We start from the raw sequence: 112,263 nt of genomic DNA, 5'->3' as shown, positions 1-112,263 counted from the left end.
GTTACTGCCGTCGCCCGTGCTCATGACCAGGACAGTAGGAACCACTTGTGGACGAATACTTGACAGCGCCGCGGCCTGCCACGCGGCGGGCGCCCGCGCTCACCGAGGCGCCGGGCGATTCACTATCGGTCAACAATCCGTCAACTGGAGTTACTTATGCTGTCAGGTTGCTGGACGTCGCAGGCTCGAGTCGAAGGCTCGAGGAGTGTGGCTCGATTAATTGCTTGCGGCACCAACTCGTCGATTATGTTAGCGGCTGGAAAGCCTTTATGACATAGCGGCGGCGTCGAATTGGGGGAAATAGATTTGTCCGCAGTGGTCAGTGCTCTGCCCACCCGTGACCGGGCCCTCCCCGCCGCAGCCGGCGCCTTGAGAATTCAGATATTGGGTCCGCTGCGGCTCTGGCGCGACGGGGTCGAGCTGGACCTCGGTCCCCGGCAGCAATGTTGCCTGCTCGCCCTCTTCCTGGCCCGTGAGGGCCGGCCGACCGGCATCGGCGACCTGGTCGAGCTCGTCTGGGGCGAGAACCCGCCGGCGAGCGCCCTCAACGTCATCCACAAGTACGTCGGGGCGCTGCGCCGGTTGATGGAGCCCGACCTGACGGCGCGGTCGACCGGGTCGCATCTGCTGCGTCACGGCAACGGCTACCTGTTCGCAGCCGGTCCCGGGATGCTCGACCTGGTCACGTTCCGGCAGTTCGTCACGGCGGCCCGCGCGGAGCTGGCCGCGGAACGCCCGGACGACGCGCTGGACAACTACGTCGAGGCATTGCGGCTGTGGCACGGACCCGCGGGCGGAGCCTCGGTCTACGGCACGGCTGCCACCTCCATCTTCGCCGCGCTGGACGGCGAGTTCCTGGACGTCTGCGCTGCCGCGGCGGACCTCGCGGTGGCGCAGCGGCAGCCTGCCCGGGTGCTGCCGGCCCTGCGGCTGGCGGCATCGATGGCGCCGCTGCACGAACCGGTGCAGGCGAGCCTGGTGGCCACCCTCGCGGCTGCCGGGCAGCAGGCCGAGGCGCTGGCGGTGTTCCAGGCCGTCCGTGAGCGCCTCGCCGACGAACTGGGCATCGACCCGGGCCACACCCTGCAGGCCGCGCATCGGCGGGTGTTGCGTCAGACCGTGATGCCGGAGCTCTCCCCGCCGGGCGGGCACCAGGCGGACCGGGAGCCCGCCGCGCCCCGGGCGCACGCTCCGGTGGTGCCCCCGGCGCAGCTGCCGCCCGACCTGCCGACGTTCGTCGGCCGCGATGACGAGCTCGCCGCACTCAACAAGATGTTCGACGCGCTGTGTGCGGGGAACCGTACATATCCGCTGATCGTCGCTCTGGACGGCATGGGCGGGGTGGGCAAGTCCACGCTGGCCGCGCATTTCGCGCACACGGTCGTCGATCGCCTCACCGACGGTCAGCTCTATCTGGATCTGCGCGGCCACGAGGACGACAGCGTGCCGGCCGGGGACGCACTGCGCTCCCTGCTGTCCTCCCTCGGGGCGCAGGCGTCCAGCATTCCCGACTCGGTCGACGCCCGCACCGCGACCTATCGCAGCCTCACCGCGGGCAAGCGCATCCTGATCCTGCTGGACAACGTGCGCGACGTGGCGCAGGTGCGCCCCCTGCTGCCCAACTCGGCGGAGAGCCTGGTCCTCGTGACGAGCCGCAGGCCGCTGGTGGGGCTCGCGGCGCTCGACGGCGCGCATCTGGTGCACGTCGACCTTCCGGACATGCCCTGCGCACGAGCCCTGCTCAGACGGCGTCTCGAGCGGTCGCCCCACCGATCCGCGGCCGAGATCGCCTCGTCGGCCGAGGTGCTGGAGGAGATCATCGAGCTCTGTGGCCGGCTGCCGCTCGCCCTCGCGATCCTGGCCGGCCGGCTCAGCGCCCGGCCGCGGCTGTCGCTGGGCGCCGTCGCCGCCGAACTGCGCGACGGTGCCCAGAAACTCGCGGCGTTCCCGGGTGGCAGCGGGGTCAGCGATCCCCGGGCGGCCTTCGCCTGGTCGTACCGCCAGCTCAGCGCGGATGCCGCCCGGCTCTTCCGGTTGTTCTCCGCCGCGCTGGTGCCGCCGGGTATCTCGGCGCACGCCTGTGCCAGCCTCTTCGGGGAACGGCCGCAGATCGTGGGCACCCTGCTCGAGGAGCTCACCGAAGCGGCGCTGCTGGACGAGGACGACCATGGACGCTTCTCCTCGCACGTTCTCGTCAAGGCGTACGCGGAGGAACTGTTCCGCACCGAGGAGTCGCCACAGGCGCAGCAGGCTGCCCGATCCCGGCTGCTGCAGCACTATCTGCACTCCAGTTATCACGCCGTCGTCATGCTCGCACCGCGAAGGTCGCCGATCGCGCCGCCGCCGCCGTTGACGGGTGTCGTCGCGGAACGGCCCGCTGACTTCGACGCGGCACTGCAGTGGTTCGAGGATCACCAGGAGGTCCTGCTCGACGTGGTGCGGCACGCGGCCGAGCCGGGCTCGGGTGTGGTGCCCTGGCAGCTTGCCCTGACCATGCAGCCGTCGCTGCAGTGGAGCGGGCGGTTCCACGACTGGCAGGACGTCATGCGGATCTCCCTGCGGGCGGCGCTCGACAGCGGCGACCCCGTCGGCGAGGCCCATGCCCTGCGCAGCCTGGCCGGTGCCCGGCACTCCCTCGGGGCCAACGAGGAGGCCCTGGAGCTGTTGTCCGACGCGCAGCGGATCTTCGCCGCGCACGACATGCTCCCGGAACAGGGGATCGTCCACACGAACTTTCATCGGATCTACAGCGAGCTCGGCCGGCACGAGCTCGCCCTGCAGGAGAACGAGAAGGCACTCGCGTTGTACCGTGCCGCCGGCAACGAGCAGGCCGAGGTCTGGGCCCTGGAGGCCCGCGGGCGCTCCCTGGTCCAGCTCGGCGCGTTCGACGAGGCCCGGGAGATGCTCGGGAAGGCGCTCGCGCTGAACCAGAAGTCCGGTCGCCGCACCGACGAGCCCGAGATCCGCATGTACACCGCCCAGAATCTCGTGCAGATGGGTCAGCTCCACGAGGCGGTGGAGCAACTCGAACTGGGGCTGCGCGCCGCTGTCGAGACCAAGAACAGGGTGGACAAGTTCCAGGTCTCGATCATGCTCGCCGAGGTGCTGCTGTCCGTCGATGATCTCGACGGGGCGCGCCGTGCCTGGCGCAGGGCCGGCGACCTCATGGCCGACATGCAGAACGGCGGAACCCAGAACATGCGGGACTCGGTCTTCGATCTGGGCGCGAAACTCGCGGCTCGTCAGGACCTGCCAGGAAATGGTACGGGCGCGGCTCTGCACCAATTCTGAATCGGCCGTTCACTGGGTCTCCAGTGGTCCCGGGTTGACTGGGAACATCTTCAGCACCGGAGGTTTGCCATGGGACGGGTTCGAGTGGCTTTGCGCGCGGAGGATTCGCTCAGCGCGGTGGGGCTCGCCGGCCTGTTGCGTAACACGCACGAGGTGGAACTGCTCAGCGCGGACCAATCCGGTGCGGCGGTCCTGATGTTCGCGTGTCACCGGCTCACGGCCGAGGCGACGGCCCTGCTGCGTCGTCATGTAGCCGAGTTCGGGGTGCCGGTGGTGCTCGTCGTCAGCCGGATAGCCGAGACCGAGCTGCTGACCGCGGTCCAGTGCGGGGTCGTTGCGGTCCTGCCCCGCACCGCGGTGACCGAGCAGCGTCTGGTGCACAGCATCCGCGCGGCGGCGAACGGTGGCGGGGTCATGCCCCCGAACCTCATGGGGGAGCTGCTCAAGCAACTCCAGCGGGTGCAGCGTGACGTGGTCGCCTCGAGGAGCCTCGACAGGTTCGGGCTCTCCCTGCGTCAGCTCGACGTGCTGCGGTTGCTCGCGGACGGGCTCGACAGCGGGGAGATGGCGGCCCAGCTCAAGGTTTCGACCCGGACGGTGGAGAACATCGTCTCCGATCTGCGTAACCGCTACCAGCTGCGTAACAGGTCGCACCTGGTCGCTCATGCGGTTCGCTCCGGCATGATCTGAGGGCGTACACATGCTCAATCTTTCCGTTCTTCTCGAGGACAGCGCACGCAGCGACCCCGATCGTGCGGCGCTGGTTCTGGGCGATTCCCGGCTGACCTACGCACAGGTCGAGCAGGCCGCCTGCAAGGTGGCGAACCTGCTGGTCGCCCGGGGCGTGCGCCCGGGTGACAGGGTTGCGGTGTCCTGCCCGACGCTGCCGGCGTTCCCGGTGGTGTATTTCGGCATCCTCAAGGCCGGCGCCGTGGTGGTGCCGCTGAACGTGCTGCTCAAATCGCGCGAGATCGCGTATCACCTGAACGACTCGGGCGCGGTGGCGTACCTCTGTTTCGAGGGCAGCTCCGCGTTGCCGACGGGTGCGGAAGGGCAGGCGGCCTTCGATCAGGCGGGGGAGTGCAAGGACTTCTTCCTGATCACGGCGGACGAGGCCGAGGTGGCCGAGGGCGCCGAGACGCTCGCCGCCGCGATGGCGGGCCAGGAGTCCACCTTCGACACCGTCCAGGTCGGCGCCGACGATCCCGCGGTGATCCTCTACACCAGCGGGACGACCGGGCAGGCCAAGGGTGCGGAGCTGTCCCACGCGAACCTGCTGTTCAACGCGTTCGCGGCCATCCGGGGACTGGGCAGCACCCCGCGCACCGACACCCACCTCGTCGTCCTGCCGCTCTTCCACTCGTTCGGTGCGACGGTGAACCTGAACGCCGGGTTCGCGACGGCGGCGACCCTGGTGCTGCTGCCACGCTTCGACGCGGCGACGGTGCTGCGGATGCTGGAGACGTACGACATCACGTTCTTCGCCGGGGTGCCGACGATGTACTGGGCCCTGCTCAACGCGCTGACCGAGGAAACCGACACGGACCGGATCGGCCGGAACCTGCGGCGGGCCATGGCGGCCGGCTCCAGCCTGCCACCGACGATCGCGCAGGCGTTCGAGGACCGGTTCGGGGTCGCGGTGATCGAGGCGTACGGGCTGTCCGAGACCTCGCCCGGGGTGTCGTTCACCCGGCTGGGCGCCACGTCCCGGCCCGGGTCGATCGGCCTGCCGCTCTGGGGTGTGGAGATGAAGCTGATCGACGACTCGTGGCAGACCGTGCACGGCGCCGGCGCGATCGGCGAGATCGCGGTCCGCGGGCACAACGTCATGCGGGGATATCACCGCCGGCCGGAGGCGACCGCCGAGGTCATGCGGGACGGCTGGTTCCGGACCGGGGACCTGGGACGCCGGGACGACGACGGCTGGTACTACGTCGTCGACCGCGTCAAGGACCTGATCGTCCGCGGCGGGTTCAACGTGTATCCGCGAGAGATCGAAGAGGTCCTGATGACCCATGACGCGGTCTCGCTGGCCGCGGTGATCGGTGTCCCGCATCCGGGCCTCGGCGAGGAGGTCAAGGCGTTCGTCATCCGCCGCCCCGGAGCCGTCATCACCGAGCCGGATCTGATCGCCTGGGCGAGATCTCAGATGGCGGCCTACAAATATCCGCGGCAGATCGCGTTTGTCGGCGAACTCCCGATGACCGCGACGGGTAAGCCGCTGAAACGCAGCCTGCGCTGAGTGCTGTTTCTCAAGAGAGAATCAACTGGGGTACGGCATGCTCGGCCACCGGGGCGCATAGGGATCGTGGGTGTCTGAGGAGCCTGCCATGTTGACGAGATCGCAAAGCACGCACGAGGTCAGGGTCGGCGACGTCTCCCTGATGTGCCATGTCCGGGGCCGGGGTCCGCTCTGTGTGGTGCATCCCGGCGGTCCCGGACTGCATTGGGAATATCTGCGCATGCCGCTGATCGAGCGGGATCTGACAATGGTCTATCTGGAGCCGGCGGGCACCGGGGGATCGAGCGGTCTTCCGGACGGCGCGCGTTATGACCTGAACACCTATGTGGACCATCTGGCCGCCGTCGTCCGGGAGTTCGCCGTCGATCCGGTGTTCGTCATGGGCCACGCCCACGGTGGCTTCGTGGCGCAGGGCCTGGCGCTGCGGATGCCGGACCACGTGGCGGGCCTGATCCTCTACGCGACCGCGCCGCTGGCGGACGAGCACACCCGGGCGCTGGCCCGGGAAGGGTTACGCGTGAGCGCCGTCAGGTGTGGCGACGAGCATGCCGCGGCTGTGATCGTGGACGCCTACGACCGGCCGCCGGGTGACGGTGTGGACGACGAGACGCGCCGGCTGCGGGACATCTTCCCGGCCTATTTCGCCGACTACCGGCATCGGCAGGCCGAGTTCACGGCGCTGCGGGACGCGCTGCGGTGCTGGCCGCGCCCGGTCACCGACTTCGACGTCCGGGCCGCGCTGTCCTCGATCGGCGCACCGACCCTGGTGCTGGCGGGGGTGCACGACTTCGCGTTCGGCCCGGGCTCCGCGGAATTGTTCCGGTCGGCCGTCGCGGGTGCGACCCTGCGCGCGTTCGAGGACAGCGGGCATTTCCCGCACGTCGAGGAGGCGGAACGGTTCGCCCATCTCATCCGGGAATTCGCCGGCCGTGTGTCCGGGCTGATCCGGACCGGGCATTACCGGCCCGCGGCAACCACGGTCGGCAGCATTCGTCAAGTTTCTGTTCAGCGCCATTGAATACGATTTGCAAGGCTTTGGCAGACAACTTCACGGGAGTGGCCGGAAATGTCGACGAAATGGCGGGAACGCGGTGACGTGCGGACCGCGGACCGGGCGGCGGAGGCGTTGGTCGACGCCGTCGCCCGGCTGGTCCGCGTGACGCCCGCGGGCTGGCACGCGGAATACGGCAACGTGGTGGGACTGGTCGGCGGCTCGGCGGTCGCGTCGTTGAACGCGGTCACGAGCAGCGCGGTGAAACCGGATCTGGCGGCGCTCGACGAGCTGGCCTCCGCGGTCGCCGCGTGCGGCCTGCCCTGGTCGATCCTGGTTCGGGAGGACGCGGGTGACGAGGTCGCCGTGCTGGCGGGCCGGCACGGGCTCGCCGCCTGCAGCGAGGTGCCGCTGATGGTGTGCGCGGCGAGCGACGCGGTGCTGCGGTTCGACGAGCGTCAGGGCGTACTGGTCCGGCGGGTCGATTCGTCCTGGAGCGGCGCCTACACCGACGCCCTGACCGCGGGTTTCGATGTTCCCGAGGGAACGTTCGGCGCGCTGATGGGCGGGAGCGTGCTCGACGCACCGGGATTCGCCGGATATCTGGCCGACGGCCCGCAGGGGCCCGTCGGCACCGGGCTGGGGGTGGGCGGCGACGAGATGATCGGCGTCTTCAACATCGCCGTGGATCCGCGCCGGCGCGGCCACGGTCTCGGCCGGGCGCTGACCGCCCGGGTGCTCGCGGACGGCTTCGCCGCGGGCCTCGGCGCCGCCTACCTGCAGCCCTCGGCGGACGGCATGAGCCTGTACGAATCGATGGGTTTCCGCGTCGTGGAGACCTGGACCATGTTCACCGCGAACGCATGAGCGCGCCTGCAGCAGGAGTGGCATTGATCAGCAATCTCAGCCCCGGCACCCACAGCTTCACGGTGGCGGGCATCCGGCAGGTCTACCACGTCGCCGGTGCCGGACCGGTGCTCGTCACCCATTCCGGCGGGCCCGGGGTCGACTATTCCTACCTGCGCTCGCCGGCTCTGGAGAGACACTTCACCATGGTGTACCCGGAACCCGTCGGCACCGGTGACTCCGGCCGGCTGCCGCAGGGCGCGACCTATGTGGGAACGTACGCCGACTTCCTGACCGCCCTGGTCGACCATCTCGGCACGCCGAAGGTGTACCTGCTGGGCCATTCGCACGGCGGCCTGGTGGCACAGCGGTACGCCCTGGACCATCCGGACCGGGTCGCGGGTATCGCGTTCTACAGCTCTCCGGCGATGACGCTCCCGGAATTCTGGGCGGCCACCGCGGGGACGACCGAGGAATTCCTGCGGCGTCACGCCGATGTGCCCGAGGCGGCCGAGGCGGTGGCGGCGCTCGGCCGGTTCGGCGCGCCGACTGACGAGGCGAAGACCGCGGCTCTACGGGCCTGCCTGCCCGTCTACTTCGCCGACTTCTGGGCGAGGAAGGCCGAGTTCAAGGACCTGCAGGCGGGCGTACGCGGCTACGCGGTGTCGTTCGAGTCGACCCACGTCGACTATCGGGCGGAGCTGGCGTCGATCAGCGTCCCCACGGTGGTGATCACCGGGCGCTACGACTTCATCTGCGGGCCGGTCTGGGCGAGGATGCTGCACGAGTGCATCCCGGGCTCGCGGCTCGTGATCCTGGGCGGCAGCGGGCACTTCGGTCAGATCGAGGAGCCGCAGGCCTTCGACGAGGCAGTGCTGTCCCTGCTGCGACCCGCCACGGTGAGCTTCGAGGACGAGGTCCGTGCCACCTTCCGGCGCGGCGACAGCGACGCCGTCGTGACGATGGCGCGGGCGGAGGTCGACCGGGCCAGGGCGGCGGGGGAGCCTGCCGGTGAGGTGGAGGGGCTCTACGCCCAGGCGCGGGTCGCTATCCGCGGCGGTGATCTCCCTCGGGCGGGGGAGTTGGCCACCGAGGCGCTGGAAGTCGCCGTGCGGGCGGGGGACCGGCGGCTGGAGGAGCGCCCGCGGCACGTGCTCGCCGCCGTGGCGCGGGTGTCCGGTGACCACCTGCGTGCCCGGGACCTCTACCTCGCCAGCATCGAGCTCAACAAGCAGCTCGGGCAGCCGGAGCTGGTCAACGCCGAGCTGCACAACCTGGCCTTCACCGAGCTCCACCTCGGCAATCTCGGGCACGCGCGCGACCTGTTCCTCGCCGGCCGGGAGCGGGTCTTCATGGAGGGCTACGACTCGTTCGTCCCGTACCTGTGCGTCGCCGCCGCGGCCCTCGCGTCGGCCGAGGGTGACCATGCGCTCGCCGCGCGGATGGTCGGGCTGACCGACAGTGCCTACGCGGCGATCGGCCAGGTGCCCGACCCGGACGACGCCCTCGAGGTGTCGGCCGCGCACAAGGCCGCCGTGGAGTTCCTCGGCCAGGACCGGTTCGACCAGGAGTACGCGCTCGGCGCGGCCCTGCGCCCCGTCGAGGCGTTCGGCTTCGACCCGGTGACCCACGACTGAGACCACCCGGCGCACCCGGGGCCGACTACTGAGACCGCCCCGGCGCACCCAGGGCAAGCCCGGCTCGACGAGCCGGGCTTGCTTTTCCCGCCCGCCAGGATTGCGCGCCGATAGCGATCATTGTGCTCCAGTTTTTGTCAAGTTCGCCTCCACAGTCGCGCACTAGGGTTGCCCAGAATTCGCAGGATCCTGCCTCAAGAGGTGGAAACAGCCGGGCAATTCACCGGCGAGCAATTATGGGGGCGGGATTGGCAGTCAGCGCGACAACGCCAGGCGCTCGGTCCGGGGGGTCGGACCGCCTGCGCCTACAGGTCATGGGGCCGTTGCGGATCTGGCGTGGCGACGCCGAGCTGGATGCGGGCCCTCGTCAGCAACGCTGCCTGCTGGCGCTGCTGCTGACCCGCGAGGGGCTCCCGATCACCATGGGCGATCTCATCGACCTGGTCTGGGGGCCGGAATCACCCACCAGCGCGGTGAACGTCATCCACAAGTACATCGGCATGTTGCGCCGGCTGCTCGAACCCGACCTGGCACTGCGGTCCGCCGGGTCGTACCTGCTGCGGCACGGCAACGGTTACCGGTTCACCGCCGGGCCCGAGACCCTGGACCTGGTCGCGTTCCGGCACGCGGTCGCCAGGGCGAAGTCGCATCTGGGCCAGGACCGGCCGGAGGAAGCACTGGGACAGTACGTCGAGGCGCTCCGGTGCTGTCATGGCTCCACGGCCGACGGCCTGGCCGACAGCTCGCCCGCGGTCGCCACGTTCGCGCGGATCGACAGCGAGTTCTTCGACGCGGCCGTCGCCGCCGCCGAGATCGCCCTGCGGGTGGGCCGCCCGGCGCAGATCCTCGCCCCGCTGAAGCTCGCCGCCGACCTCGGCCGGCTCAGCGAACCGGTGCACGCCAGCCTGGTGACGGCGCTGTCCGCCGCCGGGCACCAGGCCGAGGCGCTGGCGACGTACCGCAGGATCCGGGAACGGCTGGCGGAGGAGCTGGGCATCGACCCCGGCAGCGATCTCCAGGAGGCGCAGCGGCGGGCCCTGACCCCGGTAGCCCTGACCCCGGTAGCCCTGACCCCGGTAGCCCTGACCCCCGTGGCGCTGACGGCAGCGGGACCACGGCCGGCTCCGGAGCTGCCGCTGGATTCGGCTACCGAGGCAGTTCCGGCTCCGCTGGTGCGTCCGGCGCAGCTCCCGCCCGACCTGTCGTTGTTCGTCGGGCGGACCGCCGAGCTCGCCCTGCTCGGCGATCTGGTCGCGGCCCGGCGCGACGAACGGCGATCCGGCCCGCTGGTGGTGGCCATCGACGGGATGGGCGGGGTGGGCAAGTCGACGGTCGCCGTGCACTTCGCCCATCTGGTCGCCGATCAGTTCACCGACGGGCAGCTCTACCTCGACCTGCGGGGGCATCTGGGTGAGGAGGCGAGCGTCCCGGTCGCCGATGCCCTGCGATCGTTGCTGTACGCCCTCGGCGTCCGCGGCTCGGACGTCCCGGACACGTTCGACGCGCTGATCGGCGTGTACCGCAGCCTGACCGTGGCGAAGCGGATCCTCGTCCTGCTGGACAACGTGCGCGACCCCTCACACGTGCGGCCGCTGCTGCCCAACTCCCCGGACTGTCTCGTCCTGGTCACCAGCCGGCATCCGCAGCTCGGTCTCGCGGTGTTCGACGGCGCCCGGCTGGTCAGCGCCGGCCTGCCGGACCTGCCACAGGCCCGGGAGCTGATCGAGCGGCGGCTCGCGGTGCTGAAGGGCCGGGCGTTCGACAGCGGTGCCGACGCGGCGCTGCTCGACGAGATCATCGAGCTGTGCGGGCGGCTGCCGCTGGCCATGGCGATCCTGGCTGCCCGGCTCGCAGCCCGGCCGCGGCTGTCGCTGGACACGGTCGCCGCGGAGCTGCGTGACGGCGCGAATCTGCTCGAGGCGTTCTCGGGGGGTCACGGGCTCAACGATCCGCGTACGGCGTTCTCGTGGTCGTACCGTCATCTGAGCCCGGGAACGGCTCGGCTGTTCCGGCTGCTGTCGGTCGCGCCGAGCCCGGGGGTGACCGCTGACGCCTGTGTGAGCCTCGCCGGTCAGGACCGGGAGGCGACGCGGGCACAGTTGAAGGAGCTCACGGAGGCGGCCCTGGTGGCCGAGCAGGGCAATGGACGGTACGCGTCACACGTACTCATCAAGGCCTATGCGGAGGAGCTCTTCCAGGCCACCGAGTCACCGGAGCAGCGCCGCGAGGCCGTCAGTCGGCTCCTGGACTTCTACCTGCAGAGCAGCTCCAACGCGCAGACGGTGCTCGAGCCGGGCCGGGTGCGGGCCGTGCCACCGCCGCGTCCCGGTGTCGAACCGACGCGTCCCGCGACGTACGCCGAGGCCATCGACTGGTTCGCGAACGAGCGCGAGGCTCTCAAGGAGTCGGTCCGGCTGGCTGTGGACATCGGGTACGGCATCGTCCCGTGGCAGCTCGCCATCACGATGCAGCAGTACCTGAACTGGGCCGGGTACTACCAGGACTGGGAGGACGTCATGCGGACGGCCCTGCACGGCGCGCGGGAGCAGGGCGACACCGTCGGCGAGGCACATGTCCGGCGCAGCCTCTCCGGTGCCCGGTACTCCCTCGGTGCCCACGACGAGGCACTCGGGCTGCTCGCCGGTTCCCTGGAGACCTACCAGCAACTCGGCATGCGGCGCGAGCAGGCTCTGGTGCACACCAACTACCACCGGATCTACGGCGCCCTCGGCCGGCACGAACGCGCGCTGGCCCACAGCAACGAGGCGCTCTGCCTGCACCGGGCGCTCGGTGACCGCCGGGCCGAGGTGGCCAACCTGATGGGCAACAGCAGATCGCTCGCCGGGCTCGGGCGTCTCGAGGAGTCCGCGTTCGCGATGGAACAGGCCCTCGAGGTGGTGCAGAAGTCCCGCACCGGCCTGGAGGAGGGCGAGATCCGGATCGCGATCGCGTACAACCTCGCCGGGATCGGTCACACCCAGCAGGCGGTGCGGCAACTGGAGCTGTCCGCCGGGCGGTCGAGGGAGCTCGGCAGCCTGCCGAACGAGTTCGACGCGCTGCGGCAGCTCATGGATCTGCTGATCATGATGGGTGACGCCACCGGCGCCCGCCGGGTGTTCCACCGGGCCCGGGCGGTGCTCGAAGCGCTGCGCGACGACGCCGGCCCGAGCCTGTAGCAGGCCGGGCCGGCGTGACGGTGCGGGATTACTGGAAGTCGCATCCCGGGTTCGGCGCGTCCACCGACAGCGCGGAACCGGTCGGCAGGACGTACAGCACGTCGAGCACGATCGGGACCTTGCCGCGGTTGATGCCGATGTGCACGTTGTCCGCGCCGGGCGGCTCCTGGATGAAGCTGCCCCGGGGGTAGACGCCGTCCGACTCGCACTCGTCGTCGAAGTGGCTCAGCGTGCCCTGCTTCACCCAGCCGTAGAGCGTGCCGAGGTGACTGTGCCAGCCGGTGGCCTGGCCCGGCGGAATGGTGATCTCCCGCAGGATGTAGTCCGTCTTCCCGACGGTGGTCTGCGAGATGATCGTGCCGCTGACACCCGGTCCCGCGGGCGTGGCCTGCGCCGGTGCGCCCGCCACCGTCAGCATCACGCCGACGGCCGTGGCGGTGGCGATTCCCGACCCGAGCAGAGTCCGTTTCTTGGACAAGGTAGATCCCTTCGTCGTTACTGACGTCGTGAACGTACGGACGGGCACTGACGAGGAAGTGCATTCACCGTTCAGTCGGCGTCAACAGGATCACGGCGGAACCGGCGATGCCGTGGCGCAGCAGGCTCACCCGGATGAGGACGCGGCCGAGCAGGCCGTACTTGCGGCGCAGGCCCGGGAGCACGCCGGGAACGGCCGCGCGCTCGGCGATCCGGGCCTGTGCCGGCACCTCGGGACCCGTCACCGTGCCCCGCGCCGTGCACGGCGCGAGCGTGACGTGGCCGTTGTTCCGGACCCGTTTGACCTTGCCGCTGCCGGGGGCGGTCCACACCGCCAGCCCGCCGGGACGGGGCACGACCCAGACCGGGGTCGGCACGGGCCGCCCGTCACGCCGGAACGTGGTCAGCAGCACGAATTTCTCGCCGCTCAGACGGTCGAGGTCGGTCATGGCAGCTCCATAGTGGTAGGTGTCCGGCCGGATCAGTCGACCAGCGGGCACTTGACGCGTACTGAACGCTGGATCGTCCAGTCGCCCTTCACAACGCCTGCCTAACTTCGGCCTCGCGCATTCCACAATGGCGAACAGGCAAGGAAAATATCAATGCTGCAGTCATTTCGCACCGATACCTACAATCCCGACTGGGTCGGCCGGGCGGGCCTCGACCTCGGTCTCGGTTATTGCATCTCCTTTGCCCGGGGGCTGTCGCCGGACGAGGCGCTGACCCGGATCGGGCTACCGGGTGTGTACTGGCGGAACTGGACCGAACTGCGCGGGCGCGCACTGCACCAGCAGGGACGGCTGCCGGTGGGGGTGTTCCCGATCGGGGACTTCGCCGTCCTGGTGGAGGAGGACGGCTATCTGGGGACCCTGAGCGCCTGGAACGTGCCGTTGTCGGCCGGCACCGTCGCGATCGTCGTCCGCCAGGACCCGTGCGCGGGGACCCAGAGCCTGACGATCCTCGAGAACGGGGAGCGCAAGGCCCGGCTCGTCGGCGACGAGAACAGCGAGTCCGGCAGGGCCGACCTGCTCCGGCTGGCCTGTGAATTCCTGGACCTGCGCCCCGGCGTGGACGATGTGACAGGCCCGGTCATCGGCATGCCGGTCGCCGTCCCGTAACGGCTGCGGCCGGTAGCCGGCCGCACTGCCCGCGCAGAGCAGCCGGGTCGTCGGCGCTGGTACCGGGGGGCTGCGCGAGTAGCTCATGCCGACGAGAACGCGCCCCGGCCGGCGAAGTTCACCCGCCGGATTCGTCGCCGGCCGGACTGAACTCCGGCGGTTCCGAGGTCGCCGATCCCGGGACCTGGGATACGGTGTATTCATCAGGGGTGCCATATTTCCCTGTCAGCTGCCCCGGACCTCGGTAGCGCACCGGTTCTGACTAGGTGCCTTGGAGCAGCTGTGAGCAACACCGACCTTTCCGGTAATTCGCCGTGAGCGAGTCCCTTCGACCCCCATATCTGCTCACCACCGTTGCCGGCAACGACAAGAGTGTCGTGGGCGTCACCGGCGACGCGGGCATCGCGGTCGTCGAGCTGGCGGTGTACGGCCGGTGGTCGCCACTGCTGGCCGGCCAGGTGTCCGAAGGGCTGGACCTGTGTCTGGCGGGGCCGTCCCGGGCGATCATCGTCGACCTCCACGAGGTGGCGGATCCGCTCGGCGACAGCGTCCCGTTCTGGCGGGATGCCTGGCAACGGTTCCGGCAGGAGGAGCCGCCGGCTCAGCTCGCGTTGTGCCTGCCGGCGGCGATGCGGTTCGACCAGCGGCTCGCACTTGCCAGGAAGCCGGGACCGGAGGTGTACACCGGGATGCCGCAGGCGCGTGCGGCCATCGCCGCACAGACGTCGCGCGCCGACCACCTCGAGGCACGCCTGCGGCCCGTGCCGGCCTCGGTGCGGGCCGCCCGGGAGCTCGTCAGCCGGGCCTGCCTTGCCTGGAATCTGCCCGGGCTGCTGCAGGACGCGCTGCTGGTGGTGTCGGAGCTGGCGGCCAACGCTGTGGAACACGCCTGCACCGACTTCGTCGTCACGCTGTCGCGCACCGGTGCCATGCTGCACGTAGCGGTGCGGGACGGCATTTCCTGGTTCCCCCTCCCGCGCCACCGGGCATCGGTGGATCCGCCGTCCGGCCTCGAACATCGGGGTCGTGGGCTGCGTCTGGTGCACCACGTCGCCTCCGGGTGGGGTGCCATGCCGGCGCTCGGCGGCAAGGTGGTGTGGGCCTCGGTGGCGTGACGGGGCGGCTACCTTCGTACGGTGAGATCGGCGCTCTTGCGCCGTTTTGTCATCGCGGCCCGTGCCTCGCACATGGTGGTGAAACGCGGCAGGCGGGTCGGGTCGATGCGCCGCAGCCTGCGGTCCAGCATCGTCCTGGCCGGCAGGCACAGGGCCAGGGCGATCGGCGGCCGGATCGCCGTGCAGGCCCGTCGGGTGGCGAGCCAGAGCGCGAGGCTGGTGCCTTCGGCGTCCAGGAGCTCGCAGAGGTCGATGATCATGGCGCTGGGACGTTGGACCAGCTGTTGGCGGATGCCGGCGGAGACATCGGCGCCCAGCTCGTACGACCAGCGGCCGCGTACCCCGATTTCGATCAGTGCCGTCGTTCCGCTGCTGGTGACAGACGGAGGCGGAACGTTGATCGCTTCGTTCTCAGCGGCCGGGAGGGGCAGGTAAGGAACGGTCATGTCAGCTTCCCTGTGGCACCGGTGCGGATGGTCGCTACCGGGGTCCGGGGCAACGGGTGGCGGTGATCGGTCACGACGCCGCCTACGATGGTAGGCGGGTCGTCGTGCCGGAAGTAGCCAATTTGGACGGTTACCGGAGTATTGGTGCTTCGGTGGACCCCGACCGGGGGATCCGGCCGGGGCTCCGATCGGGATACCGTGCCCTACGGGGTGAACGACAGGCGGTGGCCGAGGACATCGGCGGCGGTGTCGGCGAGATGCGTTTCGGTGGCGTAGGCGTGTGCGCGCAGCCGGGCCAGCGCGTCGTGCCGGTTCCCGCCCACCTGCACCATGACCATCCCCACCGCCTGGTGGACGACGTCGCGGCGTTCGGGTGCGTAGTCCGCGTCGGCCCCGCCGGCTGACGGGGCGTGCAGGAGTGCGTGCCCGGCTGCGTCGGCGAAACGGGCCGCGGTGGCGGCCTCGTTGTCGTCGAACGGTCCGGCGATGCTGCGGTAGAGGTCGAGCACCGCGAAACGGCGGCCGCCCGCGGTGATCGGCAGTGCGGCGACCGCCACGGCGCCGGCCAGGAGCGCCGCGGGGACGTAGCCCGGCCAGGACGCCACGTGCACCGGGTCGCGCAGGTCGGCGACGAACACCGGGACGCCGGTGCGGAACGCCTCGAAACAGGGACCCTCGCCATGTTCGAACTGCGCGTCCTCTATGGCGGCACTGACGTCGTCGCTGGTGAACACGCTCCGGCGGGTGTTGACACCGGTCAGGATGGCCACGGCCGTTCCGCTGATCCGCGGCAGTGCCCGCAGACAGGCCCCGCCCACCTGGGCGACGGTGCTGCTGCTGGTCAAAGTGGCGAGAATGGCGTCGGCCGGATCGGGGTCAGCCACGGCAGGGCCTGCCGGTGGTTGCATTCGTGATGGCACGTGGGCATGGCCGCATCGCGGCTGCCTTCCCCGAGCTGTCGGGTGCGCTGAGTCGCAGCGGGTCGAGTTCACACGGACTGTGGCGTCGTCTGCGGGCGCCGACCACGCTACGCCTTCGTCCGGCCGCGCCTGGCGGGCGTATAGTTCCGATCACCGCCCAGGATGCTTTGCCTCGGCGGCCAGTCGCCCCGGGCCCCGGCGTCACGTGTTCGTCCGCACGTCACCTCGGGAGCGTCATGTCGTCAGCCAGCACCGTGCTCCGGCCCGCCCTCAGCCGGCGAATGTCATGACCACTTTGTCCACCGGGCAGCTGTCGAAGATATTCGTGGAGGCCGCCGACACCCTCACCGCGGAGTTCAACCTCCGGGATTTCCTGCACATGCTCACCGCGCGCACGGCCGACCTGGTCGGTGCAGCCGCCGTGGGGATGCTGCTCGCGGACGAGCACGACGAACTGCAGTTCATGGCCGCCTCGCAGGACAACGCCATGTGGCTCGAGCTGTTCCAGTTGCAGAGCCGGGAAGGCCCGTGCCTGGAGGCGTTCCGCACCGGCCATTCTGTGGTCAACGCCGACCTGCCCGCTGCGGGCGGACGCTGGCCGTTGTTCGCCCCGCGGGCGGTGGCGGCCGGGTTCCAGTCGGTGCACGCCTTCCCGCTGCGGGTACGCCGGGAGGTGATCGGGGCGCTGAACGTCTTCGGCACCGCGGTCGGCGCCGACTTCGACGACTCCGACGTGCCGATCGTGCAGGCCCTCGCCGACGTCGCCGCGATCGGGCTCCTGCAGCAGCGCGCGCTGCTCCGCGAGCAGACCCTCACCGATCAGCTGCAGCGCGCCCTCGAGAGCCGGGTCATCATCGAGCAGGCCAAGGGCGTGATCATCCGGGCGTACGGGGTGAGCCCGGACGAGGCGTTCACCTTGATCCGTACCTACTCCCGCCGCAACAGCCGCCGCATCGCCGACCTCGCCCTGGCCATCGTCACCGACCCGGCCGACATCCCCGACCTCACCCTTCCGTGAGCCCAGACCCTTCCGTGAGCCCAGACCTTTCGTGAGCCCAGACCCTTCCGTGAGCTTTGCAAAGCGACGTTCTTGAATGTTTGGGAGCGCTCCCGTAACCTTCTCGTAACTTCCTGCGACGAGGAGTCACGTGAAAATACTGTCGCTTACCGGTAGTCCGGCGAGAATTGTCCTAGCCGTCCTTCTGACGATGATCGGCCTCGGGGTCACCGCCGGGCCGGCTTCAGCGGCCGCTCCGGCGCCCGCCACGGTGGCCGCCGGATACGCCCATACCTGTGCGATCCGTGCCGACGCGAGTCTGTGGTGCTGGGGCAGCAATGCCAGCGGCCAGATCGGTGACGGTACGGCGGTGAACCGGACCGCTCCGGTGCGCGTCGGCACCGCCACCTGGACCGGCATCGACGCCGGCACCAGTTACACCTGCGCGATCCGCGCGGACGGGACGCTGTGGTGCTGGGGCAGCAACACCCGGGGCCAGCTGGGCGACGGCAGCACCGTGAAGCGCACCGTCCCGGTGCAGGTCGGCGTGGCGACCACGTGGGCCTCGGTGAGCGCCGGGGACAGCCACACGTGCGGCGTGCGTACCGACGGATCGTTGTGGTGCTGGGGTTTCAACCGGCTGGGCCAGCTGGGTGACGGCGCCGTCGTCTACATCCAGACCACGCCGCTGCGTGTGGGCACGGCGACCACCTGGGCGAGTGTCACGACCGGGTTCGCCCACACGTGTGCCACCCGGACCGACGGCACCCTCTGGTGCTGGGGTGACAGCTCGTCGGGGCAGCTCGGCACCGGCACCCCGAGCTACCAGACGACACCCACGCAGATCGGCACCGCGACCACGTGGGCCGGTGTGACGGCGGGATACACCTTCACCTGCGCCACCCGGACCGACGGGACGTTGTGGTGCTGGGGTGACAACGGGTACGGACAGCTCGGCGTCAGCGGTTCCTACCAGGCAGCGCCGATCCAGGTGGGTGCCGTCACCACGTGGACGGGCGTACGGGCCGGCTTCGACACGGCGTGCGGTACCCGTACGGACGGGTCGCTGTGGTGCTGGGGCAACAACGCGACCGGGCAGATCGGCGACGGCACAACCACCCACCGGTACGCCCCGACCCGCGTCGGCACCGCCACCACCTGGACCGGCAACGCCGCCACCGGTTACCACAACTGCGTCATCCGCACCGACGGCGGACTGTGGTGCTGGGGCAACAACGCGAACGCCCAGCTGGGTGATGGCACCACCACCCAGCGGACCGCCCCGCAGCTGGTGACGTTCCCGGCCTGAGCCCCCGCTCGCCCGGCGGGGTTCACGCCGGGCGGCCGGGGGTCACCAGATGCGGATGCGTGAGGTTCCGGAGGTGAGGGCGGCGACCGGGCCTGCCGCGGCGGGTTCGCCGGCCGGGCGGTGGGCGCCGGTCAGGTCCACGTCGATGACGGCCGGGCTGCCGTCGGGTTCTTCGAAGGCGGCGTCAGCGAAACGTACGGGTGGCAGGTCCCGGCCGTTGACCGTGTCGACGCGTGCCTGGTCGAACCCGGCCGGCAACTCGGTCTGCAGGAAGACGGCGTCGTCCTCCTCGACGACGGACACGGCGGCGGCGTCGAGCCGGTGCGACCCGGTCTCGCCGGTGAACGGGCGGGCCGCGCCGATGTGGACGTTGTCGCGGGCGTAGACCGGTTGCAGCACGTCGTGGAAGCGCTTGTGGTCACCGGGCGGCTGCGCGGCGATGCGGGCCTTGTACTCCTCGAAGGACGCCGGGTGGCTGTCGTAGCCGGCGAGGCCGTACCCCGGGGCGGCTTCACCGTCGCCGCCGGTGCCGTACGCGGCGGAAAGATCGTCACCGGCGAAGATGTTGCCGATGTAGCGGTCGTCGCCGCCGCGGATCACCGCGTAACCGGCGACCTGGGTGCTGTGCGGCCGGTGGTACGGGGTGGCGCGATCCATCACCGGCTCGAGGCGCAGGGTGCCCGCGAACAGGTTGCCGACGAACGCGCCGCCCTGGCTGAACGACTCGAACGACGCCCGGGAGCCGAACACGTTGTGGTCGACGAGGTACGGGCCATGGCTGACCTCGACGAACAGGTCCCGGTTGTTGTTGTAGTAGACGTTGCGCGAGATCCGGGAACCCTGGGTCTGCCAGTCCAGCCAGGTCCCGAGGGAACAGTCGTGGATGCGGTTGTGCCGGATCACCACGTCGATGGCGGCGTGGAGCTTGATGCCGCCGATCTCGTACCCGTAGAACTCGCGTTTGATCGCGATGTTGTAGATGTGGTTGTCCTCGATGGTCGAGAAGACACAGCCGAGGTGGCCCACGATGCCGTTCTGGCCGCAGTCGTAGATCGTGTTCCGCCGGATCACGTGCGACCCGATGTGCTCGCGGTCCCAGCCGATCTGCCGTGCGCTGAACACCGACTCGAGCTGGTACTGGTAGCCGGGTTTGTCGCCGCGCTCGGTGGCGTAGTTGTGCCCGGTCGACGCCTCCTTGCCGATCGAGATCGCCGAGCACTTCGCGTCGTGGATGACGTTGTCCTCGATGATCCAGCCCCTGGCCCAGTTCGGGCCGATGAGCCCCGGCTGGTCGGCGGTCGGCGGCGTCCACGGGCTGGCGGCCTGGGCAAGCTCGAAGCCGCGGACGGTGATGTAGTCCAGGTGCGGGACGAGCGGGTAGAACACCGATCGGCGCACGTTGATCTCGGCCAGCTGGGTGTTCGGATCGGCGCCCTGGAAGTTCGCCCAGATCGTGGTCACGTCCGCGCCGACCTGCGCGTGCCACACCAGCGTGGTCTGCTCCGGATCCCGCACCTGGTCGGGCAGCGCCGTCCAGTTGTCCAGCACCTCCTTGCGCACGGGCGGATCGTCCACCGCGGCCCGATCAGCGACCTCGTAGAAGCTGCGCCCGTTGAGATAGACGTCGCCGAGATGCTTGCGCGGCGCGCCCTCGGGATAGACGATCCAGTCGCCGGCGACCTCCTCGGCGAACGGATTGAACTCCCCGAACAGCGCATTCGGCACGGCGGCCCGCCAGACCGTCCCGCCGTCGGACTCCCACCCGGTGATCCGCTCCGATCCCTTGATCACCACATGCTCACCGTCAGCCGCGGTGTAGGTGATCCGCAGGGAGTCACTGAGCCCGCCCCGGCGCGGCGTCACCCACTCCCGGTATTCCCCGCCGTGCACCACAACGGTGTCACCGGGCCGGGCCGTCGCGGCCGCTCTGTTGATGGTCCGGAACGGCTGCTGAGCCGACCCGTCGGAATCGTCGGAACCGGTGGTCGCCACGTGCAGGACAGAGGTCATGATCGGCAGGGCCCTTCTCACGCCTGGAAGACCCCGCCAACGTAATCTTCCGAAACATTCAGTGTCAACGCCGAAACATTTCCGAGAGTTTCGGCGTGATCTCCGGTGTCAGGCCGGCACCTTCGTCAGTACGACGTGGTCGTCGCGGATCTCGCCGACCATCGCGAAATCGGAGCGGTCGACGTCGCAGCAGAACGGCAGATCCACGGAGAGGTCGACGCGATCGGCCGCCGGGCGATGAGCGAAGCTGCGGGAAAGTTCGGCGACGCCATCCATGACTCCCGCGACCAGCCGTTCCCGCTCCGGCTCCACCCCCTGCAAAAGATCACTCAGATGCCTGGCACAGGCCCAATCCTCCTCAGTGCGCCCGGTGCACAGAATCGTCCAAGGCTCCCCACCATGGTTCGCCCTGACCCACCGCGCAGTAGCGCTGACATTGCGAGCCGATGCCGCAAGCAACGCCGTCGGCTCCGAACACCGCCCGAGCCCCACCGTGCCATTCGACGTCGCCTGAATCAGCCGCTGCCCGTCCACCTGCGCCATCGACATCTCGAACGGTGAATTCCCGAAGTCGTAGTCCAGGGGCATCAGCCCCCGGCTCTCCCCGGCCCCGCATCCATACCCACGATCGACATGACCGCGACCCTGCACCGCGGCCAAGCCGGCCCGCAACAGGATTCCGCTGGGGCCGGCGGAACTTTATCGGTTCACCTGGGAGCGCTCTCGGCCGTACCGTGGAGGGTGATGAACAGATCGAGGCCGACCATTATGGACGTCGCGCGGGTGGCGGGGGTTTCCCGTGCCACGGTGTCGCGCGTGATCAACAGAGCTCCCGGGGCCTCCGACCAGTTGCGGGCCCGGGTGGAGGCCGCCGTTGCCGAGCTCGGCTTCCTGCCCGATCCGACCGCGCGGGCCTTGGCGTCCGGGCGGCATCGGGCCGTGGACGTCGTCGCGTTCGCCTGTGGGCCGCCCGATATCCGCTGGCTGGGAGCGGATCCCTACTACAGCCGGGTGCTGTCCGGGATGATGTCGCTGCTGCAGGCCCAGGACGTGCAGATGCGCATCCATGCCGTCAACGGTGACAACGGGCCCGGGGAGATCGACGCGATCGCGGAGCGGGTCACCGTCGGGGCGGTGCTCACCAGCCTCCCGCCGGACCTGGCGTCCCGCTTCTACAGCCGCTGCCGGCAGGTGGTCTCCCTGGTCGCGACGTCCCCGGTGGTCCCGGCGATCGAGGCGGACAACGCCGGTGGGACCCGGGCCGCAGTCGAGCATCTGTACGCCCTGGGCCGCCGCCGCATCGCCGCCGTCCACGGCCCGAAGGACAACACCTGCGCCACCGCCCGCCGCGAGGGTTACCTGAACGCGATGGCGGATCTCGGCCTCGCGCCCATCGAGACGCACAGCCACTTCATGCGCGAGAGCGGACGCGCCGCCGCCCGCGAGCTCCTCGAACGCCGCCCCGACCTCGACGCCATGGTGGTGGCGAGCGACCTGATGGCCGCCGGCGTCGTACAGGCCATCACGGCCTCCGGGCGCAGCGTCCCGCACGATGTCGCCCTCGTGGGCTTCGACGACAGCATCGCCGCGGAGTGCGCCAACCCGCCGCTGACCACGATGCGCGTACCGGTCGAGGAGATGGCCGCCGCCGCGACCCGCCTGCTGCTGACGGGTGACGTCCCGCCCGGTCACCGCCAGTACTTCCCGGTCGAACTCGTGCAACGGGAAAGCGCGGGCCACCGCGCGGGCTCTGCCTGATACTGGCCCGCATGGACGATGTGCATGTCGTGGTTGCTCATTGCGAGCGGGTGACGCTGCGCGTCGGCGACGTCTTTCTCGAGGTGGACGGCGATCCGGCGCGCCTGGACGCCGAAGCCGAGGCCGTCCGCACCCTGCACGATGCGCCAGATCTCGCCACGCTGACCCTGGGGCACGAGGACCGCCTCGCCGACGTCCTCGCCGGCTACGGCCACGCCGCCGACACGGCTGCTATTCGTGCCTGGTGGTCGCTGCGCGGTCTGCTCAACGTCCGCTGGCTCGCCGCCCACGGCTTCGACCCGTTCGCGCCGGGCTGCGAAGTCGACGTACTCAAAGCCCGTATGTAACGCCCGGCAGGGATTCTGGCTCGGCCTAATCGCTGAAGCGGTGGAGCAGGACGGCCAGGCGCCGGTCGTGGTCCTCGGGGCGCAGGCGGCCTGAGCGGGTGAGGGTCATGAGGCCGTGGAGGCTGGCCCAGAAGACCTCGGTGCGCACTTCGAGGTCGTCGTCGCCGACGAGCGGGCGGACCGCCTCGCGGATCTCGCCGAAGCCCTCGCGCAGTTCGGGCGGTGTGTCCGGGCTGGCGAACGTCAGGTCGACGGCGCTGGTGAACATGGCCTCGTACAGGACGGGCCTGGTCTCGGCGAAGTGGGCGTAGGCCGCGGCCACCCCGGCGAGCGACGTTTGCGGGTCCGTGGATCCGGTCCGGGCCGCGCGTAGCTCGGCGGCCATCTCGGCGAAGCCCTGGAGTGCCACGGCGGCCATGATGGCGTCCTTGCCCTTGAAGTGGCTGTAGAGCACCGGCTGGCTGTATTCGATGCGTTCCGCGAGCCGGCGGGTGGTGACGGCGTCCCAGCCCTCGGCCTCGGCCATCTGACGGGCGGTGTCGATGATCAACCGCTCCCGCTCCATGCGTTCGCGTACCCGGCGCTCCTGAATCGGCATGACAGGAATCCTAGCGGCACTAGCCGGGCTGTCGGCGCCATGTTAGTGTCGCAATATATTCTAGCGGTGCTAGCAAAGGAGTCATCATGCTCGAGACGGTCGCCTACGGCCTCGCCATCGCGCTCAACCTCTTCATCATCTTCATCGGCGTCAGGTTCCTCCTGGTGCCGCACGCGGCCGCGGCGGGTTACGGCGTCCCGGTCGAGCCGGGCAAGGGTGACGCGTTCCTGGCGGTCAAGGGCGTCCGTGACCTCACCTACGGGCTGGTCGGGCTGGCGCTGCTGGCGTTCGCCGGGGTGCAGGCGGAGGCGTGGTTCATGCTGCTCGTCGCCCTGGCGCCACTGGGAGACACGGTGATCGTCCTGCGGCACGGTGGCACCAAGGCGGTCGCCTTCGGCATCCACTTCGCGACTGCGGTGACCGTACTGATCAGCGCCGCCTTGCTGTTCGCCCTGTGACGCACCGGCGGACGCGCCGTTGGGTTGTGCACAATTAAATTGTGCACAACTTAATTGCACACAACCTACCGGTCGTGCTGGGTTTCGGCGCGTGGAGCGCGCGGTATCTGCAGGAGGTGAGGACATCGCTGTGAACGAGACGTACGAGTTCGTCGTGGTCGCCAACCGCCTGCCGGTCGACGAGGTGGTGGCCGCCGATGGGAGCCGCAGCTGGGCGCGCAGCCCGGGCGGGCTGGTCAGCGCGCTACAGCCGATCGTGCGCAGTCACGGCGGGGCGTGGGTGGGGTGGACCGGTCAGCCCGGCGACGCACCCGAGCCGTTCGACAGCGACGGGATGCACCTGCACCCGGTGGGGTTGAGCGCCGACGATGTCGATCGTTACTACGAGGGGCAGTCCAACGGGACCATCTGGCCGCTGTTCCACGACGCTGTCGAGCAGCCGACCCACCGCCGGCCGTGGCGCCAGGCCTACGAAGCCGTCAACCGCCGGTTCGCCGAGGCCGCCGCGGAGCTGGCCGCGCCCGGCGGCACGGTGTGGGTGCACGACTACCAGCTGATGCTGGTGCCGGCGATGCTGCGCGAGCGGCGGCCCGACCTGCGGATCGGGTTCTTCCTGCACATCCCGTTCCCGCCGGTGGAGCTGTTCATGCAGCTGCCCCGTCGTGCCGAACTGCTGCGTGGACTCCTCGGCGCGGACCTGGTCGGCTTCCAGCGCCCGCTCGCCGCGCAGAATTTCCTGCAGCTGACCGGGCGCCTGCTCGGACTGGATCCGCAGGAGGATCACGTCGTCCACGATGGCCGCACCGTCACCGCCAGGGCGTTCCCGATCTCGATCGACGTCGCCGAGGTGGAGAAGCTCGCCGCCGACCCCGGCGTCCAGGCCGAGGCCCGGCGCATGCGCAAGGAGCTCGGTGGTGACCGCCGGCTGCTGCTCGGCGTCGACCGCCTCGACTACACCAAGGGCATCGAGCAGAGGCTAGAGGCGTACGGCGAACTCCTCGCCGACGGCACCGTCTCCAACGACGATGTCGTCCTGGTCCAGGTCGCCACGCCCAGCCGGATGCGCGTCCAGGAATATCAGGAACTGCGCGCCCGGGTCGAGCGTGAGGTCGGCCGGATCAACGGCGAGTTCGGCGCGGTCGGCCAGGTCCCGGTGCACTACCTGTTCCAGTCGATGAACCGCGAGGAGCTCGTCGCGCTCTACCTCGCCGCCGACGTCATGGTCATCACCCCACTGCGCGACGGCATGAACCTGGTCGCCAAGGAGTACGTCGCCGCCCGCGAGGACGACCGGGGCGCCCTGGTCCTCAGCGAGTTCGCCGGTGCCGCCGCCGAGCTGGAGACCGCGTTCCAGGTCAACCCGCACGACGTCGAGGACATCAAGCGCGCCCTCGTCGACGCCCTGAACGCCGACCCCGCCGAGCAGACGCAACGGATGCGCCCGATGCGTGCCCAGGTCCGCGCGCACGACATCGACCGCTGGGCCCAGGATTTCCTGGGAGCGCTCGCCGACTGACAACAGCGGGCCTGTGCCGCAGACCGGGCGGACAGCGAGCACGGTCACGCGGGCTGCAGCGGCGGTGAGGTCGGCGATGGACGATCGCGGCCTGCAGTCGGAGATCCCCCGCCTCCGCGGTCGCCCCGGCTGCTGACCGCAGCCGGGGCTGTCACGGGATTCCAGTTCGACCGCGACAGCGTGACCCTGGCCGGCCGCTGCGGGGACTGCGCCGAGCCGTCCTGACCTGGGGTTTACTGCCTACTGTTGGCAGTTGCTATTTATTCTCACTTTCGACCTTGGGCGCGTCCCCCGCTCGTTATGGTTTGCCTGGTTGATCTGTTGCAAGCCGTCCGACCCGTACCGCCGGTGACCCCGGCGGACCCCGGGGGCGGCCCGGCGACCGTCGTCGAATGACAGCTCCGCCGACCTCTTTCACGACCCTCGACCCCGCGTCCCCGACGCCGGGCCGGTTTGTCGTGCCCGTCTTTCTGTCAGGGAGTTCACCGTGTTCGGTAAGACCCTCGTCAAGGAAATGATCAGCCGCAGTGCCGAGAACAAGGCGGACCGCCGCCGCTTCCTGCAGAGCGCCGGCGCTCTCGGGCTCGGAGTCGTCGGTGGCGGCGTGCTCACCTCACCGGCCGTCGCGGCGCCTGCCCAGGAGGCCACCACGGCCGCCGCGGCCGCGGCGCCGAGCGATGGGGCGGTGCTGAACTTCGCGCTGAACCTGGAATACCTCGAAGCGGAGTTCTACCTGCACGCCGTGAACGGTGAGGGGCTCGCCGACAACTTCACCACCGGCAAGGGCACCCGGGGCGGCGTGACCGGTGGCCGCGCGGTCAAGTTCGACACCCCCGCGATCCGGCAGTACGCCCAGGAGATCGCGAACGACGAGCGCGCGCACGTGAACTTCCTGCGCGGGGCCCTGGGCAAGGCCGCGGTGTCGCGTCCCGCGATCAACATCCGGGACAGCTTCACGGCGGCGGCCCGCGCCGCCGGTGTCATCGGTGCCACCGAGACGTTCGACCCGTACGCCAACGAGAACAACTTCCTGCTGGCGGCGTACCTGTTCGAGGATGTCGGCGTCACCGCGTACAAGGGTGCTGCCCCGCTGATCACCAACAAGACGTACCTGGAGGCCGCGGCCGGCATCCTGGCCGTCGAGGCGTACCACGCGGCGACCATCCGCACGTCACTGTTCGAGAAGGACATGGCCGCGACCGTGGCGAAGCTGTCCGCCGCGCGCGATTCGCTGGACGGCAGGACGGACCTCGACCAGGGCATCACCGCCAACGGACGGGCCAACATCAACCCGACGAACAAGAGCGGTATCGCCTACAGCCGTACGCCCGGACAGGTGCTCAACATCGTCTACCTGAACCCGGGCAAGGTCAGCAAGGGCGGCTTCTACCCCAAGGGCCTCAACGGCGCCGTACGCGTCAGCGGCTGACGCCGTACCTGTAGCGCAGTCTTCATCACCCGCCCGAGGAGGGACAGTTTCGTGACCCGGACATCACCATCGCCGCTGATCACCGAGCCCCTCCCCGGGCGGCTCACCCCGGCGGCGAAGAACCTGCGCATCGCGACGGCACTGGGGCCGGCGTTCGTCGCGGCGATCGCCTATCTCGACCCCGGCAACTTCGCCACGAACTTCGCCGCCGGGTCCAGCACCGGCTACCGGCTGGTCTGGGTGGTGGTGCTCGCGAACGTCGTCGCCATGCCCATCCAATACCTCGCCGCGAAGCTCGGCATCGTCACCGGGCAGAGCCTGCCGCAGCTGTGCCGCGCCACGATGGGCCGCCGCAGCCGATGGGTCATGTGGGGCCAGGCCGAGATCGTCGCCATGGCGACCGACCTGGCCGAGTTCGTCGGCGCCGCCATCGGCCTCAACCTGCTCTTCGGCATGCCCCTGCCCTTGGCCGCGGTCATCACGGCCGTCCTCGCCTTTGCGATCCTCGCGTTCCAGCGTCGCGGGCACCGGCCGTTCGAGCTGGCCGTCGGTGCGATGCTCGCCCTCATCTGCGCCGGCTTCCTCTACACGACCCTGCGCATTCCGCCGTCGGCCACCGGGGTGCTGGGCGGCCTGGTCCCGAACTTCGCCGGCGACGACACCCTGCTTCTTGCGGTCGGCATCATCGGTGCGACCGTCATGCCGCACGCCATCTACCTGCACTCCGGGCTGATGAGCAACCGGGTCGGGGTGGCCGGCGACACCTGCCGCACGAAGATGCTGCACTTCGCCCGGGTCGACATCGGCATCGCGATGGGCATCGCCGGTCTCGTCAATCTCAGCATGCTGGCCGTCGCCGCGAAGCTCTTCTACGCCGGTCCCGGCACACCGGCAATCGGCCTCGGCGAGGTCCACAACCGGTTCGCGGAGACGATCGGCGGCAGCGTCGCCCTCGCGTTCGCCGCCGCCCTGCTGGCCTCCGGGATCTCGTCGTCCAGCGTCGGCACGGCCGCCGGTCAGATCATCATGGACGGCTTCCTGAATCTGCGCATCGCGACCTGGCTGCGCCGCGCCATCACCATGACCCCGGCCGTCGTACTGCTGATGTCCGGGCTCGACCCCACCAAGGCGCTCGTGCTGAGCCAGGTGACCCTGTCGTTCGGCATCCCGTTCGCACTCGGCGCGCTGCTGTGGCTCACCAGCCGCCGCGACATCATGGGCGAGCACGTCAACACCCGGACCATGACCGCCGGTATGGCCGCCGTGGTGGCGGTGCTCAGCGGCCTCAACCTGATGCTGCTCGGCCAGCAACTGACCACCTGGCTCACCTGAGGCAGGGACCCGTCAGACCTCGACCCGGGAACCCATGATGACCGTACGGTCGCGGGGGAGCCCGAAGTAGTCGGCGGCGTCCGCGGTGGCATGGGCGGTGGCCATGAACAGCCGCTTGCGCCAGGTGGCCATCGTCGGGGAGTCGCCGGGTCGCAGTTCGATCTTCGACAGGAAGTAGGACGCCTCGTCGAGGTCGAGCTGGCCCTCGGTGGTCCCGGGGTCGAGCAGGGCGAGCGCGGCGGGGACGTCCGGGGCCTCGAGGTATCCGTAGCGGACGATGACGTGGAAGATGCCGTCGTGGGCGTAGCCGAGGTCGTCGACGACGATGCGGTCCTGCTGCGGGACCCGGGGCACGGGTTCGGTCTCGAGCGACATGATGACGACGTGTTCGTGGCGGACATGGTTGTGTTCGACGTTGGCCCGCATCGCGAGCGGTGCGGTGAGCTTGCCGCGGTTGAGGAAGACGGCGGTGCCGGGGACCCGCTGGGTGGCACACGTACCGTCGCGGACCTGGTCGATGAACTCGCGGAGCGGGCCTTCGAGGCGTTCCCGCTCGGCGGTGATGATCCGGCGGCCCCGCTGCCAGGTCGTCATCAGGGTGAACGCGGTCAGGGCGATGGCCAGCGGCAGCCACGCGCCGTGCACCAGCTTGGTGAGGTTGGCGGCGACGAACAGCAGGTCGACCAGAAGCAACAGGACCGCACCGGCGCCGAGCAGCCAGAGCGGGGCGCCCCAGCGTTTGCGGGCGACGTAGAGGCTCAGCAGCGTGGTGATGGTGATCGTTCCGGTCACGGCCATGCCGAACGCGTACGCCAGGGCGGCCGAGCTGCGGAACGCGAAGACGAGGGTGAGGACGGAGACCATCAGCAGCCAGTTGATCCACGGCACGTAGATCTGGCCGATGGACGAATCGGAGGTGTGTGCGATGCGCAGCCGGGGGAGGTAGCCCAGCTTGCCGGCCTGGGAGGCGACCGAGAACGCCCCGGTGATGACGGCCTGGGAGGCGATCACGGTGGCGGCGGTGGCGAGCAGGACCAGCGGCAGGCGGGCCCAGCCGGGTGCGAGCAGGAAGAACGGACTGTCCACGTTGGCCTGGTCCTTGAGGATCAGGGCGCCCTGGCCGAAGTAGCTGAGGGTGGAGGCCGGCAGCACGAGGAACAGCCAGCCGCGGGTGATCGAGCGGCGGCCGAAGTGGCCCATGTCGGCGTAGATCGCCTCCGCGCCGGTGACCGCGAGCACGATGGCGGCGAGGGCGAAGAACGCGATGCCGAAATGCCCGGCGAGGAACCCGGCGGCGTAGGTGGGCGACAGTGCCTTCAGGATCTCCGGTTCCGTCGTGACGCCGGTGATCCCGAGCCCGCCGATGGCCAGGAACCAAGCGATCATCACGGGTCCGAAGACGCGGCCGACGGCGGCCGTGCCCCGGCGCTGGACGGTGAACAGCACCACGATGATGACCGCGGTGATCGGTACGACCCACGAGTCGAACGACGGCCGGACGATCTTGAGTCCCTCGACGGCCGACAGCACGGAGATCGCCGGCGTGATCATGCTGTCGCCGAAGAACAGGGAGGCGCCGAAGATGCCCACCGCGGCGAGCAGTGCGGCGGTCCGGCGGCCCGGGGCGGCGGCCTGGCGGCGCAGCAGCGCGATGAGGGCCATGATGCCGCCCTCGCCGTCGTTGTCGATGCGCAGGGCGAGCAGCATGTAGGTCACGGTGATGATGATCATCACGGACCAGAAGATGAGCGACACCACGCCGTACACGTTGTCCGCGCTGACCGGGACGGGGTGCGGGTCGTCCGGGCTGAACACGGTCTGCAACGTGTAGATCGGGCTGGTCCCGATGTCACCGAAAACCACACCCAGTGCGCCGACGATCACTGCGAGTCGCACGCTGTCGTGCCGGTGCGGTGTCGCCTGCTGGACGTCAGCCACGGCAGGGTCCCTTCTTCGTGCGGCGAGCAGCGGAGTCGATCTCCGGCCGCGTCGGCGAGACCCTACCCGCCCGTCACCCGGCCGGTCCGGCTGACCTGCGCCGCAGCTGCACGGGGCGGCAGAAGTACCACGGTTATCCAGCTCTTCCGATGCGGTTGGCGGTGGCGAGCAGCCCGATGAGCAGGGGTGCGCCGAGCACGGTGGTCAGCACCCCGACGGGCAGCTCGACGGGTGCGAGGGCCCGGCGCGCGGCGAGATCCGCGAGCGCCAGCAGCGCGGCGCCGACCGCCGCCGACGGGACCAGGGCGAGCCCGCGTTCGCGGACCAGGCGGCGGGCGATCCGGGGTGCGGCGAGGGCGACGAACGCGATCGGCCCGGCCGCCGCCGTCGCCACCGCGGCTAGGGCTACGGCTGTCACGAGCAGTCCCGCCCGCGCGGGTTCGACGCGGGTGCCCAGAGCCCGGGCGAGGTCGTCGCCGAGTTCCAGGGCCCGCAGCGGAGCGGCCAGCCGTAACGCCACCGGGAGCAGAGCCGCGACGGCGATCAGGACCGGCGCGACGTCGGCCCAGGACCGCCCGGCGAGGCTGCCGGTGAGCCAGATCGAGGCCTGCTGCGCGGTGTAGACGTTCGCGGTGTTGAGCAGGTACGCGGTCACCGAGGACAGCATGGCCGTGACGCCGATGCCGACCAGGACGAGCCGGTAGCCCGTGACGCCCCGGCGCCGCGACAGCAGGTAGATCGCGGCGGCCGTCACCAGCGCCCCGGCCAGGGCTCCGGCGGCGACCGTGCGGGGGCCGGCCGCGAACACCACGATCAGGAACACGGCGACCGTGGCGGCTCCCGCGTTGATGCCGACGATGTCCGGGCTGGCGAGGGGGTTGCGCACGACCCGCTGCACGATCGCCCCGGACAGGCCGAACGCTGCCCCTACGGCGATCGCACCGAGGGCGCGGGGGAGACGGAGCTGCAGGATCACGTACGCGCTGCGCCGGGTCGCGCCCTCACCGCCGCCCAGCACCGAGAGGACGTCGGTGAGCGGGAGGGGGTAGTCGCCCAGGGACACGGAGGTGACCAGGGCGGCGGATGCCACGAGGACGGCGAGGACGGTGACGACGGCGGCTCGGGGCTCTCCGCGTACCCATCGCGTTCTCACAGCTCGGCCAGCTTGCGGCGGCGTACCAGGATGATGAAGAAGGGTGCCCCCGCGATCGCCGTGACGATCCCTGCCTGCAGTTCCTGGGGCCTGGCGACGATCCGGCCGAGGATGTCGGCGCCCAGCAGCACGATGGGGGCGAGGACCGCGGAGTACGCGAGCAGCCAGCGGTGTGCCGGGCCGACGAGTGCCCGTGCCATGTGCGGCACCGTGAGCCCGACGAACGCGATCGGGCCGGCCAGGGCCACCGCGGTCCCGGCGAGGACCACGACGGCCAGTGCCGCGGTCGCGCGACCGGCAGCCAGGCCGTGACCGAGGGATCGCGCCAGGTCGTCGCCCAGCGCGAAGGCGTCGAGCGCCCGCGCCGACGCCGCGGCGAGCACCGCACCGACGGCGAGGAACGGCAGCGCGGTCCGGATCACCGCGGAGTCGGCCGAGGTGAGTGCCCCCACCGACCAGTAGCGGTAGGCGTTGAACGTGGTGAGGTCCAGCAGCGTGATCGCCGTGGTGAGCCCGCCGAGCATCGCCGTTGCGGCCGCCCCGGCCAGCGCGAGCTTCACCGGCGAGGTCCCGCCGCGGCCCAGCGATCCCAGGACGAACACCGCTGTCCCGGTGACGGCGGCGCCGGCGAAGGAGAACCAGATCCAGCCGCCGAAGCTGTCCACGCCGAACACCGCGATGCCCAGCACCACGCTCAGCGCCGCGCCCGCGTTCACCCCGAGCACCTCGGGCCCGGCGAGGGCGTTGCGGGTCAGGCCCTGCAGCAGCCCGCCGGCGACGCCGAGCGCGGCACCGGCGAGGATCCCCGCGAGGGTGCGGGGCACCCGCAGGTATTCCACGATCCGCTGCACGTCGGAGCCGTCGGGGTGCAGCCACGTGCCGAGCGCCGCGCGTACGCCGATCGTCTCGTTGCCGATCAGGACCGAGCCGGCCGCGGCCACCGCCAGCACGGCGACGGCCGCGAGCAACCCGAAGGCGCGCCTGCTCAGAACCGCTCCGGGTGCAGCAGCTTCGCGAGGTTCGCCACCGCGCCGGCGTTGCGGACACCGGGGGTGATCTCGGCGAACGTCACGGCGTACACCCTGTTGTTCGTGATGGCGGGCACGTTGGCCAGCGCGGGGTCGGCCCTCAACGCGTCGATCACGCTCTGGGCGTCGTCGGGGCCGACGTCCGCGCCGCAGCACGCGGGAACCACGATCACGTCGGGTCTGCGTTTGATCAGCTCCTCGGTGCCGATCCGGGTCAGCCGGCCCGGGACGTCGTCGAACGCCTGGGTGCCACCGGCCTTCTCGATGATCGTGGTGGCGACGTCGTGGGTGCCGAACACGCGCAGCTCGCCGTTGCCGGGCCGGTTGAGCATCGCGACCCGCGGCCGCCGCACCCCGGCGAGCTTGCCCTCGACGTCCGCGACGGTCTGCTTCATGCGGGTCACGAGCGCGTCCGCCTGCGTGGGGGCGCCGAGGACGCGGCCGAGATCGGTGAGGTCGGCGTAGACGCTGTCGAGGGACACGTCGTTGTCGGCCAGGGACTTCTGGCCCTCACCGTCGGCCGTCGGGCAGTACTGCGTGAACAGGTACGAGCCGATGCCGATCTTCCGCAGCTCGGCGCGGGTGCCGAGGCCCTCGCCGGTGAACGCGCCGGTGAAGCCGGACACGACGAAGTCCGGATCGAGTCGGAGGACCTCTTCGCGGCTGGGGTACTCCTCCGGGTAGTACGCCGGTTTCTGCTGGTCGGGGTGGAACTGTGCGGTGTATTCGGGCAGTAGCGGATTGTCGAGGTAGGCCGCGCCGACGAGTTTGTCGCCGGCGCCGAGGGCGTACACGGCCTCGATGCCGTTGTGGAAAGCAGCAAAGATCCGGGCGGGCGGGGTGGCGGTGGGCACGGCGACCCCGCAGTTGCTGACCGAGGTCGCTGCGCCGGCGGGTGGTTCGGGGTCATCGGGTGCGGCGCCGCACGCGGACAGCGCGACGAGCAGGACGGACAGCGGCGCGGCAGCGCGCCAGGACAGTGGGGACCGCACAGCGCGCACGCGCATGGGGACCGCCTTCCAGCACCTCGTGGACGGGTCGTCTCGGTGCCGTGGCCGGTCTCCTGGCTGACGGGTGGTGCGCCGGCAACCGGCCTTCCCAGGCGCGTACGCCCAGTGACCTAGCAGGTGGTGCCGGCATCCCGTTCACAGTGGCGAGGGCCGCGCCGGCATCACACCGGCTTCCCGAACACCACGGCGGAAGTACCTTAGCTGCCGGTGTTTCGCAGGAAGAAGCCGGTCAGGAGCTCGGTGAACTCGGCGGGCTCGTCGAGGTGGACGACGTGGGTCGCGTCGACGCGCCGGTACGTGCCGTTGCGGAGCAGAGATGCCGCCCGGCTCGCTTCTTCCTGGCTCATGGCGCCGTCGAGGATGCCGTCCGGGCGTACCTCGAAATTGGCCTGGAGGAGCAGCACCGGGCAGGTGATCTTCTCGAGTGCGGCGGCGTGGTCGAAGTTCTGGTTGAACGTGCCGTCGTAGAAGGCGGCGCCGAAGCGGGGGTCGTACTCGTCGAGCCCGCGGACGAACTGGCGGACCGTGTCGTTCCTGAGCAGCCCGATCTCGACCGGTGCGCCGGGGTTGGCCCCGCGGTACGACGTGATGGCCCGGGTCAGCACCGCCCCGGAGCCCCGGCCGACGTTCTTGTCGAAGAACGGTTTGCTGGCCCTGATCCAGTAGAGCAGGAAGTCATCGGCGTGATCCTGGACGGCTTGGTTGCTCGTGACGAACGACTTGTACGCGATCGTCTGCTGGATCCGGGGCTGCTCCGCGGAGAACAGCGGCGGATCCTCCAGCAGGGCGGCCCGGACGAGCTCCGGGCGGTTGGCGGCGAGCCAGGTGGCCAGCAGACCGCCGGACGAGTTGCCGGTGACGTACGCGGGCTCCTTGATCACTGTCCGGATGAAATCGCCGAGGTCGGTGCCGATCCGCTCAGCGGTCATCGGGTAGCCGGCCGGGACGGTGGTCGCGCCGTGCCCCGGGTAGTCGATGTCGAAGACGTGGAACGACCTGGCCAGGCCCGGCAGGACGAGGTTGTAGCTGTACCAGTCCAGGTGCTGGGCGTGCAGCAGGACCAGCGGCGGCCCGTTGTCCGGCCCCTCGACGTAGCTCAGGGCGACCTCGTTCACCCGGATCGTCTTCTCGACGTAGCCCGCCGCGGTGACCTCTGCCTGGCCGGGGTCGGTGTAGCGGTCGTTGACGGTCTTCAGGGTGACCAGGGCTATCGCGGCCAGGAACACGACGACGCCGAGCGTGATGGCGGTGTTTCGCATACAACTGATGAAATCATCAGAGCTGTAGGGAATCAACATAAGTAAGCTGTGACCATGAGCGCGCAGCACGGCACCGCCGCGAACCGGACCGAGCGGCGCAAGGCGCAGACCCGTCAGAAACTGATCGACGCGGCCCGGGGGATGCTCGCCGACGGCACCGCGCAGAAGGCCAGCATCGAGGCCATCACGGAACGCGCCGACGTGGGCTTCGGGTCCTTCTACAACCACTTCACCAGCAAAGATGAGTTGTACGCCGCAGCTGTCACCGACGTCCTCGTCCTCGTCGGGGCCGCGCTGGACGACCTGCACCGCGACCTCGGCGACCCGGTGGCGGCGTACGCGCTGTCGGTCCGGCTGTCCGTTCGCGGGGCGTTGCTGCGGCCGCAATTCGCCCAGATTCTCGTCAGCAACGGGATGTCCTATCTGGACGACGCGCAGGGGCCGGCGGCGTACATCCAGCGGGACATCGAGGCGGCCGCCGCGACCGGCAGGCTCCGGGTCGACAACCTTCCCCTCGCCGTCGCGGTGACCCTCGGCTCGGTGCTGGCCACCCTGCGCCTCGCCCTCGCCGACCCGGACCTGGCCGCCGGCCCCGTCGCCGAACAGCTCGCCGAGCACCTGCTCCGGATGTTCGGGCTGCCCGCCGACGAGGCCCACGCGGTGGCGAACGAGCCGCTGCCCTCATAGGCCCTGCAGCCCCGGGATCACCACGGTCAGGGCCCGGCAGATGTCAGATGATCATGAACGTCCATGGATCGACGTTTTCGGTTCGCGTGTGAGGGCAATGAGCTGATCCATGAAGCCCCCGAGATCAGCGCCGCCCCCGGCACACGCCGTGGAGCTGCGGCGTTGGTCGCTGACCTCGGGGGACGACCTGCACGCCATGCGCTCGGAGCTGACCGGTGAGCTGAGCGATCGGCGGCTGGGCGACGGTGAGCTCGGCGAGCGGATGACTCTGGCGGCCACGGAACTCGCGAGCAACGCGTTGCGGCACGGGTTGCCACCCGTGCAGGTGCAGCTGCTGCGGACCCCGGAGGATCTGATCATCGCCGTGTCGGACGGGGACGTGACCGGGGTCCCGCAGTCGGACGGCGACGGCGGCCTCGTGGCAGGCGGCCGGGGACTGCTCATCGTGGGAGCGGTGGCCGACGACCTGTGCTGGCACGCCGACGGCACGGTCAAATACGTCTGGGCGTCGTTCCTCGGCTAGTGAGCGTCCTGGCACAGCACCTCGGCCAGGCCGGTGACGTCGAGGATCTGCTTGACCATGCCCCGGGCGTTGGTGACCGAGAAGCGGCGCCCGGCGCTGTGGGCCGCCTCGTATCCGGCCACCAGACCGGCGATCCCGTGCGAGTCGAAGAACGCGACCCGCTGCATGTCGACGAACACCTGCTCGACGCCGGTCTCCTGCGCCGCCGCCCGGAGCGCGTCGGCGAGCGCGGTGCCGACACCCATGTCGAACTGGCCGCCCAGGCACACCAGCAGGACGCCGTCGTGCGCCGGCTGAACGACGATTTGATAGTGGTGGATGCTCACAACGCGCATGTCTAACACGTGGGTACGACAGTCGGATAACGATGCGCTCGCTATCCGGCGTCGCTGATCGCCGCGGCGGCGGGGGTGTGCAGCCAGGTGTGGAGGTCTTCGCTGGTCAGGGGTTTGGCGAAGAGGTAGCCCTGGCCGTACGGGCAGCCCATCTCGATCAGGGCCGCCCGGTGCTCGGCGAGTTCGATGCCTTCGGCGACGACCTTCAGGTCGAGGATCGCGGCGAGGCTGATGATGGTCTCGACCAGGGCGAGTTGCTGGCGGGAGTGCAGGATGTCGTCGATGAAGGACTTGTCGATCTTGAGGACGTCGACGGGCATCTGGCTGAGGTAGCTCAGCGAGGAGTAGCCGGTGCCGAAGTCGTCGATCGCGATCCGGACCCCCCACGCGCGTAGCTCGCGCAGGTCACGCCAGACCTGTTCGGCGTCGTGCAGGACCAGGCTCTCGGTGATCTCCAGCAGCAGGGCGCCGGGCGGGGTGCCGGTCTCGGCGAGGACGGCGCGGACCTGGTCGACGAAGCCGGGGGTGCGGAACTGGCGGGCGGAGACGTTGACGCTGACGTACCGCAGCGGGCTGTCCGGGGACGCCGCGGACCAGGACGCGAAGGTCCGCAGGGCTTCGCGCAGCACCCAGCCGCCGACGGCGACGATCGCCCCGTTCTGTTCGCAGAGCTCGATGAACTCCTGCGGGCCCAGCAGGCCGAGCACGGGATGCTGCCAGCGGACGAGCGCCTCCACGCCGACGGTGTCGCCGCTGCTCAGGTCGACGATGGGCTGGTATCGCAGCCGCATCTGCCCGCCCGGGACCGCCTCGGTGAGCGCGGAGCGCAGTTCCAGCCGGCGGACGGCCGCGTCGTGGAGCTCGTCGCGATAGGGCTGCCAGTTGTTCTTGCCCTCGGCCTTCGCGGCGTACATGGCCACGTCGGCATGGCGCAGCAGGTCGGAGACGTCGCCGTGGGTGGCGGCGGTGGCGACACCGACGCTGGCGGCGCCACTGACGAGGTGTACGCCCCCGGCGCCATCGCTGACCTCGATCGGCGCGCCCAGCGCCGCGATGATGCGGCTGGCGATCCGCCCGGCCTCGGCGATACCGCCGTCGTGCTCGATCAGGACGGCGAACTCGTCACCGCCGGTGCGGGCCGCGAGGTTGAGCGCGCCGGCGACCCCGGCGATCCGGTGCCCGACGGTGATGAGGACCTGATCGCCGATCTCGTGGCCGAGGGTGTCGTTGATCTCCTTGAAGTCGTCGAGGTCGATGAACAGCACGCTGACCGAGCCGTGGGTGGCCGCGGTGAAGGGCGTCATCTGGGCCAGCCGGTTCTGCAGCAGCGCCCGGTTGGCGAGCCCGGTCAGCGTGTCGTGGAAGGCCTGGTGTGCGATGTCGTCCTGCAACTGGCGGCGCTCGGTGACGTCGCGGATGGTCATCACCAGGGCCGACACGGCGGGCTCGTCGCGCAGGTCCCGGCAGACGCATTCGACCTGCAGCAGCGTGCCGGCCGCGGAGATCGCCGAGAGGTCGACGGCGTCCCTCCCGCGGCCCGCGCGCACCTCGCCGAGGAAGTGGCGCAGGCCGGCGTGGTCGATGCTCGTGATCAGCTCGTAGACGGTGGTCCCGGCGAGATCGTCGCGCCCGAAGACCGCCAGCGCCGACGGGCTCGCGTACCGGATCGCGTCCTCGGCGTCGACGATCAGGATCACGTCGGACGCGTTCTGGATCAGGGCCCGGAAGTAGTCCTCGTTGCCGCGCCGATGGACCTGCTGGGTCAGCACGATCCGCTCGATCGCCATCGTGCCCTGGGCCATCAGCGCGGCGAACGGCGCTGACAGGGTCTGCAGCACCTGCTCGGACGCGGCGAAGACCGCCCTGTTGTGCCGCAGGGTCCCGTCCGGGGACCCGGCGATCGCCTCCGCGTACAGCGCCGTCGGGAAGCCGGTCATCATCACGGCGACGTCCGCGGGCAGCTCGGCCACGGCGACGCGGCCGGTGCCGATGAAGCCGATCGGCGTGTCCTGGGCGGCCGGCGTGCCGTAGAAGTGCAACCGGTACGGCTCCACCCGCGGAGCCATGTGCGCCATCGCGGTCCGCACCGCGGTCAGCACCTCGGCCTCGCTGCCGACCGCGACCAGCTCGGCGCCGGCGATCCGCAGCGTCCGCTCCCGTGCCGCGGTGTCCCGCTGATGCCGCAACAGGCCCGCGACCCGGGCCATGACCAGCAGGAACATCGTCGCCGACGCGACCGCGATCATCGGGGCGTCGGTGACGGCGCCACGGGCGAACTCGATCAGCAGTGCCACCGGCGCGATCAGCACCGCGACCGACATGGCCACGATCCGGCGCCCGCCCGGGGTCTCGTAGACGGCGGTCTCGTCCGGCTCGGTCAGCTGCGCCATCGACGGGTGCAGTGCGGCCAGCGCGATGGCGGCGTAGAACGCGACCCAGCCGAGGTCGACCGGGCCGCCGACCACCCACGAGCCGTCCAGCTGCCGCAGCCCGTAGACCACGTCGGTGAGCAGCAGGCAGGCCACCCCGGCGGCGAGGATCCGCACCGGGGCCGGACGCCGTCCCCCGGCCGTGAGCAGCCGCGCCACCATGGCAAGAGCCAGGACATCACCCAGCGGGTACGCGATGGACGTCAGCTTTTCGAGCAGGCCCAGCGCGTCGTCGCGTACGTAGGGGGAGATGAGCAGGATCCAGGAGAGCAGTCCCAGGCCCGCGGTCGGCACCAGCGCGTCGAGCAGCGCCCCTCGATCGTCGGAGCGGCCGCTGTAGCGGATGAACGCCGCCAGCGCGATCGCCAGCATCGGATAGACCAGCAGGTAGAACACGTCGCCCAGCGACGGGAACGGATCGGTCCGGCCGAGGAAGTCGGTGAGAATGTTGTACGTCGTGTCGCCCGCCGTGAAACTGACGAGCACCGCCGCCAGCAGGTACCACGGCGCCGGGTTCGCCGGCCGGTGCCGGCGCACCCCGACCAGGACCGCGCCGGCGGCCGACAGCCCGATCGCGGCCCACGAATACATGCTGATCGCGGGGAAGAGGTAGAAGACAGCCGTCAGCGCGACGATCCAAGCACCGAAGCGCAGCTGCAACCGGGCGGCCGTCATGCCCCTCCTATCGGTATGCCCGCCGCACGCATGAGTGTTCGGGGGAACGAGCCGTCCGGTGAACGCTCATGCGGTGCAGCGCCCCTGCCGATCAGGCAGGCATGAGGCTGCGGTCCGCTCAGCGGTTGTTCGTGGCGTACGCCGCGGCGAGCCTGGTGCCGATCGTCGTGCTGGCCGGGGTGCTGTCGGCCGCGCTGGCCCGCGAGGCTCGTGACCGGGGGCTGTCGGAGGGCCGCGCGCAGGCCGCCGTCGTCGCCCGGACCGCGATCGAGCCGCTGCTCGACGGGGAGGACCTCGCTTCCGGGCTGTCCGCCGGGGAGCGGGACGGGCTGACCAGGATCGCCGTCAGCGCGGTCGGTGGCGGGTCCGTGGTGCGGCTCCGGATCCTGGACTCCGCCGGGCGGATGGTGTTCTCGCCGGACGGGAGCGGGCTCGGCCAGGCGCCGGACGACGAGGCGCGCGAGGCCGCCGCGTCGGGGACCGATCGCGCTGAGCTGACCAGGCTGAACACCGACAGCAACGACCAGGAGGCGGTCGGGCAGCGGGTGGTGGAGGTGTACCTGCCGCTCATGGTGCGGGAGCGTCAGGTGGGGGTGCTGGAGATCTACCTGCCGTACGAGCCGATCGATGCGGCCGTGAGCGCTGGTCTGCGTACGGTGTACGGGCTGCTCGGGGTGGGTCTGGTCCTGCTGTGGGTGGCGCTGGCGGGCATCTCGGCCTCCACCATGCGCCGGTTGCGCCGGGAGGCCGCTCGCAACGCCTACCTGGCCGATCACGACGTGCTGACCGGGCTGCCGAACCGGGCCCAGTTCCACCGCCGCGTGCAGGCCGCGCTGGCCGAGGGGCGTGCGGGCGGGACCGGCACTGCGGTGGTGCTGCTGGATCTCGACCGGTTCAAGGAGGTCAACGACACCCTCGGGCACGATCACGGCGACCTGCTGCTGCGGAGCCTGAGTGCCCGGCTGACCGAGAACGCCCGCTCCGGTGACGTCGTCGCCCGGCTCGGCGGGGACGAGTTCGCGCTGGTGCTGCCGTCGGCGGGGGAGGACGACGTGGTCGCGCTGCTCGATCGGCTGCGCGGGAGCATCGGGGCCGACATCGTCGTGGGGGAGATCCCGTTGTCGGTCGAGGCGAGCTTCGGGTACGTGCTGGCACCCGCCGACGGCGACGACGCCGACACGGTGATGCGCCGCGCGGACATGGCGATGTACCGGGCGAAGGACAGCCGGGTCGGGCGGGCCCGCTACGACGGTGTGCGCGACCACTACGACGCCGGGCAGCTCGCGCTCGTGGTGCAGCTGCGGGATGCCATCGAGACCGGCCAGCTCGTCCTGCACTACCAGCCGAAGACGGTCATCAGCACCGGTGAGGTCTGCGCGGTCGAGGCACTCGTCCGCTGGCAGCACCCGGAGCGCGGCATGGTCCCGCCAGACCTGTTCATCCCGGTGGCCGAGCGGACCGGGCTGATCGAACTGCTCACCCGCTGGGTGCTGGACGCGGCACTGACCGAGGTCGGCGGGTGGGACGGCGCGCTCACCGTGGCGGTCAACATCTCGGCTCGCAACCTGGCCCACCTGGGCTTCGCCGCGATGGTGCTCGAGACGCTGGACCGCACCGGAATGCCCGCGGACCGGCTGGTACTGGAGATCACGGAGACGGCACTGCTGGCCGAGCCGGAAACGGTGGTCGCGGTGCTGGGCCGGTTGACCGCTGCGGGCGTACGCATCAGCATCGACGACTTCGGGGTCGGCCAGACGTCGCTCGGCTATCTGCCGTCGCTGCCGCTGGACGAGTTGAAGATCGACAAGAGCTTCGTGATGGATCTGGTCACGAACCCGAGCCATCGCGCGATCGTGCGAACGTGCGTGGACCTGGGCCACAACCTCGGGCTGCGGGTCGTGGCCGAGGGGGTCGAGACGACGGAGATCCTCGGCTTCCTGGGCGAGGCCGGTTGCGACATCGCCCAGGGCTACCTCCTGACCAGGCCGCTACCCCCTCCTGAGCTGCAGCGGTGGCTCGCCGGCCGGCGGGTGGGATCATCCTCACCCGCTCCTGGGGCGCGGTAGGCAGCGGTCACGCGGGCCCGGACAGCGGTCATGCGGGCCCAGTCAGCGGTCGTGCCGGCTCAGTGGGCGGTCTGGGTCGTGACCGCGTCGAGGAGGAAGTCGACCAGGCGGACGGCGTAGCCGGTCGTGTCGGCGGCCAGGGCGGCGTGCTGGGCCGGTGGGGCGGTCAGGGCGTGCATCATGGCGCCGCCGACGAGGGTCTCCAGCAGGAGCGTGACCGAGACGTTCGCGGCGACCTCGCCGCGGTCGATGCCGCGGCGGACTATCGCGCGGGCGGCATGGCGCTGGGATGCGCGCATGGCGTCGTAGTGTGCTGCCACGCCCGGGATGGCGGCGGCCTCGAGGGTCAGGCGGGAGGCGGCCCGGCCGGTGCTGCCGGTGTAGATGTCGAGGACCTGGCCGGCCAGTTTCACCAGGTCGCCGTGCAGGGTGCCGGTGTCGGCGTCGAAGACCCGGGCCAGGCGCAGGGTCACCGCGTCGGTCAGCAGGGTTTCCTTGCTGCTCCAGCGCAGGTAGAGCGAGGCCTTGCCGACCCCGGCGCGGCGGGCGACCGTTTCCATCGCGAAGCCGGCCCAGCCCGTGTCGGCGAAGACCTCCAGGGCTGCCTGGGCGATGCGGCGGTCCACCTCCGGGTCGCGGCGGCGCCCGGGTCCCTCGCTCGCTGGCATCGCTCTCCTGTCAGGTGGTGCTTCAACAGGCTTCCCCATTGCCGGGACGTTTCGGTCAGGATACGCTCACGATAACTGAACGCCGACCGTTCAGCTATGGGATGTGCTGTCGAGAGCACGCTGTCGAGAGCACGCTGTCGGAGATGCGGGAGGCGGGCCGATGGGCGAGCCGTATCCGGCGGAGGAATATCAACCCCGCGCCGCGATCCTGGCGGGGCGTCCCGCGGCGATCGTGGTCGGCGTCGACGGCTCGGACGCCTCCTTGCGGGCCGCCGCGTATGCCGTGGGCCTCGCCCGCCGCCAGCAGGCGCCCCTCGTCCTGGTCTATGTGCGCAGCCAGCCCAGCGGGCTGCTCTCCGCCGTCGACGGTGGTGGCGCCGGCATCGTCGCGGTGATCGACGTCGAGGACCGGATCGAGGCCGAACTGCTGGACGCCTTCCGTCAGGCGCTCGACGGCATCGACGCCCAGCTGATCATCCGATCCGGACAGCCGTCAGCCGTGCTGTCCGAGGTCGCCCACGAGGTCCAGGCGGGCGCCGTCATCGTCGGCCGGTCGGAGAGCCTGGCCCACCGTCTCACCGGATCCGTGCCCCGGCGCCTGGTCCGATGCGGACGCTGGCCGGTGACGGTAGTGCCCTGACCGGCCTTCGAATCCACCGGCCTCAGAAGCCCGGGAAGACGGTCCGCAGCTCGTCGAGCGTGATCGTGCCGGTGACCTCGACGCCGGCCGGGGTGTACCGCGGGGCCAGCCGGCCGTAGGCGAGTCGCACCACGGATTCCAGCGGCCCGTCGAACGTCGCGGTCCCGGGCAGGGCCTCGGTGGTCAGGCGCACCTGGTCGGCGATCACCACGCGGTACGGCGTCTTGTTGATCTCCAGCACGGTGTCCTCACGGGCCACGCCGGGCTTGCCGATGAAGCCGAGCATGAACGCGATGCCCCCGCTGAGGTGCTCGGCGAGCAGTTGCGCCGAAAGCTCCTCGAGCGCCGCTTCCGGGTCGGCACCGACGCGTACGTCCCAGCTGTGCTGAGCGACCTCACTCAGCCGCATCGCGGCGAACGACGCGAGCGGGATCGGCTCGGGCAGGAAGCCCATGTCGACCTTGAGCTCGTCGTGGCGCTCCTCGGGAATAGCCTCGAGGGCGGTGACCAGCGCGGCGTCGGACGTGGCCCAACCGGCGGCCTGGTCCTGCGGGCTCAGTGCGTTCCACCGGTCCCACACACCCTGGTTGAAGTCGGCACCGGGCTTCTCGGCCTCGCCCAGCGCGGCGCGCAGGCCGGCGAGCGTGATCTCGGCGCCGCTGCCCAGGTGCGACAGAACATCGGCGACGGTCCACTCGGACGCGCCGGACGGGCCGGTGAGCTGCTCGGCGGTGAGCGAGGACACGATGCCCGCGAGGTTGTCGTGCTCACTGCGCAGGGCCGCGATGGTGCGGCCGGCAAGGGTTGTCATACCTGAAGAGCTTAGGTTCTCACGCACGGACGTGCTGCTTCAGTGGCGCGTCCGCGGTGGCACTGGGCAGGGTGAAGGTGAAGCGGGAGCCGCCGGTGGGGTTGTCGGTGGCGCGGATGGTGCCGCCGTGGCGGTGCACGATGCGCTGGCAGATGCCCAGGCCCAGGCCGGTTCCCGCGTAGCCGGCGGCGCGGTGGGCGCGGTGGAAGTTGTCGAAGATGGCGTCGTGCTGACCCGCGGGGATGCCGATGCCGTTGTCGGTGATCGAGATGGTGAGCATGCCACCGGCATCGGAGGTGGTGGCGATGCTCAGGTGCGGGGTCACGCCGGGGGCGGTGTACTTGACGGCGTTGCTGATGAGGTTGTCGAACAGCTGCCGCACCAGGACGGCGTCGGCGTGAGCGGCGCCCAGGTGCCCGACCGTGAAGACCGGGCTGGGTGATCCGGCGGCCTGGGCGCTGTCGGTGCGGCTGGTGCAGATGTCCTGGACCAGGGCGTCGAGGTCGATCTCACCGGGGGCCAGGGTGGCATCACGAGCAGTGGTGTACGCGAGCAGGTCGTTGATCAGGCCCCGCATGCGCGCCGCCGAGCGGGTGACCCGCGTCAGACTGCCGAGCGCCTCGGTCGTCGCGGGGGTGGCCGCTGTCCCGGTCAGCACCTCGGTGGCGGCCTCGGTCCAGCCCTCGACCGCGGCCAGCGGGTTGAGCAGGTCATGGGCCACGACTCCGGCGAAACCGATCAGCTCGTCGCGGTGGCGGCGTTCGGCGGTGACGTCGTGGAACAGCAGCACGACGCTGTTCTCGCCGCGGTGGTGCAGACGCCCGGCGCTGACGCTGAGGATGCGCCCGTCGGGGACGTCCGGGTTGCGGATGAGGATGTCCTGGCCGGTGACGCGCTCGCCGGCCATGGCGCGGGCGTAGGCGGTCTCGTCGGCAGCTATGGGCGTACCGTCGAGATTGAACAGGCCGTAGTAACCGCCGGCCGCGACCTGGTCGCCGGGGCTGGTGCGGCCGCCGAGAAGTCTTGCCATCGCGGGATTGCGCAGGGTGACCTTGCCGTCGGCGGTGATCACCGCGAGGCCGTCGGCCATGGAGTCGATGACCAGCCCCATCAGTTTCGCCTGCTGCGCCGCCTGCTCCTCCTTCGCGGCCAGGGCGGCCTTGTCCGCGGCGAGCTCGGCGATCAGCGCCTGGCGCTCGTCACGGCCCAGCGCCAGCGAGAGCCCGACGACGGCGACCATCGCGACGAACAGCTGCACGATCATGGCGCGCAGCGGCAGCGAGGCGACCTCGGCGAAGGGGCCGTCACCGTGGAGCGTGAACAGGACGGCGACGGTGCCGACGGCCATGTCGTGCACGACGACGAACGGGGTCGACAGCCGGGTGCCGCCCCAGATGGTCAGGCCGATGAGGGTGAACACGATCGGCAGCTCGTGCTCGTAGCCGAACCCCACGAAATAGGCGGCACCGGAACACACCGCCATTGCCGCGTATTCGAGCAGCCGCAGGGGCGAGGTACGCCGCAGCACGATCCCCGCGTCGCGCCACCAGCCGGTGGGGCGGCCCCCACGGCGGGTCAGATACGCCGCCAGGGCGTGGCCGAAGCACAGGCCGACGGCGCCGATCAGCAGCATGCTGGCCGTGTTGCGGGCCATCCACACCGCCGTCGCCGGCCACGAGTAGTGGCCGCTGGACAGCCACACGCCGGTCGGGCCGATGGCGGCCCCGGCCGCGGTCGCGCAGAAGGCGGCGCTCAGCAGTGCCCACAGGTCCCGGGGACTGCGCATGCCCTCACTGCCGCCGGCGCCCCACAGGTTCGGGCGCCAGTGGCTCATCAACGAGAGGAAGACCCCGGCCTGGACGAGGTTCGCGACCACGAACGCGGCGGCGAGGGCCGGGCTCGCCCCGGTGATCATGTTGATGACCAGCGTGATCATCGAGAGCGCGACGGCGTCGGCCCAGCGGACCGGGGAGTGCCGCTGAGCACAGAACCACACGACGCCCACTCCGGCCGCGGGCCACACCATGCTGAGGCTGGTGCTGTCCATGATCGTCTGCCGGCCGGCGTACGTGGCGACCGTGTAGGCGACGGCGAACACAGCCGTGCGCATCAGGGCCGACCGGATGCTCACTGCTCGACCTCCATCGGGCTCCTCCACTCAGACGCCATCTCCCTGATCGGCCGTCCGGCGACATTCGTGAGCACTGGGGGGTGCGCCTTCAGCCGGGCGGGTCGTGGGCGGCGACGGCTACCCGGCAGAGCAGGTCCTGCAAGGTGGCCGCCTCGGTGGGGGACAGCGGAGCAAGGAGTCGCCCATTGGTGCTGGTGAGGCGACCGTTCCGGCCGTGCTGGAACCCTGGCTACGCCCTGAGAATTTCGTTTTCCGAGCCGGTGGGCACGGGGATCTCGAGGCTGCCGTTGACCACGAGGACGGTGATCTCGCGGAATCGCTCGTGCGGGCGTACCTGGAGGTCGGTGAGTCTGGTTCTGGGCAGGATGGTGCGGGCGACGGAGAGGACCTTGTCGTTGCCGCGGGTGATGCGGTCGCGGCGGTGGATCTGCTGGAGCTCGCGGTCGTCCCCGATGGTGATCGTGGCGTGCAGCGTGGCCGGGCGGAGCAGGGTGGTGCCGATCCGCCGGCGGGGGAGGGCGCTGATCAGGTGCATTCCCGGTTCGGCCCGGGTCAGCCGGCGGTATTCGTTGACCAGGCCCGTGTCGGCGTCGCCGAGGACCGGTTCGGGGTCGGGGAGGGTGAAGTCGGGCGCGACCTGGGCGGCGGGGAGGTAGGACTCGCGGAGCACCTGGATCAGGTTCTGGACGGGCGGCAGGTCGGCGGCGTTGTACGCGATGACGTGGCTTGTCCCGTCGCTGGTGTGGAGCGTCAGGCGGCCGTCGAGCATGCTGACGCTGTCCTCGATCGCGGTGATCCGGTCCATCGGGATGCGCACGCCGTCGTAGCCGGTGCCGTGGCGCCGCAGGATGGTCACCGTCTCGTAGTCGACGGCGATCAGGGAGTCGTACAGGTCCATGTCGGGGGTGGCGTTGCGGCGTTCGATGTTGCGCGGCACCTTGAGCACGAGCCGGTGGGCCGCCGGGTCGACGCCGGAGTCCTGGAAGAGCCGGGGCAGGTCGGAGATCGAGTGGACCTGATGGATCCAGGGCCCGAAGGCATCGAACTCCGCGGTGCGTCGCATGATCGAACTCTACGTCCGGCCCCTGCGGCGGGAGCGGGCATCACACCGAGCGGGCGTCGAAGTGGGAGAACCGGACCGAGCCGGAGTCCTCGGCGGTTTGGATCATGCCGAGCCCGATGCGTCCGCCGGTCAGCCGCGGGTCGTCGAGCGTGGTGGCGGCGACTGCTGCTACGCGTACGCGGGAAAAGCGAGGTTTGACAGCCGCAACGACGGCCGTGGCCTGGGGCGGGTCGCCGGCCAGGAGCATGTCGAGCAGTTCCTGGGCGGTCGGGCGCAGCGCCGGATCCTTGTCCAGGGCGCGTCCCCCGCCGCTCAGTTCGTCAGGGTCCCCCGGAGCAGGCTGCGGCCGGAGTGGGCGGCGTCGCCGTCGTCCGGTTCGTCGCTGATGTCGACCAGCCGGTAACGGTTCATGTCGATGCCGGGTGGCACGGGCAGGACCGCGTCGGGCCGGTCGGGCAGGGTGCCGATCGCGACCATCCGGGTGAGGTCGTCGGGGTCCAGCAGCCACACCTCGTGGAACCCGGCGGTCAGGGGCAGGTGCCGGACCTCGACCCGCATCTTCCCGTCGGACAGGACGCGAACGCTGCCGCTCGCCTGCGCCGTGACCGTGGCCAGGGGCGAAAGGGCGGCCTGCGCGATCACCGTCTGGGCCGGTGCGCGCCGGACGATTCGGTCCGCCACCACCGTACCCGCCAACGCGAGAACAACCGCAGCCACCGCGATCAGCCGGCGTCGTCTCTGGCGCCTAGCCCGCCGGACCGGCGCCGGAGACCGTCCACTGTCGGCAATGGCAGCCTCGATGGTCCGCCAGATCCGCTCGGGCGGTGCGGGCAGGTCACTCGCAGCCGGACCCCGGGCGCCGATCTCCGCGACCTGGCGCAACGATGCCAGGTCGTGCCGGCAGCCGGCCCAGTTCGTCGGCGACGACGAGCCGGTCGACGATTCCCTCCGGGCGCTCCGGCTCCTGCTGCGGGACCGGCTGGGCGCGGACGATGCCGGTCAGCCGCTCATCCCGCGAGGCCGATCGCATCCGGTCGATTGCTTTGCGCCGGGCGATGCCGAGCAGCCACGCCAGCAGCGTCCCGCGCCGGGGGTCATAGCCGTCACGTCCCGTCCACGCCGCCACGAAGGTCAACTGGACGACGTCCTCGGCGTCGGCCCTGCTGCTGAGCATGCGCTGGGCAAGGTAGAGCACGGCCGCGCCGTACCGGTCGTAGGCGGCGCGAAGCACCTTCTCGTCGCCGTCGCGCAAGCCTGCGGTCAACTCGTCGTCGGAGTCCATCGGCCTCCCTCCCGCACGGACCTCTCGCCCCACATTCGTCGCGGCGGGCCCTGCTGGATGCACCGCAATCGATCGAATTTTTTCGCATCCGCCGCGCCTGTTCCCGGCGAAGGAAAGGACAACCCGCAGGAACAATCGTTCGAGGAGCTTCGATGCATAGTCTGCACTTCCGCCGCACGGCCACGGTCGGCCTGGCCGCCCTGTTCGCCTTCGGTGCCTCCGGCGCGTTCGCCTCGCTCCCGGCTCAGGCCAGGGCCGGTTCCAAGGTGTCCGTTGTGCACGGCATCCCCGGCCAGCCGGTGGACGTCTACGTGAACGGCAAGAAGACCATCCCGGACTTCCAGCCGGGCAAGGTCGCCGGCCCGCTGACCCTGCCGGCCGGGGAGTACGACATCGCGCTGACCAAACCCGGGGACGCCATCGCCGATGCGCTGCTGACCGTCGACAACGCCGAGGTACCCGGCGATGCGAACATCAGCCTTGTCGCGCATCTGAACGAAGCCGGTAAACCGGTCCTCACCCCGTTCGTCAACGACACGGCCAAGCTCGCCGCGGGCAAGGCGAGACTGATCGTGCGTCACACCGCCGCGGCGCCCGCGGTCGACGTCCGGGCGGGAGGCAAGCCGGTCTTCGAGGATCTGACCAACCCCAAGCAGGCCAAGGCGGACGTCGACGCGGGCACGGTGTCCGCCGACGTGGTGCTGGCCGGGACACAGACCCGGGTGCTCGGCCCGGCCGACCTGGATCTGAAGGAAGGAACGGCGACCGTTGTGTACGCGGTGGGCTCCGCCGACGACAAGACCCTCGACCTGGTGACGCAGACTATCGACGGCTTGCACTCGGCCCCCGGCGGCGTGCCCAGCGGCAACGGCGGCAGCGCGGACCGAGGCGTCCCGCTCCCCTGGTACGGAGTCGGCATCGCCGGTGCCCTGCTGGCAATGTTCGGTCTCGTACGGCTGGCGACCACTCGCCGATGAGCCACGACGGTGCCAGGCCCCGGCGTAAGCCGGGGCCTGCCCTGCTCGCCCTGATCGCGGGTGCCACGCTCGTCACGAGCTTCGGTGTGGTGTCCTACCAGGATCGATCACCCGCGGATTTCGGTACGCCGCCCGTGGCCGCCCCGGTCAGCACCGAATCTGAACCGCCGCGGGTCCGCATCCACGACGGCAGGCCCCCGGCGACCGCGACCACCGACGAACCTGTCCGCCTGACGATCCCGGCCCTGCGGGTGAACGTGCCCGTCACCGCCGTCGGCATCGACAGCAGAACCGGCGACTTCGCCGTCCCGGAAAGCGTCGACACGGTCGGGTGGTACCGCTTCGGCCCGGACTTGTCCGCCGCAACCGGCTCCATCGTCATCGCCGGTCACGTCGACAGCGCCACCGAGGGCGAGGGCGCCTTCTTCCGCCTCGGCACACTCCGCCCCGCCGCCCCGATCACCCTCACCGACCCGGCCGGCCACACCCGGACCTTCCGCGTGACAGCCCGCGAGCACTACCGCAAAACGGCGATCCCCCTGGATAGGTACTTCTCCCGCAGCGGCCCCCCGCGCCTGACCCTGATCACCTGCGGCGGCCCCTTCAACCCCCGGACCCACCACTACCGCGACAACGTGGTCGTCACGGCCGTGCCGGTGTGAAGCGGGTTGACCTATAGTCGCGTAATGCCACAAATCGCGCCGAGAACATGCGGTTCCTGCGGACGGAAGATCGAGTGGCGCAAGGCCTGGGCGGACGACTGGGACAACGTCCGCTGGTGCAGTGCCGCGTGCCGCAGGCGCGGAGTCCGCGACGTCGACCGCGTCCTGGAGACCCTGATCCTCGCCGAGGCCGCGCGGGTGAAGCGGTTCCCGCTCGCCACGATCGACGGCGACCGCGAGGACGTCCGCCGGGCGGCTCGCCGGCTCGCCGCGGCCGGGCGGGTGCGCTGGACGCAGAAGGGCCACCCGGTCGAGCCGAGCACCGCACGCGGGGACGTCGAGATAACCGGGACCTGACCCGGCGGCGACAGCGGCTGTCTCAGGCGCGGGGCAGGGAGCTGTCTCAGGCGCGGGGCAGGGAGATGGTGAAGCGGAGGCCGCCGTTCTCGTTGGGGGTGGCGGTGATGGTGCCGTTGTGGGCTCGGACGATGGAGCGGGCGATGGTCAGGCCGAGGCCGCTGCCGCCGCTGTGGTCGATGCGGGCGGCGGCGAGGCGGGTGAACGGGTCGAACAGGCGGGTGGTGTCGTCGGCGGGGACGACCGGGCCGGTGTTGACCACCGTGAGGGCGGCGCCGGTGCCTGCTCCGACGGTGACGTGGACCGTGCCGCCCGGGTGGTTGTATTTGATCGCGTTGTGCAGCAGGTTGCGGACGAGGCGCTCCAGCAGGATGCCGTCGCCGGGCACCTCGCAGGGGTAGAGGTCGCTCGTCACCTGGACACCGGCGTCCGCGGCGCCGGGGGTGGCGGTGGTGAGCAGCGCGGCGGTGATGCGGTCCAGCGCCTGGGGCGTGCGGGCGGTCAGTCCCTGGTCGGCCTGGCTGAGGACGAGGAGGCCCTCGATGAGCCGTTCGTTGCGGGCGTTGGTGGCCAGGAGCTGGTTGGCGAGGAGGGCGGACTGGTCCGGGCTGAGGGGTTCGGCCATGCCGACCTCGATCAGGGTGCGTTGCAGGGCGAGGGGGGTACGCAGCTCGTGCGACGCGTTCGCCGCGAAGGTGCGCTGGCCCTCGTAGCCGGCGGCGATGCGGTCCATGGTGGCGTCGAGGGCGCGGCCGAGTTGCCGGAGCTCGTCGCGGCCGCGGCCGGGGTTGATGCGGTGGCCGAGGTTCTGCGGGCCGATCTGCGCGATGGCGGGGGTCAGGCGGCGGACCGGGGTCAGGACCCACCAGGCCAGCGGGATGAGCAGCAGGAGCACGGCGACGAGGATGAGGCCGTACTGCGGGAGATCGGGGATGGGGATCTTGCGGACGATCCGGCACGGCATGCCGTTGATGTCGCCGGTCAGGCAGGGGTTGTAGAACGGTTTCCGGCCGGGCAGCTTGTAGTACACGAACTGGGAGACGAAGACGAGCGTGACCGTGACGACGGCCGCGACCGTCAGGCGGGCACGCAGGCCCATCAGGACAGTCCGATGCGGTAGCCCGCGCGGGGAACGGTCTGCACGATCTGCGGTTCGCCCAGTTTGCGGCGCAGGGTGGAGACGGTCACCCGGACCACGTTGGTGAACGGGTCGGTGTGCTCGTCCCAGACCTGTTCGATGAGGTCCTCGGTGCTCACCGCCTGGCCCTGCGCCCGCATCAGCGTCCGGAGCACGCCGAACTCCTTCACCGTCAGACCCAGGGCCCGGCCGTCGCGGGTGGCGGTGCGGGTGGCCTCGTCGAGCAGCACGCCGTCGCGTTCCAGGACCGGGGGCAGCGCCGGGGCCGTGCGCCGGGCCAGCGCCCGGACCCGTGCGACCAGCTCCGCGAAGGCGAACGGTTTGGTGAGGTAGTCGTCGGCGCCCAGCCCGAGGCCCTCGACCCGGTCGTAGATGCCGCAGGCGGCGGTGAGCAGCAGCAGCCGCGTACCGACGCCGTGGTCGACGACCCAGCGGCAGACGTCGTCGCCGGTGCTGCCGGGCATGTCCCGGTCGAGCACCGCGACGTCGTACCGGTTGACGGAGATCTTCTCCAGGGCCTGCCTGCCGTCGTAGGCCACGTCGACGGCCATCGCCTCGCGCCGCAGACCCACCGCGATCATCTCGGCCATCAACCGCTCGTCATCAGCCACCAGTACTCGCACGGGGTCACGCTGCACCGGCAGGCATAAAGCCCGGATAAAGTCACGGTCGCCAGAGCCACACATCACTCACCGTCATCGAGGGGCCGTAGACCTGGGAGATCAGGTCACGCAGCGGCTGGTTGGCGGGCTCGTCGCGCATCACGATCGCCTCGCCGTGCCAGCGGGTGATGTCGGCGCGGATCGCTGCGCGGTCGGTTTCGGAGAGGGCGGGCGCGGCGTGCGTACGGTAGATGTCAGTTATCAGTTGGTTGGTTCGGCTCGCGTGCTGCGTACCCATATGGCCTTTGCCTTCGGGGTCCGGGCCCAGGAAATAGCCTTCGGGAACGGTGAATTCCTGCAGGGCCTGTGCGCTCCAGCCGAGCGTTTCCCGGCCGAGCCAGTTGCTCGGCAGCGGCACGGGGACCAGGGTGCCGCCGGGGTGGACGTAGTGCCGCCATTCGCCGCCGGTGATGAACGTGGGTGCGGGGCGTTCAGGCATCGCGGGCAGCGGCGTCGGGAGCAGGGGGAGGAGCGCGAGCGGAATCAGCAGGCGCGCCGGGCGCAGCCTGTCCCAGCCGAGCGCGACGAGCAGGACGGCGGCGCCGGTCACCGCGTACGTCAGGCGGCTCGGCATCATCAGATCGAGGATCGGCACACCCTCCGGCAGGACCGCCAGCGGCCCGCGCCCGGTCCTGATCCCGCCCAGCCGCAGCACCGGGCCCAGCGAGAGCACCGCGAACAGCACCGCGACGCCACCGGCCACCCGCGCGGGCACCGAACGACGCCACAACGCGGCGACGAGAACGGCGAGCAGCAGCGTCAGGGGCCAGCCGAACCAGCTGTTCTGCTCGATCCGGCCCTGCACGGCCTCCGACTGCGGCCCACCGGCGAGCGTGTCCCGCGGGAAGGTCAGATAGGTGAGGGGATCCTCACCCCAGGTGGTGAACGCCGGCATGCCGGCAAAGGACTGCGGGCCACAGAACTGAAACCACAGGGGGTACGCGCAGAGCGCACCCGCCACCACCGCAGCGACCCCGAGCCCGCGCAGGAACCCCGGAGCGAGCCGCCGACAGGAGAAGACGGCGCCCACGCCGCAGGCAAGCGCCGTGACCAGCAGCAACTCCTCGTTGATGAACAGCTGCCAGGTCACCAGCAGCCCGAGGAACACCCCGCCGCGCCGCCACCTGCCGTCGGCGCCGAGCCGGAACACCGCCGCGACGATCAGGGGCAGCAGAAAGTTCGAGACGAAGTTCGGTTGCCCGTTCGCGTGATGCACCACGCCGGGCGCGAACCCGGCGAGCGCCCCACCCGCGAACGCCGCCGCCCGCGACCCCACCACGTATCGCTGCAGCACCCAGTACGTCGTCGTCGCCGTCCCCGCACACGCCGCGACCATCCACACCACATAGGTCACGGCCGGCCCGAACGCCAGCGTCAACGGCGAGAGCGGAATCGTCACCCCGAGCACCGACGTGTTGGCCATCAGGTTCACGCCGTACGGCGCGTTCTGCGTGGTCGAGAACAGCGGGTTGCCGCCGTGCGCCAGAACATGCGCGCCATGGGCGAGCAACCATTCGAACCAGGTGTGGTCCGGGGGCAGATGCGCGGACACCCGGCCCCCGGCATCACCGAGAAACTCACCCATCACCACAAGCCCGAGCACGATGTACGCCGTCACGGCCGCGACGTGCGGCGCTCGCGACGGGGCTCTCACCGGCGCTGCTGTGTGCTCCACGAGAAGGGTCATGGGCGGCGACCGTACGGATCCCGTCATAAGCGCTGGATAAATGTTCGTCGCCCGCAGCCTGGGAGCGCTGCACCCTGGATGGTGCCGTGGCCCCGGGCGAGGCTGCTGCGGGCGGCAACTTCATCGACACGGCGAACGTCTACACCGGCGGGACCTCGGAATCGATCATCGGCCGGGCGCTGCGAGGCCGACGGGACCGGTTCGTGCTGGCCACCAAGTTCGCCCGCGACAACCTCACACCGCTGCCCGAGCCGATGCGCGCACTCGACGACCAGGTACGCGCGGGCAAACTGCTGCACGTCGCCGTCTCGGACTGGCCGGCGTGGGAGATCGCGCGGGCGAACACCATGGCGGAGCTGCGCGACTGGTCACCGTTCGTGGGCGTCCAGCTGCGCTACAACCTGCTCAGCCGGTCACCCGAGGCCGAACTGTTGCCGATGGCCCGGGAGCTGGACCTCGCGGTGGTGGCGTGGGGCCCGCTGGCCGAGGGCCGGCTGACCGGTAAGTACCTCCGCGGCGAGCAGGGCAGACTGAACCGCGGCGGCTGAGACTGGAGCGCCGGCAGCGACGACCGCGTCGTGCGGGAGGTCGTCGCCGTCGCCGAGGCAGGTGACTGGACACCCGCCCAGGTCGCGTACGCGTGGCTGCGATCGCGTCCCGGCACGGTCATCCCGCTGCTCGGCGCGACCACCGAACAGCAACTGACCGGCTGTCGCGGTCAGGCGGACCGGATCTCGATGTCTGAGAAGACGCCGATGGTTACGGCCTGAATCCGACGCCCACCCAGATCGGGAATCTATCGGCCTGCGCCGGTGAGGTTGTTTCGTCCGGGTGCCAGCGTTCGCTGAGCACGATGCCGGTCTCGACCCGGTCGACGCTGGGCTCGACCAGGTCGAAGCCGTCGAAGAATGCTTCGACCTGGGTGCGGCCGCGCATGGTCATCCGGCTGGCGGTGCTGGTCCTGTAGAGGTCGCGGTGCCGGTCGGTCAGGTCGGCGGGGTGCAGTTCGTGGGTGGCGTGGCTGATCACGAGGTAGCTGCCGGGGGCGAGTGCGTCCCGTAGCGTGGCGATTGCCTCGCCGGGCTGCGCGGAGTCCGGGATGAAGTGCAGCAGGGCGTTCAGCAGCACCGCGGTCGGCCTCTGCGGGTCGAGCAGGCCGAGGTCGCGGACGGAGGTCAGCAGCTCGCCGGGCCGAGTGAAGTCGGCGGCGAGGACGGCGGTGGTCGGGTTGCCTGCCAGCAGGGCGCGGCTGTGGGTGACCGCGACCGGGTCCGTGTCGACGTAGACGATCCGGGATTCGGGGGCGAGGTTCTGGGCGATCTCGTGGACGTTGCCGGCTGTGGGGATGCCGGAGCCGATGTCCAGGAACTGCCGGATCCCCGCGCGCGCCAGGTACGTCACGGCACGGCGCAGGAACGCCCGGTTGGAACGCATGATCAGGGGCAGGTCGGGCCAGTCGGCGATCGCCTTCTCGGCCATCGCCCGGTCGGCGTCGAAATGGTGCACGCCGCCGAGGTAGTAGTCGTAGACGCGGGCGACGCTGGGCCGGGTGACATCGATGCCGTCGCCGGCCCATGCGGGAAGCGCCATGGGCGTCAGTAGATCACGGGCCGGCCCGACCGTCCATCATGGAAATTTCAGCGCAGCTGCTGTGCGGCCGCGCCCATCAGGTCGATGATCGCGGTGGGTTCGGTGATGCCGGTGGCGTAGACGTACAGGGCGGTGTAGCCGAGCTCCGCCAGCTCGGTGCCGGTGCGCACGACATCGTCGGGTTTCGAGGACGGGTCGATGCGGGTGATCGCTGTCTTCTCGATCGTGTCGTAGTCGCGGCCGAGTTTGTCGCAGTGGGCGCGGAGAACGTCGAGTTTGCGGGCGGCGTCGGGGCCGGCGAAAATGTTGCACGCGTCGGCGTACTGTGCGACGAGTTTGAGGGTCCGCTGTTCGCCGCCGCCACCGATCATCAGGTAGGGCCGCTCGCCCTGCAGCGGCTGCGGGGAGTTGAGCGTCCGGCCGAGCTGGTAGTGCTCGCCCTGGAACGCCTCCTCGGAGGGTGACCACATCTGCAGGCAGATGCGGATCGCTTCCTCGAGACGGTCCATGCGTTCCTTGGTCGGCGGGAAACGGAAACCGAGGCCGAGCGACTCGTCCTCGTTCCAGGCGGCGCCGATGCCGAGCCCGGCCCGGCCGCCCGACAGCACGTCGAGCGTGCTGATCGCCTTCGCGAGCAGCGCCGGCTCGCGGTAGATCACGCCGGTGACCAGGGTGTGCAGCCGCACGGTGCTGGTGTGCGCGGCAAGATAACCGAGCAGCGTGTACGCCTCGAGCATCTCGGTCTCGGCGGGCCCGACGCCGTTGATCTGCCAGAAGTGGTCCATGACGGTGATCCGGGTGACGCCGGCGGCCTCGCCGTCCCGCGCGTGCTTGGCCAGCGCCGGTCCCAGGGCCCGAGGGCCACCGGTCCAGGTGAAGTCGGCGATGTGCAGGCCCAGTTCCACGACGTTCTCGTCTCTGTTGAAGGGTGCCTTGCCTCCACCGTATTCCGCAGCGGTGGATCATGGTGGGATGACTACGCCCGTCCCCTTCGATGCCCAGCTTCAGGTCGCCTATAACGCCATGGCCGAGGCCGGCATGGAGCCGATCAGCCTCGAACGGCTCGCCCAGGTCCGTGCCGAGGACCTCACCGAAGTGATGTCCGCCGAGGAACTGACGCGGAACGGGCGGTTCACCGTCACCGAGCGCACAGTGCCCGGCCTGCCCGGAAACCCCGGCATTGCGATGCTGATCTGTACGCCGGTCGGCGTACCCGGCCCGCGCCCGGCGATCTACCACACCCACGGCGGTGGCATGTTCACCGGCGACCACCGGATCGGCCTGGGCGACCTGCTCGACACGGCCGGCCGGTTCGGCGCCACGCTGCTCTCGGTGGGCTACCGCCTCGCCCCCGAGCACCCGCACCCCGCCCCGATCGACGACGTCTACGCCGGCCTGCTCTGGACCGCCGACCAGGCCGGTGAGCTGGGCATCGACCCGCACCGGATCATCGCCGCGGGCACGAGCGCCGGGGGAGGCCTGACCGCCGCCCTCGCGCTGCGCGTCCGCGACCAGGGCGGCCCGGCCCTGCTCGGCCAGTGGCTGATGTGCCCGATGCTCGACGACCGCAACAACAGCGCCTCGGTCCAGCAGATGGCCGGCCTCGACATCTGGGACACCGTCTGGAACGGCTTCGGCTGGACCGCCCTGCTCGGCGACGCCCGCGGCGGCCCGGACGTGTCGCCCTACGCCGCACCCGCCCGCGCCACGGACCTCTCCGGTCTGCCCCCGGCATTCATCGACGCCGGCTCCGCGGAGTCCCTGCGCGACGAGGGCATGGCCTACGCCAACCGGATCTGGCAGGCCGGCGGCGAGGCCGAACTGCACATCTGGGCCGGCGGCTACCACGTCTTCGACTGGACCGCCCCCGACGCGAGGATCAGCGTGGCCGCCCGCGAGGCCCGCATCTCCTGGCTCGACCGCCTGCTCGCCGACCCGAAGTAGGAAGCAGGTTGTGCACAATTTAATTGTGCACAACCAAACGTCACTGGCTAAATCCTTATAGACAGTAACGGTGTGGTGTGGCACGCTGGCCGCGTGGAACTCGACCAGCATTGGTTGTCGTATGTGCACGACGCGTTTGCGCTGGCCAATGCGGTCGGGCCGGCGTTCGCGCACGGTAAGCCGCACCTGTCCTCGCCGGGGGAGGCGGCGGCTGTTGCTGTGCCGCGGCTGCCGGTGCTGACCGATGCCGACGCGCGGACCCTTGATGACACCGGGCGCGAGCTGTGGCAGATCCTGCGCGACGTTGCCGCCGACAACGCGGCGGCTGCGGCAGATCCGGTGGGCGGTGGGGCGGCTGCCGCGGAGCGGTTGAATGTGTTGATGGGCCGGGTCGATGCGCGGCCCCGGATGGTCCGGAACGGGGCGGCTGGTCACTGGCACCTGCATTTTCGGTCGGCTGCGGGTGGGGAGGGCATGCGCTGGTCGGCCAACCTGGCCGTGGCGGCCGGGATGCTGCTCGGGAGCGGGGACTTTGTCCGGGTCAAGGGTTGTCAGGCGGCTCGGTGCGAGCGGGTTTTTCTGGACGGCACCCGGAACAGGAGCCAGCAGTTCTGCTCGACCCGCTGCCAGGACCGGGTCAAAGCGAGCGCCCATCGGGAACGCCGCCGGGCGGAGACGGGTGCGGCTTCGTGAGTGCCGTTGTTGATGTGCCGCTGCTTCGGAACGGGGCGTTCGTGCGGCTCTGGGCCGGGACCGCGGCGTCGGGGCTGGCGACGTGGGCGATGCCGTTCCTGCTCGGGCTGGCGGTGCTCGATCATGCGTTGACGGCTGCTCAGCTCGGGTTGCTGCTCGCTGTGCGCATTGTGGGGTTCGTTGCTGCCGTTCCGGTGGGTGGGGTGCTGGCTGATCGGTATTCCCGGCGCCGGGTGGTGTTGTGGTCGGGGTTGATGGCGGCCGGGGCGGCTCCGGTGGCTGCGCTCGGGTTGCGGCATTCGCTGGTGGTGGCGGCGGTTGCGGTGGCGGTGACGGGAGTCGGGCAGGGGGCGTGCCGGCCGGCTTTTCAGGCGTTGGCTGCCGAGGTTGTCGCGGGGCCGCGGCGGCAGCAGGCCAATGCGGCGATCACGCTTGCCGTGCGCGTGACCACGTTGCTCGCTCCGGGGCTGACCGCGCTGCTCGCGGTGGTTGTCAGTATTCCCTGGCTGCTGCTCGGGACCGGGGGCCTGTGGCTGGTGGCGGCGTTGGCTCCGAAGGGTGGTGCCGGGGTGCGGGTGGGGGCCGGTGGGCGGCCCGCGGTGCTGAGTGAGTTCGTGGACGGCGTACGGGAAGCGCGCCGGCATCCCTGGTTTCTTGCGGGGCTGGGGGCGCTGACGGCGGTGATCGCCACCGGGTACTCGGCTACGGGGGTGGCGCTGCCGCTGATCAGCCGGGATCGGTACCACAGCGAGGCTGTGCTTGCTGCGGCGCTGACGGCGTACACCCTGGGGGCTCTCGGGGGTGCTCTTCTGATCGGGCGTTGGCGGCCGCGGATGCAGGGGTGGTCCGCGCTGGCCGGGCTCTCGCTCTATGGTCTCGTGCCGTTGGGGCTGCTGCTGCCCGTGCATCCGGCTTTCATCGTGGTCACCTACGTGGTGGCGGGCTTCGGCATCGAGCTGTTCAACGTGCCGTGGTTCACCGCCACCCAGCGTGAGGTGGATCCGGATCGGCTCGCGCGTGTGTCCTCATTGGACTTCCTGCTGTCCTACGGCCTCGCACCCGCCGGTCTCGCCCTCATCGCACCGGCCATCAACACCTTTGGCATGAGTACGGTGCTCGCCGTCTGCGCCGTGGTCTGTTTCGCCGCACCCGCGGCGGCCGCCCTGGTCCCGTCGTCCCGGGGCTTCACGACCTCGGTGCAAACGCCTTGACCGCACGCGACCCGTGCTGCTGCTTCAGCCGACGGTGAGCAGGAGGTCGGCGTACTTCTCACCGTCGATCTCCGTGATGTACGCGGGGTGGCGCATGGCGGTCCCGAGGTCACGCCAGATGCGCTGGGCGGGGTCGGACTCGGCGAACCGGCTCGCGCCGCCGACGTCGAGCAGTTTGTCGGCCGCTCGGCGGATCTGGCGCGCGGCGAAACCGTTGTCCATCCGGATGCGGGCGTCGACGAGCGGGGACAGTTTCTCACCGGCGCGGGCTGCCCGGTCGACCAGGCGGGCGGAGCGCGCGGACTGCAGGATGGCGCTGTCGATCAGCATGGCGGCGTCGGCGACATTGGACCGTACGCCGGGAGCGTCGACCGCCCGCGCGTAGGGCCCGGATTTGAGGGGGCGCCCGGCGGTCAGGGTCGCCACGATGTGGTCGTAGAGCGCCATGCCCATGCCGAGGACGGGCGCGGAGAGCGTACCCATCAGGCCTTGAGGTCTTGGCAGGTCGGTGGCGAAGCCGGCGTGCCGGGACATCAGCAGGACCTGGTCCTGCGGCACGAAGACGTCGTCGGCGACCAGCGTGTCGCTGCCCGTGCCGCGCATCCCGGTCATGTGCCAGGTGTTCTCGATGGACAGCTCGGCGACCGGGACGAGGGCGAACCCGCGGTCGTCGCCGGCGGTGACGTCGAGGATCGCCCAGCTCGCGTGGTGCGCGCCGGATGCCCAGCCCCAGCGGCCGCTGAGCACGTACCCGCCGTCGACGGGCCGGGCCGGCACGGCGCCACCGGACGCACCGCACACCGTCGCGTCCGGATCGCCGGCCCAGACTCGGCGGCGTACCTCGTCGGGGAACATCCAGACGGCGAGGCCGCCGCTGTAGAACACCGTCAGCACCCAGCCGGCCGACGAGCACCCGCGGGCGAGCTCGGCCGCGATGGCGGTGACCGCGGACGCCCCGGCCTGCGCGCCGCCGTAGATCCGTGGCGTGGCCAGGCGCAACAGGCCCGCTTTGTGCATCGCGGTGAGGTCCTCGCCGGGCAGCGTCCCCGTGCGGTCCGCAGTGTCGGCGTTCGCGCTCAGGATCGGCACCAGCGCGGACGCGGCGGCAACGAGCTCGGCCTCCTCGGCGGGCAGATCGGCGACAAAGGGGTCGAGCCGGTCGGTGATTTCCATCGCGGCAGCCTCGCAGGACCGGAACGCGGCAACCAGACCGGCGCGGGAGGGGTGCCACGAGGGCCACCCTCGCGGGCCGTCGTATCGTCGTGACATGACGGACAATCCGGTCGGTGAATACCTGCGGGCCCGGCGCGAGCAGGTGCGGCCCGAGGACGTCGGCATCGCGGTCAACGGCCACCGCCGGGTGCCGGGCCTGCGCCGTGACGAGCTGGCCGTCCTCGCCGGGATCAGCACCGAGTACTACACCCGCCTCGAACAGGGCCGCGACCGCAACCCGTCCGCACGGGTCCTCGACGCGATCGCCGGCGCGCTCGGGCTCGCCCGCGAGGCCACCGTCCACCTGCACGAGCTCGCCGGCCCGGCACCCCGCCAGCGGCAGGTGCCCCGGAGCGCCGAGCGGGTCCGCGACAGCGTCGTGCGGCTGATCGAGTCCTGGCCCGCTACCCCCGCCTTCATCCAGGGCCGGTATTACGACGTCCTCGCGGCCAACCGGCTGGCGTTCGCGGTGTCCCCGCTCTACCGGCCCGGCACCAACCTGCTGCGCGCCGTCCTGCACGACCCGGCCGTGGTGGGGCTCGAGGCGCAGGAGCTGGCCCGCACGGTGGTGGCCGCCCTGCGAACCGCCGCCGGCGGGGACCTGGGCGATCCGCGGCTGCTCGAGCTCGTCGCCGAATTCTCTTCGGACAGTGAGCTGTTCCGCCGCTTCTGGGACCGCCACGACGTACGCCCCCAGCCGGGCACCGGCATCCACCACCTGCACCACCCGCTGGTCGGCGATCTCGACCTGCACTACGACAAGTTCCAGGTCACCGGCGCGGAGGGCCAGACCCTCGTGGTCTACCAGGCCGAGCCCGGCTCCCGCACCGCCGAGGCACTCGCCCTGCTGGCCTCGCCCGAGGTCAGCTGACGGTCGCGGCGGGTTCGCCCGGTCTCAGCTGAGGTGACGGGCGGGTTCGCCCGGGCTCAGCGCCTGTGGGAGATCGGGGAGCAGATCGCCGCGAGCATCCGTACGCCCGGCTTCCGCGGCTGCGCCTTCCTCAATGCCGCCGCCGAATATCCGGACGCCGGCCACCCGGTGCACGAAGCGGTTCTGGCCCATCGAGCGTGGTTCCTGAAAGCGGTCACCGACCTGATCGCGCAGACCCACGAGACCGCGCCCGAGGGTGCGGGCCGGCATTTCGTGATGCTGCGTGACGGTGTGATGGCGGCCGGCTGCCTCGGGGACCCGATCGAGGCCGGCGAGACGTTCCTGCGCGGGATCAACGGACTGTTGCGGGTGCACGCGATCAAGGAGGGTGTCCGGCCCGGTGCCGGATAACGCTTTTCCGCGCGGATCGGCGAAGGTCTGACCTGACGGGTCTTTCCCCCGGGACGGACGGGCTTTCCCGGCTCCGCGGCCTCACGGTTCACGCCGTGGCGTACTTACCCTTTCGGCGGCGTTGTTGAGGCTGTCGCAGGGGAGTGGTTGTGTCTCGAGGTATAACCGGCGCGGGGATCGCTGTCGTTGTCGTCGTCGCGGCGGCCCTGGCGTCCTGCTCCGGCTCGGCAACCGGTTCGGCAACGGGTTCCGCAACCGGTTCTGCGCCGTCGAACGCGGCGGTGGGTGCTTCCGCGTACGCGGAGCCGTCGGCCGAAGTCGCCACGTCGCCCAGCTCGTCGCCGTCCGCAGCCGCTTCCACGTCGGCGAAGCCGAAGCAGACAGCGACTCCGGAGGCGGAAGCGGTCAACGGCTGGATCCCGGTCGGCGACGCGTGGCGCAAGCAGGTCGCCGCGTTCAAGGCCACGAAGGCCGACCCGCCCCCGGCCGACGCCGGCAACCTCCCCGAGTTCCGGGCCGACTGCAAGTACAGCCACCGGCTCGCGGACGACCCGATCGTGTTCCCCGGCCTGCCCGGCGCGTCGCACATGCATTCCTTCGTCGGCAACAAGGCCGTCGACGCGGACACCCGGACCGCCGATCTGACGAAGTTCACGGCGACCACGTGCAAACCGGTCAAGGACCGTTCCGCCTACTGGGTGCCGACGCTCTACGACAACGCGACCAGGAAGCCGGTCGAGACCACGGGCTTCCGGGTCTACTACCGTTCCCTGCAGAACAACTCGGCCGGTCAGATGCCGATGCCGAACGGCCTGCGCATGATCTCCGGCGACGCGAAGAAGAAGGAGCCTACCCCGCGTGGCGCGCAGGGCCAGTTCTACTGCGCCTTCTACGGCCCGGGCGACATCGACGGCGTCGCCCGCAGCACCAACGGCAACTGGCCCATCTGTGGCGGCGACGCAACCCTGCACTTCACGCTGCGGTTCCCGGACTGCTGGGACGGCAAGCACCTGGACAGCCCCAACCACAAGGACCATGTGGCGTACGGCTCCGGCAACGCCTGCCCCGCCGACCACCCGGTGAAGATCCCCAGCCTCACCTTCGAGATCCAGTACGGCGTCAAGGGCTCCAAGGCGGGCTACTACCTCTCCTCCGACCCGACCGGCAAGAGCGCCTCCTCGATGCACGGCGACGCGTTCGTGATGTGGGACGTCGACGCCATGAACCAGCGCACGAAGAACTGCATCGTCCAGCGCCGCACCTGCAACAACGACGGCTACGACCCCTTCTCCTACTGATCGTGGCAGCATCGCCCGATGCCCGCTCCCGCTGACGGCTCGTGGATCCGCCGGTTCGACCATCACCCGGACGGCCGCGTCACCCTGATCAGCGAACACCTCGCCGCGGCGACCGTCTGAGAGGCCCGGTACCTCTCCCCGGGGGTCGGCCTTCGCAGCGGGGGAGAAAATGGCGGCATGCGATTTTCCCTGCTGTATCGCGGCGGCGCGGTGGTGAGCGTTGACGATGTTTCCGACGGGGAACTTGCCGGCCTGCTCGCCGAACTGGACGCAGGTGAGGTGGACGCCGAGCACGGGGACGTCTGGTTGGCCGAGAACGCTTCCGGCTACCACCAGGAGTTGTGGCTATAGGGTCGGCGGCGTGGATTTCGAGGCCGTGCGGACGTTTGTCGCCGTTGTTGAGGCGGAGCAGTTCCAGGAGGCCGCGGCGGAGTTGTCGATCAGTCAGCAGGCCGTCTCCAAGCGCATCGCCGCTCTGGAGCGCATCCTCGGCGTAAGGCTGTTCCACCGCACGCCCCGGGGTGCCGAGCTGACCATCGACGGGCAGGCGTTCCTGCCGCACGCCCGGGAGTTGTTGCGGGTCGTCGAACGTGCGGTCGCCTCGGTGCGTCCCGGCAGCCGGCCGTTGCGGGTCGACGTGATCGCCTCGCGGCTGGCGACGTCGGGGATGCTGCGCGGCTTTCACCGTACCCATCCGGAGGTCGACCTTGATGTGATGAAGCTGTTCGACGCCGGGACAGCGGTCGACGCCGTCCGCTCCGGCGCGGTCGACGCTTCCTTCCGCGCCGTGGCGATGCCTGATCGGCCCGTCCCCGACGATGTCGCCACCGTTCGCGTGCTCGACGAGCCGCTCCAGTTGCTCGTTGGTCCCGGTCACCGGCTGGCGTCGGCCCGGTCGGTGGGCGTCGCGCAGCTTGCCGGGCACCGGATCTGGATGCCCGGCATCGCGCCGGGCACGGAGTGGGGCGCCTACTACGCGGATCTCGCGGCCGAATTCGGCCTCACCATCGAGGCGACCGGCCCGAACCTCGGCTCCGACGCGCTCCTGGACACGATCGCCGACACCCCGGCGCTGGCCACGTTCATCGGGGAGCACACCCGGCTCGTCTGGCCGACCGGCCACGACCTGCGCCGGATTTCGCTGACCGATCCGACGCCCGTCTACCCGCACTCACTGCTCTGGCGCCGCGACAACCCGCACCCGGCGCTGGTCACTCTCCGCGCCTACCTCGCCACCGCCGACCGCACCCCGGGAACCTGGACGCCGAGCTGGGTGATCTGAGCGTCCGGCACCGGTCAGCGCTGGGCCGGTGCGGGGATGGCGTTGTCGATGAGGACGGCGGCGATCGCGGCGGCGGTGGGGAACGAATCGCGGTTGAGGACCCGGGTGCGGGCGGAGGCGCCGTCGATGAGCAGCGCCAGTTGCTCGCCGAGTTGTTCGGGGTCGGTGGCGCCGGCTTCGCGGGCGGCTTGTGTGAGACGCGCGGCGATGGCGGTCTTGTATTCGCGTGCGTACTCGGACGCCGGGTGCTGGGGGTCGTGAAGTTCGACCGACGCCGCGATGTAGGGGCACAGCGGCGTGGTTTCGGGCATCTCGAAGGCGGCGAGGAGTCGTTCGCGCGGTGTGAGGTCGGGGCGGTCGAACACGCCGGGCATGACGTCGGGGTCGAAGCGGCGCAGGTATTCGGCGACGAGTTCGTCCTTGTTCGCGAAGTGCTGGTAGGCCGTTCGCTTGGACACCTGGGCCGCGGCGCAGAGCTGGTCCATGCCGGTGCGGTTGATGCCCTGGTCGCGGAACAGCTGCTGTGACGCGCCGATGATGCGCTCGCGTGCGCCCCTGCCGCGGCGCAGGCCCTGGGGGCCCTTATCGAACTCCGTCATGCCGTCAGCATAGCCGTTCGGTACGGATCGGTGTACCTAGCTTGCGCGCCGGACCATTGTCTTCTACGTTAAGTACACAAGTTGGTGTGCTTAATCGAACGGAGTGATCGTGGGAAAGCTCGATGGCAAGGTCGCGGTGATCACCGGCGCATCCACCGGTATGGCGCTGGCGGGCGCTCAACTGTTCGTCGAGGAGGGGGCGCACGTCTTCATCCAGGCCCGCCGGCAGGAGGCACTGGACGAGGCCGTCACGCTGATCGGCCGCAACGTCACCGCCGTCCAGGGTGACGCGGCCGACCTGGCCGACCTGGACCGCCTGTACGACACCGTCAAGCGGGAGAAGGGCTCGATCGACGTGCTGTGGGCCAGCGCCGGGATGGGCGAACCCGCCGTCCTCGGCGAGATCACCGAGGAGCAGTTCGAGCGCGCCTTTGCCCTCAACGCGCGCGGCACCCTGTTCACCGTGCAGAAGGCCCTGCCGCTGATCAACGACAACGGCTCGATCCTCATGACCGGCTCCAACGCCTCCCTCGGCGCCTTCCCGGGCTGGAGCCTCTACGCGGGAAGCAAAGCCGTCCAGCAGGCCTGGGCCCGGGTCTGGCTCAACGAACTGCGCGACCGCAGGATCCGGGTCAACGTCCTGACCCCCGGCCAGGTCGCCACCGCCAAGCAGGAGGAACTGTTCGACGAGGCGACCAGGAGCGCCTTCGAGTCCCTCATCCCCCGCGGAAAGATGGGCCGCCCCGAGGAGATCGCCAGCATCGCGCTGTTCCTCGCGTCCGACGACTCCAGTTACGTCAACGGCCTGGAACTGGTCGCCGACGGCGGCACCACCGCCCTCTGAACCGAGAAAAGAGCCACCCCAATGAGCACGATCACTTTCATCGGTACGGGCAACATGGCCCGGACCATCGGCACGCTCGCAGTGGCGGGCGGCAACACCGTCGAGGTCATGGGACGAGATCAGTCCAAGGCAGACACCCTGGCCAAAACCCTGGGCGGCGGCACGACAACGGGCACGTGGGGCGCCGTCCCGGCCGGGGACATCGTGATCACGGCCCTGCTGTACGACAGCGTCGTCCCGGTCGTCGCCGAGTACGGGGACGCCCTCGCGGGCAAGGTCATCGTCGACATCAGCAACCCCTTCAACGCCACGTTCGACGGTCTGGCCCACAGCGGACAGACTTCGATCGCCGCAGAGGTCGCCAAGGTGGCCCCGGCCGACGCCGGCGTGGTGAAGGCGTTCAACACCATCTTCCGGGGCGTCCTGGAAAAGGGTCGCCCCGACGTCTTCATGGCCGGCGACGACGCGCGGGCCAAGGCGAGCGTGGCGGCGTTCATCACGAGCCTCGGGCTGCGCCCGCTGGACGCCGGAGGCCTGAGGATGGCGCACTGGCTGGAAGGGATGGGCGTCGTCACGGTCGGCCTCGCCGGCAACGGCGTCGGCCACGGGGACTTCGCCCTCGGCGTCAGCGAAGTCACCGGCTGAGCCCTCGGCCGAGCCCGATCAGCTCTGGTGCCGGTGGGGGTTCGGCGCGGGGGTGAGGTAGCCGCGGGAGAACGCGGTGGCTACGGCGGCGGCGCGGTCGCTGACGTCCAGTTTCGCGTACACGTGCTGAAGGTGGGTCTTGACCGTGGCTTCGCTGATGAAGAGTTGCCTGGCGGCGTCGCGGTTGGTGCGGCCCTGGGCGATGAGCTGGAGGACCTCGAGTTCGCGCTGGGAGAGGGGTTCGGTGGCGGGGCGGCGGAGCTGGCCCATCAGCCGGGTGGCGACCGCGGGGGAGAGGACCGCCTGGCCCCGGGCGGCAGCCTCGACCGCGTGGAACAGCTCTTCCTTGCGGGCATCCTTGAGCAGGTATCCGGTGGCGCCGGCCTCGATGGCGGGGATGACGTCGCTGTCGGTGTCGTAGGTCGTGAGGACCAGGACCCGGGACTGCACGCCGCGGCGGGTCAGCTCCCTGATGGCGGTGACGCCGTCGGTTCCCGGCATGCGCAGGTCCATGAGGATGACGTCGGGATGCAGCTGCTCCGCGGCGGTGACCGCTTCCGTGCCGTCGCCCGCCTCGCCGAGGACCTCGAAGCGGGGGTCGGCGCTGAACATGCCGCGCAGCCCGTCTCGCACCACGGGATGGTCGTCCACGATCAACAGTGAGATCACTGCATGGCCCCCGGAGCCGGGATGGCGGGCACGGTCGCCGAGATCGCCGTGCCGCCGCCGGGTTCCGACTCGATCTCCAGCCGGCCCGCGAGCCGCTGCACCCGCTGGCGCATGCCGGCGAGGCCGAAGCCGCCGTCGCGGGAGGCGGTGGCGCGCCGGGCGGCCGGGTCGAAGCCAACGCCGTCGTCGCGGACGTCCAGGGTCACCAGATCCTCCATGTACGACAGGGTGAGACCGACCCGGCCGGCCCGCGCGTGTTTCGCCACGTTGGCGAGGGCCTCCTGCGCGGTCCGCAGCAGCGTCACCTCGACGTCGGTGTGCATCGGGCGGGCGTCGCCGGTGGTGGTCAGGGCGGCGTCGATGGCGTTGACCCGGGACCAGCGCCGGGCCACCTCGCCGATCGCGTCGGGGAGGCGGGCGTCGGCGAGCATCGCGGGCTGGACGGCGTACACACTCTGGCGGGCTTCGGTGAGGCTTTCGCGGGCGAGGTCCATCGCGTTGGTCATGTGCCGGTGCAGTGTCTCCGGCTTGTCCATGGTCTGCTCGGCGGCCTGCAGCTGGGTGAGGATGCCGCCGAGCCCCTGGGCGAGCGTGTCGTGGATCTCGCGGGCCATCCGCTGCCGCTCGTCGAACACCCCGGCCTCCCGTGCCTGCTCCATCAGCCGGGCCTGCAGGCCGGCGTTCTCCGCCAGCGCGTCCTCGAGCCTGACGTTGGCGTGGTGCAGCTCGACGAGGGCCTGACGCTGCCGGTCGTTGCGGTGGATGGCCATCTCGGCGAAGTAGAACAGCGCGACGGCCAGCACCGCGGAGACCGCCCCGACGCCCAGCCACGCACCCCACAGCCCGTCGGCGTTGATGCCGGCGACCCCGCCCAGGAACGCGGTCGCCGAGATCGTCGCCGTCGCGGCCGCACCGAGGTAACGCCAGCGGCCCCGCAGGTAGTACGCCTGGGAGTAGCAGGCGAACGCGAAGAAGCCGTACCAGGGGGCGATGGCCACCAGTGCGGCGGTCAGCGCCAGGAGCCCCGCGTAGTAGAGAACCATGACCGGTCGTGGGTGCAGCGTGTGGAACCAGAGCATCCAGCACGCGACCGTGACCGAGAGCCCGAGCGCGGCGACCAGCTGGGTGCGGGAATGGCCGAACGGCTGCAGCAGGCTGATGGTGACGCTGACCGCGAGCAGGAAGTAGGGCACCAGCTTGAGGGCGGTGTTCCCCTTGCTCTCCCAGCGGTCGAACTCCTCGCGCAGCTCGGCCTCGATGCTCACTGTTTCTTCGCGGGACACTGTCACTCCCAGCGGAAGTAGCGTGCGGCCAGGCCGCCGGCCACGACGGTCCACGCGAGCAGGACGGCGAGGTGCAGCGGTTGCGGCCACTGACCTGCGGTGGCGTCCTGCAATGATTGCACGCCGGCGCCGAGCGGGGTCAAGTCGCTGATCGTACGCAGGGTGCCGCTCATCGCGTCCCGCGGCAGCCAGAGCCCGGCGAAGAAGATGAGCGGGAAGAACACGAGCGACCCGATCGCGCTGGCGCTTTTGGAGCTGGGGGCGAGCGCCGCGACGAGCAGACCGATGGCGAACATCGCAAGAGCGACAAGCAGATAAGCGATGAGGTACGCCGTGAGCTGCCCCGGGAGCCGCACGTCGAACGCCAGCCGCCCGATCGCGAGGATGACCAGCATCGTGAGCACCGACATGATCGTGGCCATCAGCAGCTGGGCGCCGATCAGGACCACGGGCCGGACGGGAGTGGTGCGCAGCCGCCGTAGGACGCCCTTCTCCCGGTAGGACGCGAACAGCTGCGACAGGCCGCTGAGCGAGAACAGCGCGATGCCCATGGACACGACGATCGGCAGGTAGATGTCGATCATCCGCAGCCCGCCGAGCTCCGGGACGGGTTCGCGCATCGACGGGATCAGGCCGAGGACGATCAGCAGGATCGGGGCGAACGCGACCGCGAAGAACACGACGATCGGCTCGCGCAGGAAGAGCCTGGTCTCGGTGACGGTGAGTCTCGACAGTGCGGACATGATCAGATCTCCTCAGCGGCGATGGAGTCGGTGGCGTCGATGCGGCGGCCGGTGAGCGCGACGAACGCGTCGTCCAGGGTGGTCTGCTCGACCCGCAGGTCCCCGGCGGTGATCTGCTCGCGGGCGAGCGCGGTGGTCACGGCGAGCAGCAGGTTGCCGGTGCCGGTCACCACGAGCTGGCTCCCGGCCCGTTCCACCGAGCTGACCTCGGGCAGCGCGGTCAGCACGGCGTGCTCCAGCGGCGTGGACGGCCGGAACCGGATCCGCTGCCGCCCGTCGACCCGCGCGACCAGCCCGGCCGGGGTGTCGAGCGCGACGAGCCGCCCGGCGTCGATCACCGCGAGCCGGTCGCAGAGCCGCTCGGCCTCCTCCATGAAATGGGTGACCAGCAGGATCGTCACGCCGCGGCCGCGGATCCGCTCGATGAGATCCCACGCGTCCCGGCGGGCCTGCGGGTCGAGACCGGTGGTGACCTCGTCGAGCACCGCCACCCTCGGATTGCCGACCAGGGCGAGCGCGATCGACAGGCGCTGCTTCTGCCCGCCGGACAGCTTGCGGAACGGCGCGTTCAGCTTGCCGGTCAGGTGCAGGGTCTCGATCAGCTCCCGCCAGTCGGCCGGGTCGCGGTAGAAGGAGCTGTAGAGCTCCATCGCCTCGCCGACCCGGAGCTTGTCGGGCAGCTCGCTCTCCTGCAGCTGCGCGCCGAGCACCTGCCGCAGCTCGCTGTCGCCGCTCTGCGCGTCGATGCCGCAGACCCGGATGGATCCGCCGTCAGCCTTGCGCAGGCCCTCGATGCACTCGACGGTGGTGGTCTTACCGGCCCCGTTGGGACCCAGGATGCCGAAGATCTCGCCCGGCTCGACGGCGAAGCTCACCCCGTCGACCGCGGTGTGCCCGCCGTACCGTTTGACGAGGCCGTCTACCTCGATGATTGCCATACGAGAAGCCTGCCGCCCGGCACGCGGCTGCCGAATCGCCTCCGTGGCTACGGCCGGCCGCGGCCGGGAGTGACCCCGGCATCAACCGATCGGTTGACGCCGGGATCGTCCTACTTGAGCTGGGAGAAGGCGGCGCCCACGTCCGCGGTGGAGTCGGAGGTGAACTTCACCGTGATCTTCTCGCCGTTGAGGCCGTTGATGATTTTGCCGCCGAAGTCCTGCTGGAACTGCTTCAACGTGTCGATCGCATCGATCGGCCGCAGCGCCACGGTGCCCAGCGCCTTGTTGATGTCGACCTCGCTGATGTTGAGATTGTTGGCGAGGTTGGTGAGGTTCGGCGCCCGGTCACCGGTGCCGGCCGGCTTGGCGATGTCGGTGTTCCAGTGCACGGAGTTGTCGCCGTAGAGGGAGCTCGACGCCTGGTTCTTCGTGATGATCTCCTGTTCCTTCAGCGGCCGGGCCGTGAGGTGGAAGGCGGAGATGTGGAACTCAGCCACGCCCTCCGTGGCGCTGATCTTCTCGAACTTCGTCTGGTTGACCATCACGTTGAGGTGTACGGCGATCTTGTCCGTGGCGCCCTCGTAGCCCAGCTTCTTGAGGTCGATCTCCCGGTGCTTCGAGATCAGGTTGGTGTCGCCGGTGCCCCACTTGAAGGTGTTGGTCTTCACGTCGAGCTTGGCCGGGCTGGGGAACTCGAAGCCACCCATGTTGATGCCCTTGGCGTAGGGATTGCCGTCCGGAACCTTGCGGAACACGAGGTTCTTCAGGACGGTGTTGCCCATCGCCCCGCTCTGGATCTGCTTGAACTGCTTCTCGAAGGAGAGGTTCTCGAACTTCAGGTCCTTTGCCAGGTTGCACGCGGGCATCAGGCCCAGCGGATCGAAGTCGGCGATGGGGTTGCCGACGTAGGCGGCCGGGTCGGGTGCCGGGACGAGCCCCAGCGGGTCGGGGCTGAGGTAACGCGCGGTCGCCGGGTCGTAGTAGCGGTGCACGTTGTAGTGCAGCCCGGTTTCCGCGTCGAAGTACTGGCCGGGGAAGCGCAACGGCGTGGCGGGCTGCTGCGGGCCACGCTGGCGGCCCCACAGGTCGAAGTCACCCGCCGGCACGGCCCTCCCGGCCACGACCAGGTCGGTCGGGGTGCCCACGGCGTCCGTCACGACGACACCGAGCACGTCGTCGCGTACCTGGGCCACGCAGTAGTCGTCGTCGGGGTGATGCTCCCAGGTGGTGACCCGGACGACGCCGTCAGCGCCGGTGTGGATCTCCTCGACGAGCGCGCTGCCGTTCCAGACGAACTCCGTCTGTTCCAGGACCCGTGAGGTCGCCGGTTCGACGCGCTGCTTGGCGACGCGGCGCAGCAGCGGGTCGTAGAGGTAGCGCCACTGGTCACCCCCGGGGGTCAGCACCCAGGCGATCTGGTTCAGGTCATTCCAGGCGAACCGCCAGGTCCGGTCGTCGACGGTACGGGTGACCGCCCGGCCGCGGGTGTCGTACTCGTATCCGATGTCACCCGCCTGGCGCAGCAGAGTGCCCTCGTAACGGAACTCCCGGTCTCCCGCGGCGGCCAGGTTGCCGGCCGGCCCGAAGCGGTAGAACTCGTCCCGGCCCGCGCCGCGAACCGCGAGAACCCGCCCCGCCGGGTCCAGCTCCAGGCTCGTGATCCCGGAGCCGTCGGTGACCGACTCGGGCTTGCCGTCGGCGCGGTATCCGAAGGTGCGCAACCGGTCGCCGATGATCCGCTGCATGGCGAGCCGATCCTCGTCGTCGAAGATCTGCTCGAGCACGACGTCGCCGCCGACGCTGCGCCGGACCTCCCGGCCGTCCTCCTGGTGGTCCAGGGTCAGCTCGTGCCCGCCGACGGTCAGCCAGGCGGCGTGGCCGAGGATCATCTCCCACTGCCACGAGCTGGCCACGGCCGACGGGGTACGCCGGTGCCGGGTCATCATCATGTCGTCGTACTCGAACGTCAGAGCGCTGCCGTTCGTACTCTGCCGTACGAGCCGGCCCCGCTCGTCCCGGCTGAGGACGAGCTCGGTGTCGTTGTTGCGAGCTTCGAGCAGCAGCCCCGCCTCGTCGTAGCGGAACGTCGCCGTGTCCGTGGCCGTACGCCGTTCGGTCAGCCGGCTCCACGCGTCGTACCCGAACTCGGTGATCGCGCCGTCGGTGTCGACGAGGCGGATGACCCGTCCCGCGGCGTCGTACTCGTACCGGCGTTGCCGCCCGTCGAAGTCGACCTCGGCGATGAGCTGGCCGGCGGCGTCGTACGCGTAACGCCACACCAGGCCGCGCGGGTCGGTCACCGAGGTGAGCTGCAGCTCCGCGTCGTAGCCGAATTCGGTGCGCGCCCCGGCGGGATCGGTCCAGGCGGCGACGGTGCTGAACGGCCCGTACTCGATCTCGCCCCGCCCGGGATCGATCCAGGTGTAGATCAGGTCGTGGTCCGCGGGGGTCTCCGGCTCGGCGGCGTTGCCCAGGGGGTCGGTCGTGGACAGCAGGCGGCCCCAGTTGTCCCAGTCGTAGGCCGTGACGCGGCCGAGGGGGTCGACGCGGCTGCTCGTACGCAGCTGGGGGCTGATGTGGTAGACGGTCGTGTGGCCGAGCGCGTCGGTGAACGTGGTGGTGCGCTGCTCGTCGTCGTAGGCGATGCGCCCGTCGAGGTAGCCGTTGCTGCTGACGGTCTGGACACAGCGGCCGCGGTCGTCGTACTCGTATCGGTAGGTGCCGCTCCAGTCGTGCCAGGCGGCGATGCGGTCGTCGGTGTATTCGAAGCGTTCCGGGCCGCGCTCGGTGACGACCTCGGTCAGCCGGCGGTCGTCGTCGTAGCCGTAGGCGACATCACCCACGGCGGTGACCAGCCCGTCGGTGACGGTGATGGCGAACGACTCGCCGCCGGGGAAGGCGATCCGGGTGGGGGTCTCCCCGTCCCAGGTGATCTCCGTACGCCCAGCGGGGCCGATCACCGCCGTCAGCGCCGACACCGGTCCGGCCGGGCGGAACAGCAGCGTCGCACCGGTCTCCGGGTCGTGCATCTCCGCGCCGCCATCGGAATACCAGGTCAGCGGGCGGCGCGGGCCCTCGAGGGGCAGCACCTGCTCGCCGGGCTCCGCCTGCGGGTAGGCGAGGATCATGCCGTCGGGCGCGAAGTAGCAGCTGCCCTCGTCGTCCAGTTCCAGGCGCTGGTCCAGCACCGAGGTCCACAACGGCCCGAACCAGCGGCCCGCGCGGTACGACGAGACGTGCGTACGCTCCAGCAGGCCCAGGTCGTTGTCGGTCAGCACGACCTCGCCCGTCGCGACGTCCACCGGGTCGGTGACGCAGTCGCGGATCTTCAGCTCGGTCGCGGTGAACTTGATGTCGGGCGGGCGGTTCCCGAGGTTGCGGAGCAGGTCACCGATCTTGCCGACGCCGCCCTTGAGCGTGTCGCCGAGACCCTTGGTGATCGTGGAGAGCCCGGAGCCGAGCCCCTTGAGGGCGCCGAGCATGCCCTTGGCCATGTCCTTCATGCCGGTCAGCGCGGCCTTGGCGATCTCCTTGAGACCGCCGGCCTTGTAGAGCGCGGACAGCTTCGACAGCGAGGTCAGGCCCTTGACGCCGGGGATGATCCCGAGGATGCCCATGACCAGGTCCATCACGGAACCCTTGCCCTGGGCGAAGTCGACGATCGCCTTCACCAGCAGGATCGCTCCGGCGGCAAGGGCGATCCAGGCGAGCGGGCCGCCGAGGATCATGCCGATGATGCCCGCGACCAGGGCCACCCACTTGGCGACCTCGCAGATGATGTTCCAGAGCTCTTTGAGGGCGTCGCCGAGTTTTTGCCAGAACGACCGCGGCTGGATGCCGGCGTCGGAGGCGTCCTCGATCTCCCGCTTGCAGACCTGGGCGGCGCCGTCGCGCATCTGCCTGGCCTGCTCGGCGAGCTGTTTGGCGAGGTCGAGCTCCTGCTGGGCGCCGTTGACCGCGCTCTGGGCGCCGCTGACCTTGGCTTTCGCGGCGTCGGCGTCCTTGACGGCTTGCTTGACCTGATCGGGGTCCGGTGCCTGGGTCTCTGCCTGCGCTTTTTCGGCTGCCTGGGACGCACCGGTGAAGTCGGTTTGGGCGGTGGACAGGGCGCCCTGCAACGACTTCAGCTTCTCGGCGGCGACCCGGCCGTCGGCGAGGGCGCGGTCGGCCTGGGCCTGCGCGGTTTCCAGGGTCGGGGCGTACGTCTCGAGGGCATCGCCGACCATGAGGTGTGACTGGTAGAGCTTGTTGACCTGGTTGGGGAAGTCGCCGAACTGCTCGCGGAACGCGTCGCCGGAGAGCCCGACCCAGGTCAGGACCGCGCCGTCGCCCTGCAGCGAGTCCACGGCCAGTTTCGCGCGGTGGGCGGTCTCGGCGAAATCGTGGAACCGTGACGCGAGCTGCCGCACCCGGGCCGGATCACCCGGCGTCGGGTCCCCGTCCAGGTCCAGGATGTCCCAGTCGGCTGGTCTCGCCATGCGTGGCTCCTCATGAGATTTGGCAGATCTTCAAGAGAAGGTAGCGAATGGATGCAGCGCCCCCGACATCGATGAGTCCGTTGTGGTCGCCACCAGGGCGATCTCCTTCGGGTACCAATGAGTCGCTTACCCCGCGTGATCGGTGTCGGCGCCGGACGATGACGAAGTGGTTCTGGGAACGTACGGCCGGCGCGCGCTCGCCGCACTCATGGGGTTCTGGTTGTGCGGCGGTGGTGCCGCTCATGCCGCGCCCGGCGGCCCGGGGGTGGCAGACCCCGACACACCGTTCGGCACCGTACGCGTCATGCCGCTCGGCGACTCCATCGTGCGCGGCACGGGAGCACCGGGCTTCGACTCGTTCCGGACGGTCCTGCGCGACCACCTCATCCGTGACGGCATGCAGGTCGACTTCGTCGGCTCCCAGCACGACGGCACGGGCGCCGACCGGGACCACGAGGGCCACGGTGGCTACGACCTGGGCGAGCTCGCGTTCGACGTCGACGGCTGGCTCACCGCGTACCAACCGGATGTGATCGTGCTGGAAGCCGGCACCAACAACGTCACCCAGGGCGACGACCCGGGGGTCATGATGGGTGACCTGGGCACCCTGATCGACCGGATCCGCGCCGTCCGGCCCGCGGCCTATGTCTTCCTCGCCGCGATCGCCATCTCGCGGGTCCCCGCCGAGGCCGAGACCGGGCGGATCTACAACGCGCTGCTGCCCGGATTCGTCGCGCAGCGCCAGGACCCCCTGCTCACCCTGGTCGATCAGTCCAGTGTGGCGGGCATCGACCTGCACGACACCCACCACCCCAATGCCTTCGGGTACGAGAAAATGGCGTGGAACTGGTACCGCAGCATGGCCGGCGTGTTCGCGCTGCCCGGGTTGTCGGGGCCCGACCCGTACCTGAAGACCGAGACCTACCGGTGCATCATCGAGCACGGCACGAGCACCAAATGCCGGACGTGGGTCCTGCGCGACCAGCCCGACGGCTCCCGCGAATGGCAGACACTGCTCAAACGCAAGGCGTCGATCGACGGCGTTTCGCAGACGGTGGAGTTCTGGGTCGGCGCCGCGGAGCTGCTGGGCACGTAGGCGGCGTGCGTCAGCCGCGTTCGGCGAGCGTACGGGCTTCCGTCAACAGGGCTGAGCGGATGGCCGTCGACGGGCCGGTGAGGGTGCCGATACGGGCGAGCAGCAGGGAACGGCCCGTCCACCCGGAATCGTCGACCTCGACAGTGGCCACACCGTCGGGGAGGACGCCCGCGCCGAGGCTGGGCACGGTGGTGATGCCGAGCCCGGCGGCGACGAAGCCCAGGCGGGTGGACCAGTCACCCAGCTCCGCGACAATTGTCGGGTCCCGCAGCGTGGGCCACGCCCCGAACTGAGGTTCGCCGCGCGCGCCGCGACCGGCGATCCAGCCCTCACCCTCGAGGTCGGCGACCGCCACCCGGCCGGCGCGGGCCAGGCGGTGCCGGTGGCCGACGGCGACCAGCAGCGGGCCCGCCGGCAACCGCTCGGTCTCGATGCCGGTCAGGTCGTAACCGGGCAGGCCCTCACCCGCTGCCACGAGCGCGAGGTCGAGGCGCCCCGCGCGCAGCCGCCGCAGCTGCACCGGCGTCGAGGACTCCAGGAAGTCGATGGTGATGGAGGGGTGCGCCGCACGGACCCGCGCGATGGTGCGGGGCACGAGGCTCATCGCCGTCGCGGGGAAACCGCCGAGCGCGACCCGGCCGCCGAGCGGCGCGGACAGGTTCTCCAGCTCGCGTTGTGCGGCATCGAGCTCGTCGAGGATCGTCGCGGCCCGCGTCGCCAGCCGATGCCCCGCCTCGGTGGCCTCGACGCCGCGCGGGCCACGCCGGAACAGTTGCACGCCGGCGGCCGCCTCGAGCGCGGCGATCTGCTTGGAGAGCGCGGACTGCGTGAAGCCGAGACGCTCGGAGGCCGCGGTGAGCGACCCGGTCTCCAGCACCGCTCGCAGCGCCCGCAGCAACTGAGGATGGACGTCCAGGCTCACCCCGCCAGTATGCCACCATGGAATATCGGACCTACCGAGCATTCGCTGGTGGCATAGCGAGGATGGGGCGAAACTCGACGCATGAGCAAAGTCTGGTTCTTCACCGGTGCGGCGAGCGGCTTCGGAAACCTGTGGGCACGGGCCGCCCTCGAACGCGGCGACCGCGTCGTCGCCACCTCACGAAATACCGAGCCCCTGGACGACCTCGTTTCCCGGTTCGGGGAGTCCGTGCTCGCGCTGGAGCTCGACGTCACCGACCGCGAGGGCGTCTTCGCCGCCGTCGAGGAGGCGGTGCGACGCTTCGGGCGCATCGACATCGCCGTGAACAACGCCGGGTACGGCCACGTCGGCATGGTCGAAGAGGTCACCGAACGGGAGCTGCGGCAGCAACTGGAGACAAACTTCTTCGGCGCGGTATGGGTGACCCAAGCGGTCCTCCCGGTCCTGCGCCGCCAGCGCGGCGGGCACCTGATCCAGGTGACGAGCGAGGGCGGTGTCCGGGCATACCCCGGCTTCGGCGCCTACCACGCCTCGAAGTGGGCAGTGGAGGGTCTCTCCGAGGCGCTCACGCAGGAGATCGAAGATTTCGGCATCCACGTCACCCTGGTCGAACCTGGCCCGTACGCCACCGACTTCGCCTCACGGGGTCTGCGGGTCAGCGCACCACTACCGTCCTACGACCAGATCCGGGCAACAAAGGCGCCCGACTTCCGCATCGGCGACCCGGCCGCCACGGTCCCCGCGATCCTCGCCCTCGCCGACGCCTCGAACCCGCCGACCCGGCTCATCCTGGGCGACGTCTTCCCGGAGATCGAGGCCATCTACGAACAGCGCCTCACGACCTGGCGCGACTGGCAACCGGTCTCCCAAGCCGCGTTCGGCGCGTAACAGCGACCTGGGCTGCGTGCGGCCTTTGGGCTGCGGCCTTTGGGCCGGCGGCCGGCTGTGGGCTGGCGGGCTGCGGGCTGCGGGCTGTGGGCCTGTGGGGCTGCGGGCTGTGGGCCTGTGGGGCTGCGGGCTGTGGGGCTGCGGGCTGTGGGCCTGTGGGGGGCTGCGGGCTGCGGCGCGGATTGTGACAATCCGTTATCTCGGCCAGGAAGTGTCTTATGCGCTGAAAAATGATTGCCACGTGCTTGACGGCTGGGGCGACCAGACGTTGCGCCGTTGGAGGTTTTGGCGCAATATTCGGCGGGTTTGCGCGCCGGTTTTCATCGACGATTGTGGATCACTCTCATGTGGAACTACGGAATGTAGCGAGTGACGGATGAGGTGGCCGCGGCGTACGCAGCCTAAGCCCGGACGTCGCGCCCACGCCGCGATCGAGTGACATCGGCAGGTGCTGTCCCGCTGGCTCCCGAGCATGGGGCGCTCTCCGGTGCGGGAGTTGATCGCGTGGATGATCCGGATGTCTCCGGGGCGTGCAGCCGGCCTGGTTGAGGTCGATTCGGTCGTGGGCTTGCCGGAGCAGGCCGGCATTTGCAGATTTCGCCGCCCCTTGCCGGGCGCGTTAGGTTGTGTGCAATTAAATTGTGCACAACTTAATTGCACACAACCTAATTGTGCACAACGCAGTTGGGGAGCCGGGCGCCGTGAGGGCGCCCGGCTTCGTGGTCAGGTCAGGGTGAATTTCTGGGCGGCGGAGCCGTTGCAGTCGTGGATTTGCAGGCGGGTGCCGTTGGTGGTGGTGCCGTTGGGGGAGTCGAGGCAGCGGCCGGATTGGGGGTTGAGCAGGGAGCCGTCGGACTGCTGCTGCCAGGACTGGCCGCCGACGCCGTTGCAGTCGTAGAGCTCGACGAGGGTGCCGTTGGCTGTGCCGTTGCCGGTGATGTCGAGGCAGCGGCCGAGGGTGCGCAGGGAGCCGTTGCTGGTGTGGAACCAGTGTTGGTCGGCGGCGTGGCTCTGGCAGTCCCACAGTTGGACGGCGGCCAGGTTGGTGCCGGTGTCGTCGGCGGCGACGTCGATGCATTTGCCGCCGGGGGCGAGGGTGGCGCCGCCGCCGTTGACCGCGAACTTCTGGGCGGCGGCTCCGTTGCAGTCGTAGATTTGCAGGCGGGTGCCGTTGGTGGTGGTGCCGTTGGGGGAGTCGAGGCAGCGTCCCGACTGCGGGTTTCGGAGGGAGCCGTCGGCCTGCTGCACCCATTTTTGGCCGCCGGCGCCGTTGCAGTCGTAGAGCTGGACCTGTGTCAGGTTCGCGGTGCCGTTGCCGTTGATGTCGAGGCAGCGGCCCAGCGTACGCAGGGTGTTATCGGCGAAGTGCGTCCAGTGCTGATCGAGGGCGTACGTCTGGCAGTCCCACAATTGCACCCCCGCCAGGTTCACGGCGGTGTCGTCGGCGGCGACGTCGACGCACTTGCCGCCGGGGCCGGTGATTGTGCCCTGCGGTGCGGTCGGGGTGAGTGTCTGGCCCGAGTAGCCGGCCGCGACGATGTTCGCCTGCACCGCGTTGTCGGCGGCGTCGGTCGGGTATCCCGAGGTCATCACGCCCTCGAAGAACGTGCCGCGGTTACGGTTGCTGTTGTCGCCGCCGGTGCCCAGGATGATGGAGCCTTCCTGCTGCATCGGCATGTAGCCGCCACGGTTCGGCAGGGCGCCGTTCCACCACGTGCTCAGGGCGCCGGACTGGGAGTTGCCGCCCTTCAGCGCGTACGTCGTCCGACCGTTGTTCTTCAGCAGGGCCGTGACGAACGTACTGTTGTTTCCCAGGTTGGCGGTGTTGGAGCCGTTGGCCCCCTGGAACATGCCGTTCTCCAGGTCGGCCTCGACCCATGGCCCGGAGCCGGTGCACGGCGCGAAATAGCAGGTCGTGGCGATGCTGACGGCGTCCATGTGACCGTTGCCGGTGTCCGCGACCTGGATCTCGGCGTTGCCGTAGTCGAAACAGCAGTCCGAGCCGACGTGGGTGCCACTGGCCACCATGTACATGCCCTCGGGCTGACCCGCGGTGGCGACACCCGCTCCCGCGGTGCGGCGGTAACCGTGCTGCGGGGAGATCCAGATGCCGTACACCTTGTGGCCGCCCGCGATGACCGCGGCGACACTGGCGTCGGCAGGGTAGTCGGCAGCGCCCGCCGTGCCTGCCGGGGAGACGGTCAGGTCGTTGTGCCGCGCGGTCTGGTCGTAGATCTTGGTGATGCTGCACGTCGTACCGTTGCAGAACGCGTCGTGGTCGGCGGCGTTGGCGTACCCGCCGGCGGCCAGCAGGCCCACGTCGTGGGTGGCTCGGTCGGAGGCGCGGGTCAGCTGGTAGAGCGGGCCGTTGTACGCGCCGAACAGTGCCCGGGTGGTGCTGTGCGCGGCGACGCAGGCGGTGCCGGCCGCGCCGTAGATGTCGCAGGGTTGCGAGGTGGCGGCGTTCGCGGCGCCGGGCAGTGCGGTCACCGTGGCGGCGACCAGGGCGACCGCGGCCGCCACAGCCAGCAGTATCGATCGACTTTTGTGCATGGGGAATGTGCTCCTCACGGGGGAACGGAGCGTTCAGGCAAACATTGACACAAGTCGACTTGTAAACAGGAAATTACGCTTACTGATCGTTTGCGTCAATGTCCGTTCGAACGTGTTGGTTCCGGTGCTTGTTGAGTGACCGCGCGATACTCGACGCGTGACGCCCCTGATCGACCTCGACCGCGCCCCCGCCGCCCCGCTGTCACCGGCACCCGCCCGGAAACGACGGCCCTGGCTGCGAGCCGGCCTCGTCGCCGCCGTGCTGATCACGCTTGCCGCCGACGCACCCGAGTTGCGCGGCCTGGACCAGGTGCTCACGATCAGCGGCCCGCCGACCGCGGGCTTCCGGCTCGGCCAGGATGCGCTCTACACAGCGGTCTTCGCCCCGGTCCCGGCCATCGAGACAACCGTGACCCGCTACGACCTGACCGGCGATCGAGCTTGGACAACCACCGTCCCGAACCTCACCTCGGACCTCGTCCTCGCCCCCGCCGGCGATATCCTGCTGATCCGCGACAGCTCCGCCAGCCGGCTGACCTTCCTCGACACCACCGACGGCGCGATCCGCTGGCAGCGGACAGAACCACTCCTGGACCTGCTCACCATGACCGCCGACCGGGTCCTGCTGCGGACCGGCTCCAACCGCACCCTGACCCTCGCCGACCTGCGCACCGGAGCCCCGATCTGGCGCCACACCCTCGCCCCCACCGCCGAGGTCCACCCCGACGAGACAGCCGGCCGGATCGAGGTGGTCACCCCGGGCAACCGGGCCACAACCCTGCGGTTCGCCGACGGCTCAGTGCTCGGGCGCGGCATTCCCGAGGTACGCCCGGAGCCCGCCCACACCCCCACCGGCGCTGTGGACCTCCACCCCGACACCGAGCGCCTGGGCCAAACCTGGATCCTGACCCCGAACCCGACCGGCCCCGGCCGCCGCGCCCTCGGCCCGGTCACCGTCGGCTCGACGGACACCTGCAGCTCGAGCACGCCGTACCTCGCCTGCCAGACAACCTCCGGCCCCTCACCGTCTGGCGCCTGCCCGCATCCGGCTGAGCGGCTGGGCGACTGGGCGGCTGGGCGGCCGGGCCGGGGTCAGGGTTGCCAGGCCGCCACGACGTCGTCGGGACCCCAGACGACGTCGACGGCATCGGCCGGCAGATCCGCGCCGGATCGGGTGACGACGATCAGCCCGGTGTGCGCGGCGTCGAACCCGGGGATCTGGCGGGCGCCCTCGTGGAGCTCGTGCAGGTCACGGTTGTCGAACGGGGTGCCGAGCCACTTCAACGACCCGCAGAAGTGGATCCGCGTCGCAATGGGCTCCCGGTCGGCACCGACCAGATCGATCTCCGGATTGAACTGCCGATTCCACCATCCCCCGACAGCCTGGGCCTCGGGCCAGGGAACGGACCCGGTGATGACCGCCTGCTCCAGCGAGATCCGGATCAGCGGTTCGACCGCCCGGCCCCGCCAACTGCTCCATCGGTTCTTGAACAGCGAGTAACCGGCGTCGGGCCGGCCACGCTGGGTAAGGGTGTGGACGTCACGCAGGATGGAGAGGTAGAGCCGCAGGTTACTGTCGGCAACCCGGTACAGGGCAGGCTTGCCGGCGCTGGTCGACAGTGGCTGGTCGGCCGTCAGGATCTGCTTGTCGTCCGTGAGCTGTCGCAGCAAGGGGGACAGCGTTCCTGAGCTGATCGCCCCGGCGCGGCTGCCGGCGGTGCTCGCTATGTTCGCGAAGGTCCGGGCGTCGCCGCCTACCGCTTCAAGAACCCGCCGGGCCACATCCGGATTGGGAAATTCCGAGGCCAAGGACTGCTCCGGCACGGTGAACAGCGGAGATGAGGGGTCGGCGCACTGGTCGCGAAGGTGGTCGTCAGCGGGGGTCCCGGCCGGCCAGCGGAGCAACGTTCCGGGCAGGCCGCCGGTGATCAGGTGCGCGTCGATGGCGTCGGAGCCGGTCAGCCCGGTCACGGTGGCCGTCTCGGCCAGGTTCAACGGGCCGAGCAGGAGGTTGTCGGCCCGGCCGTAGAAGGGCCGGTCGTAGGCGATCAGGCGTTGCATCAGGTGCAGATCGCTGCCGAGTAGAAGCAGAAGGACCGGGCGGTTGGACATGAGCCGGTCCCAGACGACCTGCAGGTGCCCGTCGAACGTCTCGTCCTGCTCGCTGAGCCAGGGCAACTCGTCCAGCACGACGATGCATGGCCGATCAGGCAACGCCCCGGCGAGGACACGCAACATGTCACCCCAGCCACCAAGAAGACCGGGGCGTGGCGCACCGTCGGGGTCGAGCCCGGTGTCACCCGGCGCTGGCATTCGGGAGGTCGGTAGGTGCGAATTGGCCAGCTCGGTGAGGAATCGGCCGGTTGATCGGATGACCGATGCGCCTTTGACCGCCGTGAAATACAGGTAGGGCAGGCCGGATCGGTCACAGAGCTCTTGGGCGAGGCGCGATTTGCCGACCTGGTGGCGGCCGCGAATGGCGACGGAGAGCCCTCTGCCGGTCCGGGTGATGTAGTCGAGCCGCTTCGTCAGGAGAGACAGCTCGGTGCGCCGCCCGAGAAACACGCGGAGCTCCTTCGGCTGGACCGTGGCGGTACCGGCAGACGATCCGGTACCGCCGGAGGGGTCAGCTGTGGTCGACGGCGGCCTGTTGGATGGGGAGGGCGGTGATGTAGCGCTGCATGAAGGCGTCGAAGCCGGCCACGTCGGCCGGGTCGGGGTCGGCGGTGTTGAGCTGGGCGTCCGCGAAGACCGAGGTGGTCAGGAACGTGTCGAGGGTCTGGGACTCGGTGCGGGTGGCCGAGAAGGCGGCGAGGACGGCGATGCCCCAGGCTCCGCCCTCGGCGGCGAGGTTGCCGACGGAGACGGGGGTGTTGATGGCGGCGGCGAGGAGGTTCTGGGCGACGCCTTCGGTTTTGAAGAGGCCGCCGTGGGCGTACATGCGGTCGAGTTTGACCGATTCTGACTTTTGCAGGACGTCCATGCCGATGCGGAGGGTGGCGAGGGCGGCGTAGAGCTGGGTGCGCATGAACGATGCCAGGCTGAGGGTGCTGCCCGGTTCGCGCAGGAAGAGGGGGCGGCCCTCGTGGAGTTTGGTGATGGGTTCGCCGGAGAGGTTGTTGAAGGCCATCAGGCCGCCGCCGTCGGGGGCGCCGAGAAGGGCCGCGCGGAACAGGGTTTCGAAGACGGTGTTGCTGTCCGCGGAAACGCCGAGGGCGGTGGCGAATTCGGCGAAGAGGCCGGCCCAGGCGTTCAGCTCGCTGGCGCCGTTGTTGCAGTGGACCATCGCGACGAGGTCGCCGGCGGGGGTGGTGACGAGGTCGATCTCGGGGTGGACGCGGCTGAGCTCGCCGTCGAGGACGACCATGGCGAAGATGCTGGTGCCTGCGCTGACGTTGCCGGTGCGGCGGGCGACGGAGTTCGTGGCGACCATGCCGGTGCCGGCGTCGCCCTCGGGCGGGCACATCACGGCGCCGGGCTGCAGGGTGCCGGTGGGGTCGAGCAGGGTCGCGCCGGTTGCGGTGAGCGTGCCGGCGGGCTCACCCGCGGGGCGTACGGCGGGGAGCAGCTCAGCCAGCTTCAGCGGGACGCCGCGGCCGTCGACCAGGTCGTCGAACTGGGTCAGCATGCGGGTGTTGTAGCCGCCGGTGGTGACGTCGATGGGGAACACGCCGCTGGCGTCGCCGGTGCCGAGGATCTGCTCGCCGCTCAGCTTCCAGTGCACGTAGCCCGCGAGCGTGGTCAGGTGCGCGAGCCGGCCGACGTGCTCCTCGCCGTTCAGCACGGCCTGGTACAGGTGGGCGATGCTCCAGCGGTGCGGGATGTTGTACGCGAAGAGCTCGCTCAGCGCCTCCGCGGCGTCCCCGGTGTTGGTGTTGCGCCACGTCCGGAACGGCGTCAGCAGCTCGCCGTCCGTGTCGAACGCGAGGTAACCGTGCATCATCGCCGAGACGCCGAGCGCTCCGGGCGTACGCAACTCGGTGCCGTGCTTTTCCTTGACGTCCGAAGCCAGCGACGCGTAACAGGCCTGCAGCCCCGACCAGATCGCGTCGAGCGAGTAGGTCCAGGTGCGGTCGACGAACTGGTTCTCCCAGTCGTGGGTGCCGACGGCGATCGCCGCGTGGTCCGGGCCGGTCAGCACGGCCTTGATCCGGGTCGACCCCAGCTCGATCCCGAGCGCGGTGCGACCCTGCTCAATCGCCTCGCGCAAGTCGGCCGGCGGTCGTACATCCGAGTCAGTCATGAACATGTTCTACCTCAGAGCCGGCCGCGCGAGGTCAGCCCGGTGCCGACTACACCCGGGCGACGACCGCGTACTGCGCGATATCCGCGGCGGCCGGGCGTTGCGGCGGCGCGGTCTCGGTGCGCCACTCGGCAAGCGGGACGATGCCGGGCGGGAGCAGGTCCAGGCCGGTGACGAAGCGTTCGATCCGGTCCCGGCCGCGGGCGTGGAAGCCGCCGGCCGGCCCCTCGGCCTCGTCAAGCGCCGCGCGGGTGGCCGGGTCCATGAAGTCGTTGGTGCCGTGGCTCAGGGCCGGTGGGCAGGGCGTCGAGCAGGTGGGCGACCTTGGCGTACGGGTCGTCGGACTCGGCCACGAAGTGCAGCACCGCCACCAGCATGAGCGCGACCGGCTGCGTCAGGTCGAGGACCTCGGCCAGCTGCGGGTCGGCCAGGATGCGCTCCGGCTCGCGCAGGTCGGCGTGCAGGTAGGCGGTCGCCCCGGCCGGGGTGCCGGTCAGCAGCGCGCGGGCGTGGGTCAGCACGAGCGGGTCGTTGTCGACGTAGACGATGCGGGCGTCCGGGGCGATGGCCTGCGCGACCTCGTGGGTGTTGTCCGCGCTCGGCAGGCCGGTGCCGATGTCCAGGAACTGGCGGATGCCGGCGTCCCGGGTCAGGTGGGTCACCGCGCGGCTCAGGAATTGCCTGTTCTCGATGACCGCCATCCGGGTCGTCGGGAAAGCGGCCGCGATGGCGTCCCCGGAGGCCCGGTCGGCGGCGAAATTGTCCTTCCCGCCGAGCCAGTAGTTGTACCGGCGGGCGGGATGGGCCGTCGAGGTGTCGATGGATTCCATGGTGACCGCAGTCTATGGGAACGGCGCTATCGGACGCACCTGGCGTAACCGGAGCCGGCGGCGCGATAGGTCGTGAAACCGTCGTCGTAGTTGAGGGACCAGCGCAGGGACGGGTCGGGTGACGGGCGGGTGGCGGACCAGTATCTGGCGTCCTCGGCGGTGCCGGGGAACGCGGTGACGTCGATGGCGGGCGCCACGCGGGACTCGTCGACGGTGGTGGCGAGCTCCTGGACGCTGGGCAGCCGCCACTCGTGGCCGCCGAGGGTGAGCTTCGCGCAGTAGCCGGTCGCGTTCTCGGGCGGCATGGCGGGGGAGATCGCCCGCTGCCAGGTCAGGCCGGTCGCGGGGTCGAGCACCTGACCCGTGCTGACCCTGTACCGAGGGCGGCCGCTGCCGGGCTCCGAGCGTACGCAACGGACGTTGAATTTTCCGGTCTGGTCCGCGTTGTTGCTGGTCAGGCCCTCGTAGAAGTTGATGATCCAGGCCCGGGCCGGGGCCTTGGTGACGGCCCACGGTGACGAGGTCCAGAAGAAGCGGGGCGGGGTGCCGGGGAACGCGGTCTCGTCGATGGCGGGGTTGTCGCGGCTCAGGTCGGTGATCGACGTCAGTTCGACGCGGCTCGGCAGGTGCCAGCCGTCGCCGGCGAGGTTCAGGCCCGCGCAGTACTGCTTCGCCTCGGCGTACGTATAGGTCCGGGGTGCGGGTTTGCGCTGCCAGACGAGGCAGGTGATCTTGTCGCGGACCGTGCCGTCACCGAGGTTGGTGTAGCTCGCCCTGCCGGTGCGGGGCATCGGCCAGCTCGCCCACGCCTTCGCCAGGCCCGCGCCGCACGTCTGCTTCGTCCTGGTGGGGGCGGCGGCGGGCTCGGGGCCGGCGGACTTCGAGGGCTTCGGTGGCGTCGAGGGCCGCGGCGTCGTCGGGGCCGGGCCGGGCGACGCGGCTGTCTGCGCCACGGGGTGTTCAGAACCGGGAAGCTGTGTGTACGCCACCAGCGCGGCCGCGGCAACGACAACAGCTGCGGTGACGGAGGCGGCGACGTGGTTCACGCGTACGGTCCGGGTGGTCGTCGGGTTGGGGGTGGCTCTGAGCTGGGCCAGGACCGCTGCGGTGAGGTGGCCGGGGACCGGGAGCAGCGCGCAGCCGGCAAGGAGTCGTTCGGGGGCGATCTGGCCCTGCGAGTGACCCAGGCACGTACGGCAGTCGCGGACGTGCCGGTCGAGCCGTTTGCGCCACAGCGGACCTGGCCGCCCGTCCCAGCCCGTTGCGGCGATCTCCAGCCCGGGGCAGCGCACGCCCGCGTCGAGGGCGACGACGATGGCCCGGCCCCGGTCGAGCTGGGTGCGCATGCGCTGCACCCGGACCCCCGCGTACGCCGTGGTCGTGCCGAGCGCGTCGGCCAGCTCGCCCCGGGTGAGCTGACCCGCGGTCTCCTGCCACCACAGTGCCAGCACCGAGCGCTCCTCGGCGTCGAGCCAGCGGGCGGCTTCCGCGACGTGGCGGCGCTGTCCGGACAGGTCCAGGCGAAGGATGGCCAGCTCCTCGAAGTCGGTGACCGCGCCGGGCCGGTCGTCCACGGGGACCGTGCGGATGGCGGCCCCGCGTTGCTGGTGCAGGTCGACGGCGTGCAGCGTGATCGTCAGGATCCAGGCGCGGATGCTCTCCGGCCGGCGCAGCGCCGCCAGGTTGCGGATGACCTGGAGCATGACCTCCTGCACGACGTCGTCCACGTCGGGATCGCCACCGAGCGCCCGCCCGGCGACGTTGTAGACCAGCGGCAGGTACGCCCGGGCGAGCTGCTCCTGCGCCTTGCGGTCACCGCGCTGGGCGGCCCGGACCATGCGGTCGCCGCCGGTGTGCCTGCTCATCCGCCCTCTTCCACACCTCGACAAATGGGGGCGCGCTGACATTAGATTTGGCGCGGACCGGTTGTCAAACAATGTCGCGAAAAGCTGCGAGAGCCTACGCCTCCGGTCATATCAATTTTTCCGTGCGGACTTTCTCACACCGGTCCTACCTGCGTTTATGGATACGGGTGGGCTACTCAAATCCTCCATTGCCGCCGCGTTTACTATTGCTTGAGTCAATTCCTGGAGTCTGCCCCCGGAATCAGCCAGGAATGGGAAGGGAAACGATATCGAGGACCAGGACGGGTGCCGGCGCGGCGGTGCTGCTGACCGCGGCCGTGGCGCCGACGGGGTGCAAGAAGCAGGAGAACGTCGCGGCGCCGGAGCCCTCCGCCCCCGCGACCGCCGCACCCGCCGGGACGCCCCCGCGGACCGGCAAGCCGTCGCCGGGAAAGCCCACCACCGCCGAGCCGGCGAAGCCCAGCAGTTCACCGGGCACCGGGCGGTTGACGGAGAACCTGGGGCGGGGCGTTGTCGCGGTGCGCAAGAGCAGGACCGAGGTGCTCGTCACGTGGCGGGCCGCTGTACGCGCGGTTCGGGATCGGGTACCTGGACGGCGTACACCCCAGTCTCGTCGCCTTCATGAAGAACCGGCAGGGCAACAAGGGCTTCAACCTGATCGAGGACGCGGCCACCGGAAAGATGATCTGGCAGCACAGCGACCCGGCGATCGTCGACGTCGGCCGGGGGCTCGTCGGCGACGCTCCCGGATCCGTGTAGTGGCAGTACCTGGAAAAGCGTGACCTTCTCCGGGGCGGTCCGGGCGGGCGTAATGGAGGCACAGCAGCACCCCCGACATCCCCGGAGGAAAGTCATGTCGCACAACCAGGTCGTCCGAGAGTTGTACCAGGCTCTGAGCACGGGCGACGTCGCCGGCGTCCTCGCCCGGCTGGATCCGGACGTCGTCGTCGACGAGCCGCTCGCCCTGCCCTACGGGGGCACGCATCACGGGCGGGACGTGTTCGTGCAGTCGATTCTCGGCGTCATGATGGGTCACGCGATTGTCGAGATCACCGACTTCGACGTCTACGAGGGCGGGTCCGGCGTCATCGGGCGGCTCACCGGGACGCTCACCGCCCACACCACCGGCGAGAAGCTGCCGATCACGATGATCGAGCTCCACGAGGTCGACGGCGACACCGTGCGCAGGATCGACGTGTTCCTCAAGAACCCCGAGGAGCTCGCGGCCTTCTACGCCCGGTCCGCCGCCGGCGCCGTACGGGTGTAATGCCAGGGCCTGGGTTGTCCTGCTGCAAGTGAAATAGCCTGCGGGCATGACGTTGCAGCAGGACATCCGGGAGTTCCTGACGTCCCGCCGTGCCAGGATCACCCCGCAACGGGCGGGGCTTCCCGCGTACGGCGGGCGGCGGCGCGTGCCGGGACTGCGCCGCGAGGAGGTGGCGCTGCTGGCCGGGGTCAGCGTCGACTACTACAACCGGCTCGAGCGCGGCAACCTGCAGGGCGTGTCCGAGCCCGTGCTGGACGCCATCGCCCGGGTGCTGTACCTCGACGAGGCCGAGCATGCCCACCTGCACGACCTGGCCCGGACGGCGAACACCACCCCGGCCAGGCGCCGCCGTCCCGCCGTCCGGGAGGTCCGGCCCGCGCTGCAGCGGCTGCTCGACGCGATGACCGAGGCACCCGCCGCGATCGTGAACGGGCGCATGGACATCCTCGCGGTCAACCACCTCGGCCGCGCCCTCTACGCCGAGGTCCTCGACCACCGCGAACAGCCGGGCAACCTCGCCCACTTCGGCTTCCTGAACCCGCGCGGCCCCGCGTTCTTCCCGGACTGGGACCGGACCGCCGACGACGCCGTGGCGACCCTGCGCTCCACGGCCGGCGCCAACCCCTACGACCGTGACCTGTCGAACCTCATCGGCGAGCTGTCCACCCGCAGCGACGCCTTCCGCACCCGGTGGGCGGCGCACAACGTCCGGCTGCACCGCACCGGCGACAAGCGCTTCCACCACGGCGTCGTCGGGGACCTGACCCTGTCGTACGAGACCATGGACCTCGGCGCCGACCCGGGGCTGGTGCTCCTGGCGTACACCGCCGAACCCGGCACCGCCTCGCACGACGCCCTGCGCCTGCTCGCGATGGCCGCTACAGCGGGAAGCTCGTCTCGGTGAGCTCCTCGGAGAGCGTCCAGAGCCGCCGGGCCAGTTCCGGGTCGCGGGCGGCCGCGGAGCGGTTGATGAGCTCGGGGGCGCCGATCATGTGCGCGAAACGGCTCGGGCCGGTGAAACTGTTGCCCGGCAGGTCTGCCGTGGCCGCGTAGAGGGTCGGGAGCGCGCCGTCGTCGGGGCTCTGCGCCAGGAGGCGGGTCATGAGCTTGGTGACGGCGCCGCTGTTGGCATAGATCTCGGTCGCGACGTAGCCGGGGTGGGCGGCCATGGCGAGGACCGGTGAGCCCGCCGCGGTCAGGCGGCGCTGGAGCTCGGCGGTGAACAGCAGGTTGGCCAGCTTCGAGCGGTTGTACGCCGCTGTCTGCCGGTATCTCAGGTGCTCGTCGCGGGGGTCGTCGAAGTTGAAGCGGCCCATCCGCTCCGCCTGCGAGGACAGTGTCACCACCCGGCCGGTGACGTGCTTCAGGAGCAGGTTGGTCAGCGCGAAGTGGCCCAGGTGGTTGGTGCCGAGCTGCAGCTCGAAGCCGTCGGCGGTGCGGCGGAACTCCGGCACCGAGACCCCGGCGTTGTTGATCAGCAGGTCGACGGGGTCGTGCCAGTCGGCGGCGAATGCGCGTACGGAGTCGAGGCTGGCCAGGTCGAGCTCGCGCACCTCGGTCGCCCCGGCGGCCCGGCCCTTCTCGACGGAGCGTACGGCGGACACGACCCGGGCTCCCGCCCCGGCCAGTGCGCGGGCCGTGGCCAGCCCGACGCCGGAATTGGCACCGGTGATGATCGCTGTCCTGCCGGCCATCGGGGGAAGGTTCGTCATGACTCACTCCGCTCACGTGATTGCACTCAGTGGCATTACCGTACGCCGATGATGCCACTGAGTGCAATGAGGCCGGAGGTCAGGAGTCGGCTGTCGCCTTGACCAGCAGCTCGTGGAGGGTGTCGCGCTCGCCCGCGCTGAGGTGGCCGAGCGTGTCGGCGAGCACGGAGTCGGCCACCTCGCCGCCGGCCCGGCGGAGCTCGTAACCGGTCGGGGTGAGCTGGTGCTGGACCTTGCGGCCCGCGCCGTCGACCCGCTCGATCAGGCCGCGGTCGACCATCCGCTTCGCGAGCTCGCCCATCGACTGGTCGGTCTGGAAGGTGAGCTCGGCCAGCTGGTGCAGTGACGCCCCGGGGTTGGCATCCAGGTGACGCAGGGTGTCCCACTGCACCAGCGACAGCCCGAGCGGGGTGAGCCGCCGGTTCATCTCGCGGTGGTGGCGCCACTGGAGGCGCTTGACGGCCAGTCCGACCTGCTGCAACGAGGTAGTCACGGATCGGAGCGTATCCCAAGGTTGCGTATATAAGGAACCTGATCTAAGGTTCCTTATATCAACACGCAAGGAGAACCCGCCATGACTGTCCACACGATCACCGTCCCCGGCGTCGGCGTTGTCGACCTCACCGTCACCGACCGCGGCGAGGGACACCCTGTTCTGCTGCTGCACGGCGGCGGCGGTCCCCTCACCGTGAACCCCTGGGCCGACCGGTTCGCGGACGCCGAGCACGCCCACGTGTTCACCCCGATCCACCCCGGGTTCAACGGCACCCCGCGCCCCGACGCGCTCCACACGGTCGCCGGGCTCGCCGCGGCGTACGTTGCGCTGCTCGATGCACTTGACCTGAACGATGTGACGGTTGTCGGCAACTCGATCGGAGGCTGGATCACCGCCGAGATGGCCCTGCTGCACTCACCCCGGGTCAGCAGCTACATCGTGGTCGACGGTGTCGGCATCGACGTGCCCGGCCACCCGCTGCCCGACTTCTACTCCCTCACCCCGGCCGAGGTCGCCCAGCACAGCTATCACGACCCGGAGAAGTACGGCATCGACCCGGCCAAGCTGCCCCCGCCGGTCCGCGAGGCCATGGCAGGCAACCGGATCACCCTCGGGGTGTACGCCGGCCAGGCGATGACCGACCCGACGCTGGCCGGCCGGCTCGCCGCGGTGACCACCCCGACGCTCGTCGTGTGGGGCGAGGCCGACCGGATCGGCGACCCCGACTTCGGCCGCGCGTTCGCGGCGGCGATCCCCGGCGCGGAGTTCACGCTGATCCCGGAGGCCGGCCACCTGCCGCAGATCGAGGCCCCGGACGCGCTGATCAAGGTGGTGTGGTCCTTCGCGACCGCCCACGCGACCGCCCCTGCCACCGCCAAACCGGACTCCCTCGACGCGATGCTGCTGCGGGACCTGCCGGCAGCGGTCAGCTATGAGGGTCGGGGATGACCGGCAAGGCTGGGTCTGCTCCACGCCCGCCTGAACGCTTGGTTACCGGCGAGGAACTTCGAGAGCGGAGGGCACCCAGCCGGGCATGCTTGGATCGCTAGTCATGGCCCATCCTTTGCAGCGCCGTGCCGGTCACCCCGGATCGCGCATCCTGAGCGTGGCCTCGTACCGCCCGCGAACCGAAGTGGGCAACGAGGCGATCGCCGCCCTGATCGAGTCGAGCGACGAATGGATCCGCCGCCGCTGCGGGATCGAGTCGCGCCGGCGCGCGGCAGCCGACGAGGACGTGGTCATGATGGCCACGGCGGCGGCCTCCAAGGCCCTGGCCGGTGCGGGCGTTGACCCGTGCGACGTCTCGGCCGTCCTGGTGGCGACGATGTCCCACCGTGGCCGCGCGACCACCGCAGCACCCCTGGTGGCCGACGCGTTGGGAGCCACCGAGGCTGCCGCGATGGATCTGGGAGCGGCATGCGCCGGATTCCCGTACGCCCTTGCGACCGCCGACGCGCTCGTCCGCAGCGGCTCGGCCGGTTACGTGGTCCTGGTCGGCGCCGAGCGCATGACCGACATCGTCGACGAGCGTGACCGCGGCACGGCGTTCCTGTTCGGCGACGGCGCGGGCGCGGTGGTCATCGGTCCGGCGCAGACGTGCGATATCGGCCCGGTGGTGTGGGGTGCCGACGGCTCCGGGAGCGAGTTGCTGCGGTACGACGAAGCGGGCATCCTGCGCATGGCCGGCCCTGAGGTCTTCCGCTGGGCGACCTCCATCGTTCCCGACCTGGCCAGGCGCGCGCTGGACGCGGCGGGCATCTCGGCGGACGACCTTGCGGCTTTCATCCCCCACCAGGCCAACCTGCGCATCATCTCGGCCACCGCAAAGGCCCTGGGACTCGGCCCGCACGTGCGAGTGGCCACTGACATCACGACCAACGGCAACACCGGCGCGGCTTCCATCCCCCAGGCCATGGCAGCCCTGCCCGACACATCGGGTCCCGCACTGCTCGTCGGCTTCGGCGCCGGCCTCTCGTACGCGGCTCAGGTCGTCATATTGCCCTGACCCGCGAGCGGCTGTACGACCAGACGTCACCGGAGCGGGGTGAGCCCACAGCGCCTACGGAACTCGCTGAGCCACTGGCGCACTTGGTCGTCGTCGTGAATGAAGGTGCCATCAGGGCCCGCAGGCATGTCAATGCCATGTAGCAGGTCAAGTGCCCACCAGGCGACTTCATCCTCGACCCCGCCGGCCGAGGCTCTGTGCCACTGGGCCGCCCACCGGTCCGCCTCGTCGCGCGTGCGGGTGCCGGCAAGGACGGCCGTGATCCAGACATCGATCTCGCGGCGAGTGGGGAAGGGCTGAGCGGCATCCATGCTCGAAGGGTGCCGCATGGCCCACGTCGGCGCACGGGCTGCTCCGGGGAATCCGCTGAAGGCCCTGCGCACGGCGGCCGCAGCCCTCGACGGCCTCTCGTTGCGGGAGCGGGCCGACCTGCTGCGCGACGCGATCCTCACCGATGTGCCGGGCAGCTACGCCGACCTCGCGCGCGTCGTGCGGGCAGCCCGCACCGAGTTCGCGGGGTTCGGCGGCTGGATGATCTGGCCGGTCACCTCGGCGGTCGCGGCCAGGGCAGTCGCCGACGGGGGCGAGGCTGCGTTCGACGACGCGATGGCGATGATGGCCGAGCTGACCGGGCTGCTCACCGCCGAGTTCGCGATCCGGGCGCTGCTGCGCCACGACCTCGACCGGGCGCTGGCGACGGCGCTGGCGTGGACGGCCTCGGACGACGTCGACGTGCGCCGGCTCGCCTCGGAGGGCACCCGGCCGTATCTGCCCTGGTCGGTGCGGGTGCCCGGGATCATCGCGCGGCCCGGGGCGACCGTGGCGATCCTCGACGCGCTCTACCGCGACCCCAGCGAGTACGTGCGGCGCTCGGTCGCGAACCACCTCAACGATCTCAGCCGGGATCATGCGGGGCTGGTCGCCGAGGTGGCCGGGCGGTGGCTGGACGCGCCGGACGAGAACACCGGGCGGGTGGTGCGGCACGGGTTGCGTACGCTCATCAAGAGGGGTGATGCACGTGCCCTGGCCCTGCTTGGTTTCTCGGCGGAGGCCTCGTCGCTCGAGGTGGAAGGCCCGGCGGTGAACCGCGACGTCGTGCCGATCGGCGAGGCGGTCGAGTTCCGCGCGACGGTCCGCAACACCGGTGCCACGGACGCCCGGCTCGCCGTGGACTATGTCGTGTTCCACCACAAGGCCAACGGCTCCCGCACGGCGAAGACCTTCAAACTCACGACCACAACCCTCGAACCAGGCGAAACTCTCGAGGTACGCCGTGAGCACTCGTTCCGCGTCATCACCACCCGCCGGTACCACCCGGGTCCCCATGCGATCGCGCTGCAGGTCAACGGCATCGTCACGGACAGCGCCGGGTTCGACCTCGTGGCCGGGTGATCCGGGCCGGTACGCTGGCCGCCATGTTCCTAGGTATTGACCATGTTGGACTCATGACCGACGATCCCGCTCGCGCCGGCACCTTCATGAAGCTGCTGGGCATGTCGCTCACCGACCAGGGGGTCGCCGACGCGTACGGCGTGTCGTGTGACTTCTGGCAGTTCTCGGACGACGCCCGCGAGACCGCGGTGGAGCTGGTCGCGCCGACGCGGGACGACTCGGCGATCGCGGTGCCGCTGAGCACCCGCGGCCCCGGGCTCTACCACGTGGCCTTCGAGGTCGACGACCTGGACGCCGACGCCGAGGAGCTGGTGGCGGCGGGGTTCGTGCGCATCGACGAGGATCCGCATCCCGGCGCGCGCCCCGGAATGCGGGTTCAGTTCCTCTATCTGCCGGAGCCCGTCAATTCCCTGATGGAGCTGGTCCAGTACGACGAGCCGCGGCGCCGGAGAAGCTGATTCTCAGGGGGTGGGCCGGCTCGTGACGCGGGCGGGCCGGGCTGCGACGACGGCTCGCCCCACCATGTTGGCGATCTCGGCGCGGGACGAGACATCCAGCTTGACGAAGATGCGCCCGAGGTGGGTCTCGATCGTCTTGTGACTGACCTCCAGGGTCCGGGCGATCTGCCGGTTCGTCCGGCCCAGGCTGACCAGCTGGGCTATCTCGAATTCCCGCTTGCTCAGCACCAGTTGCTCCTCCTGCACCGGCGCCGCGGCCGTGACCGCCAGGGCGAGGGAGCCGGAGCCCGTCCGGGTGGCGACCTCCGCCGCCGCGGTGAGGTGCTCGGTGGCCCGGGCCGGATCGCCGAGCGCCGTCAGCGCGCGCCCGGCGGCCAGCCGGGCCCGGCCCATGAGCAGCTGCCGGTCGGCCGTGGCCGCGGCGGTTCCGGCGATGGCGGCCAGCGTCAGCGCGTCCGAGGGGCGCGCGGCGACCTCGGCCGCGAACAGCGAGGCTTCGGCGATCTGCCCGGGTAGCCCCGAATCGGCCGCGGCCTGCTGCGCGCGGGCGGCGAGCTCGCGGGCCCGGTCGTCGTCACCGGTGGCGGCCGCGATCCGGCCGGCGAGCACCGGCCCGGCCACGGTGTCCCAGCTCGGTGCCGGGTGCTCCGGAGCGGAACCGCAGGACGCGGCGGCTCCGGCGGCGATCTGCGTGCCGGTCAGGGTGGTCCGGGCCTGCGCGTACCAGGGGCTGCCGGTCGCTCCGGCCAGGGCGGCGAGGGCGGCCCGGGCCTGGTCGACCGCGGTGGTGACGTCGCCGGTCTCCGCGGAGACGGCGGCACTCAGGCACCGGGCGGCGGCGAGGGGTTCGGCGGCCGGGGCTATGTCGGTCAGGCGCAGAGCCTCCTCGGCGTGCAGCTGCGCCGCGGAGAGGTCACCGCGGAGCAGTTGGACCCGGCCGAGACCGATGGCGGCGGCCAGGACGACCGGACGGCGGCCGGTGGCGATCGCGACGGCGCGGGCCCGGCCGAAGTGGCGGGTCGCGGCGGCGTACCGCTCGAGGTGAACCTCCAGCCAGCCCAGCGCGACCAGCGCCTCCAGGCGCGAGGCGACCTGGGTGTCGGCCCGGGAGTCCACGATCTGCGCGGCGGCGTGGCTGCCACGCTGAGCGGCGGTGACCCCGCCGTGAGCCAGCCGGACGGTTGCCTTGACGGTCAGCGCGTACGCCCGCAGCAGCTCGTCCTCCCCGCTCGCGGTCGCCATGACCGCGTCGTCGCACCACGCGTCGAGGTCGGCGTGGGCGGGGTCGTCGAACGCGAGCACGCCACCCTGCACCGCCTGCGCGGCTAGCTCCACCATCAGCCGGGCGGCCTCGCGGTGACCGGGATCGGTGGCCAGGGCCGCGCGCAGGTGGTCGCGGGCGGCCTCGCGCCGGCCGTCCAGCATGGTCATCCGGGCGTGCCAGAGCGTCGCGGTGGTGGACTGCGTGCCGTACTCGGTGCCGGCGGCCAGCGTGGCGTGCTGCTCCAGGGCGGCGCGGCACTCGGCGTAGCGGCCGGTGGACCCGGTGGTGGTGATCAGGCCGAGGAGCAGGCCGGCGCGTTGCCGGCGGTTGGCGGGGTCCGGGGGGAGCAGCCGCAGGGCGGCGTCGTACCAGTTCGCCGCGGTCGCGGGGGCGGCTGTGCTCGCCGCCTCGGCCGCCTCGGTCAGAACGGTCAGGCCGGACCCGTCCGTGGCGGTCACGGCGCGTTGCACGTGGTCCGCGTACTCGGTGGCGGCGGCGCCGGAGCGGTGCAGGGCGGTCGCGGCGCGCTGGTGGGCGCCGAGCCGCCAGCCACCGCGGGCGGCGCTGTAACAGACGCGGCGCAGCACCGGGTGCCGGAAGACGAACGATCCGGTGGCGGGCCCGGGGCGCAGCACGTCCTCGGCGAGCAGCTCGTCCATGGCGTCGAGGACACCGGCGAGGTCGAGCTGCGCGACCTCCGGCAGCAGTCCCGGGGACAGCGGGTCGCCGAGGACGGCGGCGGCGTGCGCGACCAGGCGGGTGGATTCCGGCAACCGGCCGAGCTCGGCCAGCAGCGGGGCCGCGGCCAGCTGCGGCACCAGGGCGTCGGTGGAGTCGGTCGGCCGGCAGCCGCCCTCGCTGCAGGTGGCGGCCAGGATCTCCAGGTAGCGGGGGATGCCGCCGCTCTCCTCGTAACAGGTGGCGCGGTGGTGGCCGCAGAGCTGCGCGCCGACGAGGGCGGTGGACTCGCCCCGGGTCAGCGGACCGAGCGGCAGGTGGTGCGCGGACCAGCGGGCCGCGGCGCTCGCGATGGCGGCCAGCAGCCCCGGGTCGGTCTGCCGGGGCCGGTACGCCAGGATCAGGACGCCGCCGGTGGCCGCCGGCCGCCGGAGCAGCTCCAGGACCCGGGCCGCGGTGGCCGCGTCGGCCAGGTGCAGGTCGTCGATGATGACCACCCGCCCGGCCGGAGTGGTCGCTTCGGTGTCCACGGTGACGCCGGCCGCACGGGCTGCCTGCGCCCACTCCTCGAGCAACCGGGTCTTGCCGATCCCGGGCTCCCCGGCCACGTCGATCAGGGTCGCCTGATCCGCGCTCCGCCGCAGGCATTCCTCCAGCAGCGCTCGTTGCGTGGGCCGTCCGACGAACTCACGGCTGTGCGTGCCGGCAGTCACTGTGGTCTCCCCTCTTGTCCGGGCTCGCTCAGCTCGCGTGACGCAGGCTGAGCGGCCGCATGTCGGTCCAGACCTCGTCGATGTGCGCCAGGCATTCGGCCCGTGAGCCGGTGAACCCGGTGGCCCGCCATCCGGCGGGGACATCGCGCGTGGCCGGCCAGACCGAGTACTGCTCCTCGAGGTTGACCACCACGGCGTGCGGGCGGTCGTCGGTCGTGTCGTGCACAGGAACCTCCTGGGTGAGATGGTTGCGGGAGTCAGCGGCGCAGAGCCTGGTCGACCAGGCGGGCGAGGCGGGGTGCGGAATCGGCGTCGAGGCCCCAGCGGGCGGCCGCGGCGGTCGAGAGCAGCAGGCCGGGTGCGGTGGCACCGGGCAGCGTGACGGACGGGACCCGGCAGCCGGCGGCCAGGATCGCCGCGCGACGCAGCAGGTTCTCGGCCTCCCCGGCGTCCAGACCCAGCGGTTCGAGGTCGATCGGCACCAGGTGGGTGTCGGTGCCGCCGGAGACGACCCGGAGGCCGTGGCCGACGAGCTCCTTCGCGAGGGCACGGGCGAGCCGGACGCTGCGCTCCGCGGTGGCGCGGGCCGCGTCGCTGCCGGCGGCGGTGAGGGCGAAGGCGTGGGCGGCGAGCTCCCGGGAACCGAGCCGGGGCAGGGGAGCGGTGGCGCGGCGCAGGCGGTGCCGCAGCGTACGCGGGCCGCCGTCGAGGGGCATCGCGGCGTCGCGTCCGCTGAGCACGAGGCCGCTGCGGGGCCCGCCGAGCGGGGCGCTCGAGGCGATGGTGACGTGGGCGTCGTCGACCGGGCTGGGGTGCAGACCGGTGGCGATCAGGCCGGTGAGCCCGGCGACGTCCGCGATGAGCAGGGCGTCGACCGAGTCGGCGATCTCCCGCATGGCCGCGGTGTCGAGCAGCCGGGAGTCGGACGGTGAGCCGCAGAGAATGACGGCGGGACGGTGCTCGGCCGCGAGGTCCGCCGCGGCGGCGAGGTCCACCCGGTCCCGGCCGTCCAGCCCGAACCCGAGCCAGCCGGAGGCGTAGTCGCGGACGGCGGTGCCGCTGTCGGGGGACGGGCCGCGGGTCATCCGGATGTCGAACACCACGTCGTCGGGTTCGACCAGCGCGGCGAGGACGTGGGTGAGAGCCTCGGCGGGGGAGTGCGGGCTGAGGTCGGCGTACCGGGCGCCGAAGGCCTGCCGGGCACGTTCCTCGGCGAGCTCCGTCGTGGTTCCCCGCAGCGAATCCGCCGGGACGGCCGGGAGCAGGCTCGCGTTCGGCGTGAGGTCGAGAAGGGCGTGGTGGTCACCGGCCGGGGATCGGGGATCGGGCCTCGCGGTGGTCGTACCGGTGAACTCTGCTGTGGTCATGCTCGGGAACTCCTCGAAGAAGGCCGCGCTGGGTGCGGCAGGTAACCGGCTGTGGGCTGACCGGCCGCGGGCTCACCAGTCGACGCCGCCGTCACCGTCGTCGCCGTCGGTGTCCGCGAGGGCGGCGACCGTGGCGTGCCGCCAGTCGACGCCGCCCTCGGTGTCCCCGCTGACGCCGTCCGCGAGCACCACGTCGCCGTCGAGGGGAGCCGGCTCCCAGTCGACTCCGCCGTCCGACAGGACCGCAGCCGCGGGCCGGGCGAGCTCTGCAGTGATCCCAGCGGTCACCGCGCCGACCGTCGGCAGGGCGCCGGCGAGGATGACGAAGAACGTCGCGGTGGTCTTCTGGATGCTCATTTGCGCAAGCCCTTTCGGTGCTGAGAGGAATGGTTTCCCCTCGAAGTGGTGAGCCCGGGTGACCGGTGTTCCGGCCGCCCCGGCGGTAACCACAACATTGGCCGAACGAGCGGGGCCGGGATAGATCACGCGGCCTTCAGCAACCTGTCTGGCAGTAAGTTACCGGCGTCCGGTGACCTGCTCTGTCCGCATTTTTCGGGAAACGTTTACCAAGAAACGTTGATCGGGAACTGTGGGGTGTCCTGGTGGGACAGTCATCGCCCCGCGCTGTCCGTCCCGGATGGACCGGGTAAAGTCCGCGGCTGCGGATAAGGAGATCGATACCGAGGGAGCACGGAATGTCCGCCGCACTCAGCTACATCACCTTCCGGTGCGCGCCCCCGTGCGAGCCCTACGACCTGGCCCTGTTCTGGAGCCGGGTCCTCGGCACCCCGGTGCGCCCGCAGGACCGCTCCGGCGACGACGAGGTGGGTCTGGTGCCGGCCGTGCCGGGCGGCCCCGGACTGTTGTTCGTGCGGGTGCCCGACGTCAAGGGCGTGGCCCACAACCGGGTGACCCTCGAGGTGGAACCGTCCGCGTCGCAGGCCGAGGAGATCCGCCGGCTGCTCGATCTGGGCGCCGTCCTGGTGGCCGACGAGCGCCGGCCCGGCGGCCGTGGCCGGGTGGTGCTGGCCGACCCGGTCGGCAACGAGTTCACCGTCCCGCGCAGCCAGGACGAGAGGGACGACTACGACCGCCGCACGGCGTCGGCGCCGGCTGCCTGGGAGTGAGAGAGGGCTGCCTGGGAGTGAGAGAGGGCTGCCTGGGAGTGAGAGAGCTGCCTGGGAGTCAGAGACAGCTGCCTGGGAGTGACGCGGGGCCGGGTGCTCAGCCCGCCGGCTCCGGCGGGGCGCCGCCCAGCAGGCCGCGCTGATGAGCCAGCACCCCGGCCTGGAACCGGCTCTGCGCGCCCAGGCTCGCCAGGATCGCGGCGATGTGCCGCCGGCAGGTGCGCACGGACATCCCCAGCCGGCGGGCGATGCCCTCGTCCTTCTCCCCGGCGGACATCTGCTGGAGAATGGCCTGGTAGATCTCCGAGCTCATCTCCTCGTTGTCGTCGGTGCTGTCCACGGGGAAGGGCAGGCCCGCGTCGAAGAGGGCGTCGAAGCTGGAGATGAGGTGCTGCACGACGCCGGGCTCGCGGACCATGACCGCGCCCTCGTTCGGGTCGCCGCTGGCCGGGGGGAGGAACGCGACCTCGCGGTCGAAGACGATCAACCGGCGCGGCACCACCGGCACGGTGCGCAGCAGGGCGCCGCGCGGCACGACGGTCGCGGCGTACCGCTGGGTCGCCTGGTGGTTGCGGGTCGAGTGCTGCAGCACCGTGCGCATCGTGACCCCCCGTTCGAGCAGCAGCATGTCCAGCGCCAGGCTGCGGGCGAGCCCGTCGTCGGACATGCCGCTGCCGGGATGGGCGATGTGCAGCTCGACCCGGGCCCGCCGGGACTGGTCGGCCAGCAGGTGACGCACCATGTCGACGTCGTCGATCACATCGATCGCCTCGGCCGCCCGGCGCTCCTGCCGTGCCTCGTAGTAGGTCGGCAGGAGCGCCTGCACCTCCTGACGCACCCTGGCGAGCTGGGCCTGCCAGAGCCGGATCTCGTTCTCGTCCTCGACGAGCAGCGCCGCCAGGGCCAGATCCGGGCTGACCGCGTCGAACTCCCGGCTGGGGTCGAGCGAGTCGCGCAGCAGCGTCATCCGGCGCAGGTTGGCGATGTGCCCGCCGATGCTGTCCTCGGCCATCTGCAGCGTGCTCATGGCCTCGGCCCGGGTCCAGCCGGGATTGCTCACGGCGAGCCGGTAGAGGCGTACGTCCTCCTGATCGAGCTGGACCTTCGGGACGTCGCGCCACTGTCCGATGCTCACCTGCGAAATCCTAGGCGCTGAGATCAAACAATGATCGTCGTGTTCCGGTCAGAAGGTGAACTACCTGCGACGACGTATCTACGGGAAGTTATTTGTGTACGTCCGGGAAGGTCATGATGCCTTCAAGTACGCGGCCGAGCCCGGCGGCGTGGGCTTCGTCCACCATGGAGAAGTGGTCACCCGGCACAACGCGGGTCCGAAGTGGCCCATCGGTCCATCGGGTCCATCCGTCCACAAGCTCGCGGACGCTGCCCGGATCGGCGGCGACCACCAGGTCCACCGCGCCCTTGTAGGCCTCGGGGCGCCAGGTCGACGCCGCGGCCATCAGGGCGATGAACAGCCGCCCGCGGCCGAGGACATCGGCGCGGTCACCGGGCCGGACGAGTCCCGCGTCCTGCAGGGCGGTCACCGCGACGGCCAGCTGCTCCTCGTCGGAGGCGTCCGCGGGCAGGTCCAGCGGCAGGGGGGAGCGGGCGACCGTGTGGGCGAAGGAGCGCACCCCGTCCGCGTGTGACGGGGGCTGTGCCCGCACGACCGGGGGATGGGTGTCGATCAGGGTCAGCGAGGCGACGTCGTGCCCGAGTGCCTGCAGCCGGGCGGCGACGGCCCAGGCGAGACCGCCGCCGAGGGACCAGCCGGCCAGGTGGTAGGGGCCGGCCGGGCGTACCGCCGTGATCAGGGTGACGGCCCGGTCGCTCAGCTCGTCGATCGTGGCCACCACCGGGTCCGCCTCGATGGCGTAACAGGGGCGGTCCGGGTGCAGGTTGCCGTCCAGCGGCAGGTAGGGCAGCGCGGTGCCGGTGCTCGAGTGCAGGCAGAACAGCGGTGCCAGGGAGCCGGCCGGGCTGATCGCGACCACCCCGGCGGGTAGGGCGGGCCCGGCGGGTGCGCCGGCCCGGGCCAGCTCGGCGATGCTCTGGTGGGTGAACAGCTCGCGTACGGTCAGCGGCACCCCTCGCGCGGCCGCGATCGACACGGCCCGGGTGACCGTGACCGAGTGCCCGCCGAGCGCGAAGAAGTTGTCGTGCACGCCGATGACCTCGAGCGGCAGCCCGAGCGCCGCCGCCCACACCGCGGCCAGCTCGCGCTCACGGGCGGTCCGCGGCACCGCGTCGGCGCCACTCACCGGCGCGTCGAGCTCCGGCAGCGCCGACCGGTCGACCTTGCCGTTGGGGGTCAGCGGGAACGCCTCCAGCCACTGCCAGCGGGCCGGAACCATGTGTTCGGGCAGCTTGCGCTGGCAGAATTCGCGCAGCTCGGTCGCGTCCGTCCGAGCCCCGTCGACACCGACGACATAGGCGGCGAGGAACCGCGACGCGGGTGCGCCACCGGCCACCACCACGGCGGACAGCACGGCCGGGTGGGCGCGTAGCACCGTCTCGACCTCGCCCAGCTCGATCCGGAACCCCCGCACCTTGACCTGGTGGTCGGTGCGGCCGAGGAAGTCCAGGACGCCGTCGTGGGTGAGCCGCACCAGGTCACCGGTCCGGTAGAGGCGTCTGCCGGGCCCGCCGAACGGGTCCGGGACGAAACGGCCGGCGGTCAGGGCGGGCTGAGCGTGGTAACCGCGGCTCACGCCGGCGCCGCCGATGTAGAGCTCACCGGGTACGCCGACGGGCTGCGGACGTCCCCAGCGGTCCAGTACGTACGCCGTGGTGTTCGCCAGCGGCCCGCCGATCGACACTGTTCCGGTGCCGTCGGCGTCCGCGGCGCTCACCTCGACAGCGGTGGCGTAGACGGCCGCCTCGGTCGGGCCGTACCCGTTGACCAGCTCACCGGCCAGGGCGTCCCGCAGCCGCCGGGCGAGCGGTGCCGGCAGTGCCTCGCCGCCGACGATCATCCGGGACACCCCGCCCAGCGCGGCCCGGCTCGCGTCATCGTCCACCAGCAGCTCGGCCAGGGCCGGCGTGCACTGCAGGTGGGTCACGGCGTGCCGGGTGATCAGCTCGCGCAGGGTGGCGGGCTCGTCGGCCGAGCCGTCCCCGCCCGCGCCGAGCAGCTGGTCGACCCGGCCCTCGGCGACGACCACGTGGAAGCCGCGGACCAGCGCCCAGAAGACCTCGACGACGGAGATGTCGAAGGAGACGCTGGTGACCGCCAGCCAGGTGCCGGGGGTCCGCCCGCCTGCCATCGGGTCGGCCGCCACGAGCAGATTGCGCAGTTGGGCGTGCTCGACCATGACTCCCTTGGGGGTGCCCGTCGAGCCGGAGGTGAAGATGACGTACGCCAGGTCGCGCTCCGCCGGAACCAGCCCGGGATCGCCGTCCGCCGCGTCGGCCGGCAGGTCCGCGACGTCCACGACCGCGGCGGAGGTGTCGGGCAGGCTCGCGCGGCCACGCTCGTCGACCAGCACGGCAGCGGCCGCGGACGCGCTGAGGACGAGCTCGATCCGCGCCGCGGGGTAGTCCGGGTCCAGCGGCACGTAGGCGGCGCCCGCCTTGTGCACGCCGAGCATCGCGGTGACCAGGTCCGTCGAGCGGTGCACGCAGACACCGACGAGCGCACCCGCGCCGACCCCGAGCTCCCGGAGCCGGTGCGCGACGCGGTTGGCCCGCCGGTCCAGCTCGGCATAGCTGAGCGTGGTGCCGCGGTGGGTGACGGCGGGCGCGTCCGGGGTCCTCGCCACCTGGGCGGCGAACAGTTCGACCGCACCGGGCGCGGGAACGTCCACGGCGGTGTTGTTGACCGTGTCGAGAAAGGCCAGCTCGCCGGGGGTGAGCAGCGGCAGCGTGCTGACCGGGGCGTCCGGGTCGGCGAGCGCGGCCGCGAGCAGCAGGTGGGTGTGCTCCAGCAGGTGCTGGATCCGGCCGGCGTCGAACAACTCCGTGGCGTACTCCGCGGCCAGCTCGATCCCGCCCTGCTCCGGCCGCTCGGCCACCGCGACGGTGCAGTCGAAGCGTGCCGCGCCCGCGTGCGCCGGGACGGGTGTCAGCACGACCTCGCCCATGGTGATCGGCGCGGGTGCGGGGTCGCCGGCGTGCACCGCGAACTGGAACAGGGGATTGCGTCCCGGCCGTCGCTGGGGCGCCAGCTCCGCGACGACCTGCTCGAACGGCACCTCCTGGTGTGCGTGCGCCTGGGACAGCACGGTGCCGGTGCGTGCCAGCAGCTCCCGGAACGACGGGTCGCCGCCGGTGGAGATCCGGAGCACGGCCGTGCCGGCGAACATGCCGATCAGGGGTTCGATCTCGGTGCGCAGCCGCCCCGAGAAGACCGTACCCAGCGCGATGTCGTCCTTGCCGGTCACCGCGGCGAGCACCGCCGCGTAGGCCGCCGTCACCACGGACAGGACCCGGGTGCCGGTCTGCGCCGCCAGCGCGTGCGCACCGCGGTGCAGCTCGGCGGGGAGCAGGGTGCTGACGACCGCGCCCGTGCCGCTCGGCTCGGCCGGGACGGGGCGGTCGGCGGGGAAGTCGAGCTCGCCGATGCCGGCCAGCTGCTCCTGCCAGTACGCCAGCGAGGCCTTCGTCGCGCCGGTGGCGAAACGCCGTTGCTGCCAGACGGCGAAGTCCGCGTACTGGACGGCGAGCTCGGCCAGCCGCGGTGCGCGCCCCTGCGCCGCGGCGGTGTAGCACTCGGTCAGCTCACCGATCAGCCGGCCGGTGGACCAGGCGTCGGTGGCGATGTGGTGCAGCGCCAGCACGAGCAGGTGATCGTCCGGCGCGAACCGGACCAGGGTGGCGCGCAGCACCGGATCCCGGCTCAGGTCGAAGGTGCGGCGGGCCTGCTCACCGGCGATCCGGGTGGCCGCCGCATCGCGTCCGGCGCCGGTCAGCCCCGGCTCCTCGCGTACGGTCAGCAGGTCGGGTGCGGGCTGTGGGCGTACCCGCTGCCGTGGCCCGTCGGGGGTGTCCTGATAGGTCGTGCGGAGCACCTCGTGCCGTTCGACCACCTGCCGCAGCGCCGCACCGAGCAGACCGGCGTCCAGCGCACCGCTCACGCGCATCGCCAGCGGGGTGTTGTACGTGGTGGCCTGCTCGTCCACCTGAGCCAGCAACCACAGGCCCTGCTGCGCCGCGGACAACGGCAGTGCGGCGTCCCTGCCCACCGGCACGACCCGGTCCTGGGTGGTGCCGGCGCGCGCCGCCCGTAACTTGCGCAGCAGCCGCTCGCGCTGATCGCCCGAGAGATGGGCCAGGTGCTCGGTTCCTTGCGGCATCGTCGACTCCCTGCTCCGCGTGCCGGTGGTGGCCTACCGAGCTTCCGCGTGGCGCCGGGCGCCGAGGAGTCAGGAGAATGCCGGACTGCTCCCGGCCCGCCCGCCCTTGCCATCTTCGGTACAGGGCGCGTCCGGACCTTCCGGCCGGCGCCTCCTTCCGACCATCCCGCACAGAGGGGCCACACAATGACGGCCAGCACCAGCATCGCGCCGATCACCGGACAGCAGCTCCGTGACGGCGTGCCCTCCTTCTCCGCCACCGTCGGGCGCTCCGGTTTCATCGTGCTGCGCAAGGACGAACTCGCCGGGTTGCTCGGCGACGCTGACCTGGAAGCCTTCCGGGGTGCCTGGGAGAACCTCGCCGTGGACACCCAGATCGACGGTGGCGGCACCTATCGCCAGCGCCGCTACGGCCGGCTGCGCGTCGAGGTCGACGGCGACGACGTCACCTTCGAGGCGCTGCCCAACGCCACGTTCCGCCAGGACGTCATCCCGCTCTGGAAGGGCAAGAACCGCGTCTTCGAGGCGGTCTCCGACGACGTCCTGCTCTCGGCCGGGATGCGTGCCCTGGTCGGCTTTGACGCCCGGATGGCGACCGCCCTGTCGGGGAACACGTCCTGGGAGATCGGCGTGCACCTGGTCCGCATCATCGCTCGTTCCGGCGTCGAGGGCCTGCCCACGCCGGAGGGCCGGCACCGCGACGGGCACGCGTACGTCGGCATGCACATGCTGCGCCGCGACGGTGTCACCGGCGGCCTGTCCACCGTGTACCCGAACGACGGCGGTCAGGTCGTGCAGACCACGCTGCTCGAGCCGCTCGACTCCATGTTCGTCGACGACGCGATGGTCACCCACGAGGTCTCGGCGACCGTCCCCGAGGGCGTCTCGGGCGTACGCGACATGCTGCTCGTCGACGTGAACCCGGCGGTCTGAGACCCATGGACCGGGCGAACGAGGCGGAGCTGCTGCACGAAATGGTGCGCATCCCGTCCGTATCAGGCTCCGAGAACGCCCTCGCCGGGTTCCTCGCCGAGCGGCTCTCAGCGCTCGGCTTCCGGACCACGATCGACGGGGCCGGCAACGTGCGCGGCGAGGTCGGCGGCCCGGACGGCCCCGAGATCCTGCTGCTCGGGCATGCCGACACGGTGCCGGGCGGCCCCGCGGTGCGCCTCGAGGACGGTGTCCTGCACGGCCGGGGCGCGGTCGACGCGAAGGGCCCGCTCGCGGCCATGATCTGCGCCGCCGCCCGGTTCGCCCGGTCCGACCTCGCCCGGTCCGACGCCGCGGCCCGCATCGTGGTGATCGGCGCCGTCGACGAGGAACGGTACTCGGCGGGTGCCCGCTACCTCGTCGACCGGATGCGACCGGATGCCGTGGTGATCGGGGAACCCAGCGGGGCGTCCAGCGTGGGCGTCGGCTACAAGGGCAACCTGCGCTTCAGCATCGGCGTGAGCGTGCCGGCGGCGCACACCAGCTCGCCCGCCGCCGGCGCGGTCGAGGTCGCCGCCGGGCTGTGGGCCACCGCCCGCGAGCGCTTCGACCGCTGGAACACCCTGCACGGGGGCCCGGCGCTGTTCGACCGGGCGCTGCCCTCGCTGGTCCGCGTGGTCGGCGACATCCACGAGGCCGTCGCCGAGGTGTCGTGCCGGCTGCCGGTCGGGTTCGACGCCGACGCCTTCCTGCGCGACCTGCCCACCGGCGAGCACCGGGTGACGGTGTTCGAGCACGTGCCGGCCGTGCGGTCGGCACGCACCGACCCGGTGGTCCGGGCGCTGAGCGCCGGGATCCGGGAGAACGGCTCGCGGCCGGTGCCCAAGCTCAAGCTGGGCACCGCCGACTGGAACGTGGTCGGCCCCGCCTGGGGCGTTCCGGTCGCCGCCTACGGGCCGGGGGATTCCCGGCTGTGCCACACCGACCAGGAGCACATCGCTCTGACCGAATACTGGGCCGCCATCGACGTGCTGGCCTCGGCGCTGCCGCGGCTCGCCGCGTCGCTACGCCAGCCCGCCCTCGCCGGCGGCCCGAGCAGAACTGGAGGCACGTCGTGACCCAGATCGACGACAAGCGGCCGCTGGCCGTACTCACTTCCCGGATCCGTCTCGAGGAGCGGCTGATCCTGCGCGAGCTGACGCGCCGGGACGTGAATTTCGAGCAGGTCGACACGCGGCGCCTGGTGCTGCCGCTCGACGGCCCGCTCGAACTTCCCTACCGCGGCGCCATGAGCCGGGAGATCTCCCACACCCGCAACTCGTACGCCTGCAAGCTGTTCGAACACGCCGGCATCCCCGTCGTCAACAGCTCCCGCGTGGTCGACCTGTGCGGCGACAAGCTGCTCACCACCCTGGCGCTGCGCGACGCGAACCTGCCCACGATCCGCGCGATGGTGGGCCTGGTGCCCGAGTCGGCGCTCGACGCCATGGACGACTTCGGCTACCCCGCCGTGGTCAAGCCGCTCACCGGTTCGTGGGGCCGGCTCGCCGCCCGGCTGCGCGACCGGGAGCAGGCCGAGAGCGTGCTGGAGCACCGGTCGGCGTTCACCGGCCCGCAGCACCGGATCACGTTCGTGCAGGAGTACGTCGACAAGCCGGGGCGCGACATCAAGGCGTACGTCTTCGGTGGTGAGGTCGTCGGCGCCATCTACAAGGTCGCCGACCACTGGCGTACCAACACCGCCCGTGGTGGCCGCGCCGAGGAGTGCCCGCTGACCGACGACCTCGTCAAGCTGCTCACCAGCACGTCCGCGGCGATCGGCGACGGGATCCTCGGGATCGACGTCATCGAGCACAAGGACGGGCGGATGTTCGTCAACGAGGTCAACCACACGCCGGAGTTCCACGGCGCCGTCGAGGTGCTCGGCTCGGACCTGGTCGGCGCGTACGTCGACTACGTGCTCGGCCGCCTGAACCGGGTGGGGGAGCCGGTATGACCCCGGACCTGACCCCGCGGATCCGTGGCATCCGCCTCGACAACCCGGTGCCGTTGCGCGGACAGCTCGTGCAGCTGCCCACCGGCCAGTACGACTGGCTGCACCTGGAGCTGCGCGCCACGCTGGCCGGTACGGCGGACTGCTGGCTCTACTACGTGGACGCCCTCGATCCGGAGCCGCTGTCCTGGGCCGCCGGGGAGCGCGTCGCCGTACGCGTCCCCGTCGCCCGCCGCACCGAGCTGGACGCCGTCCGGCTGCCCGTGTTCATCGGTGCGGAACTCGTGTCGCTGGCGCTGGTGGCCCCGGCCGGGGAGCTGGTGCTGGTATGAGCAGGCTCGCGATGCTCGGTGGCTCGCGCACCGTGGACGCCCGGGCAGTGCGTACCTCCGTGGCCTGGCCCGTCGTCACCGACGCCGAGCGTGACGCGGTCGCCGGGGTCCTCGACGGCGGCCTGTTCACCTCGAACGACGGCGGCAAGGGTGCGGTGTCGCGGCTGCAGGAGGAGTGGGCGCAGTACGTCGGCACCCGGCACTGCGCCGCGGTCTCCAACGGCACCGCCGCGCTCGCCCTGTCGCTGGCCGCGCTGGACCTCGAGCCCGGCAGCGAGGTGCTGGTCCCGGCGCTGACCTTCATCGGCACCGCCATCCCCGTCGTGCAGCGGATGCTCGTCCCGGTCTTCGTGGACGTGGACCCGGTGACGTACACGATGGATCCGGCGCTGGCGGAGGCCGCGATCACGCCGCGGACCAAGGCCATCATCGTGGTGCACCTGCACGGGTTGCCGGCCGACATGGCGGCGCTGCGCGCGGTCGCCGACCGGCACGGCCTCGCCCTGATCGAGGACGCCGCCCAGGCGCAGGGCGCGACCTACCGGGGCAAGCGGGCCGGTGCGCTCGCGGACATCGGCACCACCAGCCTCAACGTGGTCAAGAACCTGCCGACCTGCGGCGAGGGCGGCCTGATCACCACCGACGATCCCGAGCTGTACGAGCGGATCGTGCTCGGCCGCCAGTTCGGTGAGGACCTGCGGGCCGGGACCGAGCGCGACTACCTGTCCCGGGTGCTGGCCGGCAACGAGAAGCTGAGCGGGGTGCAGGCCGCCTTCACCCGCGCGCAGCTGACCCGGCTCGACGAGTACACGGCCGCCCGCGAGGCGAACGTGACGGCGTTCCTGGCCAGGCTCGGGGCGCTGCCCGGCATCACGGTGCCGGAGTGCCCGCCGGACCGTACGCACGCCTGGCACATCCTGCGGCTGCGGTTCAGCCCGGAGGCGCTGGGCCGCCCCGACATCAGCCCGGGAGCGTTGCGTTCGGCGCTGCGCCGGGCGTTGCGAGCCGAGGGTGTGCCGATGCAGCAGTACCAGGTCCTTCCGCTGCCCGGCCAGCCCGCGTTCCAGGAGCTCGCCGGCTATCACGGCTACCCGTGGCGGATCCCGGGCGCGGCACCGGCGAACTACCGGGTCGAGGACTACCCGGTGACCCTCGCGGTCATCGAGGACTCGCTGACCCTGCAGCGCTGGCACCTCAACCCCGCCGCCGGCCCGGTGCTGCAGCGCTGCGCCGACGCCTTCGACAAGGTGTGGAACAACCTGGACGTGGTGCTCGGCATCGCGGCGGGCAGCCGGGCGGAGGTGAACGCGTGACGAGCCTCGAAGAGCGCGCGCGCCGGGTGCGGGAACGGGTGCTGAAGATGGGCACCAACCCGCACGGCGTACACGTCGGCGGCAGCCTGTCGCTGGCCGAGATCCTCACCGTCCTCTACGGCGAGGTGCTGCGGGTCTCGCCCGGGCAGCCCGACCGGCCGGACCGCGACTGGTTCGTGCTCAGCAAGGGCCACGCCAGTGCGGCGCTCTACGCCGTCCTCGCCGAACACGGCTTCCTCGACCCCGCCGAGCTCGACACCTACGCGCAGGCGGGCAGCCGGCTCGCCGGTCACCCCCTGCGCAAGCTGCCCGGGGTGGAATTCCCCACCGGCTCGCTCGGGCACGGCCTGTCGCTCGGACTCGGCGTGGCGCTGGCCGCCCGCCGCACCGGCGGCACGAGCCGGGCGTTCGTGGTCCTCGGCGATGGCGAGCTGCAGGAGGGATCGGTGTGGGAGGCCGCGATGAGCGCTGGGCACGAGGGCCTGGACAACCTCGTCGCGATCGTCGACCGCAACCGGCTGCAGATCACCGGTGGCACCGAGCAGTGCGTGAGCCTGGAGCCGCTCCCGGACCGCTGGCGCAGCTTCGGCTGGGCGGTGACCGAGGTCGACGGGCACGACATCGACGCGCTGCGGGCGACGTTCGCGGCCGTCCCGGCGACACCCGGCAGGCCGACCGTGGTCATCGCGAACACCGTCAAGGGCAAGGGGGTGCGGCTCTTCGAGGACCAGAAGAAGTCGCACGCCGTCCAGCTGACCCCGCGCCTGCACCAGCGGGCGCTCGCATCGCTCAACGCGGGGAGGACCACATGACCGTCACCGTCGCCGAGCAGCTGCCCGCCACCGAGGACAGCTTCGCCGACCGGTACGCCGGGGCGACCCGCGACGTCTACCGGCGTACGCTGCTCGACCTGGCCCGCCGCGACCCGCTCGTCTTCTGCGTCGACACCGACACCGGAGGCCTCGAGACCACGTTCGGCACGGAGCTGCCCGGGCGCTACATCAACGTCGGCATCGCCGAGGCCAACCTGATGGGCGTCTCCGCGGGGCTGGCCGCGACCGGTCTGCGCCCGTACGCGCACACCCTCTCCGGCTTCGCGGCCGCCCGTGCCTGTGAGCAGCTCAAGGTCGACATCGCGGGCAACAACCTGCCCGTACGCGTGGTCGTCACGCACGGCGGCCTCTCCTCCGGCCACTACGGACCCACCCACCACGCCGTCGACGACCTCGCGATCCTGCGGACGATGCCGAACCTGACGATCGTGGTGCCGGCCGACGCCGCCGAGACCGAGCAGGCCGTGCTCGCCACCGCCGACCTGCCCGGTCCGGTGCTGATCCGCCTCGGCCGGGCCGCGACGCCGCTGGTCCACGACACGGTGCCCGAGTTCGTCCCCGGCCGGGCGGCGCAGCTGCGCGACGGTGACGACGTGACCATCGTGGCGACCGGCCCGCACCCGGTGCTGATGGCGTTGCGGGCGCACGACGAGCTCGCCGCGCTCGGCATCTCCGCGCGGGTGCTCAACATGCACACGATCAAGCCGCTGGACACCGCGGCGCTGCTGCGCGCCGCCCGGGAGACCGCCGGCATCGTCACCGTCGAGGACCACCTCGTCATCGGCGGGCTCGGCGCGGCGGTGTGCGAGGTCGTCACCCAGGACGCGCCGGTGCGGGTGCGCCGGATCGGCGTGCCGGACCGGTTCATCGACCGGGTCGGCGACGAGCACGACCTGCTCGTCGCCGCCGGGGTCAGCACCGAGCGGATCGTCGCGCAGGGCCTGGCCCTGGCGGAGGCTCAGCGCAACGACCGCGCCCCGGCGGAGCGCCACCAAGCGAGCAGGGCGGGGTCGAGCAGCCGGGGCTGAGCGAACGCCGTGACCCGTCCCGCGGGCCGGTCGAAGCGGAGCAGGCCGTCGGTGTCGTCATCGGCATCGGCGGCCAGCATTTTGTGCACGGCAGCCGGGTCGCCGCCGGGCAGCACGTCGACGCCCAGCAGCGATTCGGGCGTACCCAATGCCGGCGTAACCCGGCAGACGGTCCGGCCGTCGGCGTCCCACCACTGCACCACCGCACCCGCCGGTGGCACGTCCCCCGGATCCGGATCAGCCACCGCTGATTCCGGTAGCCGGGGGTCGCGCTCCATGTGTACCTCGGACAGGAGCTTGTCCCCGGCGGGGAAATGGCGCACGGTGCGGAAGCCGACGCGGGCGTAGAACGACGGGTTGCCCCGCTCCACCACCGCGTCGAGGACCACCCGGTCCGCGTCCGCGTCACCCGCGGCGGTGACGAGGGCGAGCAGCAGGGCCCGGCCGATGCCGCCGCGGCGTACGCCCGGATCGACGGCCAGGCGCTGCACCTCCCAGTCGCCACCCGGCAGCACCTGGGCGCGGACCGAACCGGCGACCTGCCCGGCGACCTCCGCGACCCACAGCAGCCGCCCGCCGGCCACCGACGCGACCACGGCGCCGGGCGTCTCACGGGCACCGTCGGCAACCGGCAGGCCGGGGACCAGGTCACCGGCGTCGTACGCGGCGGCGATGACCCGCGCGATCCCGTCCGCGAGCCCGGCATCGGGTTCCTCGATCCGGCGTACCCGGATCGCGTCCGTTGTGGATCCAAACGTCTGCACACCGAGAAGGTAATGGAAGAAGGGCTGAAACGTGAGAAAGGTCCGGATAGATCTCTCCGGTTTCTTCACCAACCGGGGCCTGCAGCCGCCGGGGACGACCGGTGACTACGGCTTCAACATCTGGAGCAACACGTTCCCCGCCGAGGAGCTGCCGCCGGCGGGCACGGTGGCCGACGTCGCCGGGGTGCCGTTCTCGTTCCCGCCCGACGCGGCCACGGGGGACAACATCCGCTGCCGGGGCCAGGTGATCCCGCTGCCGGAGGGCGACTGGGACTGGATCTACCTGATCGGTGCGGCGGAGCGGCGGACCGAGGACCGGGTCGAGCTGCGCTACCGCGACGGGAGCGTACGCCCGGCCTGGCTGCGGATGTCGGACTTCTGGCCCGAGACGCCGATGCGGTTCGGCGAGCCCCTGGCCTTCCGCACCCGGTCGATGCGCTACCCGCGACACACCCATCGGAACCACGCCCCGGCCCTGTGGCAGCAGCGGATCGGCGTCGCACAGCCCGAGGACCTGGCCGCCGTACGCCTGCCCGACAACCCCGCCATGCACGTGTTCGCCCTGACCCTGGTCGCCGACGAGGAGGCCCGCTGTGCGCGTTGAACCCGCCCCCGCCCCGTTCTGGCGCCACGACCTCACCCACTGCCTGCACACGACGGCGGGCGCGCTGCTCGCCGCCCGTGGCCTGGACCCCCTCGAAACGCTCGGCGCCGGGTGGGGGTTCCGGTTCGTCCCCGGCGAGGTACGCCGTGAGGAGTACTACTTCCCCGGTCACGACGAGGACCTGTTCGCGGGGCTCGCGCCCTACCACCCGGTCTCGTCGCGCTGGCACCGCCCGGGCGACGCCGAGCAGGGCTGGCAGCAGGTCCGCGACGCCCTCGTGAACGGCGTCAGCGTCGCCGTGGCAGCGGACAACTTCCACCTGCCGTTCCGCCCGGCCTATCGCGACGTGCACACCAACCACCTGATGGCGATCGAAGGCTTCGACGACGAG

General features: G+C 70.9%; 105 protein-coding genes, 2 pseudogenes and 1 riboswitch (2 of these 108 running past the window's edge). Of the genes and pseudogenes, 56 read left to right on the top strand and 51 right to left on the bottom strand.

Features of this window, described 5'->3' with window-relative positions:
- Window positions 1-24 carry the beginning of a hypothetical protein gene (locus Aco04nite_RS04525; RefSeq protein WP_212995884.1) on the bottom strand. The gene continues 168 nt to the left of window position 1, outside the view, so only the first 24 of its 192 coding nucleotides appear in the window; it begins with the start codon at window positions 22-24; the stop codon falls past the left edge of the window.
- Between the two features lie 291 nt (window positions 25-315).
- Between Aco04nite_RS04525 and Aco04nite_RS04520 the strand changes: the two genes are divergently transcribed.
- The 7 genes from Aco04nite_RS04520 (at window position 316) to Aco04nite_RS04485 (ending at window position 12,183) form a co-directional block, all read left to right on the top strand.
- Window positions 316-3,291 carry an AfsR/SARP family transcriptional regulator gene (locus tag Aco04nite_RS04520; protein WP_212995883.1) on the top strand — a complete coding sequence of 992 codons (2,976 nt, stop codon included), beginning with the start codon at window positions 316-318 and terminating at the stop codon, window positions 3,289-3,291.
- A gap of 69 nt (window positions 3,292-3,360) precedes the next feature.
- On the top strand, window positions 3,361-3,981 hold the full coding sequence (locus Aco04nite_RS04515) for a helix-turn-helix transcriptional regulator (protein WP_212995882.1): 621 nt from the start codon (window positions 3,361-3,363) through the stop codon (window positions 3,979-3,981).
- Window positions 3,982-3,991: 10 nt separating this feature from the next.
- The gene (locus Aco04nite_RS04510; protein WP_212995881.1) at window positions 3,992-5,533 is read left to right on the top strand and encodes a long-chain-fatty-acid--CoA ligase; all 1,542 of its coding nucleotides are present in this window, start codon (window positions 3,992-3,994) and stop codon (window positions 5,531-5,533) included.
- Window positions 5,534-5,621: 88 nt separating this feature from the next.
- On the top strand, window positions 5,622-6,551 hold the full coding sequence (locus Aco04nite_RS04505; RefSeq protein ID WP_212995880.1) for an alpha/beta fold hydrolase: 930 nt from the start codon (window positions 5,622-5,624) through the stop codon (window positions 6,549-6,551).
- 48 nt (window positions 6,552-6,599) lie between these two features.
- The gene (locus Aco04nite_RS04500; RefSeq protein ID WP_212995879.1) at window positions 6,600-7,391 is read left to right on the top strand and encodes a GNAT family N-acetyltransferase; all 792 of its coding nucleotides are present in this window, start codon (window positions 6,600-6,602) and stop codon (window positions 7,389-7,391) included.
- Window positions 7,392-7,414: 23 nt separating this feature from the next.
- Complete coding sequence (locus Aco04nite_RS48625; protein WP_244875749.1) at window positions 7,415-9,007, top strand: alpha/beta fold hydrolase; 1,593 nt, start codon at window positions 7,415-7,417, stop codon at window positions 9,005-9,007.
- Between the two features lie 323 nt (window positions 9,008-9,330).
- The gene (locus tag Aco04nite_RS04485; RefSeq protein ID WP_244875748.1) at window positions 9,331-12,183 is read left to right on the top strand and encodes an AfsR/SARP family transcriptional regulator; all 2,853 of its coding nucleotides are present in this window, start codon (window positions 9,331-9,333) and stop codon (window positions 12,181-12,183) included.
- A 28-nt stretch (window positions 12,184-12,211) separates the two neighbouring features.
- Here Aco04nite_RS04485 and Aco04nite_RS04480 read toward each other — a convergent pair whose 3' ends face one another.
- Both Aco04nite_RS04480 and Aco04nite_RS04475 read right to left on the bottom strand, forming a co-directional pair.
- Window positions 12,212-12,661, bottom strand: coding sequence for a cupin domain-containing protein (locus Aco04nite_RS04480; RefSeq protein WP_244875747.1), 450 nt, complete (start codon window positions 12,659-12,661; stop codon window positions 12,212-12,214).
- Between the two features lie 64 nt (window positions 12,662-12,725).
- The gene (locus Aco04nite_RS04475; protein ID WP_212995877.1) at window positions 12,726-13,109 is read right to left on the bottom strand and encodes a PPOX class F420-dependent oxidoreductase; all 384 of its coding nucleotides are present in this window, start codon (window positions 13,107-13,109) and stop codon (window positions 12,726-12,728) included.
- 153 nt (window positions 13,110-13,262) lie between these two features.
- Here Aco04nite_RS04475 and Aco04nite_RS04470 point away from each other — a divergent pair, with 153 nt between their 5' ends.
- Window positions 13,263-13,778: a DUF6461 domain-containing protein gene (locus Aco04nite_RS04470; protein ID WP_212995876.1), complete on the top strand. Its 516-nt coding sequence runs from the start codon at window positions 13,263-13,265 to the stop codon at window positions 13,776-13,778.
- A 314-nt stretch (window positions 13,779-14,092) separates the two neighbouring features.
- Window positions 14,093-14,893: an ATP-binding protein gene (locus tag Aco04nite_RS04465; RefSeq protein ID WP_212995875.1), complete on the top strand. Its 801-nt coding sequence runs from the start codon at window positions 14,093-14,095 to the stop codon at window positions 14,891-14,893.
- An 8-nt stretch (window positions 14,894-14,901) separates the two neighbouring features.
- On the opposite strand, the gene Aco04nite_RS04460 is transcribed toward Aco04nite_RS04465, so the two are convergent.
- A complete protein-coding gene (locus Aco04nite_RS04460; RefSeq protein WP_212995874.1) occupies window positions 14,902-15,339 on the bottom strand; it encodes a hypothetical protein in 438 nt (145 codons plus the stop codon).
- Window positions 15,340-15,542: 203 nt separating this feature from the next.
- Window positions 15,543-16,223 carry a GAF and ANTAR domain-containing protein gene (locus Aco04nite_RS04455; protein ID WP_212995873.1) on the bottom strand — a complete coding sequence of 227 codons (681 nt, stop codon included), beginning with the start codon at window positions 16,221-16,223 and terminating at the stop codon, window positions 15,543-15,545.
- A gap of 322 nt (window positions 16,224-16,545) precedes the next feature.
- Here Aco04nite_RS04455 and Aco04nite_RS04450 point away from each other — a divergent pair, with 322 nt between their 5' ends.
- Both Aco04nite_RS04450 and Aco04nite_RS04445 read left to right on the top strand, forming a co-directional pair.
- Entirely contained in the window at window positions 16,546-17,277 is a 732-nt protein-coding gene (locus Aco04nite_RS04450; RefSeq protein ID WP_212995872.1) for a GAF and ANTAR domain-containing protein, read from the top strand.
- Window positions 17,278-17,467: 190 nt separating this feature from the next.
- The gene (locus tag Aco04nite_RS04445; RefSeq protein WP_212995871.1) at window positions 17,468-18,565 is read left to right on the top strand and encodes an RCC1 domain-containing protein; all 1,098 of its coding nucleotides are present in this window, start codon (window positions 17,468-17,470) and stop codon (window positions 18,563-18,565) included.
- Between the two features lie 42 nt (window positions 18,566-18,607).
- On the opposite strand, the gene Aco04nite_RS04440 is transcribed toward Aco04nite_RS04445, so the two are convergent.
- On the bottom strand, window positions 18,608-20,575 hold the full coding sequence (locus Aco04nite_RS04440) for a right-handed parallel beta-helix repeat-containing protein (protein ID WP_212995870.1): 1,968 nt from the start codon (window positions 20,573-20,575) through the stop codon (window positions 18,608-18,610).
- 108 nt (window positions 20,576-20,683) lie between these two features.
- Window positions 20,684-21,226, bottom strand: coding sequence for a 2-phosphosulfolactate phosphatase (locus Aco04nite_RS04435; protein WP_280519308.1), 543 nt, complete (start codon window positions 21,224-21,226; stop codon window positions 20,684-20,686).
- On the opposite strand from Aco04nite_RS04435, the gene Aco04nite_RS04430 reads away from it, so the two are divergent.
- Together Aco04nite_RS04430 and Aco04nite_RS04425 are read left to right on the top strand one after the other, a co-directional pair.
- Window positions 21,209-22,333: a LacI family DNA-binding transcriptional regulator gene (locus tag Aco04nite_RS04430; RefSeq protein ID WP_308161611.1), complete on the top strand. Its 1,125-nt coding sequence runs from the start codon at window positions 21,209-21,211 to the stop codon at window positions 22,331-22,333. The genes Aco04nite_RS04435 and Aco04nite_RS04430 overlap by 18 nt on opposite strands.
- An 11-nt stretch (window positions 22,334-22,344) precedes the next feature.
- Complete coding sequence (locus Aco04nite_RS04425; protein WP_212995867.1) at window positions 22,345-22,680, top strand: hypothetical protein; 336 nt, start codon at window positions 22,345-22,347, stop codon at window positions 22,678-22,680.
- Window positions 22,681-22,705: 25 nt separating this feature from the next.
- On the opposite strand, the gene Aco04nite_RS04420 is transcribed toward Aco04nite_RS04425, so the two are convergent.
- Window positions 22,706-23,278: a TetR/AcrR family transcriptional regulator gene (locus Aco04nite_RS04420; RefSeq protein WP_212995866.1), complete on the bottom strand. Its 573-nt coding sequence runs from the start codon at window positions 23,276-23,278 to the stop codon at window positions 22,706-22,708.
- 86 nt (window positions 23,279-23,364) lie between these two features.
- Here Aco04nite_RS04420 and Aco04nite_RS04415 point away from each other — a divergent pair, with 86 nt between their 5' ends.
- From Aco04nite_RS04415 to Aco04nite_RS04400, 4 genes are all read left to right on the top strand, one after another.
- Window positions 23,365-23,736 carry a DUF4267 domain-containing protein gene (locus tag Aco04nite_RS04415; RefSeq protein WP_212995865.1) on the top strand — a complete coding sequence of 124 codons (372 nt, stop codon included), beginning with the start codon at window positions 23,365-23,367 and terminating at the stop codon, window positions 23,734-23,736.
- A 130-nt stretch (window positions 23,737-23,866) separates the two neighbouring features.
- Window positions 23,867-25,252 (top strand): alpha,alpha-trehalose-phosphate synthase (UDP-forming), encoded by a 1,386-nt coding sequence (locus tag Aco04nite_RS04410; protein ID WP_244875745.1) that lies wholly within the window; start codon window positions 23,867-23,869, stop codon window positions 25,250-25,252.
- A gap of 487 nt (window positions 25,253-25,739) precedes the next feature.
- Entirely contained in the window at window positions 25,740-26,681 is a 942-nt protein-coding gene (locus Aco04nite_RS04405) for a ferritin-like domain-containing protein (RefSeq protein ID WP_244875744.1), read from the top strand.
- A gap of 51 nt (window positions 26,682-26,732) precedes the next feature.
- Complete coding sequence (locus Aco04nite_RS04400; protein WP_244875743.1) at window positions 26,733-28,013, top strand: Nramp family divalent metal transporter; 1,281 nt, start codon at window positions 26,733-26,735, stop codon at window positions 28,011-28,013.
- A 12-nt stretch (window positions 28,014-28,025) separates the two neighbouring features.
- Here the strand turns inward: Aco04nite_RS04400 and Aco04nite_RS04395 are convergent, their stop codons facing one another.
- The 5 genes from Aco04nite_RS04395 to Aco04nite_RS04375 all read right to left on the bottom strand — a co-directional run bounded on the left by Aco04nite_RS04395 (window position 28,026) and on the right by Aco04nite_RS04375 (window position 34,401).
- Complete coding sequence (locus Aco04nite_RS04395) at window positions 28,026-29,951, bottom strand: potassium transporter Kup (protein ID WP_212995864.1); 1,926 nt, start codon at window positions 29,949-29,951, stop codon at window positions 28,026-28,028.
- Window positions 29,952-30,084: 133 nt separating this feature from the next.
- The gene (locus Aco04nite_RS04390; RefSeq protein ID WP_212995863.1) at window positions 30,085-31,104 is read right to left on the bottom strand and encodes a FecCD family ABC transporter permease; all 1,020 of its coding nucleotides are present in this window, start codon (window positions 31,102-31,104) and stop codon (window positions 30,085-30,087) included.
- Window positions 31,101-32,072 (bottom strand): FecCD family ABC transporter permease, encoded by a 972-nt coding sequence (locus tag Aco04nite_RS04385; RefSeq protein ID WP_244875742.1) that lies wholly within the window; start codon window positions 32,070-32,072, stop codon window positions 31,101-31,103. The genes Aco04nite_RS04390 and Aco04nite_RS04385 overlap by 4 nt, the downstream gene beginning before the upstream one ends.
- A gap of 17 nt (window positions 32,073-32,089) precedes the next feature.
- Window positions 32,090-33,139, bottom strand: a complete 1,050-nt coding sequence (locus Aco04nite_RS04380; protein ID WP_244875741.1) for an ABC transporter substrate-binding protein — start codon at window positions 33,137-33,139, stop codon at window positions 32,090-32,092.
- 29 nt (window positions 33,140-33,168) lie between these two features.
- A riboswitch (cobalamin riboswitch) is annotated at window positions 33,169-33,343 on the bottom strand.
- On the bottom strand, window positions 33,340-34,401 hold the full coding sequence (locus tag Aco04nite_RS04375) for an alpha/beta fold hydrolase (RefSeq protein ID WP_212995862.1): 1,062 nt from the start codon (window positions 34,399-34,401) through the stop codon (window positions 33,340-33,342). (Overlaps the previous riboswitch by 4 nt.)
- Before the next feature lie 54 nt (window positions 34,402-34,455).
- Between Aco04nite_RS04375 and Aco04nite_RS04370 the strand changes: the two genes are divergently transcribed.
- A complete protein-coding gene (locus Aco04nite_RS04370) occupies window positions 34,456-35,088 on the top strand; it encodes a TetR/AcrR family transcriptional regulator (protein ID WP_212995861.1) in 633 nt (210 codons plus the stop codon).
- A 109-nt stretch (window positions 35,089-35,197) separates the two neighbouring features.
- Window positions 35,198-35,611 carry an ATP-binding protein gene (locus Aco04nite_RS04365; RefSeq protein WP_212995860.1) on the top strand — a complete coding sequence of 138 codons (414 nt, stop codon included), beginning with the start codon at window positions 35,198-35,200 and terminating at the stop codon, window positions 35,609-35,611.
- Here the strand turns inward: Aco04nite_RS04365 and Aco04nite_RS04360 are convergent.
- On the bottom strand, window positions 35,608-35,946 hold the full coding sequence (locus Aco04nite_RS04360; RefSeq protein ID WP_212995859.1) for an STAS domain-containing protein: 339 nt from the start codon (window positions 35,944-35,946) through the stop codon (window positions 35,608-35,610). The genes Aco04nite_RS04365 and Aco04nite_RS04360 overlap by 4 nt on opposite strands.
- Before the next feature lie 41 nt (window positions 35,947-35,987).
- The gene (locus Aco04nite_RS04355) at window positions 35,988-39,050 is read right to left on the bottom strand and encodes a putative bifunctional diguanylate cyclase/phosphodiesterase (protein ID WP_212995858.1); all 3,063 of its coding nucleotides are present in this window, start codon (window positions 39,048-39,050) and stop codon (window positions 35,988-35,990) included.
- 101 nt (window positions 39,051-39,151) lie between these two features.
- Between Aco04nite_RS04355 and Aco04nite_RS04350 the strand changes: the two genes are divergently transcribed.
- A complete protein-coding gene (locus Aco04nite_RS04350) occupies window positions 39,152-41,116 on the top strand; it encodes a putative bifunctional diguanylate cyclase/phosphodiesterase (protein ID WP_212995857.1) in 1,965 nt (654 codons plus the stop codon).
- Between the two features lie 59 nt (window positions 41,117-41,175).
- Here the strand turns inward: Aco04nite_RS04350 and Aco04nite_RS04345 are convergent, their stop codons facing one another.
- Window positions 41,176-41,784: a TetR/AcrR family transcriptional regulator gene (locus Aco04nite_RS04345; RefSeq protein WP_212995856.1), complete on the bottom strand. Its 609-nt coding sequence runs from the start codon at window positions 41,782-41,784 to the stop codon at window positions 41,176-41,178.
- 160 nt (window positions 41,785-41,944) lie between these two features.
- Here Aco04nite_RS04345 and Aco04nite_RS04340 point away from each other — a divergent pair, with 160 nt between their 5' ends.
- Complete coding sequence (locus tag Aco04nite_RS04340) at window positions 41,945-42,424, top strand: universal stress protein (protein ID WP_212995855.1); 480 nt, start codon at window positions 41,945-41,947, stop codon at window positions 42,422-42,424.
- 22 nt (window positions 42,425-42,446) lie between these two features.
- Here Aco04nite_RS04340 and Aco04nite_RS04335 read toward each other — a convergent pair whose 3' ends face one another.
- From Aco04nite_RS04335 to Aco04nite_RS04310, 6 genes are all read right to left on the bottom strand, one after another.
- On the bottom strand, window positions 42,447-43,235 hold the full coding sequence (locus tag Aco04nite_RS04335; RefSeq protein WP_212995854.1) for a maleylpyruvate isomerase family mycothiol-dependent enzyme: 789 nt from the start codon (window positions 43,233-43,235) through the stop codon (window positions 42,447-42,449).
- 19 nt (window positions 43,236-43,254) lie between these two features.
- Complete coding sequence (locus Aco04nite_RS04330; protein WP_212995853.1) at window positions 43,255-45,366, bottom strand: sensor histidine kinase; 2,112 nt, start codon at window positions 45,364-45,366, stop codon at window positions 43,255-43,257.
- A 229-nt stretch (window positions 45,367-45,595) separates the two neighbouring features.
- The gene (locus Aco04nite_RS04325) at window positions 45,596-46,429 is read right to left on the bottom strand and encodes a hypothetical protein (protein ID WP_212995852.1); all 834 of its coding nucleotides are present in this window, start codon (window positions 46,427-46,429) and stop codon (window positions 45,596-45,598) included.
- A 40-nt stretch (window positions 46,430-46,469) separates the two neighbouring features.
- The gene (locus tag Aco04nite_RS04320) at window positions 46,470-46,676 is read right to left on the bottom strand and encodes a hypothetical protein (protein WP_212995851.1); all 207 of its coding nucleotides are present in this window, start codon (window positions 46,674-46,676) and stop codon (window positions 46,470-46,472) included.
- 65 nt (window positions 46,677-46,741) lie between these two features.
- Window positions 46,742-47,146 carry an anti-sigma factor gene (locus tag Aco04nite_RS04315; protein ID WP_438874893.1) on the bottom strand — a complete coding sequence of 135 codons (405 nt, stop codon included), beginning with the start codon at window positions 47,144-47,146 and terminating at the stop codon, window positions 46,742-46,744.
- A 118-nt stretch (window positions 47,147-47,264) separates the two neighbouring features.
- A complete protein-coding gene (locus Aco04nite_RS04310; RefSeq protein ID WP_212995850.1) occupies window positions 47,265-47,711 on the bottom strand; it encodes an RNA polymerase sigma factor in 447 nt (148 codons plus the stop codon).
- 152 nt (window positions 47,712-47,863) lie between these two features.
- Here Aco04nite_RS04310 and Aco04nite_RS04305 point away from each other — a divergent pair, with 152 nt between their 5' ends.
- Genes Aco04nite_RS04305 through Aco04nite_RS04295 form a run of 3 tightly spaced genes read left to right on the top strand, consistent with a single transcriptional unit; the run spans window position 47,864 to window position 49,707 of the window.
- On the top strand, window positions 47,864-48,688 hold the full coding sequence (locus Aco04nite_RS04305) for a DUF4397 domain-containing protein (protein WP_212995849.1): 825 nt from the start codon (window positions 47,864-47,866) through the stop codon (window positions 48,686-48,688).
- Window positions 48,685-49,350: a class F sortase gene (locus Aco04nite_RS04300; RefSeq protein WP_212995848.1), complete on the top strand. Its 666-nt coding sequence runs from the start codon at window positions 48,685-48,687 to the stop codon at window positions 49,348-49,350. Before Aco04nite_RS04305 ends, Aco04nite_RS04300 begins: the two co-directional genes overlap by 4 nt.
- Window positions 49,351-49,374: 24 nt before the next feature.
- Window positions 49,375-49,707, top strand: a complete 333-nt coding sequence (locus Aco04nite_RS04295) for a DUF2256 domain-containing protein (RefSeq protein WP_212996021.1) — start codon at window positions 49,375-49,377, stop codon at window positions 49,705-49,707.
- 46 nt (window positions 49,708-49,753) lie between these two features.
- Here the strand turns inward: Aco04nite_RS04295 and Aco04nite_RS04290 are convergent, their stop codons facing one another.
- From Aco04nite_RS04290 to Aco04nite_RS04280, 3 genes are read right to left on the bottom strand one after another with little or no spacing between them, the layout of a single operon-like run.
- A complete protein-coding gene (locus tag Aco04nite_RS04290) occupies window positions 49,754-50,806 on the bottom strand; it encodes a sensor histidine kinase (RefSeq protein ID WP_212995847.1) in 1,053 nt (350 codons plus the stop codon).
- Entirely contained in the window at window positions 50,806-51,468 is a 663-nt protein-coding gene (locus Aco04nite_RS04285) for a response regulator transcription factor (protein WP_212995846.1), read from the bottom strand. Before Aco04nite_RS04285 ends, Aco04nite_RS04290 begins: the two co-directional genes overlap by 1 nt.
- A gap of 40 nt (window positions 51,469-51,508) precedes the next feature.
- A complete protein-coding gene (locus Aco04nite_RS04280; protein WP_212995845.1) occupies window positions 51,509-53,194 on the bottom strand; it encodes a hypothetical protein in 1,686 nt (561 codons plus the stop codon).
- Between the two features lie 86 nt (window positions 53,195-53,280).
- Between Aco04nite_RS04280 and Aco04nite_RS04275 the strand changes: the two genes are divergently transcribed.
- The gene (locus Aco04nite_RS04275) at window positions 53,281-53,742 is read left to right on the top strand and encodes an aldo/keto reductase (RefSeq protein ID WP_212995844.1); all 462 of its coding nucleotides are present in this window, start codon (window positions 53,281-53,283) and stop codon (window positions 53,740-53,742) included.
- Window positions 53,743-53,772: 30 nt separating this feature from the next.
- Window positions 53,773-53,964 (top strand): aldo/keto reductase, encoded by a 192-nt coding sequence (locus tag Aco04nite_RS50355; protein WP_212995843.1) that lies wholly within the window; start codon window positions 53,773-53,775, stop codon window positions 53,962-53,964.
- Here Aco04nite_RS50355 and Aco04nite_RS04265 read toward each other — a convergent pair.
- Window positions 53,954-54,784, bottom strand: coding sequence for an SAM-dependent methyltransferase (locus tag Aco04nite_RS04265; RefSeq protein WP_212995842.1), 831 nt, complete (start codon window positions 54,782-54,784; stop codon window positions 53,954-53,956). The two genes, Aco04nite_RS50355 and Aco04nite_RS04265, sit on opposite strands and share 11 nt — an antisense overlap.
- Before the next feature lie 47 nt (window positions 54,785-54,831).
- The gene (locus tag Aco04nite_RS04260; RefSeq protein ID WP_203842929.1) at window positions 54,832-55,689 is read right to left on the bottom strand and encodes an LLM class F420-dependent oxidoreductase; all 858 of its coding nucleotides are present in this window, start codon (window positions 55,687-55,689) and stop codon (window positions 54,832-54,834) included.
- Between the two features lie 67 nt (window positions 55,690-55,756).
- Here Aco04nite_RS04260 and Aco04nite_RS04255 point away from each other — a divergent pair, with 67 nt between their 5' ends.
- The 3 genes from Aco04nite_RS04255 to Aco04nite_RS04245 all read left to right on the top strand — a co-directional run bounded on the left by Aco04nite_RS04255 (window position 55,757) and on the right by Aco04nite_RS04245 (window position 58,632).
- Window positions 55,757-56,728: an alpha/beta hydrolase gene (locus tag Aco04nite_RS04255; protein WP_212995841.1), complete on the top strand. Its 972-nt coding sequence runs from the start codon at window positions 55,757-55,759 to the stop codon at window positions 56,726-56,728.
- A gap of 93 nt (window positions 56,729-56,821) precedes the next feature.
- Window positions 56,822-57,421 (top strand): CGNR zinc finger domain-containing protein, encoded by a 600-nt coding sequence (locus tag Aco04nite_RS04250; protein WP_212995840.1) that lies wholly within the window; start codon window positions 56,822-56,824, stop codon window positions 57,419-57,421.
- Window positions 57,418-58,632: an MFS transporter gene (locus Aco04nite_RS04245; protein WP_244875739.1), complete on the top strand. Its 1,215-nt coding sequence runs from the start codon at window positions 57,418-57,420 to the stop codon at window positions 58,630-58,632. Before Aco04nite_RS04250 ends, Aco04nite_RS04245 begins: the two co-directional genes overlap by 4 nt.
- 24 nt (window positions 58,633-58,656) lie before the next feature.
- Here Aco04nite_RS04245 and Aco04nite_RS04240 read toward each other — a convergent pair whose 3' ends face one another.
- Complete coding sequence (locus Aco04nite_RS04240; RefSeq protein WP_212995839.1) at window positions 58,657-59,805, bottom strand: acyl-CoA dehydrogenase family protein; 1,149 nt, start codon at window positions 59,803-59,805, stop codon at window positions 58,657-58,659.
- A 94-nt stretch (window positions 59,806-59,899) separates the two neighbouring features.
- Between Aco04nite_RS04240 and Aco04nite_RS04235 the strand changes: the two genes are divergently transcribed.
- From Aco04nite_RS04235 to Aco04nite_RS04220, 5 genes are all read left to right on the top strand, one after another.
- On the top strand, window positions 59,900-60,715 hold the full coding sequence (locus Aco04nite_RS04235) for a helix-turn-helix domain-containing protein (protein WP_212995838.1): 816 nt from the start codon (window positions 59,900-59,902) through the stop codon (window positions 60,713-60,715).
- A 33-nt stretch (window positions 60,716-60,748) separates the two neighbouring features.
- On the top strand, window positions 60,749-61,126 hold the full coding sequence (locus Aco04nite_RS04230) for a TetR family transcriptional regulator C-terminal domain-containing protein (protein WP_212995837.1): 378 nt from the start codon (window positions 60,749-60,751) through the stop codon (window positions 61,124-61,126).
- Window positions 61,127-61,275: 149 nt separating this feature from the next.
- Window positions 61,276-62,424 carry a DUF1996 domain-containing protein gene (locus tag Aco04nite_RS04225; RefSeq protein WP_212995836.1) on the top strand — a complete coding sequence of 383 codons (1,149 nt, stop codon included), beginning with the start codon at window positions 61,276-61,278 and terminating at the stop codon, window positions 62,422-62,424.
- Window positions 62,425-62,601: 177 nt separating this feature from the next.
- On the top strand, window positions 62,602-62,775 hold the full coding sequence (locus tag Aco04nite_RS48620; protein WP_244875738.1) for a hypothetical protein: 174 nt from the start codon (window positions 62,602-62,604) through the stop codon (window positions 62,773-62,775).
- A 10-nt stretch (window positions 62,776-62,785) separates the two neighbouring features.
- Window positions 62,786-63,706, top strand: coding sequence for a LysR family transcriptional regulator (locus Aco04nite_RS04220; protein WP_244875737.1), 921 nt, complete (start codon window positions 62,786-62,788; stop codon window positions 63,704-63,706).
- A 14-nt stretch (window positions 63,707-63,720) separates the two neighbouring features.
- Here Aco04nite_RS04220 and Aco04nite_RS04215 read toward each other — a convergent pair whose 3' ends face one another.
- Complete coding sequence (locus tag Aco04nite_RS04215; protein ID WP_212995835.1) at window positions 63,721-64,305, bottom strand: TetR/AcrR family transcriptional regulator; 585 nt, start codon at window positions 64,303-64,305, stop codon at window positions 63,721-63,723.
- Between the two features lie 109 nt (window positions 64,306-64,414).
- Between Aco04nite_RS04215 and Aco04nite_RS04210 the strand changes: the two genes are divergently transcribed.
- Entirely contained in the window at window positions 64,415-65,149 is a 735-nt protein-coding gene (locus Aco04nite_RS04210) for an SDR family NAD(P)-dependent oxidoreductase (RefSeq protein ID WP_212995834.1), read from the top strand.
- 21 nt (window positions 65,150-65,170) lie between these two features.
- Entirely contained in the window at window positions 65,171-65,794 is a 624-nt protein-coding gene (locus tag Aco04nite_RS04205) for an NADPH-dependent F420 reductase (RefSeq protein ID WP_212995833.1), read from the top strand.
- A gap of 18 nt (window positions 65,795-65,812) precedes the next feature.
- Here the strand turns inward: Aco04nite_RS04205 and Aco04nite_RS04200 are convergent, their stop codons facing one another.
- From Aco04nite_RS04200 to Aco04nite_RS49495, 5 genes are all read right to left on the bottom strand, one after another.
- Window positions 65,813-66,463: a response regulator gene (locus Aco04nite_RS04200; protein WP_212995832.1), complete on the bottom strand. Its 651-nt coding sequence runs from the start codon at window positions 66,461-66,463 to the stop codon at window positions 65,813-65,815.
- The gene (locus Aco04nite_RS04195; protein WP_244875736.1) at window positions 66,460-67,746 is read right to left on the bottom strand and encodes a sensor histidine kinase; all 1,287 of its coding nucleotides are present in this window, start codon (window positions 67,744-67,746) and stop codon (window positions 66,460-66,462) included. The genes Aco04nite_RS04200 and Aco04nite_RS04195 overlap by 4 nt, the downstream gene beginning before the upstream one ends.
- 2 nt (window positions 67,747-67,748) lie before the next feature.
- The gene (locus Aco04nite_RS04190; RefSeq protein ID WP_212995831.1) at window positions 67,749-68,489 is read right to left on the bottom strand and encodes an ABC transporter permease; all 741 of its coding nucleotides are present in this window, start codon (window positions 68,487-68,489) and stop codon (window positions 67,749-67,751) included.
- Window positions 68,490-68,491: 2 nt separating this feature from the next.
- Complete coding sequence (locus Aco04nite_RS04185) at window positions 68,492-69,427, bottom strand: ABC transporter ATP-binding protein (RefSeq protein WP_212995830.1); 936 nt, start codon at window positions 69,425-69,427, stop codon at window positions 68,492-68,494.
- A gap of 110 nt (window positions 69,428-69,537) precedes the next feature.
- Entirely contained in the window at window positions 69,538-73,905 is a 4,368-nt protein-coding gene (locus Aco04nite_RS49495; protein ID WP_212995829.1) for an RHS repeat-associated core domain-containing protein, read from the bottom strand.
- Window positions 73,906-74,071: 166 nt separating this feature from the next.
- Here Aco04nite_RS49495 and Aco04nite_RS04175 point away from each other — a divergent pair, with 166 nt between their 5' ends.
- The gene (locus tag Aco04nite_RS04175) at window positions 74,072-75,001 is read left to right on the top strand and encodes an SGNH/GDSL hydrolase family protein (RefSeq protein ID WP_212995828.1); all 930 of its coding nucleotides are present in this window, start codon (window positions 74,072-74,074) and stop codon (window positions 74,999-75,001) included.
- Window positions 75,002-75,011: 10 nt separating this feature from the next.
- Here Aco04nite_RS04175 and Aco04nite_RS04170 read toward each other — a convergent pair whose 3' ends face one another.
- The gene (locus tag Aco04nite_RS04170) at window positions 75,012-75,923 is read right to left on the bottom strand and encodes a LysR family transcriptional regulator (RefSeq protein WP_212995827.1); all 912 of its coding nucleotides are present in this window, start codon (window positions 75,921-75,923) and stop codon (window positions 75,012-75,014) included.
- An 81-nt stretch (window positions 75,924-76,004) separates the two neighbouring features.
- Between Aco04nite_RS04170 and Aco04nite_RS04165 the strand changes: the two genes are divergently transcribed.
- Complete coding sequence (locus Aco04nite_RS04165; RefSeq protein WP_212995826.1) at window positions 76,005-76,811, top strand: SDR family NAD(P)-dependent oxidoreductase; 807 nt, start codon at window positions 76,005-76,007, stop codon at window positions 76,809-76,811.
- A 723-nt stretch (window positions 76,812-77,534) separates the two neighbouring features.
- Here Aco04nite_RS04165 and Aco04nite_RS04160 read toward each other — a convergent pair.
- Complete coding sequence (locus Aco04nite_RS04160) at window positions 77,535-79,334, bottom strand: arabinofuranosidase catalytic domain-containing protein (RefSeq protein WP_308161606.1); 1,800 nt, start codon at window positions 79,332-79,334, stop codon at window positions 77,535-77,537.
- 187 nt (window positions 79,335-79,521) lie between these two features.
- Between Aco04nite_RS04160 and Aco04nite_RS49980 the strand changes: the two are divergent.
- Window positions 79,522-80,157: pseudogene (locus Aco04nite_RS49980) on the top strand (outer membrane protein assembly factor BamB family protein); the annotation flags it as partial.
- Between the two features lie 299 nt (window positions 80,158-80,456).
- On the opposite strand, the gene Aco04nite_RS04155 reads toward Aco04nite_RS49980, so the two are convergent.
- The 5 genes and pseudogenes from Aco04nite_RS04155 to Aco04nite_RS04135 form a co-directional block, all read right to left on the bottom strand.
- The gene (locus tag Aco04nite_RS04155) at window positions 80,457-81,929 is read right to left on the bottom strand and encodes an ATP-binding protein (RefSeq protein ID WP_212995824.1); all 1,473 of its coding nucleotides are present in this window, start codon (window positions 81,927-81,929) and stop codon (window positions 80,457-80,459) included.
- Window positions 81,930-81,990: 61 nt separating this feature from the next.
- Window positions 81,991-83,607 (bottom strand): xylulokinase, encoded by a 1,617-nt coding sequence (locus Aco04nite_RS04150; protein ID WP_244875735.1) that lies wholly within the window; start codon window positions 83,605-83,607, stop codon window positions 81,991-81,993.
- A gap of 49 nt (window positions 83,608-83,656) precedes the next feature.
- Window positions 83,657-84,437 (bottom strand): annotated as a pseudogene (locus Aco04nite_RS04145) (SAM-dependent methyltransferase).
- Between the two features lie 26 nt (window positions 84,438-84,463).
- The gene (locus tag Aco04nite_RS04140) at window positions 84,464-86,302 is read right to left on the bottom strand and encodes a sigma-70 family RNA polymerase sigma factor (protein ID WP_212995822.1); all 1,839 of its coding nucleotides are present in this window, start codon (window positions 86,300-86,302) and stop codon (window positions 84,464-84,466) included.
- A 241-nt stretch (window positions 86,303-86,543) separates the two neighbouring features.
- The gene (locus tag Aco04nite_RS04135) at window positions 86,544-86,852 is read right to left on the bottom strand and encodes a hypothetical protein (RefSeq protein ID WP_212995821.1); all 309 of its coding nucleotides are present in this window, start codon (window positions 86,850-86,852) and stop codon (window positions 86,544-86,546) included.
- 71 nt (window positions 86,853-86,923) lie between these two features.
- On the opposite strand from Aco04nite_RS04135, the gene Aco04nite_RS04130 reads away from it, so the two are divergent.
- The 3 genes from Aco04nite_RS04130 to Aco04nite_RS04120 all read left to right on the top strand — a co-directional run bounded on the left by Aco04nite_RS04130 (window position 86,924) and on the right by Aco04nite_RS04120 (window position 88,473).
- Window positions 86,924-87,061 (top strand): hypothetical protein, encoded by a 138-nt coding sequence (locus Aco04nite_RS04130; protein ID WP_212995820.1) that lies wholly within the window; start codon window positions 86,924-86,926, stop codon window positions 87,059-87,061.
- Between the two features lie 94 nt (window positions 87,062-87,155).
- A complete protein-coding gene (locus Aco04nite_RS04125) occupies window positions 87,156-87,569 on the top strand; it encodes a nuclear transport factor 2 family protein (protein ID WP_212995819.1) in 414 nt (137 codons plus the stop codon).
- A 46-nt stretch (window positions 87,570-87,615) separates the two neighbouring features.
- On the top strand, window positions 87,616-88,473 hold the full coding sequence (locus Aco04nite_RS04120) for a helix-turn-helix transcriptional regulator (RefSeq protein WP_212995818.1): 858 nt from the start codon (window positions 87,616-87,618) through the stop codon (window positions 88,471-88,473).
- On the opposite strand, the gene Aco04nite_RS04115 is transcribed toward Aco04nite_RS04120, so the two are convergent.
- The gene (locus Aco04nite_RS04115; protein WP_244875734.1) at window positions 88,448-89,281 is read right to left on the bottom strand and encodes an oxidoreductase; all 834 of its coding nucleotides are present in this window, start codon (window positions 89,279-89,281) and stop codon (window positions 88,448-88,450) included. The genes Aco04nite_RS04120 and Aco04nite_RS04115 overlap by 26 nt on opposite strands.
- 79 nt (window positions 89,282-89,360) lie before the next feature.
- Window positions 89,361-89,774 carry a MarR family winged helix-turn-helix transcriptional regulator gene (locus tag Aco04nite_RS04110; RefSeq protein WP_212995817.1) on the bottom strand — a complete coding sequence of 138 codons (414 nt, stop codon included), beginning with the start codon at window positions 89,772-89,774 and terminating at the stop codon, window positions 89,361-89,363.
- Window positions 89,775-89,855: 81 nt separating this feature from the next.
- Between Aco04nite_RS04110 and Aco04nite_RS04105 the strand changes: the two genes are divergently transcribed.
- Window positions 89,856-90,725 carry an alpha/beta fold hydrolase gene (locus Aco04nite_RS04105; protein ID WP_212995816.1) on the top strand — a complete coding sequence of 290 codons (870 nt, stop codon included), beginning with the start codon at window positions 89,856-89,858 and terminating at the stop codon, window positions 90,723-90,725.
- A gap of 103 nt (window positions 90,726-90,828) precedes the next feature.
- Window positions 90,829-91,782, top strand: coding sequence for a beta-ketoacyl-ACP synthase 3 (locus Aco04nite_RS04100; RefSeq protein ID WP_244875733.1), 954 nt, complete (start codon window positions 90,829-90,831; stop codon window positions 91,780-91,782).
- Window positions 91,783-91,808: 26 nt separating this feature from the next.
- Here the strand turns inward: Aco04nite_RS04100 and Aco04nite_RS04095 are convergent, their stop codons facing one another.
- The gene (locus Aco04nite_RS04095) at window positions 91,809-92,093 is read right to left on the bottom strand and encodes a YxzC family protein (RefSeq protein WP_244875732.1); all 285 of its coding nucleotides are present in this window, start codon (window positions 92,091-92,093) and stop codon (window positions 91,809-91,811) included.
- A gap of 16 nt (window positions 92,094-92,109) precedes the next feature.
- On the opposite strand from Aco04nite_RS04095, the gene Aco04nite_RS04090 reads away from it, so the two are divergent.
- Both Aco04nite_RS04090 and Aco04nite_RS04085 read left to right on the top strand, forming a co-directional pair.
- Window positions 92,110-93,174 (top strand): DNA alkylation repair protein, encoded by a 1,065-nt coding sequence (locus Aco04nite_RS04090; RefSeq protein WP_212995813.1) that lies wholly within the window; start codon window positions 92,110-92,112, stop codon window positions 93,172-93,174.
- A 23-nt stretch (window positions 93,175-93,197) separates the two neighbouring features.
- The gene (locus Aco04nite_RS04085) at window positions 93,198-93,632 is read left to right on the top strand and encodes a VOC family protein (RefSeq protein WP_212995812.1); all 435 of its coding nucleotides are present in this window, start codon (window positions 93,198-93,200) and stop codon (window positions 93,630-93,632) included.
- A 3-nt stretch (window positions 93,633-93,635) separates the two neighbouring features.
- Here Aco04nite_RS04085 and Aco04nite_RS04080 read toward each other — a convergent pair whose 3' ends face one another.
- The 4 genes from Aco04nite_RS04080 to Aco04nite_RS04065 form a co-directional block, all read right to left on the bottom strand.
- Window positions 93,636-96,287 carry an ATP-binding protein gene (locus Aco04nite_RS04080; protein ID WP_212995811.1) on the bottom strand — a complete coding sequence of 884 codons (2,652 nt, stop codon included), beginning with the start codon at window positions 96,285-96,287 and terminating at the stop codon, window positions 93,636-93,638.
- A gap of 28 nt (window positions 96,288-96,315) precedes the next feature.
- Window positions 96,316-96,513 (bottom strand): MbtH family protein, encoded by a 198-nt coding sequence (locus tag Aco04nite_RS04075; protein ID WP_203841969.1) that lies wholly within the window; start codon window positions 96,511-96,513, stop codon window positions 96,316-96,318.
- A 31-nt stretch (window positions 96,514-96,544) separates the two neighbouring features.
- On the bottom strand, window positions 96,545-97,654 hold the full coding sequence (locus tag Aco04nite_RS04070; protein ID WP_212995810.1) for a hypothetical protein: 1,110 nt from the start codon (window positions 97,652-97,654) through the stop codon (window positions 96,545-96,547).
- A gap of 72 nt (window positions 97,655-97,726) precedes the next feature.
- Window positions 97,727-98,011, bottom strand: coding sequence for a hypothetical protein (locus Aco04nite_RS04065; protein WP_212995809.1), 285 nt, complete (start codon window positions 98,009-98,011; stop codon window positions 97,727-97,729).
- 338 nt (window positions 98,012-98,349) lie between these two features.
- Between Aco04nite_RS04065 and Aco04nite_RS04060 the strand changes: the two genes are divergently transcribed.
- Complete coding sequence (locus Aco04nite_RS04060; protein WP_212995808.1) at window positions 98,350-98,781, top strand: VOC family protein; 432 nt, start codon at window positions 98,350-98,352, stop codon at window positions 98,779-98,781.
- A 97-nt stretch (window positions 98,782-98,878) separates the two neighbouring features.
- On the opposite strand, the gene Aco04nite_RS04055 is transcribed toward Aco04nite_RS04060, so the two are convergent.
- Entirely contained in the window at window positions 98,879-99,916 is a 1,038-nt protein-coding gene (locus tag Aco04nite_RS04055) for a helix-turn-helix transcriptional regulator (RefSeq protein ID WP_212995807.1), read from the bottom strand.
- An 88-nt stretch (window positions 99,917-100,004) separates the two neighbouring features.
- Complete coding sequence (locus Aco04nite_RS04050) at window positions 100,005-104,075, bottom strand: non-ribosomal peptide synthetase (protein WP_212995806.1); 4,071 nt, start codon at window positions 104,073-104,075, stop codon at window positions 100,005-100,007.
- Between the two features lie 186 nt (window positions 104,076-104,261).
- Between Aco04nite_RS04050 and Aco04nite_RS04045 the strand changes: the two genes are divergently transcribed.
- Genes Aco04nite_RS04045 through Aco04nite_RS04015 form a run of 7 tightly spaced genes read left to right on the top strand, consistent with a single transcriptional unit; the run spans window position 104,262 to window position 110,504 of the window.
- On the top strand, window positions 104,262-105,008 hold the full coding sequence (locus tag Aco04nite_RS04045) for a 2OG-Fe dioxygenase family protein (protein ID WP_212995805.1): 747 nt from the start codon (window positions 104,262-104,264) through the stop codon (window positions 105,006-105,008).
- 5 nt (window positions 105,009-105,013) lie between these two features.
- Window positions 105,014-106,123: a M20/M25/M40 family metallo-hydrolase gene (locus tag Aco04nite_RS04040; RefSeq protein ID WP_212995804.1), complete on the top strand. Its 1,110-nt coding sequence runs from the start codon at window positions 105,014-105,016 to the stop codon at window positions 106,121-106,123.
- Window positions 106,120-107,001, top strand: a complete 882-nt coding sequence (gene lysX / locus Aco04nite_RS04035) for a lysine biosynthesis protein LysX (RefSeq protein ID WP_212995803.1) — start codon at window positions 106,120-106,122, stop codon at window positions 106,999-107,001. The genes Aco04nite_RS04040 and lysX overlap by 4 nt, the downstream gene beginning before the upstream one ends.
- Complete coding sequence (locus Aco04nite_RS04030; protein WP_212995802.1) at window positions 106,998-107,330, top strand: hypothetical protein; 333 nt, start codon at window positions 106,998-107,000, stop codon at window positions 107,328-107,330. Before lysX ends, Aco04nite_RS04030 begins: the two co-directional genes overlap by 4 nt.
- A complete protein-coding gene (locus Aco04nite_RS04025; RefSeq protein ID WP_212995801.1) occupies window positions 107,327-108,643 on the top strand; it encodes a DegT/DnrJ/EryC1/StrS family aminotransferase in 1,317 nt (438 codons plus the stop codon). Before Aco04nite_RS04030 ends, Aco04nite_RS04025 begins: the two co-directional genes overlap by 4 nt.
- On the top strand, window positions 108,640-109,455 hold the full coding sequence (locus tag Aco04nite_RS04020) for a transketolase (RefSeq protein ID WP_244875730.1): 816 nt from the start codon (window positions 108,640-108,642) through the stop codon (window positions 109,453-109,455). Before Aco04nite_RS04025 ends, Aco04nite_RS04020 begins: the two co-directional genes overlap by 4 nt.
- The gene (locus Aco04nite_RS04015; protein ID WP_212995800.1) at window positions 109,452-110,504 is read left to right on the top strand and encodes a transketolase family protein; all 1,053 of its coding nucleotides are present in this window, start codon (window positions 109,452-109,454) and stop codon (window positions 110,502-110,504) included. Before Aco04nite_RS04020 ends, Aco04nite_RS04015 begins: the two co-directional genes overlap by 4 nt.
- On the opposite strand, the gene Aco04nite_RS04010 is transcribed toward Aco04nite_RS04015, so the two are convergent.
- A complete protein-coding gene (locus Aco04nite_RS04010) occupies window positions 110,435-111,268 on the bottom strand; it encodes a GNAT family N-acetyltransferase (protein ID WP_212995799.1) in 834 nt (277 codons plus the stop codon). The two genes, Aco04nite_RS04015 and Aco04nite_RS04010, sit on opposite strands and share 70 nt — an antisense overlap.
- A 31-nt stretch (window positions 111,269-111,299) precedes the next feature.
- On the opposite strand from Aco04nite_RS04010, the gene Aco04nite_RS04005 reads away from it, so the two are divergent.
- Both Aco04nite_RS04005 and Aco04nite_RS04000 read left to right on the top strand, forming a co-directional pair.
- Complete coding sequence (locus Aco04nite_RS04005) at window positions 111,300-111,872, top strand: beta-sandwich domain-containing protein (protein WP_212995798.1); 573 nt, start codon at window positions 111,300-111,302, stop codon at window positions 111,870-111,872.
- Window positions 111,862-112,263 carry the 5' portion of a BtrH N-terminal domain-containing protein gene (locus Aco04nite_RS04000; RefSeq protein ID WP_212995797.1) on the top strand. It continues 609 nt past the right edge of the window, so only the first 402 of its 1,011 coding nucleotides appear in the window; its start codon is at window positions 111,862-111,864; its stop codon lies beyond the right edge, outside the window. The genes Aco04nite_RS04005 and Aco04nite_RS04000 overlap by 11 nt, the downstream gene beginning before the upstream one ends.

Origin of the sequence: Winogradskya consettensis (assembly GCF_018332715.1) — a bacterium.
GTDB classification, from domain to species: Bacteria; Actinomycetota; Actinomycetes; order Mycobacteriales; family Micromonosporaceae; genus Actinoplanes; species Actinoplanes consettensis.
The sequence above is the reverse complement of the archived record's forward strand: the minus strand, read 5'-3'. Positions and strand labels throughout refer to the sequence as shown.

Coding starts and splice junctions, on each gene's coding strand:
- Aco04nite_RS04515 (WP_212995882.1), top strand. CDS start 3,361: ATGGGACGGGTTCGAGTGGCTTTGCGCGCGGAGGATTCGCTCAGCGCG.
- Aco04nite_RS04510 (WP_212995881.1), top strand. CDS start 3,992: ATGCTCAATCTTTCCGTTCTTCTCGAGGACAGCGCACGCAGCGACCCC.
- Aco04nite_RS04505 (WP_212995880.1), top strand. CDS start 5,622: ATGTTGACGAGATCGCAAAGCACGCACGAGGTCAGGGTCGGCGACGTC.
- Aco04nite_RS04500 (WP_212995879.1), top strand. CDS start 6,600: ATGTCGACGAAATGGCGGGAACGCGGTGACGTGCGGACCGCGGACCGG.
- Aco04nite_RS04475 (WP_212995877.1), bottom strand. CDS start 13,109: ATGACCGACCTCGACCGTCTGAGCGGCGAGAAATTCGTGCTGCTGACC.
- Aco04nite_RS04470 (WP_212995876.1), top strand. CDS start 13,263: ATGCTGCAGTCATTTCGCACCGATACCTACAATCCCGACTGGGTCGGC.
- Aco04nite_RS04460 (WP_212995874.1), bottom strand. CDS start 15,339: ATGACCGTTCCTTACCTGCCCCTCCCGGCCGCTGAGAACGAAGCGATC.
- Aco04nite_RS04450 (WP_212995872.1), top strand. CDS start 16,546: ATGACCACTTTGTCCACCGGGCAGCTGTCGAAGATATTCGTGGAGGCC.
- Aco04nite_RS04445 (WP_212995871.1), top strand. CDS start 17,468: ATGATCGGCCTCGGGGTCACCGCCGGGCCGGCTTCAGCGGCCGCTCCG.
- Aco04nite_RS04440 (WP_212995870.1), bottom strand. CDS start 20,575: ATGACCTCTGTCCTGCACGTGGCGACCACCGGTTCCGACGATTCCGAC.
- Aco04nite_RS04430 (WP_308161611.1), top strand. CDS start 21,209: ATGACCGCGACCCTGCACCGCGGCCAAGCCGGCCCGCAACAGGATTCC.
- Aco04nite_RS04425 (WP_212995867.1), top strand. CDS start 22,345: ATGGACGATGTGCATGTCGTGGTTGCTCATTGCGAGCGGGTGACGCTG.
- Aco04nite_RS04420 (WP_212995866.1), bottom strand. CDS start 23,278: ATGCCGATTCAGGAGCGCCGGGTACGCGAACGCATGGAGCGGGAGCGG.
- Aco04nite_RS04415 (WP_212995865.1), top strand. CDS start 23,365: ATGCTCGAGACGGTCGCCTACGGCCTCGCCATCGCGCTCAACCTCTTC.
- Aco04nite_RS04380 (WP_244875741.1), bottom strand. CDS start 33,139: ATGCGCGTGCGCGCTGTGCGGTCCCCACTGTCCTGGCGCGCTGCCGCG.
- Aco04nite_RS04375 (WP_212995862.1), bottom strand. CDS start 34,401: ATGCGAAACACCGCCATCACGCTCGGCGTCGTCGTGTTCCTGGCCGCG.
- Aco04nite_RS04370 (WP_212995861.1), top strand. CDS start 34,456: ATGAGCGCGCAGCACGGCACCGCCGCGAACCGGACCGAGCGGCGCAAG.
- Aco04nite_RS04365 (WP_212995860.1), top strand. CDS start 35,198: ATGAAGCCCCCGAGATCAGCGCCGCCCCCGGCACACGCCGTGGAGCTG.
- Aco04nite_RS04360 (WP_212995859.1), bottom strand. CDS start 35,946: ATGCGCGTTGTGAGCATCCACCACTATCAAATCGTCGTTCAGCCGGCG.
- Aco04nite_RS04355 (WP_212995858.1), bottom strand. CDS start 39,050: ATGACGGCCGCCCGGTTGCAGCTGCGCTTCGGTGCTTGGATCGTCGCG.
- Aco04nite_RS04350 (WP_212995857.1), top strand. CDS start 39,152: ATGAGGCTGCGGTCCGCTCAGCGGTTGTTCGTGGCGTACGCCGCGGCG.
- Aco04nite_RS04345 (WP_212995856.1), bottom strand. CDS start 41,784: ATGCCAGCGAGCGAGGGACCCGGGCGCCGCCGCGACCCGGAGGTGGAC.
- Aco04nite_RS04340 (WP_212995855.1), top strand. CDS start 41,945: ATGGGCGAGCCGTATCCGGCGGAGGAATATCAACCCCGCGCCGCGATC.
- Aco04nite_RS04335 (WP_212995854.1), bottom strand. CDS start 43,235: ATGACAACCCTTGCCGGCCGCACCATCGCGGCCCTGCGCAGTGAGCAC.
- Aco04nite_RS04325 (WP_212995852.1), bottom strand. CDS start 46,429: ATGCGACGCACCGCGGAGTTCGATGCCTTCGGGCCCTGGATCCATCAG.
- Aco04nite_RS04320 (WP_212995851.1), bottom strand. CDS start 46,676: ATGCTCCTGGCCGGCGACCCGCCCCAGGCCACGGCCGTCGTTGCGGCT.
- Aco04nite_RS04310 (WP_212995850.1), bottom strand. CDS start 47,711: ATGGACTCCGACGACGAGTTGACCGCAGGCTTGCGCGACGGCGACGAG.
- Aco04nite_RS04305 (WP_212995849.1), top strand. CDS start 47,864: ATGCATAGTCTGCACTTCCGCCGCACGGCCACGGTCGGCCTGGCCGCC.
- Aco04nite_RS04300 (WP_212995848.1), top strand. CDS start 48,685: ATGAGCCACGACGGTGCCAGGCCCCGGCGTAAGCCGGGGCCTGCCCTG.
- Aco04nite_RS04295 (WP_212996021.1), top strand. CDS start 49,375: ATGCCACAAATCGCGCCGAGAACATGCGGTTCCTGCGGACGGAAGATC.
- Aco04nite_RS04290 (WP_212995847.1), bottom strand. CDS start 50,806: ATGGGCCTGCGTGCCCGCCTGACGGTCGCGGCCGTCGTCACGGTCACG.
- Aco04nite_RS04280 (WP_212995845.1), bottom strand. CDS start 53,194: ATGACCCTTCTCGTGGAGCACACAGCAGCGCCGGTGAGAGCCCCGTCG.
- Aco04nite_RS04265 (WP_212995842.1), bottom strand. CDS start 54,784: ATGGCGCTTCCCGCATGGGCCGGCGACGGCATCGATGTCACCCGGCCC.
- Aco04nite_RS04255 (WP_212995841.1), top strand. CDS start 55,757: ATGACTACGCCCGTCCCCTTCGATGCCCAGCTTCAGGTCGCCTATAAC.
- Aco04nite_RS04240 (WP_212995839.1), bottom strand. CDS start 59,805: ATGGAAATCACCGACCGGCTCGACCCCTTTGTCGCCGATCTGCCCGCC.
- Aco04nite_RS04235 (WP_212995838.1), top strand. CDS start 59,900: ATGACGGACAATCCGGTCGGTGAATACCTGCGGGCCCGGCGCGAGCAG.
- Aco04nite_RS48620 (WP_244875738.1), top strand. CDS start 62,602: ATGCGATTTTCCCTGCTGTATCGCGGCGGCGCGGTGGTGAGCGTTGAC.
- Aco04nite_RS04215 (WP_212995835.1), bottom strand. CDS start 64,305: ATGACGGAGTTCGATAAGGGCCCCCAGGGCCTGCGCCGCGGCAGGGGC.
- Aco04nite_RS04205 (WP_212995833.1), top strand. CDS start 65,171: ATGAGCACGATCACTTTCATCGGTACGGGCAACATGGCCCGGACCATC.
- Aco04nite_RS04190 (WP_212995831.1), bottom strand. CDS start 68,489: ATGTCCGCACTGTCGAGACTCACCGTCACCGAGACCAGGCTCTTCCTG.
- Aco04nite_RS04185 (WP_212995830.1), bottom strand. CDS start 69,427: ATGGCAATCATCGAGGTAGACGGCCTCGTCAAACGGTACGGCGGGCAC.
- Aco04nite_RS49495 (WP_212995829.1), bottom strand. CDS start 73,905: ATGGCGAGACCAGCCGACTGGGACATCCTGGACCTGGACGGGGACCCG.
- Aco04nite_RS04165 (WP_212995826.1), top strand. CDS start 76,005: ATGAGCAAAGTCTGGTTCTTCACCGGTGCGGCGAGCGGCTTCGGAAAC.
- Aco04nite_RS04150 (WP_244875735.1), bottom strand. CDS start 83,607: ATGACTGACTCGGATGTACGACCGCCGGCCGACTTGCGCGAGGCGATT.
- Aco04nite_RS04140 (WP_212995822.1), bottom strand. CDS start 86,302: ATGAGCAGGCACACCGGCGGCGACCGCATGGTCCGGGCCGCCCAGCGC.
- Aco04nite_RS04130 (WP_212995820.1), top strand. CDS start 86,924: ATGAAGAACCGGCAGGGCAACAAGGGCTTCAACCTGATCGAGGACGCG.
- Aco04nite_RS04125 (WP_212995819.1), top strand. CDS start 87,156: ATGTCGCACAACCAGGTCGTCCGAGAGTTGTACCAGGCTCTGAGCACG.
- Aco04nite_RS04120 (WP_212995818.1), top strand. CDS start 87,616: ATGACGTTGCAGCAGGACATCCGGGAGTTCCTGACGTCCCGCCGTGCC.
- Aco04nite_RS04115 (WP_244875734.1), bottom strand. CDS start 89,281: ATGACGAACCTTCCCCCGATGGCCGGCAGGACAGCGATCATCACCGGT.
- Aco04nite_RS04105 (WP_212995816.1), top strand. CDS start 89,856: ATGACTGTCCACACGATCACCGTCCCCGGCGTCGGCGTTGTCGACCTC.
- Aco04nite_RS04100 (WP_244875733.1), top strand. CDS start 90,829: ATGGCCCATCCTTTGCAGCGCCGTGCCGGTCACCCCGGATCGCGCATC.
- Aco04nite_RS04095 (WP_244875732.1), bottom strand. CDS start 92,093: ATGGATGCCGCTCAGCCCTTCCCCACTCGCCGCGAGATCGATGTCTGG.
- Aco04nite_RS04090 (WP_212995813.1), top strand. CDS start 92,110: ATGGCCCACGTCGGCGCACGGGCTGCTCCGGGGAATCCGCTGAAGGCC.
- Aco04nite_RS04085 (WP_212995812.1), top strand. CDS start 93,198: ATGTTCCTAGGTATTGACCATGTTGGACTCATGACCGACGATCCCGCT.
- Aco04nite_RS04070 (WP_212995810.1), bottom strand. CDS start 97,654: ATGACCACAGCAGAGTTCACCGGTACGACCACCGCGAGGCCCGATCCC.
- Aco04nite_RS04065 (WP_212995809.1), bottom strand. CDS start 98,011: ATGAGCATCCAGAAGACCACCGCGACGTTCTTCGTCATCCTCGCCGGC.
- Aco04nite_RS04060 (WP_212995808.1), top strand. CDS start 98,350: ATGTCCGCCGCACTCAGCTACATCACCTTCCGGTGCGCGCCCCCGTGC.
- Aco04nite_RS04050 (WP_212995806.1), bottom strand. CDS start 104,075: ATGCCGCAAGGAACCGAGCACCTGGCCCATCTCTCGGGCGATCAGCGC.
- Aco04nite_RS04045 (WP_212995805.1), top strand. CDS start 104,262: ATGACGGCCAGCACCAGCATCGCGCCGATCACCGGACAGCAGCTCCGT.
- Aco04nite_RS04040 (WP_212995804.1), top strand. CDS start 105,014: ATGGACCGGGCGAACGAGGCGGAGCTGCTGCACGAAATGGTGCGCATC.
- Aco04nite_RS04030 (WP_212995802.1), top strand. CDS start 106,998: ATGACCCCGGACCTGACCCCGCGGATCCGTGGCATCCGCCTCGACAAC.
- Aco04nite_RS04025 (WP_212995801.1), top strand. CDS start 107,327: ATGAGCAGGCTCGCGATGCTCGGTGGCTCGCGCACCGTGGACGCCCGG.
- Aco04nite_RS04015 (WP_212995800.1), top strand. CDS start 109,452: ATGACCGTCACCGTCGCCGAGCAGCTGCCCGCCACCGAGGACAGCTTC.